Here is a 115,343-nt window from a genome sequence, read left to right as displayed (position 1 = left end):
CACGTACAGTGGCTCTTTCAGTAGCTAAATTAACAGTGGCTTCTTTTACGCCTTTAACCGCTCGGAGCGACTTTTCGACACGCCCTACGCATGATGCACATGTCATGCCCTGAACTGATAACTCTACAGAAGCTTGAGGAACCTCATAACCAACCTTTTCAACTGCTTCAACCAACGCCATACGATTAACTAATGCATTTAGGCGGATATCTGCACGCTCTGTTGCAAGGTTAACGCTTACGCTTTGTACGCCTTCAACCTTAGCCAGAGCGGCTTCAACTCGTCCAACGCAGCTTGCACAAGTCATTCCCTCAATGGGCAAGCTGACTTGAGTTTCACCATCATTAGAATGCTGTTTTTTTTGAATGCTCATGATGTATTTCTCATCGTTATGGTCAGATAAAGAACAACCTTAAGGCTTACCATCGTGGGAAGGTCAAGCGCATTATTTTGAACATGCCGATGCCGTGGAAGGAATGGATATAAAAACCCTTTACATGAACACATATTCATATGTTATATTGAAGGCATCATGTATAACCAACCGCTTGAGGCCCTATGTCACAATCACATGATCACGAGCATGACCATACTCCAGCAGTAACCAGTGCAAACGAGCGTAAAGTCCTTATCTCCTTCCTCATGATATTCACATTTATGGTGGTCGAAGCTGTTGGAGGGATACTTTCTGGCTCATTAGCATTGCTGGCAGATGCAGGCCACATGCTTACAGATGCAGTAGCTTTGGCGCTGGCTTATGCGGCATTCCGTTTTGGCCGTCGAGCTGCTGATAGCAAACGAACCTTTGGATATTTGCGATTTGAAGTCATCGCGGGATTCTTTAATGCCCTGACACTCTTCGCTATTGTGGCGTGGATTGCATATGAGGCATGGGAAAGGTTACAAGCTCCACCAATTATACTGGCAGGCCCAATGCTGATCGTTGCCATTGCAGGATTGTTGGTCAACATATTGGTATTATGGATCATGACCCGTGGTGAGACCGATCATGTTAATGTCAAAGGTGCTATTTTACATGTGATGGGTGATCTATTGGGTTCTGTTGGCGCTATTGTCGCCGCTATTGTCATTTACTATACGGGCTGGACACCGATTGACCCAATACTTTCCGTTCTTGTCGCAGCACTGGTTTTACGTAGTGCCTGGAAATTATTAGCAAAATCGCTGCACATCCTGTTAGAAGGAGCGCCTGAAGATGCCTCCCCAGACAAGGTGGAACAGAGACTAATCAGTTCTGTTAAGGGCTTAGCAGCCGTAAGTCATATTCATGTCTGGCAAATAACCTCAGGTCGGACGATGGCAACACTGGAAGTAAGAGCCAAGGAAGATGTGGACGTAAAAGACGTTGTGAAGCTTGTAAAACAAGAACTTTATGAGCAGTTCAAAATAGAACATGCAACTGTGGGAATCGACTGGAATTACGATCAAAACGATAATACATGCAGCCTTTCACCGACAAAACTGCGTAACGAACACGAACACGAACACGAACACGAACACGAACACGAACACGGAAAAAAGCATAACCATTCTAGTCCAGGCCACAAACATTAATCAGGCCTCTGGTGATGCACTATCAATTTAGGAGGGAGAATCATAATGTCCAGCACATCAGATTGCGGCAACATACAAGACTGTTCCGCGACAGATCATGTCGCGGAGCCAGATCTATCAATGCTCTCGCAAAACGACATTGGGCAACTTTCCGAGATTTTCCATCTACTGGGGGACCAGTCAAGACTACGAATCCTGCTTTACTGTATGCGTGGTTCGGTCTCTGTAGGCGACATTGCTGAGTCGCTCCAGTTATCACAATCTCTGGTCAGTCATCATCTGAGGTTGTTACGAAGTGCAAGGCTTGTTCGCGGAGAGAGAAAGGGTAAGTACATATTTTATAGCATAATGGATCACCATGTAAGTCATGTTCTTCAGGACATGGTATTTCACATAGCTGAAGAATAACCCGAATAAATTTTGATAAGTAGAGCTTCTGTAATTCCAACTCACCTTAGTTTTTCATTACTTTGGTGAGTTGTTTCATCATTAATTTATTAAAACCTTAATAATAAACTTTTAACAATGAAACCGGCCCCCTTCCCTTGTATGCAATAAATACATTATGGTTCGCTACTACCAGATAAAGCGAAGTGAGCAGGCCACCTCCCGAAGGAAAAACCTTGCTTTGCAAGATTATTGATTAGCCACGGATAATCTAAATAGCTGCGCCGAATAGTAGATCACTTTGAGGGAACTCAGCCCGGATTGTGCGATCTGATCAATCGCCAAATCAAAAAAATCACCAACCGGACTGAGCAATGCCGATCATAGCACCCATTCCCCGCAGCGAACGACACCTGATGCAGAAAACCATCCATAAAACGTGCGTTAAAAATTATGCCCGCAGACTGACCGCCATGCTGATGTTGCACCGGGGAGACCGTGTCAGTGATGTCGCCAGAACACTCTGCTGCGCCCGTTCATCTGTAGGGCGATGGATTAACTGGTTTACCCAATCGGGTACTGAAGGTCTGAAATCATTACCCGTCGGGCGTTCCCGCCGCTGGCCCTTTGAGCATATCTGCACATTGTTACGTGAACTGATAAAACACTCTCCCGGTGATTTTGGTTATCAATGTTCACGCTGGAGTACGGAGTTACTGGCAATAAAAATCAACGAGATAACCGGATGCCGGCTACATGCCGGAACGGTGCGTCGTTGGTTGCCATCTGCCGGGCTGGTATGGCGGAGAGCTGCGCCGACACTGCGTATCCGTGACCCACACAAAGAAGAAAAAATGGTCGCTCTCCATGAGGCACTGGCGAAATGCAGTGCGGAAAACCCAGTGTTTTACGAAGATGAAGTGGATATTCATCTCAACCCGAAAATCGGAGCTGACTGGCAGTTACGCGGGCAGCAAAAACGCGTTGTCACACCGGGCCAGAATGAAAAGTACTATCTTGCCGGTGCGCTGCACAGCGGTACGGGAAAAGTCAGCTACGTGGGCGGTAACAGCAAAAGCTCAGCCTTATTTATCAGTCTGTTAAAGCATCTTAAAGCGACATACCGGCGGGCAAAAACGATTACGCTCATTGTCGATAACTACATCATCCACAAAAGCCGTGAAACGTTGCGCTGGCTGAAAGCAAACCCAAAGTTCAGGGTCATTTACCAGCCGGTTTACTCGCCGTGGGTCAATCATGTCGAACGGTTGTGGCAGGCACTTCATGAGACAATTGACCTGCCCCCACGATTAGATACAACACTCAGTTAGTAACGTCGGAATCTTCATTCTCAGAATGACCCTTTCTCCAGCCCGCTGCAAATTCAGACGGTGTCTGATAATTCAGCGTGGAGTGCGGGCGGCATTCGTTATAATCCTGCCGCCAGTCATTAATAATTTTCCTGGCATGAACGATATCGCTGAACCAGTGCTCATTCAAACATTCATCGCGAAATCGTCCGTTAAAGCTCTCAATAAATCCGTTCTGCGTTGGCTTGCCCGGCTGGATTAAGCGCAACTCAACACCATGCTCAAAGGCCCATTGATCCAGTGCACGGCAAGTGAACTCCGGCCCCTGGTCAGTTCTTATCGTCGCCGGATAGCCTCGAAACAGTGCAATGCTGTCCAGAATACGCGTGACCTGAACGCCTGAAATCCCAAAGGCAACAGTGACCGTCAGGCATTCCTTTGTGAAATCATCGACGCAGGTAAGACACTTGATCCTGCGACCGGTGGAAAGTGCGTCCATGACGAAATCCATCGACCAGGTCAGATTGGGCGCCGCCGGACGGAGCAGCGGCAGACGTTCTGTTGCCAGCCCTTTACGACGTCTTCTGCGTTTTACGCCCAGGCCACTGAGGTGATAAAGCCGGTACACGCGCTTATGATTAACATGAAGCCCTTCACGGCGCAGCAACTGCCAAATACGACGGTAGCCAAAACGCCTGCGCTCCAGTGCCAGCTCAGTGATGCGCCCTGATAAATGCGCATCAGCAGCCGGACGGTGAGCCTCATAGCGGCAGGTCGACAGGGATAAACCTGTAAGCCTGCAGGCACGACGTTGCGACAGACCGGTCGCATCACACATCAACATCACGGCTTCCCGCTTCTGGTCTGTCGTCAGTACTTTCGCCCAAGAGCCACCTGAAGCGCCTCTTTATCCAGCATGGCTTCGGCAAGCAGCTTCTTGAGTCTGGCGTTCTCTTCCTCAAGCGACTTCAGGCGCTTAACTTCAGGCACCTCCATACCGCCATACTTCTTACGCCAGATGTAAAACGTGGCATCGGAAATGGCATGCTTGCGGCAGAGTTCACGGGCGGGTACCCCAGCTTCGGCTTCGCGGAGAATACTGATGATCTGTTCGTCGGAAAAACGCTTCTTCATGGGGATGTCCTCATGTGGCTTATGAAGACATTACTAACATCGGGGTGTACTAATCAACGGGGAGCAGGTCAATACATCGTGCCAAAATTTAGAGTGCTTCACAAATACCATGCATACAACATAAAAAAGATAGCCTTGAATCATTATCCTGAATATGTATGGAAATGACATTCCGAATACAACCATATCTGCCATTTAAAACTCTTTCCAATATATGATAATGTTATTATTATTTCATGTATATTTAAAATTAGATAAACAAAAACAGACAATGGATAAACAAAAAAAGACATTATTATTGAATAACAATGATTGTTATATGGTTTATTTAGGCAGCTTGGGCATTTCATGTCACGTGATTTAAGATCTAGGTATTTATTCTTTTGATTCAGAGTCAAGCTAGAGTTGTTTGAAGGGAAGGGGATGGGAATGCGTGAGTTTCAGCCTCCAACTACCTGTAAAGACATATTTTGAAACCTATATAAATGGGATAAGAAAAAATATCTTCAGTGTAAAACGATAAAAAAATCGCTATATCTTATTGATCATATGTGAATTTTCTTGTCTAAGAAAAATTTCTCGATAAGTGGATGTTCAAGACAGTCTGCGCTATACAAATAAATACAATAAAAAGTGTTGACCCTATAGTAGTTACAGGGTTTTTAATGGTCATCAACAGGAAACGAGCAATATGCTCTTATGATGAACATTAACTTTATTAGGATTATCACTATGAAAAATATCAAACTTCTCGCAGCAGCTGGTCTTCTCTCTGTTGTCTCATTCTCTGGTATGGCGCAGACTGTCAGCGTAACTGCTTCCACTCTTGACAGTGCAGAAGCAAAAATTGCTGCTAAAGCAAAAGAAGCACAAACGTCATACAAAATTCTTTCTGCTTCTACTGGCAATAGAGTTCACATGACCGCTATTCTAGGAGAGTAGCGATGTAACTGCTTGAAATAGCAATGTTTTTATTTATCCATTGTGATTCAAATATAATGTGCCGATTTATACAAGCATATTACCTTCCTTTATCTTGAGTGATGTTTTAGGGCTGCCTGTTGTTGGAGCCCTTTTTTAACTTCTCGATGTTAGAGTCTTTCCTATATATCAATAATTACAAAGGAAATCATTAAATTGAAATATTTGTATTTATCAGAACTACGGAGGTTATTTTTTAAGTAAGGCTGTTTTTGGAGTTTCTAAAATTATCGTTTCAGCTAGCTCAGCTTTGATTTTATAATCTGTTCGACTGCTGTTCTTGCTTTAACCGCTGCTTGTAAATCTCTGAGTATGTGAGCACGAATAATAGCTCCTTCAAAGAGCATTGAAACGGATTCTGATATTTCGAACACAAATTTTTCGGAGGAAATAACCTTCGACACATGGTGCCTGATTAATACATCCATTTCTATTTTATTACGAGCACACCTTTGATGTATCAGATGAGTGGGATCGCTAAATTCAGCACTGACATTGATAAAATAACAACCATGAAAAGATGACGATGTGATGTCTCTGCTATTTATAGAATCATCGAGTGTATTGAAAAGCTCGCTAATAGATGGGTAACCATCCTCTACTTGAGATAAACGAGAGTTTAAAGATGCGAAATATTGTTGGTTGCAATAGTCAATGGTAGCCGCAATAAGCTCTTCTTTGCTTGAAAAATAGGTATAAAGCGTCTTCTTCGCTACACCCGATTCAGTCAATACCTGGTTTATACCAACAGCATGAACTCCATATTGATAAAAAAGTTTAAAAGCAGTTGAGATTAATAGTTCTTTCTTGTCCATAGAAGCTAAGACCTGGTTGTTGTACGGATTGAATATTGACATCAGTAGACTGACTTGTCTACTCTTAGATGAGGGAGACAGATCGGTCTCCTTTACTTTGCCGGTACTTAATTAAGAGGTTTTTACATGAAAAGTACTCCCCGTGCTCCGCATGAAATGTTTCATAAAATCTATGACTTAGTGACTATTGGCTCAGGCTCTGCTGCAAGGGCAGCGGCTAATGAAGCACGCAGATTAGATAAATCAGTAGCAATGATTGAGCAGGGGGTTGCGGGAGGCACGTGTCTGAATGTTGGCTGTATCCCGTCCAAAACCTTATTGGCGGCGGCTGCAATTCGTTTTTCTGCGCTTCAAAAGAAATTTTCTGGCATTGATACCTCGGCTGCTCCTGTTGACCTGGCATTGTTGGTTTGGGATAAAGATCAGATGATTGGCCAATTTCGAGAGACCTATCATGTACAGGGACCTTCTGAAGCCGGTATTGATGTGTTTCGAGGGGCTGCCGCTTTTACGTTATCTCAGAATCAGGAATATGTGAGTTTAAATGTTCATGGAATTGATGGCATCACTCAAGTACATGCAAAGAACGTAGTCATTGCAAGCGGGGCGAGTCCGTTCATTCCTGAAATTCCAGGGTTGAAGGACGTAGATTATCTGACGTCTTCCACGGCTATGTCGCTTACTAAAGTTCCTGAATCTTTACTGGTTATTGGTGGGAATGCTATTGGCCTTGAGCAAGCTCAGTTGTTCTCTCGTTTAGGGTCAAAAGTCAAAGTTATTGAGGTTGCCACCAGAATAGCTCCTTTCGAAGATCATGAAATATCTGCTGTCTTGGCGAAATCACTCAATAATCAAGGTATTGAATTTTTAACTGGTGCAAATATCACACAAGTAAAAGCAATGGGAGATTTAGTTAGCTGCACAGTCAAGATTGGTGAGAGCACTTATATTCTTTCTGCTGAGAAGATTATGATCGCAACCGGGCGCCGCCCATTTACCGAAAATCTTAATCTTAATGCTGTTAATATCTCGACTGGTCCACGTGGGCAGGTGATTGTGGACGAGAATCTTAAAACGTCAAATTCACGAGTCTGGGCTGCTGGTGATGTTACAGGCGGTGCTCAATTTGTTTATGTTGCAGTTGAGCAAGGTAAATTAGCAGCGAGTAATGCTCTTGGTGATAAGCTAGATTCTCTGGATTATAATGTCCTTCCTCGTGTAACTTTCACTTCTCCGGAGCTAGCTTCTGTAGGTTTGACTGCATTACAAGCTGAGGAAGAAGGAATTCCATATGAAGTCCGAGAACTGCCTGTCGCGTTTGTATTGCGTGCAATTGTGAGTCGTCATACTGATGGTTTGGTAAGACTGATCTCGAATAGTGAAACAGGGAAGATACTCGGCATTCATATGGTAGGGGAATCTGCAGGTGATGTTATTGGTGCGGCTACCTATGTCCTTTCAGCTAATATGACAGTACAGCAACTTGCTAAACTATGGTCCCCTGAATTCACAATGACAGAATCACTAAAGAATGTGGCGAAAACCTCCCCAATTAGGTAGCACAACCTACCAACCTTAAATCCATAGTCAGCTTAATGCTGACAATGGCGGCCTAGTCCATTCGCTTATTGGGATTTTCCTATGAGTATATTACCTATCCTTCAGTTTCCCGACCCTCGATTACGTACCGAAGCAAAGACGGTTCTATGTATAGATGAGCAGGTTCATTTTCTTGCTCAAAATATGTTAGCAACAATGTATGATGCAAACGGGATTGGTCTTGCTGCTACCCAAGTAAATACCCATGAGCGCGTCGTCGTGATTGACGTGTCTGAGACGCGCGATCAGCCAATGGTAATCATCAATCCTGAAATAGTTTGGGCTAGCGACAATATTTCTAAAGGAACAGAAGGCTGTCTTTCGTTGCCGGGTATTTACTGCGATATTGAGCGTTCAGAGGTAGTGAAGATCAAATACATGGATAAATATGGGAAAACCCAGGAAATTCACGCGGATGGACTTCTTGCTATCTGTATCCAGCATGAAATGGATCATCTAACAGGAAAACTCATTATTGACTACCTCTCTCCCTTAAAGAAAGAACGAGTTCAAAGAAAATTATCGAAACAGAGAAACCGTCGGAATAAAAGGAAGTAATTTTGTATCTAACTGTTTTATAAAAAGAAAACCGCATGCAAAAAATACAATAAAAAGTATTGACCCTATAGTAGTTACAGGGTTTTTAATGGTCATCAACAGGAAACGAGCAGTATGCTCTTATGATGAACATTAACATTATTAGGATTATCACTATGAAAAATATCAAACTTCTCGCAGCAACTGGTCTTCTCTCTGTTGTCTCATTCTCTGTTATGGCGCAGACTGTCAGCGTAACTGCTTCCACTCTTGACAGTGCAGAAGCAAAAATTGCTGCTAAAGCAAAAGAAGCACAAACGTCATACAAAATTCTCTCTGCGTATACTGGTGATCGAGTGCACATGACCGCTAAATTAGGGGATTAATAGATAATCATTTTAGGGTATCTATAGGAATATATACCTTGATAAAATCTGCCACCATATACTAATTTTTATTATTTGATATATCACATGTTTTTCCTTGAATAGACTTTAGCGGACTGCTGATAAAGAGTCCGCATTTTTTTAATATAATACTAATAGTTAAGTATAGTTTTTTATCCGTGCAAATATTTTAGCTCCACGCCCTCTTTGATACTTTCAGTTTTTGTGATCCATTCTCAATACCGATGCTTGGTTAAAACAGAGAACCATTCATCATCAGCTAGCAACCGGTGCTTTTACGATTTAAGGGGTTAAGACGCCGCTCACTATTCTATTCCGTTAGCCTGACTCTGTGATTTCCCGAACATAGTTCAGTGTTCTGAACAGATAAAACCAGCATATTTGTGTCCGGAGCGTCAGACAAGATTGTCTGATAAAGGGTGACCGCATTGTACAAATCATCATCGTACTAGTCGGTGTTATTTGAATTTCCCGACAATTCAAAGCAATCCGCCTGGAGTTCGCCTACTAAGTCCTTGATGTAATCGTCCTTAACGAATCCGCCAAAGTTCGCCTGATGCTCTTCATCCGCGTCATAAGGACCGCCATAAATATACGCATATCCACCTTCCCGGGAGTTATAAGGATAGGCATTCACTAGGTCTTCGTAGTGTTCATAAAACCAGTTGCGCATCACTTCCAGCTGATTCGCTTTACTGTTGTATTGCAGTGACTTAAGCGGGACTTTCTTATGATTAATCATAAAGGTTTCTGACATAGTTTTATGTCTCCCAGACTAGACTAGGGGTCTGAAGCCCAACCGTACGAAAACGGACGCTAAGTACGTTTTGTGAACAGATGATCATCAAGCCCTGAGACAATATGATCGTCACAGAGTCCATTCATCCGTTTCTTCCGCTTGCTTCAGTGGCCGTAGCTGGCCTTTTGTTACCTGCTCAGCAAGTGTGAACGTGTAATGCCCCAGCATATTGATATCGCGTGCTTCAGTGGCGAAAGTCTGGCTTCATCCTCTTCATTTATGGTTTCACCTTCATTACGTAAATGATCCAATGCTGCCTGCATATAGATGCTATTCCAGAGAACGACTGCATTGGTCACCAGTCCGTGCGCACCCAACTGATCCTCCTGCCCATCCTGATAGCGTTTCCTTATTTCACCTTTTTGTCCGTGGCAAATCGCTCTGGCTACAGCATGTCGGCTTTCTCCCCGGTTAAGTTGGGTCAGGATGCGGCGGCGATAATCTTCATCACCAATATAATTAAGAAGGTATAAATTGCTTCATTTGGCGCACTATCGTAAACGTTTTTGGCGGGACAGGATGTACTTGTGTGTACGAAACCGAGGGCCAACAATAAATATTGATTTAATGCAAAGGCCCATATAAGATTGATTTACAAGGTGATGGTGCTCCACCTTTCCCAACCGCCGGTTTTTCAACACCGGATGATGGCGCCTGATATACAGATGAAGTTGTCCTCTTATAGGCATGTATGTCAGGTATCGCTATGCAAAATAAAACCACATTACCGCTTACCGCAGAATCTCTCTCTTTTCAAAGAGATAATCCGATTTATGTCTTCGGTCATCGAAATCCTGACAGCGATGCTATTTGCAGCGCGCTGGTTGTGGCTGACTGGCTTAATTACACCGGTCGTCCCGCAACGCCCTGGCGCCTGGGGGATATCACCCCGGAAACCCGTTATATCCTCAACGCTGCGGGTGTTTCACAACCCGATTTACTCACCGTCGATCTGACAGATAAAACCGTATGGCTGGTTGATTTTACGGATGCAGAGCAGGGACCGTCTTCGCTGATGGACAGCAACGTCATCGGCATCATTGACCATCATCGTATTGGTACCCTTGTTACCCGCAATCCACCGGATGTCTGGGTGCGGGCGGTAGGATGCTGCGGAACAGTAATTCTCTCAATTCTCATGCATGACATTCCGATGCCGCTGACTGCCGCTCAGGCTGTGTTGCTGATGGGGGCGATCCTCAGTGATACCGTTGCGCTGACGGGTCCCACCACCACCACTCAGGATCAGGAATCCGTGGCTGTTTTGCGGGAAATCGCCGGTATCGATTATGACCAGTTTGTGACAGGGCTGCTGCGAGCCAAAACAGATATAACCGGGCAATCCGCGTCGGTTTTACTCAATCGTGACGCCAAAAATTACCGGATCCATGATGTGCCGCTGTTGTTGTCACAAATTGAGGTCCGCGACATGGCTGATATTACTCCCCTGTTGCCTGAGCTACTGCAGGAAATGGATAAAACCTGCAAGGACAGCGTGCTGGACATGGTGATCCTGATGGTGACAGACATTACCAGCCGGAACTCCGTTTTGCTTTTTTCAGACAGCAGCCTGACAGGCTCCCGCCAGGTATCGCTGCCCGGCATGACAAGCCGGAAAAAAGAAATCCTCCCCTGGCTGACCAACCGCTTCGCTTCTTATAAGAGGTGATTTATGCAAATTTACCGGCATGCCTTGTTACTTGTACAGAATGAAACCGATGGTCTGCTGTTGCTTGAGCAGGCAGAACGTCTGGCAAAAGAGATGGGCACCCGTATTACTGTCGGGCATCTCAGTGCTGACTATAGGGAACTGGATTATACCAGTGACTCATTAACCAAAGACCGTCAGTCCCGCGAAGTTATTGATGCAAAGGCAATGCTTAGCCGTCTGGTGGAGTCCAGCAGTATTGATATCAACGTCAGGTCCATCGTCAGCATCCATCGTTTCCGGGACGTTGAGGCCGTTGTTCAGCATGAAGATATCGATCTGGTCATGCTGGGGCATGAAAACCGCCTGTTCAGGGTTTTTTCCTCCTTTTCTTTCGAATTCATCAATCACCTTTCTGTTGATGTTCTGATTAAACATATTCCAGCCCCTTAAAAGAAGGTCAAACTTATGAGCTTTGAAATTGAATGTATCATCGCAAGAGAAATTCTGGATTCCCGCGGTAACCCGACCGTAGAGGTTGAAGTGACTTCTGTAGGGGGCAGTATGGCCCGTGCCTCCGTTCCTTCCGGTGCCAGCACCGGCTCCCGTGAAGCCATCGAGCATCGCGATGATGACAAGACACGTTTTGGCGGTAAAGGTGTTCAGGATGCGGTCCGGTGCGTCAATACCGAAATTAACGATGCCCTGCAGGGCTACGATGTACGCCGCCAGAAAGAAATCGACAACTGTCTGATTGCCCTTGATGGCACAGAAAACAAAGGCCGGCTGGGTGCTAATGCGATCCTTGGCGTATCGCTGGCAGTATCCCGCCTGGCGGCACAACTATCCTCTACCCCGCTCTACCGCTATCTGGGTGGCGTCGGCGCGAATCTGCTGCCGGTTCCCTGTATGAATATCATTAACGGCGGAGTTCATGCCCGCTGGCAGGGCGCTGATTTTCAGGAGTTTATGATTGCACCATGGGGAGCCTCTTCCGTACGCGAAGCTATTCGCTGGGGCAGTGAGGTCTACCAGGCCCTGCGTCAGGTCCTGCTGGAAAAAGGTTTATCCGCCGGCGTGGGCGATGAAGGCGGTTTTGCACCGGCCGTTTCCTCAAACCGTCAGCCGCTGGAGCTTATCGTGGAGGCAATTAGCAAGGCGGGATACCGCCCAGGCGAAGATATCGTTATTTGCATGGATCCGGCCTCCAGTGAATTCTACGTCGATGGGAAATATACCCTGCGTACCGAAAATACCCGGCTCAGCGCCGACGAAATGACCCGCTACTATGAGCAACTGGTGAAGGATTTCCCGATAGTCCTGATTGAAGATGGCCTTGCGGAAGACGACTGGGCCGGCTGGCAGCTCCTGCACCGCGCGCTCGGCGATAAAGTTGAGCTGGTTGGCGATGATATCTTTGTGACCAATGTGAAATATATCCAGCGAGGTATCGATGAAAACCTGGCCAATGCCGCATTGATCAAACTGAACCAGATAGGCACCCTGAGTGAAACCATCGAAGCCGTCCAGTTGTGTCAGGATAACAACTGGGGAACCTTTATTTCGCACCGGAGCGGGGAAACCGTGGACAGCTTCATTGCAGATATGACCGTCGGCCTGCGGGCTGGTCACCTGAAAACCGGTGCACCCAGCCGTGGGGAGCGCATTGAGAAATACAATCAACTGATGCGTATTGAAGATGAATTAGGTGATGCCGCCATCTTCGCCGGTAAAGCCGCCTTCAAAAAACGCTGATTCCGTCACCCTTCCCGTATGCTCAGATACGGGAAGGGGTAGGGTGGTTCTGTGAACGGAAAAATACTCATACTGTCAACAGCAACGGGGATCCAGGCAAACTGTCTGGTTTTCCTGATCGCTGATGCCTTTTTTAATATACTGCCGGATGATACCAGTGCCGTTGTAATCGCGCTGTTCATCGGTAGCGGTGCCCATCTTCTGATGCATCACCTCCTTGACCGGAGTCCAGGTAAATCCGGGTAATCAGTACAAACAACTCAACGGGTTCAGGTCCTTCCGGTTCAGTTGTGGGTGACAGACAGGTAGTTGTTATGGGGAAAATTATTTTACTCCGCCATGGCGAAAGTTAGTTGAATCGCAAAATCGTTTTACCGGATGGGAAAATGTCCCGCTGATGCTGAAAGGAGTGGAGGAAACCCGGCGCGCAGCAAACCTGATAAAACGGTCCGGGATCAGTGTGCCACTACAATCATAGATGGAGCCTGCACATCCGTTCTGAACCGGGCAATTCATTCGCTCTGGCTGATAATGGAAGCGCTGAATCAATTGTGGTTACCGGTGGACAAATCATGGCGGTTAAATGAACGTCATTACGGTGCGCTTCAGGGAATGAACAAAGATGAAGCCACTCAACAGATTGGCCAGAAAATCGTTTATCACTGGCGGAGGAGCTATCGTGGTATCTCCCTTCCGTTGCCGGAAGCACCTGCTTCACTTCATCGTGAGGCACGTTATCGTCATGTGTCCCTGACGGATTTGCTGGGGGGAGAAAGTCTGGAAATAACGCAACGAAGGTTGTTGCCTTACTGGCACCACGTCATTGTCCTGCGCGTCGCCAGTGGCGAAACCATGTTGCTGGTCAGTCATGCTAATACACTGCGTGCGCTGACCATGTTTATTGAGCAGATTGATGAAAATAAGGTTCCCGATCTGCATGTCCTGACGGGAATCCCCGTACTGTATGAAATGAATGAAAAACGGGCCATCACCGCACGTTATTCCCTTGAATGACGGTCTGATGGTGCCCTGATTTCAGCGAGGTGGTATGTACAAATCATTATTCGCGGTGGTGATAGGCGGATCGATCGGCTGTGTGATCCGCTGGATCGATCGGCTGTGTGATCCGCTGGATACTGTCCATGCGTCTCAATGCACTTTTCCCCAATCTTCCACCTGGTACCCTGGTGGTTAATCTGGTTGGCGGATTTATCATCGGTATGGCACTGGCCTTTTTTGTCCGGCAGCCTCACCTTGATCCCGCCTGGAAGTTTTTTATTACCACCGGCATATGTGGCGGTATGACAACCTTTTCCACCTTTTCTGCTGAGGTGGTGGTGTTACTTCAGAATGGCAATTATGCATGGGCTGTCATTTCCGTACTGACGCACGTAACTGGCTCGCTTCTGATGACTGCCACTGGTTTCTTTGTGATGACACTGCTGTAAAAGCATATGCGCCATACACTTAACCGCGCCATGTCTCCGGCAGATTTTCATTTTATCGCCATAACAACATACCTGACCTGCCGGGTCAGGTATTTCCGGAGAAGGGTGTATGGAGATGCTCCCTGAGAATATCGTGAAGGGACTTTCCGAGGCCGAGGTGCAGACCCGGCTGGGTCAATGTGGCTATAACGAAGTGCGTGAACAGCCTCCGGACCAGGTGCGTGCTATCCTCAAACGTCTGCTGGGTCCCATCCCCTGGATGCTCGAAATTGCGCTGGTACTTGAAGTGGTTCTGGGAAAGACGACTGAACCAGTGCGCGCTCAGACAACGACGAACCATCCATTCACCTCATTCGGAGGTCACAGATAGTCGCTGTCTCACACGCCGAATCCCCTCCTGAGTTCACCACGATCCAGCAGGTCATGGCGGCGTCCGGCGCCATGATCCTAGCAGTCGCAACCGGCAGCGACGGTCATCCCCATATCCGCGGGTTGCAATCATTAGTCGAAGCATAGGCGATGATACGGCAGGACTCGTCAGGGATACGGTTTCCAGTGAAAGATTAGACTTATTGCTGCCGGCAGTAGTGTCAGCGTTGCCAGTGTGGCTGAAAGCAGCCCACCAATAATGGCAAATGCCATCGGTCCCCAGAAAACATCCCGGGCAATCGGCAGCATCCCGAGAATGGCCGCCGAAGCGGTCAGCATGATGGGGCGTGAACGGTGCAGCGCGGCGACTTTGATCGCCTCATCCGCAGTGAAACCATTTTTCATCCCCACATCCACTTCGCTAATAAGAATGACGGCATTACGGATGATCATCCCGGCCAGTGCAATGATCCCCAGCAGCGCTACAAAGCCCATCGGTATGCCAAAAGGCAACATAGCCATAACAATCCCCGGCAGACCAAAGGGTGCCATCAGCAGGGCCAGCAACATCGAGGAAAAACGCTGTAACTGGATCATCAGCAGTAACAGCATCACCATCAGCGTGACAGGCAATACCGCATACACTGAACTGTTCCCTTTGTCCGACTCCACAACCACCCCGCCTTCCTCCACGCCGTAACCCGGCGGCAGACTCTCCCGGAAACCGGCAACGACAGGAGACAGTGCCGATGATAGCCTTTCTGCACGCACCCCGGGCGCGGTATCCGACTGGGCCGTGATAAACGGCAGCCGCTGCCGGCGCCAGATAACCGGGTCATCGAGCGTCCATTCTGGCGTGGCGACCTGTCCCAGGGGAACTTTATTCCCGGTCGATGATGTCAGCATCAGAGCATTCAGTAACGCCGGGTTTTGTCGTGAGGCTTCATTTCCCCGCAGCACCACATCAATCTGGCGGTTACGGTCGCGCAGGGTGGTCACGGTGGTTCCGGAGAACAGCGTGGCAAGCGTTCCTGCCAGTGACTGAGACGTCATGCCGGTGGCACGCGCCTGCGTCTGATCCACCCGCAGACGGATGACCCGCTCCGGTTCACCGGACGTCAGATTGACACCCCGAGTATCGGGATTGCGGGCAATCATCCCTGCCAGTTGCGTGGCCAGTTCACGTACACGGGTATTATCCGGCCCGGATACCCGATATCTGATCGGCCAGCCTACCGGGGGGCCCAACTCCAGTGTGGATACCCGGGTTGTGAGCGTACTGAAATCTTTCGACAGGATCTGCTCAAGCTGTTTCTGCAGCCGGTTTCTCGCCGCTTCATTTTTCGCCACTACGACCAGCTGGGCAATGTTCTCTTTCTGCAGCAGAACATCCATCGGCAGATAAAAACGTACAGCGCCGGAACCGATGTAGCTTGAGTAATGGTCAATATCAGGATTATCGCGCAATTTCGCTTCAAACTTCAGGACGTCGTGGTGTGTCTGTGCCTGGCTGACATTCTGCGGTAGAGTCAGGCTCACCAGTAGCTCCGGGCGATCGGACGCCGGGAAAAACTCACCCTGCATCAGAAGGGCCCCGCCCCCGGACAATATCAGTATCGCCAGGGCACAACCGAGTGTCTTGCGCCGGTGCTGCATCACCCGGTCGAGCAGGCGGGTATAATGACGGTGAAAGAAACTGTGCTTATGTGACTGATGTGAATGCTGTTCCGGCAGTAACCAGACGCCGGTAAGCGGCGAGAAAAGAACCGCAACCAGCCATGAGCTCAGCAGCGCTGTCAGTACCACCACAAACAGGGAGTAGCAGTATTCTCCTGCGCTCGATTCCGCAAATCCCACCGGTATAAATCCGGCAATCATCACCAGTGTTCCCGTCAGCATCGGGAACGCGGTGGTACGAAATACCTGCGTGGCGGCCACACTCAGGGCATCGCCAGCCTCAAGCCGCGACACCATGGCTTCTACGGTGATCATGGCATCATCAACCAGCAGTCCCAGTGCAATAATCAGGGCACCGAGGGAGATTCGCTGCAGCCCTATCCCGGCCAATTCCATCCCGGTAAATGTCATGGCCAGCACCAGCGGAATGGCCACAGCGACCACCAGACCTGCCCGGCTGCCCAGCGAAAAAAAAGAAACGGCCAGCACAATAATAACGGCCTCAACCAGCACCTGGACGAATCCTCCCACCGCGTCACTGACTACGGCCGACTGGTCTGCCACCTTCTCCACACTGATCCCGTAAGGAAGATGCGTGCGGATCCTGTCCATCGTCGCGTTCAGCGCCCGACCAAAATCAATAATATTTCCACCGCGAGCCATCGAAATCGCCAGCCCGAGTGCCGGTTTACCGTTAACCCTAAACTCCGGTGAGGGCGGATCTGCCTGCTGCAGTGTGACCGTGGCCAAATCGGTGAGGGGGATAAAACGGTTTCCGGTATGCAGCACAATTTGCCGCAGGCTGTCCACGGATGTGAAGGCGCCACTGACTTCCACCGACATATTTTCCTGTGATGTCCGGATACGTCCGGCGGGCGTGACGGCATTCTGTGCCTGCAGAGCCGCCGTCACCTGCTGAAGATCGAGTCCCATTCCCGACAGTTTCAGTGGATCAAAAGCAATCACCACCTGTTGTTCGCTGTCACCCAGCGGCGTAACTTTCCCTGTTCCCGGAACAGCCAGCAGAGATGCCCGGATATCATCGACGGTATCGCGTAACTGCCGGGGAGTGAAGCCGTCCGACGTGAAGCCATAAATTGTGCCGTATGTATCATCGAATTCATCATCCACGGCCGGGGTGGTGGTGCCGTCCGGCAGGGATGCCCGGATGTCGTCCATCTTTTTCCGCACGCTATACCAGATACCCGCAACCTCTGACGGCGGTGTGTCATCACGCAGGTTCACAAAAATCACCGACGAGCCCGGACGCGTGTAACTCTCGATATAATCCAGATGTGGGATTTCCTGGAGCTTCTTCTCCAGCGTGTCGGTGACGAAACTGACGGTATCTTTTACCGTTGCGCCCGGCCACTGTGCCGACACCACGGCGGTCTTAATGGTAAACGCCGGATCTTCGCTGCGCGGCAGATTCAGAAAGCTCATGACGCCTGTCACCGTGATCATCAGCATCAGAAAAGCCACCAGTTGTCGGTGGGCCAGTGCCCAGGCAGAAAGATTAAAACCGACGGAAGCGTGCATAACATTTTTCATTTTTGGTCCTCCGTCAGCACGTTTTCCCCGTCACGTAACTGACTGACCCCGGCAGTGACCACCTGTTCACCAGCTGTCAGCCCTTTTCGGATGAGCACCGAATCGGTCATATAGGCCGCAATGTCAACGGGTGTCAGGCGCAGGCGATTTTTGTCGGTGTCCACCACGAACACTGCCGGCTTCTGTTCTTTCCTCGTCAGGGCAGATGCCGGTACCTGAAACACATCACTGCCGCCCATTGGTAATGACCCGGTGACCGTCGCCCCCATAGCCATTACTGCGGGTGCATTCTCAAGGTCATAGCGTACCCGCCAGGTCCGGGTCTGTGTATCTGCCTGCGGGCTGATGTCACGCAGCGTTCCGGTTACCGACACCGACGGGTTATCCGCCATACGCAGGGTGAGTGTCTGCTGCTGTTTCAGGGTGTCAGCCAGAGCCCCCGGTACGCTGAAGACCGCATCACGGGCCCCTGACTGCGCCACCCGCAGGATTTCCTGTCCGGTGGTCACTACCTGTCCCGGACCGGCGCTGACGGTGGTGACCACCCCGGTAACCGGTGAGACCAGTCGCGCATACCCCAGACGGTCCGTTGCACTGCTCAGGTCGGCCTGAGCGCTCTGCAGTTTTGCTGTTGCCGTGTCGCGGTTTGTGCGGGCCTCGTCAAGCTGAACCCGGGCAACCGCACCCTGCGGGGCAAGCAGCGTCATGCGTCGCAGGTTTATCTCAGCAAGCCTGACGCTTGCCCCGGCTTCCTGTACTACCGCCTGAGCACTGCGGTACTGATTACACAAATCGGTATCATCCAGTTCAGCCAGTACCTGCCCGGCAACCACTGACTGCCCCACATCCGTGAGTCGTTTCACCATCCGGCCATCGGTACGGAAGCCGATAATCGTCTCTTCATGGGGCAATATTTCACCGGTCATAAGCGTCTGCCCACCATGATTGCCGGCAGATACCTCCGTGGTCATCACCGGTCTTGGTGGGACATGGCGGGATACCGGCTCATTATCACAGCCGGTCAGTTGCAGGGCGAGGGCGAAAACCAGGGCTGAGCCCCGTCGCCAGAAAGGCAAAGATGCTATCAGGGGGATGAATGAATATGATGGCATGGCAGCCTCCGGAAAAAATGCTGCCATGAGTAAACCGCAGGTGTGTCCAGATACGTTCGACGAACCATCAAGATTTGGTCAAGAAAAGTGAAAAAGAAAACTCATACGGGCAGTTTCACCTGAAACAGGAGTCCGTTCCCCTCTTGCGGGATACTGGCGGTCAGCGTTCCGCCGTGAGACTCACAAATGGCTCTGGCAATCGACAGACCCAGTCCACTGCCTCCTGAATGACGGGAACGGGAAACATCAGAACGGGTAAACCGGTCAAACATCACCGGCAGAAAATCCGGTTCGACGCCCGCGCCGTAATCCCGGAAGGAGAACGTCCAGTAGCCTGACTGAACGTACCCCTGTATCGTTTGCTTCCCGCCTTCCGTCGCGTAACGCAGAGCGTTCTCCATTAAAATGGTAAAGACCTGTCCGATTCGCAGCGGGTCCGCACAACATTCTCCCGGAGGGATATCCGTGTCGTAACCGAAATGCCCGGCGGTAGCCTGTGGCCGTAGCCAGGCAATCTTTTCCTGCAGTAATCCGGCGGGTGAGAAGCGTTGTTTATTCAGCGTGAGTTGCCCTGCATCAGCCAGTGAGAGCAGGTGCAAATCATCAATCAGACGGCTGAGGCTCTGCAGCTGGTTCATCACCATATTCATCTGCGCCTTATCAGGCGGGAATACGCCGTCCATCATTCCCTGCAGACGGCCCACCGCGGCCGTCAGTGGAGAGCGCAGTTCATGCGCGGCCGCAACATGAGATGCCCGTAATTCCCGGTCATAACGTTCAAGTCTTTCGGCCATGGTATTGAAGTTCTGCGTAAACAACATCAATTCAGAGGGCGCACTTGCATCCAGTTTTGAGCGAGTGGTAAAACGCCCCTGCGCTATCGCTGCGGAGGCCCGCGTCAGCAGACCGAACTGCCGGGCGAGAGGTCGGGCGGCCAGCAAACCGAGCATAATTATCAGCGGCGTCACAAACAGGACCAGCCCTCCCAGCGTCAGCCAGTCTGTTGACGCAATGGACGGGTCTGAGAACTGCAGTCCGTACCAGTCATCAATAATTTCATGGTAACGGATGCGGTTAAGATCGGGATTTTCCCGCAGATGCAGAAATTCCTGTCGTACCGGCTCCGGCATCCGATTCTGTACCCAGGCATCCAGCAGGGCAAAACGCAGCCACATGCACAGGGCGATAAGCACGACACTGCCGGCCGCCAGCGACAACACCCTGACGCAAATCCAGCGCCATAATGAACGGGACTCTCTTTTATTCATGGCTGCAAATACCGGTAACCGACCCCTCTCACGCTGGTCAGCACACCGCTGACCCCCGCTTTTTCCAGTTTGCGGCGCAGGTTATAGATGTGTGTATCAACCACCCTCTCCAGGGCATCACTCTCCGGCAGACAGTGTTCAAGCAGGGTCTGACGGGAACAGACGCTCCGGGGGCGGGTCATCATCATGTCCAGCAGTGAAAACTCGGTGGGGGTCAGCTCAAGGTGCACCCGGTTTTCACCGTGAATAATAGCGACTGACATGGTGTCCCGGTTGAGTTCAACGGCCCCCACCCGGCGATAATTTTCAGCGTCAGTATGCGCTGCCGCCCCACGCCGTAACACCGCCTGCACCCGGGCCACGACCTCACCCGGATGATAAGGTTTGACGACATAATCATCCGCACCGAAGCGTAAGGCCCCGATACGGTCCGGAGCCTCGCCCATTGCGGTGACCATTATCACGGGAACATCGGATTCGCGGCGCAGCCGGCTGAGTATTTCTGTTCCGGTCATACCCGGCAGCATGATATCAAGCAGAATAAGTGCAGGATGCTGGGTAAGGGCGGCTTCAAGTCCTGCTTTTCCATCATGGGCCAGTATGACCCCGAAGTTTTCACGGCGAAGATAGGCTTCGAGAACATTCGCCGCATCCCGGTCGTCCTCGATAATCAGAATACGTTTTGTGTTCATTCATTCTGCCTTGATGGTTTCTTGATGGTTTCCACGCTGAGTCTTGATAAAGCATCGTCATAATCCACTGCGGTTTGCCGGGCGGTTACAGCTTACCGTAATGCATAAACATAAAACGAGGGATATATGATGGCAACGTGTTCGTCTGTAACAGGGTGTACTATGATCCTGCTGGCAGCGACCTGCGGGTCCGCTATTGCCGACAGCGGCAATCAGGATGGAGTGACGGTGGGGATAATAGGAGAAAACGCCCCCCGCTACAGTGGCGCGGATAAGCAGCACTGGACAGTGATGCCTTCCCTGCAGGCCCGTAAAGGCGCGTTTTTCTTCGGCTCAACAAAAGGTATCGGTTATGACCTGCAGACGGATAATGGGCTCTATTTTGAAAATGCGTTCGGATACAGTTTTGGCCGTGCCGATCAAAATTCATCGTGGCGCGATGGTTCTGACAAACTGAAAGGAATGGGAAACATCCGTGGTGCACTGAACACGCAGGTTGCTGTTGGCTGGCAGGTGAACAGCTGGTTTACCCCGGAAATCCGTGCAACTCTGCCGCTGACGGATTCACAGGGGGTACAGTACCAGGCCTCGCTGACGCTCGTGCCCTGGCAGAACGACACAGATACGGTTGCCTTGCAGGGCGCGGCACTTTTTGGTGATGCCCGGTACATTAATACCTGGTACGGCGTTAATGCTGCCCAGAGCCGCACAACCGGTTTTCGGGAATACAACCGTAGCGCAGGATTTTACGCTACGCAGACCACCCTGAGCTGGCAGCATCAGTTTAATGAACACTGGGGCACCCTACTGGGCGCTTCATATGCCTGGCTTGCGGATAAAACCAGTGACAGTCCTGTTGTGTCAGCGCGAGACAATATCAGCGGTTTTGCTGGTATCAACTGGACATTCTGACGCGCCTGGAACTGGCAGAGTCTCCGAAAAGTGGACTATCAGAAACATATATTTGAATGTTGATATCAGATGATGTTTTGCGAGTCATCTATTGGCTTGGAAATGGCCTCAAGCCCTGAGTGATATATCACCGGAAGATTACGAGCAGGAACATGTACTATTACACTTTCAGTGGGGTGGATTATAAGCGCAGGATAATAGCATATGAGGACAGCATTAAAATTCATTACCTTTCCAAATCCTTTATCTATATTCTCGGTAGTATAAAACCATGTATAGCGAAAGAAAACCTTAGCATATTAAATAAGACTGCACGGACTATATTCCCGCCGTGGTTCTTCTGCCCCCATAAACAATGACCACGAAAATATCAGAAAAACCACGACATCACATGTTGAATGGGCCGAATCCCTGCGTGACCAGAATTGACGAGTGAAGACTTGAAAAGTTTGACATAAATTGAATATCGTCATCCCATAATAGTATGGATATAGTACGCACTGCCAGCTAATTTGTTCCGTCCGTTGAGTCTCTAACTGACTATTATTTTAAGACTGATATATCAGTCTCTTTGATTTTTAGATGGCAATAATATTTTCTGACATTACTTCATTGAGTACTTTTACCACCATACTGGCATCAAGATTCTTGACCGACACATAGACCTTTATATGAGCCTCCACGCTATCGAGAATTATATCGAGCGTACGGTCAAGCTCTTCTGGACAGTAGTTCATCACGCTGTCGAACACGCTATTGTACGATGCCCTGACAATCCCATTACATACCGTAAGGAATAAGGCGATATTTCTCATTCAGAACTGAATCACATGCGGCAGCAGGAGGATGAAAATCAGCGACTGAAGAAACAGGTGGCTGGCCTGAGTGTGGACAAGGAGATGCTTCAGGAGATGCTGAAGCAAAAGTTCTAAGGCCGGCACAGAAATACCAGTCGGTGCATTCTCCGCAGGAAGCATATCGTATCAATGCCCACCGGGGACGCGGGTTACTAATGCAAAGCAGAGCTGTTTAACCGCCGCTATCGGACATAAATACTGGATTTTAATCTATTTAGAACTCAGAATGAGGTACGGGAGAATTACATTATGCTGGCTGAGGTAATACAATAACGAGCGGCCTCATGAATCTCTGAATAACCTGATACAGGAAGAGGTATCGGCTGATGACTGAAAACCCGGAGCTATCAAGAAGTGCATGGAACAAAAATGGCATGCTTAAACTTACAGCGTTTGGTTTACGTATACTTCGCTCTTCTTACTTTTTATGATGATAAATTTGGCATACCACCCTGTTCTTAATATATTTAAAAAAAACCAAATACCCCCTCCACAAATACTTGACGTCACATGATACATTAATGAGGCCTTAAAAGAAAAAACCGATGATTTAGTAAATCACACATAAATATTGAACACAATACATTTAACATAGAGAAAAAATTAGTGAGTTAAGTAATAGACATATTAAATCAAAACTACAACTCAAGACATCTAAACACCCCACCATGGTGCATAATAATAACAGAAATACTTCTAACCGTAAGGATACATGATAAAAAATGGTTACCACAGCGGGGAGGTAACCATTTTTAGTTAACTACTCTCTCGGAGGAAAACCTGCCTCACGTAAAGCATTAGCAACTTGTTCAGTAGATAAAGAAGTTTTCACTTCGATCTTACGAGTCGGTGGATCAGTTATGATACTTGCTTCAGGATCAATATTTTGAATCACTTTAGTCACTGTCCGGGCACATCCGCCGCATGTCATATTTTCTAGATGTAATTGCATATATATATCCTATTTAGTTGTAGTAACTTCAATGATAGAACTTGCCACCGTTGTAAGGTCAAGCCCTATCGCCAAAAATTTTCGTGCTTATATTCTCTGACTAAGCGTTTCACCTGAGGTGGGGATATATACTGCCCCAAAGTATTTCAAGTAAACCGTTCAGTTGTGCTTTCTGCCGGCTGTCGGGCAACAAGACGAAGACGTAGCAGTCCTCGCAGTAAAAGAAGTGGTTGCCGCGCCGTAACCCCTTATCCCTACGACAATGCAATACGCGGGCGGTTTTATCCCTCCACCCACGTATTGCCGACCTTATCGCCAGACAGTGGCGTTAACCTGCCCGGAGAGTTATGGCTTAGCCGGAGAGCTTTCTGTCCATCCGCCCCCTAGCGCTTTATACAAATTGACCAAATTGCTCATTCGCGCCAGTCGGGTTTGAACCAGAGTTTGTTGCGCACTGAACAGAGCTCGTTGTGCGTCAAGCTCCGCCAGATTATCGTCAATACCGGCCCGGAAGCGCTGTGAGGCCAATTCATAGTTAGCCTGGCTGGCCTGCACCAACAATTGTTCTGAACGGAATTGATCATCCAGGGTTTGTCTGCCCGCCAGGCCATCAGCCACCTCGCGGAAAGCAACTTGAATCGCCTTCTCGTAATTCGCAATTTCGATGCGCTTTTGTACCTGGGCCAGGTCCAGATTGGCGCGCAGCGCGCCCCCCCGGAAAATAGGCAACGAGATTTGCGGAACAAAACTCCAGGCCGCTGACCCCGGATCGAACAACCCGTCCAGACTCGAACTGGCCGTACCAGCCGATCCTGTCAAACTGATTGCCGGGAAGAATGCCGCGCGAGCGGCCCCGATATTGGCATTAGCTGCACGCAGTTGCTGCTCTGCCGCACGGACATCCGGACGACGCACCATCAATTCGGCCGGCAAGCCCGCCGGCAACGCTGAAGGGATGATGTCATCGGGCAAGGTATTCGCTTTATCCAGGCTGGCCGAGAGTTCGGCCGTCAATGGCTGCCCTAAAAGCAGAACCAGTGCATTGCGATCCTGCGCCGCCACCCTCGTATAAGCCGCCTGACTGACTTCCGCAGTACGCAACGCAATATCTGCACGCCGCAAATCGATTTGCGTTGCATTACCCGCATCAAACAGCGCCTGGGTCAATGCGTAAGTCCTCTTTTGCGTGGTCAGCGTATCGTGAGCCAGTTGCAGCAACTCCTGATCCGCACGCAACGTCAGATAAGCGTTTGTCACCTCAGCGAGCAGGCTCAGCCTTGCCGCAATCCGTGTTTCATCCAACGCCAGGTAAGTTGCCAGCGCCCGATCGCTGAGGCTACGAACCCGTCCCCACAAATCCAGTTCCCAGGCTGACACTGCACCATTAACGTCATAACTCCGCGTTATCTGAGTTGAACCACTCGGGCTGACATCTGCGGGCAGACGCTGCATAGCAGAGCCCGCATCCACATTCAGTGTTGGCAACATATCGGCACGACGGATCCGGTACTGGGCCCGCGCGGCCTCAACATCCAGCACCGACTTGCGCAGATCGCGGTTGTTTGCCAACGCGACCTCAAGTAATTGCTGCAACAACGGATCACGATAAAAATCGTGCCAACCGATATCAGCCACGGCAGTCTGAACCCGTGAAACCGTGCCCTGAGCATAAGCCGCTCCCGAAGGATAGCTCGAGCTCGTTGGTGCAGAAGGCCGTTCGTAGTCCGGCGCCATAGTACAACCGGCCAATACCACCGCCATCACCAGCACCTGGAGTTTATTAATACGATGGTTCATTTCATACTCTGCTTTCATTATTCTCGCTCCGCCCGTCATGGTCGTGAATCACTGATTGCCCGCTGTGCCTGCTTGATTTCCCGGCGAATAACCAGCTTACGTACCACGACATAGAACACTGGCGTCAACAAGAGTCCGAACAGCGTCACCCCCAGCATCCCGGCAAACACGGCAATCCCCATGGCATGACGCATTTCCGCACCGGCACCGCTCGCGATCACCAAAGGCACAACCCCCGCAATAAATGCCAACGAAGTCATCAGTATCGGGCGCAGACGCAGGCGAGCGGCCTCCAGGACGGCAGCCAGAGGATCGACGCCTTCACTCTCTCTGGCACGAGCGAACTCGACTATCAGGATTGCGTTTTTCGCCGCCAGGCCCACCAGAACCACAAAACCAATCTGCGTGAAGATGTTGTTATCTCCATTCGATAGCCAAACCCCGGCGATCGCGGAAAGTAATGCCATTGGGGCAATTAATAGCACCGCAAACGGCAGTGACCAGCTGTTGTATTGTGCGGCCAGGATCAGGAACGCCAGGAATACCGCCAACGGGAAGATATACAGCGCCGAGTTGCCAGCCTGCTTCTCCTGGTAAGTCAGATCGGTCCATTCGAATGTCATCCCCTCAGGCAGCGTTTCACTAACGATCTTCTCAATAGCTGCCGTTGCCTGTCCGGAGGAGTAGCCTGGAGCTGGGCCACCCGTAATATCTGCCGACGGATAACCGTTGTAACGCATAACACGGTCTGGTCCAGAGGTACGGGTAATGTTCACCAGCGTTCCCAGTGGGATCATTTCACCCGTGGCATTACGCACTTTAAGCAACCCGATATCTTCAGGCTGCATACGGAATTGCGCATCTGCCTGAGTGATCACCCGATACGTACGACCGAAGCGGTTAAAGTCATTCACATACAGCGACCCCAGATTCACCTGTAATGTATCAAAGATATCGGTCAGTGCGACGCCCTGAGACTTGGCTTTCACGCGGTCGATATCAACCTGCAACTGAGGTGCGTTAGTCTGGAAACTGGCCATCATCCCTGCCAGTTCAGGGGCCTGCATGGCCTTAGCCATGACCATCCCTTGAACACGGGTCAGTTCTTCAAAGCCAAGCCCTGCCCGGTCTTCGATCTGGAGTTTAAATCCTCCCATACTGCCCAGCCCCGGTACCGGTGGTGGGGGGAAGATCCCAACAAAGCCGTCAGGTATCTGGCTAAATTTCCCCATCAGACTACCGGCAATAGCTGCTGCGGACAGCGAAGGGTCCTTACGTTCACTGAAGGGCTTCAGCATTGTAAACATCAATGCGGAGTTAGGCATGTTTGGGCCGTTTACCGACAACCCAGGAAACGCCACGACGCTTTCCACTCCAGGTTCTGCCAGCGCAATTCTGGACATTTCTTTCACTACGGCTTCCGTGCGATCCAACGAAGCGCCGGAAGGTAATTGAGCAATCCCAACCAGATAGTATTTATCCTGAGCGGGCACAAAACCGTTAGGAACCTGCTGGAACCCCAACAATGTCAGGCCCAGGAAACCGGCATACAGCACCAGCACGATGATACTACCGCGTACGGCCCGGCGGACTGCACCAACGTAGTTGTTCGACAATCTATCGAAGAAAGCGTTAAAGCGACGGAAGAAACCACCGAATACGCGATCCATGACGCGCGTCAACCTGTCGGCCTGCGCCATATCCTGATGAGGTCTAAGCAGCACTGATGCCAGAGCCGGCGATAACGTCAACGAGTTGATCGCAGATAAGATCGTCGAAATGGCGATGGTCAGCGCGAACTGGCGATAGAATTCCCCCTGCAATCCTGACAGGAACGCTGAAGGAATAAACACAGCTGCCAAAACGGAAGTAATGGCTAAAATAGGGCCGGTAACCTCGTCCATGGCCCTTCTTGCCGCTTCTTTCGGAGAACGGCCCTGCGCAATATGTCGTTCGACGTTTTCAACCACCACAATGGCATCATCGACAACGATACCTATCGATAACACCAGACCAAACAACGACAGCGTGTTGAGCGAAAAGCCGAACAAATACATGAGGGCGAAAGTACCGACCAACGAAATAGGTACCGCGACCAGAGGGATGATAGAAGCCCGCCAGGTTTGCAGGAACAGCATCACCACCAGTACCACCAACACCGTTGCCTCCAGCAACGTCATTGCCACTGATTTCAACGAGGCGCTGACAAACACTGTCGGGTCATAAGCGATACGATATTCGATACCTTCCGGGAAGTTGGCCTGCAACCTCGCCATCGTCGCCCGAACCGAGGCAGAGACGTCCAGCGCATTGGCGCCAGGCGTCATAACGATGTGCATACCCACGGCATTTTTATCATCCAGCAGGCTGCGCAGGGAATAGTTGTCCGATCCCAACTCCAGACGCGCAACATCGCGCAGGCGGGTAACCTGGCCATCAGCGCCAGCTTTGATCACAATATCGCCAAACTGCTCAACGGTGGTCAGACGCCCCTGGGCATTGATACTGACTTCAAAGGCAGAAGAGCTGTTCGGCTGTTGACCGACAGAACCGGCCGCGACCTGGACATTCTGCTCACGAATTGCAGCAGTCACATCACTGGCCGTTAAACCACGGGAAGCGACTTTGGTCGGATCCAGCCAGACACGCATCGCGTATTCACCCTCGCCTCCAAGCGTGACGCTGGCAATACCTGGCAAGCGTGATAGCTCATCACGCACGTTCAACATGGCATAGTTGGAAACATAAAGCGGATCGTAGCGATCGCCCTGCGCAAATATATGCACAACCATGAGGATATCCGGTGACGTTTTCTCCGTCACGACACCGATCTGCTGCACCTCAGGCGGCAAGCGCGGCAAGGCCCGAGAAACCCGGTTCTGCACCTGAATCTGCGCAATATCGGGGTCGGTTCCCTGCCGGAATGAAATCGTCAATACCATTCGACCGTCGGCAGACATCTGGGAACTCATGTACAACATGCCTTCCACCCCGTTGATTGCCTGTTCCAGTGGAGCAGCAACGGTGTCAGCAATCACTTTAGGGTTAGCACCAGGGTAGCTTGCCGAAACCTGCACGGTAGGCGGTGTTACCGATGGGTATTCACTCAGCGGAAGCTGAAAGAAAGCCAGAGCGCCAGCTATCAGCATAAACACCGATAACACAATCGCGAAAATAGGCCGCTGGATGAAGAAGTGTGGGAATTTCATTATTGGCCTCCCCCTTCAACGGAGCCGGCTTTTTCCCCCTCGCTAACCGACGCGCCAGAAGCCTGCATCGGGGTCAAACGCGGCGTCACCGCCATACCGGGACGCACCAGCCCCTTGATAATAATGTTCTCACCGGCTTTCAGGCCACTCTTGACCACGCGCAAACCATCAACCACCGCGCCCAGCTCAATCGGGCGATACTGCGCCTTATTATCCGCACCCACCACCAGGACATAGTTGCGTCCCTGATCGCTCCCTATCGCCTGATCGTCAATCAGAATCGCCTGATGTGCTGCACCGGTGGCCAGCTGCACGCGGGCAAAGGCGCCTGGCGTCAGTTTCCCATCTTCGTTAGGGATTACGGCACGTACCCTGACAGTACCGGTACTACGGTCGATCTGATTCCCGACAAAATCGAGCGTTCCCTGATGCGGGAAACCTTTTTCTGTCGCCAGCCCAACATGTACAGGTAAACGCTCTTCAACCTTATTTGCGGCGTCAGGACGTGCCTTGCTGACCGAATTAAGGAACGTCGCCTCGTCAATATCAAAGTAAGCGTATAGCGGATTGACGGAAACAATCGTTGTCAATAGCGTCGCAGATCCCGTACCACCGCCGCTGACCAGATTTCCCTCGGTCACCAGCATGCGATCCACACGGCCGGTAATCGGTGCCGCCACGCGCGAATAAGACAAGTCCAGTGTCGCCGCCGCAACCGCGGCCTTTGCAGCTTGCACCTCAGCCTGACGAGCATGACGTGTAGAAGTTGCGTCATCGTAATCTTTCCGGGATACCGCGCCATTGTTCACCAGCCGGCCAACTCGCTCAAAATCGCGATTGGCCTGGATAGCCAGCGCTTCTGCCTGCTTGAGTCGTGCTTGCGCGCTGTTAAGAGCCACCTGGAATGGACGAGGATCAATTTGGAACAGCAACTGCCCCTGACGTACTATGCTGCCTTCAGGTACGCTGACAGCGTCGATAGCACCGCCAACGCGTGGGCGTAGCTCTACGGTTTTTGGGGCCGCCAATGAACCGGTAAACTCTGCCGAAGGGACTATCTGACGCGAGAGCACTTCGGCTACGGGAACCTGGGGAGCCATAGGTGCGGCCGCTGCGGCCGGCTCATCGTTGCCGCCACTATCCCGGGCAAACGCAATCCCGGCAGTGGCGATGATTGCGGCCGACACAATCAGAACCCCAATTTTCATTTTCATAACAGTGATCCTTTCATATGCCACAGGCAGCCCCGGCCCATCCGAAAACGGCGCTGTAGCAATTTCTTACAAGGCTAAAGGTTGATGTTACTGGAAGGTCAAGCACACCAATTAAAAAAAATGAAAAACATCCAATCAGGCTTAATTAATATTTAATGTGTAAGCGTTAAACGAGCGCCGTATTGACGATTATTTATCGGGAAGAACCACGTTCCATGGAAGTAGTTCGGCCACTTTGTTGCTGGACTACTCCGGTAGTATGCTCAAGATATGGCGAAGGTAGTGACCCATGCAGCAATTGAGCTCACCGCTGAAGACTCACGCCAGACCTTCCCCCTTCTCCCGGGATAGCCGCCTGCGGCAGCATGTCATTCGTCATCGCGCTGCCAACCTGACCATTCAGAACCAGCGGCACAACATGCCGCATTTCTTTACGCAACTGGCTGATTTGATAGCGGGGGACCAGCAGATGATTGGTAGGTGCTTGGCTGTCCGCGTGTCTCCGGGGTCAGACACTGACCTTTACTGACAGCTGGCGGCCCCCATTAAGGTCGGAACCACAGTACTTGGCGGGCTGTGCTGCAGGCGCTGATACTGCCCCAGTACCAGTTCGGCGCTGTTCAGAACATTTAGCATCCAGAACGGGGACATGTCTGCCATGCGCTCGTTACTATAGGGCAGGATCGTCTACCGGGGTGGGGTCAGTCCATCAACGGCTCGGAAGTGTCTAGATTACCCGTGGCGATTCAAGAAGGTTGAATATGATTCCCGACTCATTAATGGAACGCTGCATGATGTTATGCATTACGGGTTGACATTACGATGTGACGGGCCGGGTTAGCTGTATGGAGCCTGTACACAAGTTTGTGTAATTGCCTGATTTTGATATGTTCAATTCAACATCAAAAGCAGGTTACTTTATGGACGAAAAACAGTTGTAGGCTCTGGCTAACGAACTGACCAAAAATCTCAAAACCCCTGACGATCTCACCCAGTTCGATCGCCTGCTGAAAAAAATCAGCGTTGAGCGCCGCCTCAACGCCGAAATGCTCCATCACCTCGGCTACGGTAAACATCAGTCTAAACCGGGTGCCAACTCCCGCAACGGCTATTTCACAAAAACCGTTACCACCGGCGATGGCCCGCTGGAACTGCGTACGCCGTGCGATCGTGACGGCTCCTTCGAGCCCCAACTGGTGAAGAAAAACCAGACCCGGATCACCGGGATGGATAACCAAATCCTGTCACTGTACGCCAAAGGGATGACCACCCGTGAGATAGTGGCTGCGTTCAAAGAGTTGTATGACGCGGATGTCTCACCGACGCTGGTAGTCCTTCATGCTCCGGAAGGTCAGACTGATGTTGTCTTCACTGCCATCATCAGCAAGCGTGTTTTTAACGGTAAGATTGACTTTTGGGGAATATTCAGAAATGACAGAATCACAATTATTTTTATTCAAATCAACTTTTTTGCGCTCAGACAAGGGGCAGACTCCTGACCATTACTGAAGTCGCCCGCCACGAGCAATTTCAGGGGGAGCTCCGTTTTCTTGCTCGCACCACCGGTATGCAAATCAAGTTTTAAATTAATACGCGCTTTAGGGATTTCGGACTGAAAGGAAGAATTAGACATGGCTGTCCCTGTTCTATGGAGTGATAGAAACGGTCAATGCCAGTGAAAAATAAATAAGAAAAAATTACCCAGCCAGAACAACTTTCCGGTTCGCGTCATCCGACGTAAATAAAAATCCCGGAACCAAAAAAAGCGGGCGCATTCCATCCACCAGCATGTCGACACTGTATTTTCTGGGTATTTGTCTGAAATGAAAAATTTCGGATAAGGCCCAATGGCTGGAGTTTGGGAACGTTCCCTGCCAGATCGAAAATGAAAAAATGTAACAAAGATTTACACTCCTGGCTTTTAACAAAAAAATATCATCTTTCTGATTTATAAGAATTTTCCACCATAACCCTTCAGGCCCCGCGGGATAAGGATGTACAGAAAATGATCAATTTGGCTTAGGGTGTATATTTGTACAAAATATCACCAGTCACGTGAAATATCTGATTTTGTACTTTTATCAGAAATTGAGAAGCTGGACGTGACTGAGCATGTGAAAAACTGGCGACAGTTTCAGGTTTCCATCATTTCTTATTATTCACGTAAACCGGGCTTATTTATTTTTTTCAGATTAAAGGAATTGCAACGCCCGGACTTTACGCATATCTCATACCTGTACCAGCGATATGAATATCTCAGCCGCCGGTGCATTAGCGCGACCAGGAACAACACCCGTTCGGTTTACAGAAAGACAGACGTGGACAGTGATGAGCTTTGCTGCGGGTTGAGAACGGTTGTTTTACTGCTCAAGGTTGTAACACGATCCGATTCGACTCCAGCATGACAGCCGACAGTGTATGAGCCGCAAAAACAGCCATACAGGCTGACAAGTCGCCATTCACAAGAAACTCAACCGGCGCAACGAGTTTCCCTCCATCCGAAAATCCGCAGGTCAGTGCCGACTTCCTTACCAGCAGTGCATTCGCATCGCTGTATTCCAGGACCAGAAGCGTTTCATTGTCCCAGTCCCTGTCACTCACCGCTGCATTGACCCAGCCCCGCGATTTAAGCTGTTCAATTGCGTACGTCAGCCGATACAAATCCGACTGCGCTGACACCGGTCCGGTGCACGAAGACCACAGATATTCCAGACGACTGAATAAGCTGGCGGCAAGGCCTTTGTTACGCCCCAGCGTCAGCAATCCCTCAATATCAGATGCGATTGCACGTGGAAACCGTTTTTGCTTATACGCCACCGTTAACCAGCGCAGTATAAATGCATGCGTGCTGAGTGGCGACAATGCCTGACCATCCTGCTGAGCGGTACGTAAGGCGACAAGGGCGCACCAGGCGAAATGCGCAAGTGCTGTGACGGTTTGTTCCGGGGGTAAGGTATCGTGAGCTTTTTTCATTCAGGGATTATATCGGCGCTGCAGACACCGGGGAAGACCTGGATAACTCCCCCATTAATTAGAGAAGCTATTACTTTCACGGACAAATCATCCCCGTTCTGGCCGTTGCTATTGGCTCTGACATGGCCTTAACATGCACGGTAAGCTGGTTAAAGGGTGTTGCGAAGACTCCCTGAGCGACGCGGTTAATAATGATCTGCGTCATACTCGTTACGCCGTCAGTGCAGGCGGTACCGGTCACCTTTTGCCATGCGTCGGCGATGATGGCGTTAAGCCCCGGAGGCGCACTGTCGGTCAGTTGCAGGTTTCGCCCTGTACCCAGCGTATCGAGATTGAGCAGCAGCACCATTTTGCACTCCGGTGCGCTGGCCGTCTCCCATATCCAGCGTAACAGCGTCGGGAGTGAACGATGTCGTGCCTGCTGACGCTGGCGCGAATATTCGCCGGTGCGCTGCCAGACTTCAGAGTGAAAACGCAGAATCAATGACCGGTATTCGCTCATGGCTTCACGATACGGTAGCGCCAGCGTAAAGCTGAATGCCGCCAGTCGCGGGTAATGGTCAACGGCCTGTTGCAGAAATGCACGCGTGCTGACGGCATCCGCGCTGACAGCATCAGACGCCCGTATGTAAGAATGATTCATAATGCAGACTCTCTTTAGGTTAAATCAGGGAGGACACCGCCTCTACGGCGGTATCTGGTTCATAAAGACGGGGAACTATCTGGTACTGCAGCAGTAGTTTCTCTGCCAGTGCGCTTCTTCGATGCTGTAGATACCAGTCAGACACCGGGGACAGTGCTTCACGCCCTGGTAATGGTCGCCGCACCACACGCAGTACCAGGAGAGCACCATTACCGTCGCTTCCAGCCCGTTGATGAGACTGCGCAGCTTTCGGTGCCGGGCTTCGGTTTTCACTTCCGGGTCAAGGTGGGCGCAGGCCATCAGCACATGCCGGGCCACGCTCTGCTGGTCATGTTCAAACCACGGCGGCTCCCCGTATGTCCCCGCATGGAGCACCAGTCGACAGCCGCAGGACGCGCAGCTCCATATCTGCCCCGGCGCACTCACGGCCTCCCCGGCTGTCGCGAAGTGGCCTTCGCGGTCATTGGCCAGATAACATTTCAGCATGCGCATGCCGTCACTTCCTCTATCCGGTTGGTATCAGCACGCACATCACTGTGCTCGCCCGTCCGGCAGGTGAGGCAGTAGCGCTCACCGTGGTAATCACTGCCGCAGCCGTGACAGTGCCAGTCTGCGTAGAAAACCAGGGGACGGGCTTCCGGTACATAAGACTGCAGTTGCCGGATATGGCGGGTCTCCCTCACCCCGGGCTTTACATACGGGCAGTGCTGTCGACCGTTCTCCGAAAGCTTTGCTGCATGATGTTCAAACCACGGACGTTCGGTGTCGTATTCAGGATGGTACTGCAGGGCACTGGCACACAGATGGCAGCTGTAGCGGTCATACGGCGCGGTCTGCGCGGTTATGGCTCCCGTGAGACGGCCGTTGCCGTCCAGAGCCATAAACGATTTTGCATACATAGTGGTACTCTCCTTACCGCCAGACGACACGCAGGCGTCAGCCGTCCCGGTACGGGCAGCGTGGCAGGGTGAATGGCGGTTCAGTTATGCGTTAGCGGGTCGGTACGGTTGGTGGTCGGCACCGGAATACAGAAAGGTTACGGTTGCGCAGGTGCGTCGGTGGGTCTGAAACAAACGGGACAGGGTCTGGCGCCACAGTACTGTCGCCGGCAACGGGGACACGTCCAGCGAACCGGGATGGCCTGTGGCTGAGTGCGGCGTCGTTTTTCCATTCAGATATCCTCCCTGCTCAGACGCCACGGGAATCAGCAATACGCTGCTGCATCCAGGCTTCCACCTCGCTTCTGCGCCAGCGGGAGCTGCGCCCCAGCTTGATGGGTTTCGGAAACAACCCGTCGCCAATCAGTTTGTAAAACCATTTGTCGGTCATCCCGGTAAACGTGGTGATAAAGGTCATGTCGATAAGCGGGTCCTGAGCTGAAAGCAGTGTGTCAGGGCTGGCATTAATATTCGTATTCAACGTGGTCATGGTATTTTTCTCCCTCTGAGGATATGGCTATCGGGAGACGTCCGGTGGAGGTTGAATCATGGGGTTACCGGTTCGCCTCAGAGGATAGGGGAACGTTGTAAAAAATTACCCGGCCCGTACGGTCAGGCCTGGTGAATCGATGTATGCCTGGCTCAGCCGCGGCTGCAACCGAAATTACGTTCACCATCACCGGTGACTTTGGTTTCGCGTTTGGCAAGATAAGCGGCCTGCGCCAGCGCCTGTTGAAGCTCTGTGGTATTACCACGCGTCAGCCAGGACACCGGGCTCTTAGGGAAGCGGGCCAGAACGGCATGCGCCTGTGCATCCACCTTCAGGGCACTGCACCACGCCTGTTTAATCATACCTGCAAGCGAATCCGGGTCTTTGTAATCTCCCGGTCCGCACCACGTATCGCGGTTCAGCAACAGCACCGCGTGGTAATGCTTCTTCCCTTTGATTTCACCAAACTCCCGCGCCCAGACAAAACGTAGCGTGGTCGGCCAGACGCGTTTGCCCTCGCGACGTTGCCGCGCCTGAAGGGCATCAATCCGGGCTTTCAGGGAATCGGTGAAACGGGAGATAACGGCCGCATCGGTGGCCGCTGGCGTATCCGGCAGACGGAGGTCAACACGCAGGGCCAGTAATCGGGTGTAAGCGTTAAGTGCACAACTGAAGGTATCGGCGATGCGTTGCTGCCAGAAAGGGTCGTATGTGTAACTCATTAAAATGGACTCCGGTGGGTTATCGTTCATAACCATTACCGGTGCCGTTAAAAAATACTTTTCGGGAAGCCTGCCATCGTAGTACCGGACCAGATTGCCGTGTACCACATGAAAATATCGTCACCCTTCACGGTACTGTTCGCTTAAATCCGGAGATAAATCAAACAGCCGTCAATAAAAATGTTCATCTGCCCGGTAAAATAACGGGCAGTTCAACTGAGCTGTTTCAGCAAAAGGGAAAAGACATGCGACTGAAAAGTGTGGCAGTTAAAAATTTTCGCTGTTATGCACAGGAAGTAAGTGTGGAGTTTGATGACCTGACAACCTTTGTCGGACGCAACGACATTGGCAAATCGACGATCCTTGAAGCGCTGGAGATCTTCTTCAACAACAGCGTGGTATCAATCGAAAAAGGCGATGCCTGTATTCACAGCGGACAGGACAATGTGGAGATCACCTGCGAGTTTATCGATCTTCCCCCTTCCCTCACGCTGGATTCCGGCGCGGAAACCACGCTCCAGGAAGAGTTTCTGCTGACGGGGACCGGCTCACTGAAAATCCGCAAGATCTTTAACTGCAGTAACAAAAAACCGACCGCAGAGATTTTTGTCATTGCAAACCACCCTGCTGCTGCCGGTTTTCAGAATCTCCTGGAACTGAAGGAAAAAGAGCTTCAGGCCAGGGTGAAAGAACTGGGACTCGATGTTTCGCTTAAGGGGAATCCCGGGATGCGAAAAGCCATATGGGCGGCATCATCAGATCTGCAACTGACAGAAACAGGACTCCTCATAAGCAAAGCCAAAGAAGACACAAAACGCATCTGGGACCAAATCGAGAGCTGGTTGCCCATGTTTGCTCTTTTCCAGAGCGACAGAAGCAGCAGGGATTCCGACGATGAAGTACAAAGCCCGATGAAAGCCGCCATTACGGCTGCACTGGCCGAAGTCCAGGACGACATTGCCAGGATCCAGTTGCGTGTCCAGCAAAAGGCTGAAGAGATTGCCCGAAACACACATGAGGCGCTGAAAACCATTGAACCCGGCCTGGCGAGAGAACTTACTCCCGAGTTTACACCTCCCACTCCGGCAAAATGGCAGGGGCTGTTCTCCGTTGGTCTCAACACTGACGGAGGGATCCCGCTGAATAAACGTGGCAGCGGCGTCCGTCGTCTGGTGCTGGTGAGCTTTTTTAAGGCCGAAGCAGAACGACGACTTAAGTCCAGCAATCGCCGCAGTATCATCTACGCCATTGAAGAGCCCGAAACTTCACAGCACCCTAATTACCAGCGGATCCTGATTGAGTCATTTAAATCCCTGTCTCTCGAAACCGGCTGCCAGGTTATCCTTACCACGCACAGTCCGGGCTTTGCTGCAGAGCTACCGGGTGACAGTATTCGCTTTGTTTCCCGTAATGCTGAAACGGGTCAACCAACCATTCAGGCTGGCGCTGATGTTTTCGGCATCGTCACGGATACGCTGGGCGTCACACCAGACAACCGGGTCAGACTGCTGTTCTGCGTGGAAGGGCCGACCGATGTCGCTGCCTTTAAGGCTCTCAGTAAAGCGCTGCATGCAGAAGACAACACCCTTCCTGACCTGGAGAATGACGAACGTGTGGCGTTTATCGTACTGGGTGGCGGAACGCTCAAGCACTGGGTCAATGAAAATTATCTTCGTGCCCTTAACCGCAGGGAGATTCATATCTACGACCGTGATGTGCCTGCTTATGCTGACGCGGTGAATGCCGTTAATGCACGAGCCAACGGATGCTGGGCGGCTCAGACGCTAAAACACGAGGTCGAAAGCTATCTTCATCCCGATGCCATTCACGAAGCCTTTGGTGTGATGATCGACGTCACCGACCATCCTGTCGGCGGTAAGGCTACCCCTAAAGTGTTTGCGGAAGCGTATTCACTGGCTCAGCGATTTGATGGCGTGATGAAAGATAACGCCGCCAAAGCCCGTCTCGCAGAGCGGGCATTTCCCTTAATGACAGCAGCACGTATCCATGAACGCGATCCGGAAGGTGAAGTGATCGGCTGGATGCGCAGGATACGTGACATGATCCAGTGACAAAGGCCAGCCCGGCTCATACCAAAACGCCGGTCTGAAGGTTAGCAGGCAACGATAACCTGGAGAGGCACACTGCATAATCCTGATCCCCAGGACAAACGGTGCGCCTCCAGAAACGATGGATGATTACCTGGCCACTGTTCATCCATCGTTATTTTCACCCTATTGCATTTCTGGCTTTCGGTACAGACTCCCCTGACCGGAGGCTGCCCGCGCCCACAGTTCCTCATCGCTGAGCGAGGTTTCAATCAGCTCAATGGGCACACCGCAATCATCGATGACCGCCACCTGATAATCGTCGATAGGTTCATAAGGCCCCAGAATAACTGTTTCACCCGCAATCGCCTCAGCCAGACTGTTGACCTTAAACGCCACATGCGGAACCGTTTTCAGTAACGGATGCAGGGGTGAGTCATCGGTAAAGCGATGCCACTGCACCCGAAACTTACCTGGATTATCGGTGGTATACATCCCGGCTTTCGCACTGAACTTGCCTGCGGTGTCACCGTCCTGAACCGGTATACCGAAATGATGAAATTCATACTCTACATTTGCTTTCATGAAATGGTTTTGTCCTTAGCTGATTCAGTACCAGGTAAATTACCCGAACAATACGAAACGCAGTAGCAACCAGCATCAGTTTAAACGCGCTGTAACGCATCAGGAGCGACGTATTCATTCTATCTACAGATTTCCACTACCGTGTTATTCAATACGGTTATATAGCCTTACAGAAAGCCTCAAAGACATACATAATCATAAGACTCCGTCGTTTTAGCCAATAACGCAAAATCAGTGCGTTAGTTATTCTTCGTAAAGATACCCGTCAGCCATTTTTAATAATTCACTGCAGGCATTCCCTTTGGCGAATTAATTAAGTCAGGAGTACCAGCCCGGGCTATTACTCCCGTTACAGGCTACAGCCTCTACTGTATAGTTAACTGACGTAAACAATATCCGGATACGCACCACAATGATTAGCACAGTCCACTCAGTGATTACTGATGAACGTATTACCGGCCATAGTCAGCCAGGGTAGAAGAACGTTATGCCTGCCGGATAGCGCTAATAACGTTAATAACGCTCACCAGATACTGAGTGCGGGTTAACTGCCAGCACATACACGGACTCATCTGATAACCGCCATATCCTGCTTAATGAAGGTTTACGCACCAGTGACAATATCTCCCGGTCTGATGATTGCCTGCTAACGTATTGGAATACCCCGCTACCACAGACATCGAATAAACGACAATGCTGTTATCACGTCGTTATTCTCACTTTATAATCCTTACACCTTTAACGCTTCCCGACTCAGTTACAGTCATCATAAGTGCTCCCACGATTAAGACTGTTCACTGATTCAGTACCTTTCAACATCGGTAATCGTTACCATCTTCTCTCAGACAGTATATCGACTAAACAGCATTACTTACCTCTTACCCTTAAGTAACCTTTGAAGTTAATCCTTAAGATAATAATCTCTTCTTTAATATATTAATACCAATCCAACACACTACACCTGACAGTAATACCAGAGCCAGCGGCACCAGGCGGTGGCCACACGAGATAAAAGCGATGTTACATTCACTCTGGAATTATCTCTTCAACAAGAAGAATAAAAAAAACCGAGACATCACATGACCTCAACCTGTTAATACCCTGCTCCAAAGAAGCCCTCACTCCTGCTACTGAGCCACAAATTATAAATACGAAGGGTGAATCCTGTGTGATGCCGTCAATACGTCCTGAGTTAAAACAGACATCACTGATGGAGGTGAAAACGATAGCGTGCAGGAAGATGAACAGGAGAATAGATAAACCTGCAGATAGCTATGTAAGCATGAAAAAGACAGAAAAACAGAGACAGAAAAGAGATAAAACATTAAAAACAACGACGATAGCAACGTAGTAAAACCATTAACCAACCCGCATCAAACCAGCATATCACTTCACGATGACTACCAGATGTATTTTTCAGTGACGATAAAACCATCATCATGCTACTGTGTAACCACGATAATCACTACAACAACTACTACTGTGTAGTTTAGTTTATGAGGTATTGGATAATGGCTGTAAATTATGATGATGGCAGGCGAGGACTCATAACGAGTCGGGACCTGAGAGTTTGCGCGTTTTATGCCGGATGGTTGAATGCCAGCAACAAAATTAACACCAACAATGTTCCCAGGCAGGATGCAGAAAGCTGCCGACAGGCGTTAAACCAGCTAATTAATCAGGCCATCCCGGATAAAAACCAGCAGGCAGGACTGCTGTCTGAAATGGAAATAGCCCGTGATGAAAATGTGCTTCCACTGGATTGTTTTGACTGGCTTCGTCAGAATGAGCGGGCCACGTTCTGGCTATGGGCGTATCTCTGTAAGGCCGGGGATTATGAGTTTGGCATTGGCCCGCCAGCAAATGCTGAATTCGGGAAAAACTGGTATCAGCGAATAAACCTGAGTTTATCCCCGGCAAGTCATCAGGAGAGAATGCATATTCTCATCGCCTTCTTTGACAACATATACATTTCCACACCCCCAGTGAATCACCTTAAGAAACAGGTGATGGAAAAACTCAAAGACCGGTGGAAAATCATATACAGTAAACCGCTACCGTTAAAATGGCTGCCAGATGAAGAAGACGCAGTATTATGGGCCTGGAACAACCTGCAAAAAGTTCAGCAGGAGAAAGCCGGTAATCTCGGCGGACTCTATATGAGTCTATCCACGCCCGGATTAACGACCTGGCTCACGCCACTGAGTCATTCTGAGCGCAATTTAGCCCTGCGAGCGGCGATCGATTTATGGGACGATGCACCAGATACAAAGCGTTTATTCCTGCTGAATCTTAATAAAGCCTGGAATCAGCAGAAACTGCGTCAGTCCCGCACCGATAAAAAAGCACTCAATACGTATCTGAAGAATGAAACCAAAACACGACTGGACTTTATGGCTGAACGCAGCGGGGTTCGTATCAGCGATATGCTGGAAACGCTGATTAATGACCATTACCGGAAAACCTGTGGTGGTGAGTAGGGGTTCTGCGCTGAAAATAAAGTGAATGGAGACAGCAATACAGACCAGAAGGGACATTCAAAAAAATTTTAGACCTATATTACCAATGTGAGAACGGCAGCAGAAATGTTGCCGTTTTTTTATTTTACTCATGGAGGTTAATGTGTCTGATAAGAAAAAACGGGGTTCTGATGCCCTGCCGCTCCCCTTGTTCCGTCTCCCCAGTGAACTGCCCTGCAAAATACCCGCGTGCATGCTTCCCCCGTTCCGGCGCTGCCATCGCCACATTCCCTGTTCCGGTATCAGGGCCGTTTTTATACACGGCCCGCCTGTTTATTCAGGCGGCTTTATTGCCAGTAACAAGGGAAAAGAAATGCATTGTCCGAATTGCGGTTCGCAAAACATACGACTGCGCCATGTGGGTAAAAAGACTGGTGGGGTCATTGGCGCAACAGCCGGAGGTCTTGCCGGGCTTGAAGGAGCCTCCACCGGTGCGCTGATAGGTTCAGTCATTCCGGTTGTCGGTACGATAGCCGGAGGCCTCATTGGTTTTCTGTCCGGCGCCTGTGCTGGTGCGGTGGCAGGCTCTCTGGCCGGAGAACAACTGGACGGTACCGTCTTTGATGAATACGGCTGCACGCAGTGTGAGCATATCTTCAGTGCACCGTAACGTTACCCATCCTGCACAAAGCCTGGGCCGCTGACCGTACTCGCGAGAACACGACTGATGACAGGGCGTGTCAGCATGCTGTCGTCATTTCAGCTACCTGGCACTAACCCTTTGTTAATTCTTCTGTTTACTGAAAGGTAAATTTTCACTTTTTCTTTTCCGCCATTACGGGGGACGGACATAACGTGTCCCTCCCCTCCCGCATAATAACCGCATGAAATATCAACCTATTTATCGCACACGGAGCGTCCATGCAACGACCCGATGAAGAGGCCCGCTACGACCGGCTGGCCGTCAGATTGTCGGTCATTATCAGCCGGTTAATGGCCGGAGAAACGCTGACCCTTCAGACACTGTCTGGTGAGTTTGGTGTATCGATACGCACCCTGCGTCGTGACTTACATCAACGGCTGGTCCACCTCGACATTATCGGGGAGAACGGCACGTATCGGCTCAGTGAGAGCGCCACGCGTGATCACTCTCCGGGGGCCGTTTCCTTTGCCCGCAGTACCGGTATCGCACGCATTATCCCGTCGCAGAACCGGCAACTGATGCACCTGCTGATGAATGAAACGGGCACCTCACCCTGCTTTATCTGGCACGACTTACCGTCAGCATGGACACAGGCTGACAGTTTTCATCGTCTGGCCGAAGCCATTTGTCATCACCGGGTGGTCAGTCTGCTGGTCGGCGGTGTCCGTCACGATGAGCAGGAGCCTTACCGCCTGATTTACCGGCATCAGCACTGGTATCTGGTCGTCTGTTGCCGGGGGAGCCTTCGGGTGTTCCGGCTGGAAGACATTATCTCGGCCTCACTCTCAGAGCAAACCTTCCGTCGCCGGAGCGAAATCAGTTCGCTCATTACTGAAGAGGGATTTATCAGCGCACTGCCCCACTTTCGCTTTATCAGTGATGTCATTCACACCTTCAGGGAACAACACCCTGAACATCCATCCAGACCCAAAGGAGTCAAATCGTGAAACCTGTCGCAGGCCCTCTGCTGCTCTTCACCCTGCTGTTGTCTGCCGTAACCCTGAGCGGCTGTGGCGACAAAAATGAACGCGAGTTTATCCAGGGATGCAAATCAGGCGGCGGTACTACCGCCGTCTGCGGATGTATCTGGGATGACCTCAAAACGAAATATACGCACGGGGAGCTGGAGAAAATGAACCAGCAATACGGTTATGTCCCCCCGCGCTTCATGGACAACATGCTGAGCGCTGCTCAGCAGTGCAGAAAATAAGGAAATCTGAACATGGCGCTTGTCATTAAATATTTCGCGATTGCCTTCGCCATCGCGCTTGTGGTCGTGCTGTTTAACGTGTTCGGGAGTACCGGCGAGATACGCAGTTTTGGTCAGGGAATGGGATATCTGTTCTGGATGACGCTTGGGCCCGGAGCCGGTATGACGGTCGGTGCTGCTCTTCGACAATGGCTGATGCCGGATGCGGTATACACCCGCGAAGGAATGACCGGATTACTCAAGGCCCGTCTGTTCTGGCTTGTGGGCCCACAGTGTATCGGCTGGCTGGCCGGACTTATCGTCGTGGGTAAACAACTCATGTAACACGGCTGCCCCTCAACAACATTTTTGACTCAGAAGGAAAAACACCATGCGATTCATGCACGCCATCCTGTCAGCAGGATTACTGACCTTTGCCATCACGGCACAGGCGGTCCCCAATATGTGGAGCAGTGGCTTCGGTATGGGCGTCACCGAGTACATCATCACCAGCCCCGAAAAGGTGATGCTGAATCTGAACTGCACCGGCAACCCTGACGACCAGAATATCCTGCAACATCACGTCATGCTCACCCTGCCTGACGGCAGCGGTGCCGATTCACAGGATGAGAAAACCACCATCACCATGGTGACGGACGACCAGACGTTCCCGTTGCCGTCATCCCTCGGCTGGCGTAACGGCGACAATGCCTGGCTGTCGTTCATTGATGCCATCAGAAAGGCAACGTCATTTGACGTTTACGTCAACGACAAACAGGTGGGGCACTTTACCCCTTCGGCCGGAAACGTCCACAAGGTTCTGGCTGATATGCCCGAATGCACGACACTGACCGCCGGGTAACCCGGCGCATCCCCTGTTTACAGCAAAATCAATCAAGGACAATACGATATGACCGACATTTCGACACTCAGCCAGCGACTGGCGACGCCGACCCTGAACTTCGTGCTGCTCACCGTCGCCACCTGCGGTATCTGGCCGCTGCTCTGGCTGTATAAAAAGCAGGATATTATGAGCGACACCACCGGGTATCCGGTTTGCGGCAACCTGTTTATCATCTGGCTCTCCGTCTGTTTTGGGCTCGGACGACAATTCGGCGTGATGGCCTCACCGGACCTCGCCGGCTACGACACGGGCAGCGATACACTTCTGGCCTTAAGCGGCATTCTGTCGCTTGCCTGCGGCGTGATGTACATCGTCTGGGCCTTTAAGGCCAGGGCTGCACTGCGACACTATGCGCTGAACACCTTCCGTTTCGACCTCAGAATGAATGCGTTCTACACCGTGCTGTTCAACGTCTTCTACATCACCTACTGCATCAACGACATGCCACAGGCGCTGGCGAAACACCGGATTATTCATGGTCAGGGCCCCGTGCCGCCGGAGTCTCCGTCACCGCAGTAACGCAGCTCTCCTCTTATTATCCGGCAGGGGCATTCCCATGTGCCCCTGATTCATCCGGATCGCCCACTGAGATATGACCGAATGACATTACTGAAAATCGTGTTCAACACCTTATGTCAGGTGCTGACGTGGTGCGCCAGCAACAGGGCACAGCAGTTTGTGGAAGACCACTTTCGCGAAGAAGATTACGGCGAAGACAGCATTTATATTGCCAGACAGACGGCAGCCCTGCTGACTGGTGCCTTAATCGCAGCGCTGATGGAGCAGATACTGCAGATTATTACCACACACTTAACACACTGATGCCCTGCTCACTGAGCGGGGCATTTTGTTTTATGACGCTAATAAGGAGATGACGATGCACACGTTACTGCCCGCAGACACATTTACCCGCAGGCAGGCTGAGGTCGTCGTGATGTCGCACCAGAACGTCGCTATTGAAGATGACCAGGGCACGCACTTTCGGCTGGTCATTCGCGACAGCGAGAGGCACTTGATCTGGCGTGCGTGGAATTTTGAAGCCAGTGCCGGGGGATGGCTTAACCGCTATCTGCTCAGCCACGGTATCCCCCACCAGGTCTGACTCAGCACGCCCCTCAGCCAATTACCCGTCACACGACTAACAGGCCATGTTCCCTTCGGGGCACATGGCTTTTTTGTTTATACCGTTTCATTTACTACAGAGGTACTCACCATGAGACTTGCCAGCCGCTTCGGGCGGACAAACCAGATCCGCCGCGACCGCCCGTTAACCCGCGATGAACTGGTGCACTATGTGCCCAGCGTATTCAGTGAAGAGAAACATGAATCTCGTTCAGACAGATACACGTACATCCCGACCATTACCCTCCTCGATAACCTGCAGCGCGAAGGCTTTCGTCCGTTTTTTGCCTGCCAGACCCGCGTGCGCGACCTGAATAAACGTGACCACACGAAGCACATGCTGCGCCTGCGTCGTGAAGGCCAGATTACCGGTAAACAGGTCCCCGAAATCATCCTCCTCAACAGCCATGACGGCTCCAGCTCATACCAGATGTTGCCGGGGTTGTTTCGCTTTGTCTGCCAGAACGGACTTGTCTGTGGCGAAACCTTTGGTGAGGTGCGCGTGCCACATAAAGGCAACGTGGTTGAGAAGGTCATTGAAGGGGCTTATGAGGTGCTGGGGATATTTGACCGGGTGGAAGAAAAGCGGGACGCCATGCAGTCACTGCTACTTCCCCCACCGGCACAGCAGGCTTTTGCCAGAGCCGCGCTGACGTATCGCTTCGGGGAAGAGCACCAGCCAGTGGCGGCATCCCAGATACTGACGCCCCGACGCTATGAAGACCGTCAGGACGACCTGTGGTCAGTGTTCAATCGTTGCCAGGAGAACCTGCTGAAAGGGGGTCTGCCAGGACGTACCGCCAAAGGCAAACGCAGCCATACCCGGGCGGTTAAAGGCATAGACGGCGACGTTAAGCTCAATCGCGCCCTCTGGGTGATGGCGGAAGAACTTCAGCAGGCGCTGAGCTGATGCCACCGCTACCTGATAACGCCCACCAGGCAACCCTTTATCCGACCGCCCTGGAGAACAATCCCTGCAGCCGCTCCATCTCCGATGACGACCTGTGCGCCTGGTGCTCACACCTTCTTTATCGTCCCGGCGAACTCAGCCTGTGCAGCTTAAGCCTCCCGGAGGGCCACTGGCCGTCACGCTGTGATGAGGACGGCTATGCGCAGTCCTGCCCGTCACTCCGGCTGAACCAACATCCCCAACCCGATAAATAAACAAGGAAAAACCAGCATGACCGATATTATTAACCTTAACGATATCCTCCCGTTACCGCCACAACCTGCCAGTTCTTCGCCAGCGCTGACCGCCACACTCGTACAGGACGAGCAGCGCATCAGCTTCTGGCCGCAGCACTTCGGCAGCATCCCGCAGTGGATAATCCTCGAACCGACAGTCTTCGCGTGGATGGACCGCTTCTGCACAGACTACCACGGCGGTATCTGGCAGTTTTACACGCTCAGCAACGGCGGCGCGTTTATGGCCCCGGAAGCGGAGAGCGATAAACTCTGGTCGCTGTTCAACACCCTGAACGGTAACGGCGGTGAGCTCAGCGCCGGGGCTGCCGGGATCGCGGTCTGCCTGATGACTTACAGCCACCACGCCATGCGCACCGAATGCGACGCCATGACGGAGCACTATTACCGCCTGCGGGACTACGCGCTCAGCCATGCGGAATGCAGTGCGATCATGCACATCATCGACTGAGGTCAGCCGCCATGGAACAACAGTTACCGCTGTTTGCCCGTGAATTACCCTCTGCCGACCAGCTGACGGTCAGGGAAGCCTTAACCCTGCTGGAAGGGCAGCTCCGTGAACCCGGTGCGTCATTTACGTCCGGCAATGCCGTGCGCGACTGGCTGCGCCTGCATCTGGCCACGCAGGAGAGGGAGTCGCTGATGGTGCTGTGGCTGGACAACCAGCACCGCCTCATCGCCTGCGATACGCTTTTTCTCGGCACCATCAACAGCATTACCGTCCATCCACGGGAGGTCGTGAAGGCCGGACTTCACCACAACGCTGCCGCCGCGCTACTCGCGCACAATCATCCTTCCGGAGAGGCTGAACCCAGTCAGGCCGACCGGCTGATTACCGGACGCCTGAAACAGGCCCTGGAGCTGGTCGATATTCGCCTGCTGGACCACCTGGTGGTTGGCGGGATGGATATAGTGTCTTTTGCCGAACGCGGCTGGCTGTAAGGAGAAAAACAACGATGAAGATTATCAGCAAACGCCAGGTGATGGCGATATACCGCCAGCATCCGCAGTCGCGGCTGTTCCGCTTCTGTACAGGGAAATACCTGTGGTCCGGTAGCATCTGCCACTATGCCGGACGGGAGGTGCAGGATATCTGCGGTGTGCTCGCCGTATTCGCTGAACGCCGCCAGGACCGCAACGGCCCGTATGTTGTCCTGCGCAGCGTTACCCTGAATTAACACCTAGTTAAGGATTACTTAAATGCAAAGCTCAACAAATGTAGCAAATCACGATATTGCCGCCCCCTGGTGGGGACTTAAGCCTGCAGCTATCCCGTGTTTTGGCGCACGACTGGTACAGGAGGGCAACCGGCTGCATTACCTGGCTGATCGCGCCAGCATCACCGGTACCTTCAGCGAATCAGACCTGCGCCATCTGGACCAGGCATTTCCACTGCTGTTGAAACAACTTGAGTTAATGCTCACCAGCGGTGAACTCACTCCCCGACATCAGCACGGCGTCACGCTCTACGCAAAAGGACTGACCTGCGAGGCAGACACCCTCGGCTCCTGCGGATACGTTTATCTTGCGATTTATGCGACGCCACCTGTGGCACAACCCGGAGGAGAATAGCCATGCCACACGCCTGTAAAATCAGCGAGGTCATTGAACTGCTGAAACAACATCAAAATGACGACTTCGTATTGTGTTCACTCTGATACGAAGACGATGTACGCAATGTGGATGACTCTGTGACGGCAGAAGAGGCCAGAGCGGCATTATGCCATGCAGCCAGCCATCACGACGCAGAACAGGGCATTAACTGGTTCACACTGGAGGCCGCACCTGACGCCATCAGACAGTAAGTGGATTACCTGAAAAACACCGTGACTCACCATCCCCCTTCACCGTTATCCCCCCGACCATCAACATCTTATTTATTTAACAGAGATCAACTTTATGCAAACCTTACCCACCATCCCGACGAGGAAGGTATCGTCACACCCGTCGCCGGTAGAAATCTGGCAGCAACTTCTTACTTATCTGCTGGAAAGGCATTACGGCCTTTCGCTTAACGACACACAGTTTGGTGATAGTAATGTGATTCAGCAGCATATTGACGCCGGGATTTCACTGGCAGATGCACTCAATTTTCTCGTTGAAAAATCTGAACTGGTTCGAATTGATCGCCCCGGTTTCTCCATTCAGCATCAGTCTCCGTTCATCAGCGCTATTGACATACTCCGGGCCAGAAAGGCCACCGGCCTGATGCAACGTACCGGCTATAAGGCGGTGACTTGCGCCATCAGTGGGCAGTCATCCAGGGGGCAGCAATGAAGCTGTCCCTGACGGTGGAAGCCGATACCGTTAATGTACTGGCCCTTAATGGGGGCCGGATCGCCGTCGATCTCGATGGTATTGAGCTGGCTGCGCTGATTGATGTGGTCAATGATAACGGTTACTCGCTTCGTATTGCTGATGCCCCCGGGAAGTTGGTTGTTGAAGATCAGCTACCACGTACCGCCCGTCTGAATGGGATCCAGTGCAGTACCGCTCATATCACGTGTGAGGATAACGCTATTCTCGACCAGGTCACTCTTCAACGCCACGAAGGCGGCAACAGTGACTGGATACTGTACACCGGCTACGGTTACCTGCTCAGACTTAATGCTCGCTTATACCCAGTGCTGGAACTAAAGAGATTGGGGCTTTCAAAGGGCTGCCGTCGGTTAGTGACCACACTGATACGACGTTACGGGATCGATATGCTACATCTGGATGCAGCGGGTGACCTGTTGCCGGGTTTTAGCACCTTCGACGGGTAGTCTCTCCTTCCGACATGCTCAGTCTCTGCAACACATCCGCTCAGAATAATCACAGCCCTGTATTTACCACACGCATAAACGCCAGCCCTCACCGACTGGCGTTTTGCTTTATACAAAGGATATAAACTATGTCAGAACTCACCATCACCAGACCCGAAGTTTTAACCGACCATACCGATATAATTTGCTCCACCAGCATTGAACGTATCGTCACCGGACGTAACGCTGCGCTGGAGCAGATTAAGACACTGATACGCCAGCTTGCCGACATCTCGACGCTGACCAGCAGCATCGGTGGTGGGGATGCAAAGGACTGGGGAATGCGACAATACCGTTATGACTGCTGGCTGATGGAGGACACTGATACGGCTATGAAAGCCATTACCCGCAGCATCGATCGCGATATCTGGCGAGAGCTGATGCAACGGTCCGGAATGCTCTCACTTATGGACGCTCAGGCGCGCGACGAGTGGCACAACAGCCTGGAGAAAGACGATATTCCTGCTATCAGCGAAGAAAATATCCTTAGCACTTTTAAACAATTACATCTGAATAAAGGTGAAGTTTTTGAACGTGGCGTGATTAACGTGTTTAAAGGTCTGAGCTGGAATTTTAAGACAAACAGCCCTTGTAGGTTTGGCGGGAAAATCATCGTGACGGGACTGGTCAAATATGACCGGTGGGGATTTGGTTTGAACTGGGGGTGGCAGCGTGATCGCCTGGCTGACCTTGAGCGCATGCTGATGCTTCTCGATGGAAAACCTGTCCCCGACAACCGCGACGATGTTACCCGTCGACTGGGAGACCATATCCATGAAAATAGGCACGGCAATCATTATGAGGATGAGATGTTTACTATTAAGTACTTTCAGAAGGGAACAGCGCATATCAGCTTCAAAAGGCCAGAACTGCTTGATAAAATGAACGACATTGTCGCGAAGCATTTTCCTTCGATGTTACCCGCTCGTTCCTGAGTTTGAATCCCCCAATCCAGCACCAAAAAGGACTGAGGGTACAAATGAGGGCACAAAAACAATCAAACAAAAAATAAACAATAAAATTCAATAAGTTAACTGATAAAGTCGATTCCGAGTCCGGCACCACTATTTAAAGAACCCGCCCAAAAGGCGGGTTTTTGCTTTTCTGCGTTTTAACATCCTCACTCAATCATCACCGACGACAGCCTGTACCAGCCATCGCTCAGCTTCCCCTCGTTGGCAAGCTGAATACGCGCTTTGTTGTTTTTATCCACCAACCCCACGTCCAGCTGATAGCGCCCTGCCTGCAGATTACGCGGGGTGGCCAGCTGATACGTCGAGCTGAACTTGCCCGGTAGCCACTGGCGGATATCATCCCCGGCGCTGCCCTGCGCGACCGTATTCCCGTGCTTGTCCTGTAGACGCCAGGCGAGGGTATAGCGCAAATAAATCGGCGCCACGCCGTCGTTGGCCCACTGGCTATGGAGGGAAACCGCCTGACCCGGGCGGGCGCTTGCCGAATGGGTCAGCGACACCACCCGGAAGCGGTAACCGATTTTTGCCAGCGCCTTGTCGAGGATATCGCGGTACACCTGCGGCACGTCAGTGGATTTTAGGTTCAGGGTGCTGACATGCTGCGCCAGGGCCCAGTCAAAGGTGGCCTGCACCTCTTCCCGGGTATACTTCTGCTCGCTCAGCCATTCCGCCATATGGCCGCAGATCTCCAGGCTGACGGGGGCTTTTTTCCACGCCTGGGTAAACCCCGGCCAGGCCGCCTCTGCCGCCGCAATGCGCTCCGGATAATCATTGCTCATGTGGCTCCAGGTGCGGCTAAAGTTGCGCCAGTCGCCCAGGCAGTCCGCCCGCCAGCCCGCCCCTCTCTTTGCCGCATAAGCCACAGAATCATAGCCGTTGAGCAGCATAATTTTCGGGGTATCAGGGAAGGCGCTGAAGTGCATGTCGACATAACGGTTGAGCAGCGCTGGAGGATAGCGTTCCTGCAACGGTTGCAGGGTCGGGAAGTTGCTGTTGTGCCACTCCCCCCATGCGCCAACCATCCCGATATCGATAAAAGCCAGCTCCGGATTGTTGTTATAACGCGCACCAAACGCCTGAAGGAGACGCTGGGCGTAAGCCAGATAGGTGGGATCGTCCAGATCCGGGACAAAGGTCTTATGATCCGGCGTCCAGCTGCCTTTGATACCTTTATCGATCAGCCACTGCGGGATCTCTGAGCCCGACTCTGGTCCATCAAGGATCATAAACCGCAGGCCAACGTTCATCGCCGGCTGATGCGCTGCCGCAGCGGCAAGTCCCTCATCCACCAGCGCAAAATTGTACTGCCCCTCCTTTGGTTCCACTTCGCTCCAGTAATAGCGACGATACTCGAGGCCTGTCGCCGGATATTGCGCGACGCTTAAGTCCTGGTCGTGAAAACGGGCCACGCCACTGCCCGGGTTGGTCAACAGTCCGCTGATGGCCGGAGGATTCACCGTTTGCAGCGGCTCCGTACTCTCCGCCTTCACCCAGCCCGATGAGAGGGTGAGCACCCCAGCAACAAGCAGCCACAACCGACTTTTTTTGCATGACAGATTGTCTACGCGCATTGAATGTTCCTTTACCCTGGGGCCAGTTAATAAGCTGTGGCAGAATTTACGTTTATTTTATTTCATACGATATATCCCGGACTCACCCATTCCTATTATTTCTTTGCAGAAACATTGGGCATAAGGTTGTTATACAATGAAATATCCTTTTCCTCTCTGGATTTATTAATACCTTTTGATGGGAAGCACGGCAAAATGTTTAATAAAAATAACAGGATAATCAAAAAGCTGTTCTTCCATGAGTCCTGGGACATCATGGTCATTAACAGCCATGGCCAGCACGTTTTCCCGGAAAACACGCTGGATATCCTCCGTACCAGCAAAGCACAGCAGCTTGATAAAAAATATACCTTCCAGGCCGATCCTTTTATTATTGATAAAAACGATCTGCTGTATGTTTTTTATGAAGCGTTTTCCTTTCTGAATTCGAAGGGGGTGCTGCGCTGCCGTATCCTCAATAAAAATCTCGACGAGATCGATGATCTGAAGCTGGAAGGATTTGATGACTTAAAATGCCATCTCTCTTTTCCCTTCCTGTTCCAGCTCGACGGGAAACTGTTCATGATCCCGGAGTCGTCAGAACGCAAAGAAGTGATTCTGTTCCAGTCCGTCGACTTCCCCGCGCGCTGGGAAAAGGTCAAAGTGCTGGTCTCCGATATGGCCGTCACGGATAACGTGGTCTTTGAGTTGAATGGCGTCAGTTACATGGTCTCAACCACCATGGATAACGAGCTGGTGATTCACACCTCAGAGGGCATTCTGGGCGACTGGACCCTGATCTCCCCGAACCTGGATGTCTGCAACGTTCATTTTCGCGGGGCCGGTAAGCCGTACTCCATCAACAACAAAACCTACATCTTTACCCAGGAGAGCCATCCTGAGGTATACGGGAAATCCATCTTCATTAAGGAATTGACCAAATTAACCCCGCATAAATACCAGGAGAAGCTGGTGGGGAAAATAAGTGCGTCGATTAACAACAGCGATGGGATCCACACCTTAAACTTCACCGACAACTATATTGTCTACGATACCAAGCACCTGACCTTCAGCCTGCTCTCTACGCTTAAAAAGCTGGCGTATAAAATTATGGTTAATCACCGTAAGCGGCTTTTCAACTAAGTGACAATATCGGGAAGCCGCACTACGCTAACCAGAGCGGCAAAATAAAATACTGCGAAAGCGCATCTCTCTTCCGGCGGGTCTTTGTGTCGGCTGGTGATGGCTTTTTGGGGGATTTATTATGGCAATTCTGGTCACGGGTGGCGCAGGCTATATTGGGTCTCATACGGTGCTGGCATTACTGGAGAGAGGCGAGGATGTTGTCGTCCTTGATAACCTCTCTAATGCCTCGCAGGAGTCATTACGCCGGGTCGCAGAATTAACCGGTAAACAGCCGGTGGTCTGCATCGCTGATATTCTGGATCGTCACGCGTTAAAAACCCTTTTCTCGCAACACACCATCACCGACGTTATCCATTTCGCTGGTCTTAAATCCGTTTCAGAGTCCATTGCCCACCCCCTCGCCTATTATGAAAATAATGTTGTCGGGACCTTAGTGCTGCTGGATGAAATGCAGCGCGCGGGCGTCCACAGTCTTATTTTCAGCTCCTCGGCCACGGTGTATGGCAATCCCGAATCGGTGCCTTTAAGCGAGCAGTCGCGCACCGGCGGTACCACCAATCCGTACGGTACCTCCAAGCTGATGGTGGAGCAGATTTTAGCTGATTTTTCCGTCGCCGAGCCGCACTTCAGGATCACCTGTCTGCGCTATTTCAATCCCGTTGGCGCGCATCCCTCCGGGCGTCTGGGGGAAGATCCGAACGGTATTCCAAATAACCTGGTGCCCTATATTTCTCAGGTGGCCATCGGCAAGCTGCCGTGCCTGACGGTCTTTGGTGATGATTATCCGACGCCGGACGGCACCGGCGTGCGGGACTATATTCACGTGATGGATCTCGCCCACGGCCATCTGGCCGCGCTGGATCATAAAGACGAGGGCGAGGCATTTAAGGCCATCAATCTCGGTACCGGGGTGGGCTATTCGGTGATGGATCTGATCAAGGCTTTTGAAAAAGCCGCGCAGACCAAAATTAACTACCGGGTTGTCGGCAGACGTTCCGGCGACGTGGCAGAGTGCTGGTCGGATTCATCGCTGGCACGCCTGCAGCTGGGATGGAAGGCCACGCGCAATCTCGAGGAGATGATGCGCGACGCCTGGAACTGGCAGAAGAACAATCCCGGAGGTTACAGCGCCTGATTACTGGTATTTCAGATTGAGCCACCAGTCCCAAATCCCGACGTGGTAGTTCTGGAAAACGTCTATGCCCAGCGCAGATTTGATCATGTACAGCGTCAGCAGCACGCAACACAGCAGGAACAGGGTGGCGAACAGGATAAGAAACGTCACCACGATACGCGACAGCTTTGACTCCGGACGCGAGCGGGCGCGCAGATCCCGTCCCAGCAGGAACACCATATAAAGGCGTTTGCCGAAGAAAGGAAAACTTTTACGGAAATCGATCCGGTGCCGCGACGCCAGGGTAACCGAGACAATCGCGCTCTCGATCTCCTCTTTTTGCTCCGGGGTCAGCTGGGCGCTGACGTCTTTATCAAGCACTTCATAAAAACGGTCGATAACAATCGGGTTTCGGGGCTTACTGGTCAATTTTAACCTATTGTTTTGTCTAATCTATGGTAAATGGACACGGTCTTTCTGGCGATCTCATCCCAGTTGTAACGCTGCAAAAAATCGCCGTAATCAATCCGGGGTGAGTCCGCCCATCGGGACATTTTATCTGCCAGATCAGCGACATTACCCAGCTTAAAACTGGTCTCAGCCGGTAAGCCGACCTCAAGGTTCGGCAAAATATCGCTCACCACCACCGGGAGCGAAAACGACATCGCCTCCAGCAGCGCAATGGGCAGTCCCTCATGGTACGAGGGCATCACAAACAGCGAGGCCTGAGAGAAGACGACCTGCAGCGCCTCACCTTTTAAAAAGCCAGTCATCACGACGCCGGGCGTCTGAAACGCCAGCTGTTTCAGGTGGATGCTGTACTCCGTATCATGATCCGCATCCCCGACCAATACCAGCGGCAGCGTCAGGCCCGACTGCTGGTACGCGGCGATGGCATCATGCATCCCCTTCTCTTCAACGAAGCGCCCGACCATCACGATATAACGCCCGGGCTGCAACTCATACCGCCCGAGGATCCTGTCGATGGTCTCGTCAGCCAGCGGCTCCGGCACGTTAACGCCGTTATAAACCAGATGCGCATTGTAGCGATGGTATTTCTGCTGGATCAGCTGGTTGATCACCTCAGAAATAACAATCACTTCGTGGGCATACTTCACCGCCACTTTCTCACCGAGCATCAGGATTATTTTCGCCATCCTGCCCCACTTCTGGCGCTCGTAGTCCGGCCCATGATGGGTAAAGACCACACGTTTGCCCATCAGGCGTAGCAACGGCACCACGAGGCCGGGTCCGATGGCGTGAACATGCACAATATCGGATCGGTCAACGAATGTCCTCAACGCCGCAATAACAGAATGCACAATGGCTTCGAAACTGCGTTTTTTGGGCGCCCAGATCGCCAGCGTCTCGACATTTTTATAGCTCGAGCGCCGGTAGTGGACATAGGGTGACCGGGCGATCACGCAGATCTCCACGTCATATTGCTGGCGGATAGCCGGATACAGATTCTGACAATGGGTTTCGACGCCGCCTAATACATCGGGGATCCCGCGGGTACCCAACACCGTGATTTTTTTTGGCATATTATGGCCTGTCGAGCAGTTCGCGATAGAGCGACTGCAACGTCTCCATGTGCTTGCGCAGTGAGTATTTCTGGCAAAGCCGTACCCGGCCTTTCAGCCCCATCGCATGGGCCTGCACCGGGTTTTCCGCCATCACGTCCAGCGCATCGGCCAGATCCTGAGCGTTGCCAGGTTCAAACAGCAATCCTTCCACACCGTGACGTACCTGTTCCGGGATCCCGCCGATGCGGGCGCCCACCACGGCCCGGGCGAACGACATCGCCTCCAGCACCGCCATGGAGCAGTTTTCATAACACTCTGACGGCAGCACCACGGCCCGGGCGTTTTGAATCAGCGCATCCAGCGCCGGGCCCTGCTGCACATAGCCGAGGAACTTCGCGTTGGGATAGTCCACCACCATCTCGTCATACAGCGGCCCGTGGCCGACGATTTTTAACGGCATGTGATTGCGCATGAGCTGATGCGCCCGAGCCAGGGTCGGGACCCCTTTCTCCCGGCTCAAACGCCCGACGTACAGCAGGTATCCCTCATCCTTCCCCGCCTCCGGCGTGTGGCTGTCGTCGATACCGTTCACAATCACATCGATGCGCGAATCCGGCAGAGAGCGTTTCAGCTCGCTACGCAGAAACTCGCTCGGGGAGACAATAACGTCCAGCGCCTGATAATTTTGCGCGATGTACTGCCAGGTCGCCTCCAGCGACAGCAGCAGGCTCTTCGACGCCGAGCCCTCCTGGCAGCGATAGCGAAACGCATTAAAGACGCTGCCCGTGACGCAGGCGTCACACACTTTGCCGTCGCGCAGCATCGAGTACGACGGGCACATAATCTTATAGTCGTGGGCGGTCAGAACGGTCTTACAGCCGAAATCCCGGGCGACCTTGATCAGGGCCGGGGTTAGCTGGTGATAGATATTGTGGAAATGGACAATCTCCGGGCGCGTCTGCTCCAGCAGCGCCCGCATTTTTTTACAGGCCGCCCGGTTGTGAATAAAGTTGATGGCGGTTTTCGCCCCCGCCAGCAGGCCGCCCTCTTTGTGGTAATCGACATTGCTGACGAAGTGGTCGGCATACTCAGACGGAAAGTTCTTCTCATGCTGCATGGAGAAATCGATCACCTCCACACCGGCCTCTTTCAGCATCTGACGTTCCTGAAAATAGACCGTCTCAGCGCCTCCTTTGATAAAGAAGAACTTATTCACCAGTAAGACTTTCATTACTACTCTACCTGTTCATGAATAACTTTATTATCCGGCGGAACCCGGGGATCGCGCTGCGGGTGGAAAAGACCTTTCACCAGTCCGGCAGAGAGCACGGCGAGGTTGATCACGCTGTTCAGGCCATTTTTTAATGAGCGGTTACGAAGGGTTTTTAGCAGGATAAAGGCCAGCAGCGGCAACAGCGCGATATCAATCAGGCTGACATCGAAAGAGAAGAACGCAATCAGCACGATGAAGATGTAGCTTGCAAAGATCACTTCGTTTTTCACCATCATCAACGCATCACGGAACCAGGGTTTCCCCCACGCGCTGCGCAGCAGCTCGCCGGGCGCCTGATGGAAGCCGCTCTTCCAGCGATAGCGCAGCATCCTGAAGGTCGGCATCGTGTAGGAGGTATGACGGAAATAGGGCACGTTCAGGCGATGCAGTTTATAGCCCGCGGCCAGCAGGCGCATGCCTAACTCCGCCTCTTCATAGGCGTGCAGGCTGCGGTTGGTCAGGTAGCCGATATCGGCAATCGCAGACAGGCGATACAGGCCGCCACCGCCCAGATGGTCGCTGTCCCCCAGCGGGTAGATTTTATTGATACGCTGCTTGCGGGAGGTAAATTCGTAGTTTGAGGCGTCATCCATCTCCACCGTACCGGCCACGCCCGCGTACGTCGGGTTATTCTGCAAAAACGCCACCGCATGATCGATAAAACCGGGCTCCAGCTCCATATCGCCATCCATCAGCAGGATGAACTCCCCTTCGCTGTGAAGGTAGCCCAGCTGATGCCCGACGCCGCAGCAGCGGTCTGCCGGTTCGGTTAACGACACCACCATCACCCCTTTATCACTGGCCAACTGCTGGGTGTTATCCGTTGAAAGACTGTCGGCAACAATAATTTTATGCGGATACGTACCCAGCTGGCTGCGGATACTGTCGATGGTTTTCTCAATACATTCGGCTTCGTTAAAGGTTTTGATGCTGACGGTAATAAACGGTTTGTACATCAATAATGCCCCGTATAACGGCGTACGGTCCGGCGAATAATCAAACTGGAACCTAACGACATATAAAACAAGAACTGCAACATTGGCGTAATCATCAGTATCTGGCTGTATGGCAGGCTGAGAAGACAGGCGATGGCGAAGACGTTAAACGCCGGCGCAAAGCTCAGAAGCTGAACGTCCGGCTTATCGAGCTGCTCCACAGACAGCACTGGCTCGGGCCGGGCCGCCTTCAGGATGTAGATAAACAGGCCCACAAACAGCACCGTCCCCACCACGCCCACTTCCCATAACAACATGCTCAGGGAGGTACTATCGAGATACAGGTTGTAATACTGATGCAGGAAGCCAGGAGAGACGGCGCTGCCGCTGTTGGTGGCGTTCAGGCCGTAGCCGAACAGCGTTCCCGGCAGCCCTGACAGATCGTTATGCTGTGCCCAGAACAGCAGAGAGGTGAAGCGGCCCACTTCCCCGCCGGGGGTAATAAAGTCCGGATCGAAGATGTAATCCATGGAGTCGAGGAAGACCACAAAAGGGTTCTCCGCCGTATCGCCGCCGTAGGCCGTCGAATAGGTATAGGCCAGAGCGACGACCGCCAGCCCGATCAGCAGCGCCATGCCGATCAGAATAGAGAGCAGCACGCCCAGGTTGACCTTGCTCGCCTCTTTAACCCAGGAGGGGGTCAGCCACACCCAGCCCAGCAGCAGCGGCGACAGCAGGATCACGAATTTAACTTCGCCAATGATGCACATCACAAACCCCAGCACGATATGCAGCGCCATGGATTTGAAGCTGGCCAGCCCATGTTTATATTCCGAGACTTTCAGCAGCATGATCAGCAGACAGAACAGCCCCATCGCGGCAGTGTTGCCGCCCCCCATAGGATCGCCGCCAAAGGTCCCTACCACCGAGTCCCATTTCTCCGCCTCGCCGCGCAGCGCCACGCGCTCCGGCAGGACAAAGATCAGTTGGTAAATGGCCACCGGGAACTGGATGTAAAACACCCAGTACAGCGCCCGGGTCACCTGATAGATCTGCGATTCCCGGCAGAAGCCCAGCAGCAGGCAGACCATCACCAGCGACAGCCCAATCTCGTTCTTGAATCCGACGAGGGTAATCAGCGCCCCGCCCTGAAAGAGAGTCGAAATACCGGCCAGTACGATAAAAGCGCCATACAGCGTCAGGATGATGGCTTCCTGGGCATCCAGTCGCATGGGCTCTTCGCGGGTCTGCAATACCAAAAAACCGGCCATCAGCAGCGTCATGACAAAGGGCAGCCACAGTACCGCCAGCTCACCGGTAAAATACTGCACCAGCCCGCAGAAGATCAGGGTAAACAGTGCGAAGCTCTGTAAATAATGTCCGGTATTAAGATTCATGATGTCACTGACCCGTTTCTCAGAATGTCGGCGCGCTTATTCACCTTCAGGTAGATAAAGGCGTAGCGGATAAACGTCAGAATCGAAAATAAGATGATGGATGTCGCATAGTCATTGTAGAAATACGGCACAACGACGAACGCGATCCCCACGATCGCCAGTTGCTCAAGCTGGATCCGCAGGAAGTAGCGGTGCGAGCCGAAAATCAGCTCTATCACCGTCAGCGGACAGACCGCCAGCGCCGGGAACAGGTACGGTAGCATATAGCGCGAGGTCGGCACGGAGGCGATCCACTCCTCGCTGAACCCCAGATTCATCACAATCGGGTAGAAGATAAACACGCCCAGCGTGCAGACCACCCCCAGCACCAACAGCAGCAGCCGGACCTTCCTGTACTCTTCGTAGTTGAAGATGTTGTTTCTGAAATCAATCGACCATTTTGAGAAAATGGTATTGCGCACCGCATTGCCGATGATCACCACCGGAGCCAGGCAAAAGCGGCTGACCACCGAGAAGTAGCCCGCCGTCAGGGCCGAGAACCAGAAGTTGATCAGCATAATCGGCAGGTTGTTGCTCGCCATCGCCAGCACTTCGGCACTGCCCACTTTGGTAACGTGATGAATATTTTTTTTCAGGAATGCCAAGTTACTGGAGGGCCGCAGGTGATGCAGGGTGATGCTGCGAAGATCAAATGCCCGCATGATGCAGGCGCTGGTCAGCGCCATCATCAGGATCGCCCACATCCAGTAAAACGCCATCACCTGGCGGGTGAGCAGGACGGACAGCACCACCACCACCGAAACGGAGATGCGCTGGACCACCAGAAAGCGAAAGTTTGCCGTCCGCAGCGACAGGTTTTCTGCCACCAGCACCCAGGTATTCGAGAGCGTGAGCAGGTACAGAAAGAGCATGTTCTGATGAAACAGCCAGCCCGTCAGCACGGCATAGGGGATGGCGATGGTCAGGCTTTGCAGGAGACAAAACACCACGTTCTGCGCCAGTTCCTCATCCGGCTGCCTGGGGATCAACAGCTGTGAGGCAAAGGTACAGACCTGGGCCCCAATCAGGGCAATACTGTAGTTGAGCGCGTAGAGCCCCACTTCGCCAAGATCGTACTTATGCGAAATGAGCCAGATCGACAGGGCACCAATCAGCTGTGAAATAACTGATGACCCTGCGATCGTGGAGGCGCTCCTGAGCAGACTCATGCCCGGCCTGTGTTGTTCATCAATTCATGGGTATGGTAGTTGAGCGAACGCAGCCCCTCTTTGCTCTCCAGATTTTTATCCACCACCTGATTCAGCACCCCACCGATCACCACGCAGCGATCGCTGGCGGCTTTATCAACGGCATGGGCGATGGTATCGGCACTGTTCTGGCCCGCTTTCAGGACGAAGATCAGACCATCCGTCACCTGGCTCACCAGCTGCACTTCCTGGCTCTGATTCACCGCAGCCACATCAATGATGATGCGCTGATAACGGCTGCGCAGCGTCTCGAGCAGCGGTTTTAACCGTTCTGGCGACAGCAGCAGCAGCGCCGAGACCGGGGTATTGCCGCGCGGCAGGAAATCGAGCTTATCGTTGACCTTCACCAGCACACTGTCAGTGTCGCCTTCACCGCGCAGCACTTCCGCCACGCCCGGCGCTTTTGGTGAGCCCAGCTCGCCCGACAGACCGTCGTTGTTGAAGAAGTCCATATCGATCAGCAGCGTTTTCTGGTCAAAGCTAAAGGAGTTCGCTAGCAGGTTCGCCAGCAGCGTCCGTCCCTCTCCGGCTTCCGCCGAGGTGACGGCGATAACCTGCAGCGGGTGACTGCTCAGCATGATCTGCGTACGCATGCTGTGAATAACGTCGGCATTGAGCGGATCGCTGAACATCAGATCGCGGATCTTACCCCGTCCTCCCACGCCCCTGAAGCGGCGGATCTCCCCCAGCGGCATAAGGTTTAGCCGTTTCTGCATCTGGCTGAGGGTATTCACGGACCGATCCGTCGCCGCTTTCACCATCACGTACATGACGTAGAAGAGCATCACCAGCAGCACGATCATCAGCATCAGCAGGGGTTTATTCGGCTTCGCAGGACGCGTGGCGGGCACGGCAGGATCGTAGAGCTCCGCGTCGGCATCAGTATAGGTGCCCGGCAGCGTCAGCTCCTGCGTACGCTGGTAGACCACCTTGTACATCTCTTCCGTTTTATCCAGCGCCAGCTTCAGCTCGTTGTAGCCTTCGCGCTTCATCGACAGCTTCTGGAAGTTCTGACGCTGCTCATCCAGCTGCTTCTGGTAATTCTTTTCATCCGCCACCGCCGCCTCGTAGCTCTGGCGTAACCCGGCCTCCTGCTCTCTGAGGGTCATCGCCGTTTGCGCCTGGATCGCACTGATACGGGCCCGCGCCTGGATCACTTTGTCATGCTGTGGCCCGTAGGATTTCTCCAGCTGAGAAAGCTCGCTGTTAGCCTGGATCAACGCAATGCGTAAATCCTGGATCTGGGCATGATTTGAAATCGACGGCAGCGAGATGGCTCTGCCGCCACCGGAACGCACTTCGTTATAGATAGACTCAGCCGCCACCCGACGCTCGGTGGCATTCGCCAGACGGTTGGTGACAATGCCCATCTGTTCGGTTTCAAACCCGTCAACGCCGCGGAAGGTCAGTAACCCCGCTTTCGCCAGATAGTCATCCAGCGCGGTTTTCTGCTGGATCATCTGCTGCTTGAGCTGCTGCAGCTTGTGCTGGTTATCTTCGCTGGCCTGCAGCGTTTTCTGCTGCTTGAGCCCTAAGCTGTAATTGATAAACGACTCAGCCACCCCGTTGGCAATATCAGCCGACAGCTGCGGCGAGGTGGACTCATACGAGACGGTGGCCAGATGGGTGGTACGCACGCTGTTAATGGTGAGGTTCTTGCTCAACGTTTTCAGCGCATTGTCGATCCGCTGCTGCTCGCTCTCTTTCCCCGTTGCGCCGTCGTCGTTGCTGCCGGTGAACGCGGGATTTTGATCCAGCTTCAGGGTACGCACCGCCTGTTCAAGCACCACGCGCGACTGCATCAGCGCGTTTTGAGTTTCGTAATACCCATTACGGGTTGAGTCATATCCCTCAACCTTCTGGAAAGGGGTAACATTATCGGGCTGGGCTTTGAGCAGGACCGTGGCCGTAGAGACATATTTTGACGGCATCAAACTCATTAGTGGCCAGGCAATCGCCCCGGCAATAATGCCGGAGAGAATGATTTTCCAGAGGTTCTTTTTTATTTCACTGGCAAATCTGGCGATATCGATAGCGCTTTCTCGCTTTTTGCCATTTTCCACTATTGATAGTTTCATGGTCAGAAGAACCCTATGCCTATAATTACGAGATCACCGGGGAGCACGGAGTGAGTCACATCAACATTTTCGAGTAACTCGCCAGTGGATGATTGTCGAATACTGAGGTCACTGCGGTCTGCACGGTCGGTATATCCCCCGCCTAAGGCGATAGCTTTTTCCACGGTCAGCCCAGGTTCATAGGCATAACCATTGGGATTCTCTATCTCACCCGAGATATAGAATTTGCGGAATTCAGCAATATTCACGGTCACCATGGGATTAAGCACAAACCCTTTGCGCAGACGTTGCGTAATCTCTGCATCGACCTGACTTGCGGATTTGCCCTTTAATTCCAGCCTGCCAATATAGGGGTAATTAATAGCCCCACTATTATCAAGTACTACTTTCATGGTCAGGTCAGGTTGCCCGGCAACGTTAATGTTGACGGTATCACCGGAGCCCAGTAAATAATTTGCTGTATCAACCACGCTATTGTCCTTTAACGTCGGCTGCGGTGATTTGCAGCCAGCGAAAACAATGCTGAGGAGTAAAAACGCGCACAGTTTAATTATTTTCATTTTAAATCTGAACCTTAGCTGTAAGCATAATCAAAGATTGATCATAGCCCAACGTTTCAGTCACTACGCGGTCATCGTTGGGGCCGATGGTAAACGTATCTGTATCTTTATTAGACTTAAGCGTATCAAGATGATATTCCACACCAACGTTAATCGATGGTGTGAGGTCATAACCGACAATAAATGAAAACACGCCATTCTTGTCGTGACGATCCTTGTCCTGATCTTTGTAGTCTTCGGTGATGTATGCGTAATCAAGCAACGTCGTTAAACGGTCGTTCATCCATAGGTGTTTGTAAGAAATGCCGTATTCCGTAACTAAATTATATCCTCCCGCTTCGGAAGGGTCCTTAATACTTTGGGATGTTCTTAACGTAAAAATTGACTGCTGAAGAGGCCGCCATTCACCGAGAATATCCCAGTTAATCCCGTTGAAATCCTTCGACCCGGGGTTATTTTCAAAGGTTTTATAGAGCCACGACACGTTCGCATCGACGTTTGTTTTGCCCGTTACCTGCGACTGAATGCCGTAACGCAAATAATATTCATTACTGTCTTTTTCCGACGCATGGCCATAACGAAACTGGTTGGTAATAAAACTATAGCGAAAACGCGTCTTAGATGTGTACTGATCGAAAATTTCTGCAATCAGCGTATTTTCGTCCCACTCCTGCTCGTCGATATATTGTGCGAAGTCCTTATCCTGGCTTTCAACCTGACCGGTATTGCCAAAGGTCCACTTGCGGTGCATCAACGCCAGGTCTGCCCTTCCCCGTCCGTCCGGCGCACCATAACTATAGCGTAGCTCGCTGTTGAACAGATTGGTGGTTAACGGTGACCTAACGCCAAATTGCCGGAACTGTTCAGGCAGAAATCCTTCCGTCACCCCGCGCCCGCGCGCCTCATGACCGAGTGAATCTTCAAGATTCAGGGTCAGGCCATGCATCAGACCAAAACGCCAGTCACCTTTGAAGCGGAAGAGGTGATCGTCATAATCGTCCGTAGAATCGCTGGAGTAGTGGCGGTAATCCCCGGAGTACATCAGCAGGTATTTATCCTGCCCGCGCTCCCCGTTCAGCGTTATCACGGGCTTGAGCCCCTGGAAGTCGGAGCCTTTAGCGTCGCTATCGTGATGCTGGTAGGTCACGTTATCGTTATGCCCGTAATCCACACCGACGTTGCTTTGAAAATCGATGCCCGCCCAACCGATGTGTGATTTTGGCGTTAATTCTGCCACGGCAACCGGAGACGCTATCATCCCAGCGATAATAATAATTTTAGTATGCATTCTTACCGACAAATCCCTTAAAAATGGTTTTAATGATGATTTTTATATCTAACCAAAAGGACCAGTTCTGAATATATTCAATGTCGTACTGGACTCGCTTTTCCATTTTGTATAGCGCATCAATTTCGCCACGATAGCCATTAATTTGCGCTAAACCTGTGATCCCAGGCTTTACTTTATGGCGAATCATGTAGTTTTCGACTTGCTTACGGTAAAGCTCGTTGTGCGCCACAGCGTGCGGCCGTGGCCCGACAATAGACATATTCCCCTGTATTACATTAATGAACTGCGGCAGTTCATCCAGAGATGTCCGACGTAAGAATGCGCCAAAGCGGGTGACCCGAGGATCGTCTCGTGTCGCCTGAACCACCTTGTCGGTATTTTCCATCACTTTCATCGTCCGGAACTTCCAGACTTTAATCTTCTGCCCGCTCAGGCCATAGCGATCCTGTTTGAAGAAAACAGGCCCACGTGAAGTGAGTTTGATGCCGATGGCAATTACGATCATTAACAGCACAATCATTACCATAATCACGCTGCCCAGCACCAGATCTTCTGCGCGTTTAATAAACGCCCCCACCCCGTCCAGCGGGGAGGTGAAAATGCCGATGGTCTGCAGGTTGTGGATGGAACGGATCTGAGAGGTATTGGTGCTGTAAGCGTAAAAGTCCGGCACAATATAAGTATCCACCGTGGTATCGGACATCATCGCCAGAAAATGGCGGATGCGATCCAGCGCCACCATCGGCAGGGCAATATAGATTTCGTCGACCCGGCCGGCATTGGCCTCTTCAACCAGCTTGATCACCGGCCCGTTATAGGGGCTGGTGATTTTGGTGGCCAGCTCGCCAAGCCGCTCAGGGCCACGCTCATCGTAGAAGGCGAGGTCCAGTTGAACGTCAGAGTACTCCAGGCGCAGCGCCCGTTCAGCCGCCAGGCCGTTATCGGTAATGCCGATAATGGCCACCCTTATTTTCTTTTTCGCCGACAGCTTAAAAATAATCAGACGGACGACGTAGAGAAAAGGGATCGGCGAGGCGTACCAGAGCGGCATAGCAGGAATATTACGCACGTCGATAAAGCTGACGTAGCCTAAGGCGAATAATTTCGCGACCAGCAGACGCACCAGGCCGATAAAAAGGATGGCTAAAAAAGCGGTCAAAAACAGGCGTCTTTGGTTACGCAAATTGTTGTTTTTAGGACGATAGAGATAGCACTGCGTGTATTCACCAAACAGTAAAAAGGCAGTGGAGTACAGTAAGCTGATCAAAATTACAGTATCGAAAGATTCCATTTTCAATACCCAACCACTGAGTATTAAAATTAAATTAATTGAAAAGAAATCAATTAATTTAATGAATACCGAGTAACTTCCATGGGTGATCTTTTGCGAATTTCTCAGCATGTCCAGCCCTACTTATAATTTATCTTCGGTATTATTTTTGCTGTGCTCGTTGCACCTGTGGATATATTACAAAAGTTAAAATGCCGTTTCGGGAAAAGGTAAACCGCCGAAAAGAATCAGCATTTCAGGCTATGTGTGCGTGGAAATCTAGATTGGTGTGAAGCTCAGCATACATACCCCTCACAGAGAAGAAAGCGTCGATTTTATAGAGACATCCGCTTATATACAGCGTAAGCACTATTCAATAAAACCGCCAATAAACTTTCGTTGTATTCCATTTGGGTATGAAAAAAAACCCGGCTAGCGCCGGGTTTTTTATTTACTCATTAATGCGGGGGTGTTGATCGACCAGACGGGTACGCTTCTCTTGTAGCGTCGCAATTTCAGCATCGATATCTTCTATCTTCTGCTCAATGTTGTCGTGGTGCTCACGCAGGATCTCTTTGGCTTCCTGAAGGTCAGAGGCAGCAGGTGTCGCCCCTTTCAGCGGCAGGTTCGCCGTCTCCTTCATGTAAATGCCGGTAATCAGGCCGATGACCGCAATCACCATCAGATAGTAGGCAGGCATCATCAGGTTCTGCGTGCTCTCCACCAGCGAGGCTGCCAGCGTCGGCGTCAGACCGGCGATCAGTACCGAGATGTTAAAGGCCGCCGCCAGCGCGCTGTAACGGATGTGCGTCGGGAACATCGCCGGCAGGGTCGAAGCCATCACGCCAATAAAGCAGTTGAGGATCACCGCCAGCATCAGCAGACCGGCAAATATCAGGCCGATGACATCACTGTTAATCATGATGAAGGCCGGGATAGCCAGCACAAACAGCGCGACGCTGCCGAAGATAATGAACGGACGACGTCCGAAGCGGTCGCTCAGCAGGCCCATGATCGGCTGCACAAACAGCATCCCCACCATAATGGCGATGATGATCAGCACGCCGTGATCTTCTGAGTAATGCAGGTTATGCGACAGGTAGCTCGGCATGTAGGTCAGCAGCATGTAATAGGTCACGTTGGTGGAGATCACCAGACCAATACAGGTCAGCAGGCTACGCCAGTGGCGCGTGGCGATCTCTTTGAACGAGACCTTCGGTCCATCCTGCAGACCTTCACGATCGCCCTGCTCCAGCTTTTCAACGTGCTGCTGGAACGCCGGGGTCTCTTCTAACGCGTGACGCAGATAGAGGCCAATAAGCCCCAGCGGCAGCGCCAGGAAGAACGGAATACGCCAGCCCCAGGCGAGGAAGTTCTCTTCGCCCACGACGGTAGAGAGCAACACCACTACGCCCGCACCCAGCACGAATCCGGCGATGGAACCAAAGTCGAGCCAGCTGCCCATAAAGCCGCGCTTACGGTCCGGAGAGTATTCGGCAACAAAAATAGATGCCCCGGTATACTCACCCCCAACTGAGAAGCCCTGAGCCATCTTACACAGCAGCAGCAGGATGGGTGCCCAGATGCCTATGCTCGCATACGACGGGATCAGGCCGATACAGAACGTACTGACCGACATAATCACTATCGTGATAGCGAGGATTTTCTGGCGACCGTACTTATCCCCCAGCATCCCAAAGAACAGACCCCCTAACGGGCGTATAAGGAAGGGAACAGAGAATGTCCCGAGCGCGGCAATCATCTGCACGCTGGGATCGGCACCAGGGAAGAAGACTTTACCCAGCGCGTAGGCCACGAAGCCATACACACCGAAATCGAACCATTCCATCGCATTACCGAGCGAGGCGGCGGTGATCGCTTTGCGCAGTTTTCCGTCGTCAATAATGGTGACGTCGCGCAGGGTGATCGGTTTAACTTTTTTCCTTTTCAGCATGGCTATCCTCGTTGACTAAGCCCAGTCCTCACCACAGCGCCTGAAAAGTGCGCTCTATGGAACCCGGGAAGCGCCTCATGCGCATTCTCCTTTCTCAAGCGTAGCAGGTTTACTTACACTGACCTTTCGGAGCGGTACAACCGAACCTGTTGACGCCTGTCTGGGCTGTTTATGGAGCCATTACCCTACCAGCGTTTATATTTGTGATCAACTTCACATATATTTTTAAGGTTTTTACCAGAAGTGTCAAAAGTGTAAATTAGCCGTATTGCGTTATTTCTAATACCCGCCTCTGGAAATACTCTTTCAGACGTTATTATTTGCTGTGAAATGAAAAAATAACGACATTTTTTTACAATGCGTTCACAGCCATTTTAATAATCAAGGGGCGAAAATCGTCTTTCCTTAAAATATGTGATGAAGATAACTAAAACACTGTTTTATTTTCATTGAATCATCATTCCAACGATCGCATCATAAGCCTGTCAAAACGAGTGGGGTGGCCTTCACGTGAAGGCTTAAAAAACCAAACTGGTTATATCTGCTGTATGAACAACGAATTGCCTGGCGCCGTGAAGTCACAATCCGTTGAATTCATTAGATTATTAAATATCACTTGTCCGCTGGCGATGCGTGATGAGGTGTGAGGGTTAATGATGAAGATTAAAGCCACGATTGAACGCATCCCCGGAGGGATGATGCTGGTTCCGCTGGTACTGGGTGCAATTTTAAATACCTTAGCGCCTGATACCGGAGCCTATTTTGGTGGATTCACCAAAGGCATGATTACCGGGACAGTTCCGATTCTGGCGGTCTGGTTCTTCTGTATCGGCGCCTCCATTAATTTACGGGCAACGGGCACTGTATTACGTAAATCCGGTACGCTGGTGATTACCAAAATTGCCGTAGCCTGGGTGGTAGCGATGATTTGCGCCATGTTTATCCCGGAAAATGGCATTCAGACTGGCTTCTTCGCGGGCCTCTCCGTGCTGGCGATTGTCTCTGCGATGGACATGACCAACGGCGGCCTGTACGCCAGCCTGATGAATCAGTACGGCACCAAAGAAGAGTCCGGCGCCTTCGTACTGATGTCTCTGGAATCTGGCCCACTGGTCACCATGCTGATCCTCGGCTCTGCCGGTCTGGCCTCCTTTGAACCGCACCACTTTGTCGGCGCCGTCCTGCCGTTCCTGATCGGTTTTGCTCTCGGCAACCTCGACCACGACCTGCGTGACTTCTTCAGCAAAGCGACCCCGGTTCTGATCCCGTTCTTCGGCTTCGCGCTGGGTAACACCATCAACCTGAACGTGATTCTGGATACCGGCCTGCTGGGTATCGTGCTGGGTGTGGCGGTTATCATTATCACCGGTATTCCGCTGATTATTGCCGACCGTGTTATCGGTGGAGGGAATGGTACTGCGGGGGTTGCAGCGTCATCTGCTGCAGGGGCTGCGGTAGCGAACCCGATGATTATCGCCCAGATAAACCCGGCGTTCGAACCGGTTGCCGCTTCCGCCACCGCGCTGGTTGCAGCAAGCGTCATCGTGACGGCGATTCTGGTTCCGATTATTACCGCACTGTATGCCAGACGTTATGGCAACATCCCGGCCAAAACGCCGGAACAGAGCCCGGTTGAATCACTGCATCATTAATTAATAAGTAGACCTCCCTTCGGGGAGGTTTTTGCAATTAAAGCACTATAGTAATAACAAAAAATGAAAGGCTTACAGCGGCACCCTGGTCCGGCTGGAAATCGCTGAGGCGTTGACCGCAGGCCGGGGCGAGGCGCAGGGATGCGCCGAGAGGGCGTGACCTACAGGGATGTAGGATCACGCCCGACCCGATAGCCGAAGGGAGAAAGCCGAAGGCACCGCGAAGCGGCGATTTTCTTTGCCGGGAGCCGGGATTGTGAAGGGGGCGGCGGCGAGCCCCCTTCGCACGTTCACGGGTGACGCAGCTAACAGAGAAGCGCAGAACCTGAGGTGAACGGAACCACCACCTGAGTCGCATGTTCCCCCTCACCCTAACCCTCTCCCCAAAGAGGAGAGGGGATCCGTCCGGTGCGGATTCCTCAGCCCTCTCCCTCAATGGAGAGTGAGCCAACCGACCAAAACCTTACTCCCCAAACACCTCTTCCACCATCGCTTTTGCCAGCCTTGCCGCCGAACACAGTCTCGGCATTCCCAGCGCCACATTCTGCCAGCTCTGCGTCACTGACCAGCACACCGGATGCCGGTCGGCATCACACCAGTCCCCCAGCCAGCCAAGCATATCTTTATGGTCGATAATCCCCGGCGTACTGGGCGTGGTCAGCCACTGATGATAAAAATGGCGGGTCGCAGGCGACGCATTGATCCCCTGCGCCAGATAGTTAGCCACCATGCTGCACAAATTATCTTTCAGCATGGCGCTGACATCCGCATTCGCCAGCCGACAGGCGTCACCGAACGCCCCCCAGCGCAGCTCCTCCAGCACTACATAGCCGCGCCCGGCCAGCGACCAACCGTCATAATGCCCGGCCCGCCAGCGGGTAAAAATCTGTTCGCTATGAACGCCAGCCTGCACCGTTAACCCGCGCTGGGTTAACGCTTTCTCTTTAAACTGCGCGCGTTGGTGGAAATGCGCGGAGAGAACTTCGTACTGATGTACCGCGCCAATGGGCGGTTGATTACGCAGATTAGCCTGCTGGCGCAGCGTGGTGAGGGTCTGGGTCATGCGGGTCAGCGCCAGATGGCCGGGATCAACCATGCCCGCCAGCTTCTCTGCCAGCCCGAGCCGCAGCACAGCATTTTCGCTGAACATTCCTCCCATCGCCCACTGGCGAAGCTGAGCCTGCGCCATGATCTCCTGAGTTAAACGTTCACGAAAGTGCTGCTGTTGCGACCCCACAGAGGTGTGACGCTGCGCGTCAGCCCCCTGCACCAGGTCGACCATAAATTTAGGATGAATACATTCCAGCGTCCGCCCGGGACCGTCCAGTAATTGTTTTGTCATGGTTGCTCTGCCGCGAATAGCGTTTGAATGTCATCGCGTAACAGTCGGGTATCTTCCTGAATCCACGTCGCAGTGGTAATACATTGCTGCAGCAGCTGGCTGAGCGCGCGTGTGGCATGCTCATTCTGCTGGCGCACCGCGAGGCTATCACGCAAGCTTTCCTGTAACCCTGCAAGGCATAAAGAGAATTCCGCAAAGAATGTCGCCATGCCTGCTGTAACAGAGACATCGACCTGGGCGGCCAAAGCTTTACGGATTTGTTCACAAAAGTGATCAATATGGTGTTTAAGTTTCTCATGAAGCTGTGACACGTCGATAACATACCGCGTCCGCGTCATGACATAGTCTTCCCAGCCCCAGTCCGGATTGTTCAGCCAGCGGGAGACCGTCTCGCGCAGCGCGCTGCCAGCCCCCTGAGACTGACCGGCAGGCTCACTCTCCTGGGCGATAGCGTCGTTGAACAGCCCCTGAGTATTGAAATTAAGCTGGCTGGCCTGAAACGCCGGGAAACTGATCCGCGCCCGGAAACCGGCATGGCTCAACTCCTCTTTAATGCGCGTTTCAATCGGGCGCATGGCGTCATTCAGCGCCCGCGCCAGCGTCGACTCCAGCTGATCGAAACGCAGCGCCAGCTCACGACCGATTTTTGCCTGTGCATCCAGCATGATCAGCTCGCAGGAGGAGCGGATTTTGCTTAACAGGATCTGCGCCTGGCCTTCATCCTCCAGCACCAGCTGACCGGGCGTCGCTGCGGTATCAGCCCGCTGCTTATGCGGATCAAACCCCGCCAGATCGAGCATATTGTCAGGATTGAAGACATGGGCGATGGCGAGTTTGATTTCGCTCTGCTGGGCGGAAAGAAACAGGTTTGAGGCACTCAGCGCCTGGCTCACTTCGTGCCGGACCTCATCGCTCACCGACGCCTGACGGGAGTGCAGCAGCGCCATGTCATCTTCCAGACGGGTAATATTGTTCTGCAACTCGTCGAAGGCCACCGTCAGCCCCTGATAGCGGAAATCCAGGTACTCGCGGGCGTTCTGGGCGTAGTTCAGCAGCTTATGCGACGCGGAGCGTAACGCGTACAGCGAGGCATTAGCGTAGGCGGCATAGATCAGCTTGCGGATCGGCTGCTCAAACAGGGAGTCCTCCCACAGCAGATCGGCGGAGTGGCGAAGGTGTTCAATATCATCCAGATCGGCGGTGCGCCAGCGGCGGCCCAGCGCGGCTTCGGCGAAGTCCTGCACCCAGCGCTGCTCCTGGTGATCGGGCAACTTACCGTGCATCGCCAGTTCGTGACGCGCCCGGTTCGCCAGGTATCCCCACATCGAGGAGACCGGGAAGATCTGGCCCGGAGAGATATGGCCCTTCATCAGGGTGCCGGAGATCATCGCCCGCACCTGCTCTTCATCATCGCTGTTGCGGTCTTTCTGATCGAACTTATTGACCAGGGCGTACAGCGGCACCGATTTGCCGACGGCAGAAATGGCCAGCCGCACTTCGGCATCGGAGATCGACTTCAGTTGGGTATAGTCCATCACCGCCAGCACCGCCGAGGCGCGGGCAAGCTGCTCGGTGAGCATTTTTTGCAGATGTGGCTGTCCGGCCTCGTTCGGCCCGGGGGTATCCAGCAGGGTTAATTGCCCCAGATGCGCATCCAGCCCGGCCAGATGGACAAACTCCACCTCGATAACCGGGATATTCTCGATCGCGGCATAGGCCGGGAAGGGGAAATCGGTGCCCAGCGCCTGAGAAAGCCGCACCAAATCATTCAGGTTTTTTAAACAGTTAAATATTGGCTGCGCACCTAAATAATGTTTTTCAAATGCCTCGCCGGTTTCAATGCGCCCGAGTAGCGCATTCATATCTTTGTCAATTTCCAGCTGCTGCGCCAGCTTGCCCCGATCGTAATTGGCGAGCTTCTTTTGCATTTGCTTTATTAATGTATCGATGGGCGCAACGTGAGAAAAATGCAGCACCGGCTCTTTCTGACCGGGCGTATGACGGATAAGCGTCGGCAACGCGGTCATCGGGCGGTTGCGGTTGGGTAACACTTCGGTGCCCACGATGGCGTTAATGGTGGTGGACTTCCCGGCCTTCATGGTACCCACGATCGCCAGCACCATCTCCAGGCGGGTAATTTTACGCAGCTCATTATTCAGCATCGACTGCTGCGCCTCTAAGCCGCGGGCACTAAAATGCAGCGGTAATACATTGCTGGGTTCGCCGGTAATGGCCGACGTGGCGCTATCCAGCATCGCGGCAGGCATGGCGCTTAACGCCTCAAGATTTTGCAATGAGAGCTGCAGCAGCCTTTCAGCTTCCTGGCTTAATTCAAATATGGTCTGTGTGTGCATAGTAAAAAGCCTTCCCTAACACAAATTTTATATAACCGAATTGTTTTTAAGAATGAAAGATCGGCTTATATGATTACGTGTTGTAAATATGTTCGACGCAATATAATTCACTGATGACAGTAAAAATATATTCTTTCAGCGCGTAAGCAGCGGAGCACGCTCCTTCGGTCAGGGAAACCGAAAGATTAAGAGCGTAGCTCAAATTTTAAAAAAATCAGGGAAAATCACCATCAGTTACCCACCAAAAATGAGGGGTAAATCATCCCTTGCAGACCAGAGATGGCTATTAAAGCAAGTAAGTGAAATATCATTAGTGTCTTCACCTTATCTGAAATGACACGGCGTATCAATTTGCCGCAATAAAATATTCTCGCTTTTAAACAGGCGCGTTTCTTTCCCGCGTCTGACCTCCAGCATCGCCTGGATCACTGACAGAGAATGTCATTGAAAAGACTTTTTTTTGCTAAAAGCGAAAAATAATGTCACCGACAACAGTAAGGACATGCGTTATACTTGCCGCCTTTTTCGACAACCTGTCGATTTTTGGCGGGCCTGATTGCCGCCGGTTCGCACTATTTTGAGGAGAACACCCCATGTCACTGCCACACTGTCCAAAATGCAGCTCTGAATATACCTACGAAGATAACGGGATGTTCGTTTGCCCTGAATGCGCTCACGAATGGAACAACGCAGAACCTGCGCAAGAGAGCGATGAGCTGATCGTGAAAGATGCTAACGGCAACCTGCTGGCCGATGGCGATAACGTTACCGTTATTAAAGATCTGAAAGTGAAAGGCAGCTCGTCGATGCTGAAGATTGGCACCAAAGTCAAAGGCATCCGCCTGGTTGAAGGCGACCACAACATCGACTGCAAAATTGACGGTTTCGGCCCGATGAAGCTCAAATCCGAGTTCGTGAAAAAGAACTGATGCTTTTTTGTAGGCCCGGCAAGCGAAGCGCCGCCGGGCGCTTTTGCCGGATGCGCTGCGCTTATCCGGCCTACAAATACCGAACTACACTTACTGAGCTTCTCTTTACCTGAGGTAATGATTATGCCATTAAGTCCCTACATCTCGTTCCCCGGTAACTGCGCAGAGGCCACCGCCTTCTATCAGCAGGCCGTCGGCGCAGAACTCCTCTATAAAATCACCTTCGGCGAAATGCCTAAAGACGATAACAGCGATGAAGGCTGTCCGTCCGGCATGTCGTATCCGGATTCCGCCATCGCCCACTCCAACGTGCGCATCGCCGGCAGCGATATCATGATGAGCGACGGCACGTTCGGCACAGAAGCCACCTACGCTGGCTTTACGCTGGTACTCGACACCCAGGACGTGGCGGAAGGCAAGCGCTGGTTCGATAACCTGGCCGCGGGCGGCACCATCGACATGGCCTGGCAGGAGACCTTCTGGGCCCACGGCTTCGGCAAAGTAACCGATAAATACGGCGTTCCTTGGATGATCAACGTCGTTAAACAGCAATGATCCCGACGGCGGGCCCCCGCGCCCGCCTGTCATCGCTTTCACGTCAACTCTTCAAACTCCCGCAACCAACACTTAACCTAAATGTCACATTGATCCGCCAGCATGAGGCCACATTTGAATCGAGGCCTCACCCATGCAAACTGTCATCCGCGTCGAGAAACTGAGCAAGACCTTCCATCACAACAAGGCCCTGCATGCCGTTGATCTGACCGTCCAGCAGGGCGAAATGGTAGCGCTGCTGGGGCCCTCCGGTTCAGGTAAATCCACCCTTCTGCGCCACTTAAGCGGCCTTATCACCTGCGATAAAACCTCTGAAAGCCACGTAGAGCTGCTGGGCAACACCGTGCAGCGCGCGGGCCGTCTGGCGAGTGATATCCGCAAAAGCCGCGCGCAGACCGGCTACATCTTCCAGCAGTTCAACCTGGTGAACCGTCTGACGGTGCTGGAGAACGTGCTGATTGGCGCGCTCGGCAGCACCCCGTTCTGGCGCACCTGCCTGCGCTGGTTCGCACCTGAGCAGAAGCAGGAAGCGCTACAGGCCCTGACCCGCGTCGGGATGGCCCATTTCGCCCACCAGCGTGTCTCCACCCTGTCCGGTGGACAGCAGCAGCGCGTGGCGATTGCCCGGGCGCTGATGCAGAAAGCCAAAATCATTCTCGCCGATGAGCCGATTGCCTCGCTGGACCCGGAATCGGCCCGCATCGTGATGGAAACCCTGCGCGACATTAACCAGAAGGACGGCATCACCATCGTGGTGACGCTGCATCAGGTGGATTACGCCCTGCGCTACTGCGAGCGCATCGTCGCCCTGCGTCAGGGGCATGTGTTCTTTGATGGTGCCAGCCATCAGTTTGATAACGACCGTTTCGACCATCTCTACCGCAGCATCAATCGCGTCGAAGAGAACGCGCAGGCTGCATAACTAAACCGATCCGAGGAAAGTCCATGAGCTACAAAGCCGTTGCCGCGCTGGCCTTTACCAGCATGTTCAGCATCAGCACTCTGTTAAGCCCGGCATACGCCCAGGAGCAGGAAAAAGCGCTGAACTTTGGCATCATTTCGACGGAATCACAGCAGAACCTGAAGCCGCAGTGGGAACCCTTCCTGAAAGACATGGAGAGCAAACTGGGGATCAAAGTGAACGCCTTCTTCGCCCCGGACTACGCGGGCATCATCCAGGGGATGCGCTTTAACAAAGTCGATATCGCCTGGTACGGCAACCTCTCGGCGATGGAAGCGGTGGACCGCGCTAACGGCCAGGTCTTCGCCCAGACGGTGGCCGCCGACGGCTCCCCGGGTTACTGGAGCGTGCTGATCGTCAACAAAGACAGTCCGATCAACAACCTCAACGACATGCTCGCCAAACGTAAAGAGCTGACCTTTGGCAACGGCGACCCGAACTCCACCTCGGGCTTCCTGGTCCCGGGCTATTACGTCTTCGCTAAAAACAACGTCTCCACCAACGAATTCAAACGCACGGTCAACGCCGGGCATGAAACCAACGCCCTCGCCGTCGCCAACAAGCAGGTAGATGTGGCCACCAACAACACCGAGAACCTCGACAAGCTGAAGACTTCCGCCCCGGACAAGCTGAAAGAACTGAAGGTGATCTGGAAGTCGCCGCTGATCCCGGGCGACCCGATTGTGTGGCGTAAAAACCTCTCCGAGAGCACCAAGGACAAGGTGTACGACTTCTTTATGAACTACGGCAAAACCACGGAAGAGAAGAGCGTGCTGGAACGTCTGGGCTGGGCGCCGTTCCGCGCCTCCAGCGACCTGCAACTGGTACCGATTCGCCAGCTGGCGCTGTTCAAACAGATCCAGGGCGTGAAGGAGAACAAGGGTCTGAAGGAGGAAGAGAAGAGCAGCAAGATGTCTGAGATTAAGGCGCAGCTGGACGATCTCGACCGCCTGACCGCCGCGCTGGGTGCGATGAGCAGCGTGAATAAAGCGGTGCAGTAAAACCCACACACACCCCTCACCCCGGCCCTCTCCCCAAAGGGGAGAGGGTTAGGGTGAGGGGACATAAACCAACGGAGTTATCATGCAAACCATCACTCTCCCACCGCCCAAACGCAGCTGGTTCTCGCTGATCGGCTGGGCCGTCCTGCTGGCGGTGCTCGTTGTCTCCTGGAAGGGCGCGGAAATGGCGCCGCTCACGCTGATTCAGGATTCCGGCAACATGGCGACCTTCGCCGCCGACTTCTTCCCGCCGGATTTCAGCCAGTGGCAGGACTACCTCGGTGAAATGGCCATCACCCTGCAAATCGCCGTCTGGGGCACCGCCCTCGCCGTGGTGCTCTCGATTCCGTTTGGCCTGATGAGCGCCGACAACATCGTGCCCTGGTGGATCTACCAGCCGGTGCGCCGCCTGATGGACGCCTGCCGCGCCATCAACGAAATGGTCTTTGCGATGCTGTTCGTGGTGGCCGTCGGTCTCGGGCCGTTCGCCGGGGTAATGGCGCTGTTCATCCACACTACCGGGGTGCTCTCCAAGCTCCTCTCGGAAGCGGTGGAAGCCATCGAGCCCGGCCCGGTGGAAGGCATTCGCGCTACCGGGGCCAACAAGCTGGAAGAGATCCTCTACGGTGTCCTGCCCCAGGTGATGCCGCTGCTCATCTCCTACTCCCTGTACCGCTTTGAATCCAACGTCCGCTCCGCGACCGTCGTCGGTATGGTCGGCGCGGGCGGGATTGGCGTCACCCTGTGGGAAGCGATTCGCGGTTTCCAGTTCCAGCAAACCTGCGCCCTGATGGTACTCATCATCGTGACGGTCAGCCTGCTGGACTTCCTCTCTCAACGTTTGCGGAAGCACTTCATCTGAGAAGCGAGGCTTTGATTTGTATGCACTTATCCAGACATCCGACCAGTTACCCCACCCGCTGGCAAGAGATTGCCGCGAAGCTCGAAGTGGAGCTGCGCACCCACTACCGCTGCGGGGACTACCTGCCCGCCGAGCAACAGCTCGCCGACCGCTATGAAGTGAACCGCCACACCCTGCGCCGCGCCATTGACCAGCTTGTCGAGCGCGGCTGGGTCCAGCGCCGCCAGGGGGTTGGCGTGCTGGTCCTGATGCGCCCGTTCGACTACCCGCTCAACGCCCAGGCGCGTTTCAGCCAGAACCTGCTGGATCAGGGCAGCCACCCCACCAGCGAAAAACTGCTCTCGGTGCTGCGTCCGGCCTCCAGCCACGTCGCCGACGCGCTGGGGATTTCGGAGGGCGATAACCTCGTCCATCTGCGTACCCTGCGCCGGGTCAACGGCGTGGCGGTGTGTCAGATCGACCACTACTTCGCTGACCTGGCCCTCTGGCCAGTGCTGCAAAACTTCGCCAGCGGCTCGCTGCACGACTTCCTGTTCGAGGCCACCGGGATTGCGCTCAAGCGCACCCAGACCCGTATCAGCGCCCGCCGCGCGCAGGCTAAAGAGAGCAAGGTGCTGGAAATCCCCAACATGGCGCCCCTGCTCTGCGTGCGCACCCTCAACCACCGTGACGGCGAGATCAACGCGACGGAGTACTCCGTCAGCCTGACCCGCGCCGACATGATTGAATTCACCATGGAGCACTGAATGCATTTCGATACCTCCACCCGCCAGCACTGGATGGCCGTGCTGGCCCACAGCCAGCCGGCAGCGCTTGCCGCGCGGATGTCGGCGCTGAGCCTGACGCCCGCTTATGAGCGCATTCGCACCCCGGAAACCGGGCTGGTGCAGATCCAGGCGCGGATGGGCGGCACCGGGGCACGCTACTTTGCCGGGGATGCCACCCTGACCCGCGCCGTGGTGCGCCTGGCCAGCGGCACGCTCGGCTACAGCTACCTGCTCGGGCGCAATAAAACCCATGCCGAACAGTGCGCGGTGATCGATGCCCTGCTGCAGGAAGCGCCGCACTTTCAGACCTTAATGGAAACCCTCATTGCCCCGCTGGAAGCCGACCGTGCCGCACGCCTTGCCGCCCGTCAGGCCGAAATCAACACCAGCCGGGTCGACTTCTTTACGCTCGTTCGCGGAGACAACGCATGACCCTTCAACCCGCTTTTACCCTTGCCGTGCAGGATGCCCAACACAGTTTTCGCCGTCTGCTGAAAGCGATGAGCGAACCGGGGGTGATCGTCTCCCTGCATCAGTTGAAACACGGCTGGCAGCCGCTGAACCTCGCCACCACCAGCGTGCTGCTGACTCTGGCCGATAACGACACCCCGGTCTGGCTGTCGGGCGCCGTCGGCAACGATATCGTCAGCAGCAACCTGCGTTTTCATACCAGCGCCCCGCTGGTGGATCAGCCCCAGCTGGCGGTGTTCGCCGTCGCCGACGAGCAGATCAGCCACCAGCAGCTGAACGCCCTGAGCGAAGGCAGCGCCGTGGCACCGGAGACCAGCGCCACCCTGATTTTGCAGGTACCGAGCCTGAGTGGCGGACGCATGCTGCGCCTGACCGGGGCCGGGATTGCCGAGGAACGCATGGTCGCCCCGCAGCTGCCGGAGTGCATTATTCATGAGCTGACCGAGCGCCCGCACCCGTTCCCGTTGGGCATCGACCTGCTCCTGACCTGCGGCGAACGCCTGCTGGCGATCCCGCGGACCACCCATGTGGAGGTGTGCTGATGTACGTTGCCGTCAAAGGGGGCGAGAAGGCGATCGCCGCCGCCCACGCCCTGCAGGAGCACAGACGCCGGGGCGATGAGCAGCTCCCCGAGCTGAGCGTCGCCCAGATCGAACAGCAGCTGAACCTCGCCGTGGACCGGGTGATGACCGAAGGCGGCATTGCCGACCGCGAGCTGGCGGCGCTGGCGCTGAAGCAGGCCAGCGGCGATAACGTCGAGGCCATTTTCCTGCTGCGCGCCTACCGCACCACCCTGGCGAAGCTGGCGGTGAGCGAGCCGATCAACACCGCGGAGATGCGCCTCGAGCGCCGCATTTCGGCGGTATATAAAGATATCCCCGGCGGGCAGCTACTCGGCCCGACCTACGACTACACCCACCGCCTGCTCGATTTCACCCTGCTGGCGAACGGCGAAACTCCGCCTCTGAAAACATCAGATGCCCCGCAGGATGCGGCTCCGCACGTCTTTAGCCTGCTGGCCAACCAGGGGCTGGCGAAAGCGGAAGAGGATAACGGCAGCGAGCCGGACGACATCACCCGCACCCCGCCGGTTTATCCCTGCTCCCGCGCCTCGCGCCTGCAGCAGCTGATGCGCGGCGACGAGGGCTACCTGCTGGCGCTGGCCTACTCCACCCAGCGCGGCTACGGGCGCAACCACCCCTTTGCCGGAGAGATCCGCAGCGGCCACGTTGATATTGAAATAGTGCCGGAAGAGCTGGGTTTCGCGGTGAACGTCGGCGAACTGCTGATAACCGAGTGCGAAATGGTTAACGGCTTTGTTACCCCGGATAACGACGCCCCGCACTTCACCCGCGGCTACGGGCTGGTGTTCGGCATGGGCGAGCGCAAGGCGATGGCGATGGCGCTGGTCGACCGGGCGCTACAGGCCCCGGACTACGACGAAAACCTCGCAGGCCCGGCGCAGGACGAGGAGTTCGTGCTGGCCCACGCGGATAACGTGGAGGCCGCCGGGTTTGTCTCGCACCTCAAGCTGCCGCACTACGTCGATTTCCAGGCCGAACTGGAACTGCTGAAACGTCTGCAACAGGAGCGCGATAATGGCTAACCTCAGCGGCTATAACTTTGCTTATCTGGATGAGCAGACCAAACGCATGATCCGCCGCGCCATCCTCAAAGCGGTGGCTATCCCCGGCTATCAGGTGCCGTTCGGCGGCCGGGAGATGCCGATGCCCTACGGCTGGGGCACTGGCGGGATCCAGATCACCGCCAGCGTGATTGGCGAAGCGGACGTCCTGAAGGTCATCGACCAGGGGGCCGACGACACCACCAACGCCGTGTCGATCCGCCAGTTCTTCCAGCGCGTCACCGGGGTCAACACCACCGAGCGCACCGAAGACGCCACGCTGATCCAGACCCGCCACCGCATTCCGGAAACCCCGCTCACTGAAGATCAGATTTTGATTTTTCAGGTGCCGATCCCGGAGCCGCTGCGCTTTATCGAGCCGCGGGAAACCGAAACCCGCACCATGCACGCCCTGGAAGAGTACGGCGTGATGCAGGTGAAGCTGTACGAGGACATCGCCCGCTTCGGCCATATCGCCACCACCTACGCCTACCCGGTGAAGGTCAACGGCCGCTACGTGATGGACCCGTCGCCGATCCCGAAATTCGATAACCCGAAGATGGACATGATGCCCGCCCTGCAGCTGTTCGGCGCCGGGCGCGAGAAGCGCATCTACGCCGTGCCGCCGTACACCCGGGTCGAGAGTCTCGACTTCGACGACCACCCGTTCACCGTCCAGGAGTGGGACGAGCCGTGCGCCATCTGCGGATCGCAACACAGCTATCTCGATGAAGTGGTGCTGGATGACACCGGCAAGCGGATGTTTGTCTGCTCCGACACCGATTTTTGCCGCCAACAGAGCGAGGCCAACAGCCAATGAAACCGCTGCTTTCGGTCAATAACCTGACCCACCTCTATGCGCCGGGCAAAGGCTTCAGCGACGTGTCGTTCGACCTCTGGCCGGGGGAAGTGCTGGGGATTGTCGGCGAGTCCGGCTCCGGCAAAACCACCCTGCTGAAGGCGATCTCCGCCCGTCTGGCCCCGCAGAACGGTGAAATATTATATGAAGATCACTCCCTGTATGGCATGAGCGAGGCCGAACGCCGCCGCCTGCTGCGCACCGAGTGGGGCGTAGTGCATCAGCACCCGATGGACGGCCTGCGCCGCCAGGTCTCGGCGGGGGGCAACATCGGCGAACGGCTGATGGCTACCGGCGCGCGGCATTACGGCGAGATCCGCGCCACCGCCAAGAAATGGCTGATCGATGTGGAAATTCCGGCTTCGCGCATCGACGACCTGCCGACCACGTTCTCGGGCGGGATGCAGCAGCGTTTACAGATCGCCCGCAACCTGGTCACCCATCCGAAGCTGGTGTTTATGGACGAACCCACCGGCGGGCTGGATGTGTCGGTGCAGGCGCGGCTGCTGGACTTGCTCCGCGGTCTGGTGGTGGAGCTGAACCTGGCGGTGGTGATTGTCACCCACGATCTGGGCGTCGCCCGCCTGCTGGCGGACCGTCTGCTGGTGATGAAGAGCGGCGAGGTGGTGGAAAGTGGGCTGACCGACCGGGTGCTCGACGATCCGCACCATCCGTACACCCAGCTGCTGGTGTCGTCGGTATTGCAGAATTAAGAGGCCAACATGATCCGCGTCGAAAACGTCAGTAAAACCTTTGTGCTCCACCAGCAAAACGGCGTGCGCCTGCCGGTGCTGCAAAATGCCTCCCTTGAGGTCAACAACGGCGAATGCGTGGTGCTGCACGGCCACTCCGGCAGCGGCAAATCGACCCTGCTGCGCTCCCTGTACGCCAACTACCTGCCGGACGAAGGCCATATCTATGTCCGTCACGGTGACGAATGGGTGGATCTGGTGCAGGCCCCGGCGCGCAAGGTGCGGGATGTGCGCCGCACCACCATCGGCTGGGTCAGCCAGTTTTTACGCGTCATCCCCCGCGTGCCGGCGCTGGAGGTGGTGATGCAGCCCCTGCTGGATCTCGGCGTGCCGCGCGACATCTGCGCCACCAAAGCCGCCAGCCTGCTGACGCGCCTCAACGTGCCGGAGCGCCTGTGGCATCTCGCTCCCTCCACCTTCTCCGGCGGGGAGCAGCAGCGGGTCAACATCGCCCGGGGCTTTATCGTCGATTACCCGATTTTACTGCTCGATGAACCCACCGCCTCGCTGGATGCGAAAAACAGCGCGGCAGTTATTGCACTGATCGAAGAAGCCAAAGCGCGTGGCGCAGCGATCGTCGGGATCTTCCACGACGACACGGTGCGGGATCGCGTGGCGGATCGTCTGCACCCGATGGGGATCACCGCATGATCGTAAACAACGTAAAACTGGTGCTGGAAAACGAAGTCGTTAACGGCTCCATCGAGGTTCAGGATGGCGTCATTCGCGCCTTTGCCGAAACCCCGAGTCGCTCACCCGAGGCAATGGACGGCGAAGGCGGCTGGCTGCTGCCAGGGCTTATCGAGCTACACACCGACAACATGGACAAGTTCTTCACTCCACGGCCAAAGGTGGACTGGCCCGCCCATTCGGCGATGAGCAGCCACGACGGAATGATGGTCGCCAGCGGCATTACTACCGTGCTGGACGCGGTGGCGATCGGCGACGTGCGCGACGGCGGCGACCGGCTGGAGAATCTGGAGAAGATGATCAACGCCGTGGAGGAGACGCAGAAGCGCGGCCTCAACCGCGCCGAGCACCGCCTGCACCTGCGCTGCGAGCTGCCCCATCACACCACCCTGCCGCTGTTCGAGAAGCTGGCGGGCCGCGAGCCGGTGACTCTGGTGTCGCTGATGGATCACTCCCCGGGTCAGCGTCAGTTCGCCAATATTGAAAAGTACCGTGAATATTATCAGGGCAAATACTCCCTCAATGACCAGCAGATGGCGCGCTACGAAGAGGAGCAGTTGGCCCTGGCGGCACGCTGGTCGCAGCCCAATCGCCAGGCCATTGCCGCCCTGTGCCGGGAGCGCAATATCGCCCTCGCCAGCCACGACGACGCCACCGCCGATCATGTCCTCGAATCCCGGCAGCTTGGCAGCACGATCGCCGAGTTTCCCACCACTTTTGAAGCGGCAGAAGCCTCCCGCCAGCACGGCATGAACGTCCTGATGGGCGCCCCAAATATCGTGCGCGGCGGATCGCACTCCGGCAACGTAGCGGCCAGCTCGCTGGCGTCGCTCGGGCTGCTGGATATTCTCTCGTCCGATTATTACCCGGCCAGCCTGCTGGATGCCGCATTCCGGGTGGCCGACGACGAGGGCAACGCTTTTACCCTGCCGCAGGCGATCCGTCTGGTGACGAAGAACCCGGCGCAGGCGCTGAACCTGCACGACCGCGGGGTGATTGGCGAAGGCAAGCGGGCGGACCTGGTGCTGGCGCACCGCAAAGGCGAGCATATTCATATCGACCACGTCTGGCGTCAGGGAAAACGGGTGTTCTGATGGGAAGAGTGATCTGGTTAATGGGGCCTTCGGGCTCCGGAAAGGACAGCCTGCTGGAGGCATTACGCCAGCATACCCACCCGCAGCTGCTGGTGGCGCACCGCTACATCACCCGCCCCGCCACTGCCGGGAATGAAAATCACATTGCCCTCAGCGAGCCCGAGTTTTTTACCCGGGCCGGGCAGCAACTGTTTGCCCTGAGCTGGCACGCTAACGGCTATTATTATGGGGTGGGTCTGGAGATCGACCTCTGGCTGCACGCCGGGTTCGACGTGGTGGTGAACGGCTCGCGGGCCCACCTGCCCCAGGCGCAGGCGCGCTATGCGGCAGCGTTACTGCCGATCTGCCTGCAGGTATCGCCGGAGATCCTGCGGAGCCGACTGCAAAGCCGTGGCCGGGAGAACGCCCGTGAGATCGACCAGCGGCTGGAGCGCGCCGCCCGCTATACGCCTTCCCACTGTCCTGTCCTGAATAACGACGGAAGCTTGCTCCAGTCCGTCGAGCGCTTCCTCTCACTGATTCACCAGAAGGAGAAAAACCATGCCTGAGTGTGAGTTGCGTCCCGCCACGGCGGAGGACGTTGACGCGGTATACGGCCTGATTTGCGAACTTAAGCAGGCCGAGCTGGACCGATCGGCTTTTCACGCCGGTTTTGCGGCCAATCTGCTGGATCACAATATGCGTTACCAGCTGGCCGAACAGGATGGACACATTGTCGGCATGATCGGCCTGCATATGCAGTTTCATCTGCATCATGCCAACTGGATCGGCGAAATCCAGGAGCTGGTGGTGATGCCGCAGGCGCGCGGGCTGAGGGTGGGCAGCCAGCTGTTAGCCTGGGCCGAGGGGTTTGCGCGCGAGGCCGGGGCAGAGATGACCGAACTCTCCACCAGCGTAAAGCGCCTCGACGCGCACCGCTTTTATCTTCGGGAAGGGTACACACAGAGCCATTTTCGCTTCACCAAACCGCTGTAAGGGGGCGCTATGAGTCTGACCATTACGTTAACAGGAACCGGTGGCGCCCAGCTGGTGCCCGCTTTTGGCTGTGACTGTCCGGCCTGCCGCCGGGCGCGTTTGCAGGACGCCTGGCGCCGTCGCCCCTGTAGCGCGGTGGTCAAATTCAACGACGCGGTGACGCTGCTGGACGCGGGGATCCCGCACCTGATGGACGAATGGCCCGCAGGCAGTTTTCAGCAGTTTTTACTCACCCACTACCATATGGATCATGTCCAGGGGCTGTTCCCGCTGCGCTGGGGCGTGGGGGCGACCATCCCGGTATACGGCCCTCCGGATGAAGCAGGCTGCGACGATCTGTTTAAGCATCCCGGTATTCTCGACTTTAACCACACGCTGGAGCCCTTTGTGGTGTTTGAACTGCAGGGGCTGCGGGTGACGCCGCTGCCGCTCAACCATTCGAAGCTGACGTTTGGCTATCTGCTGGAGAGCGCCCATAGCCGGGTGGCCTGGCTGTCGGACACCGCCGGGCTGCCGGACAAAACGGTGAAGTTTTTACTCAACAACCACCCGCAGGCGATGGTGATTGACTGCAGCCACGAACCGCGCACGGAGACGCCGCGCAACCATTGCGATCTGAATACGGTGATCGCCCTTAATGAGGTGATTGGCTGCCCGCAGGTGATCCTGACCCATATCAGCCATCAGTTTGACGTGTGGATGATGGACAACCCGCTGCCGGAGGGGTTTGAGGCGGGGTATGACGGAATGGTATTGGTGCTGGATTAACGATTTTCTCCCTCTCCCTGTGGGAGAGGGCCGGGGTGAGGGCATCAGGCCGCACGTTACTGCCGGGTGGCGGCTACGCCTTACCCGGCCTACGGTTCGCGGCCATTTGTAGGCCTGTGCAAGCGAAGCGCCGCCGGGCATCAGCGCCGATCGTAATCATCCTCTAACCGCCGCTCGTCATCTTCCAGCCGACGCCGGTCTTCGTCCAACTGGCGCTGGCGGTCATCCAGCTGGCGGCGTCGGTCCTCAAGCTGCCTGCGGCGATCGTCATACTGACGGCTGTCGCTGCTGCGACGGCTATCTTCGTAGCGATCGTCGTCGGAATTGCGATTATTGCTGTTGGGGTTGTAGGCATCGTTTATCGCCTGCTGAATATTGCCGATCGCATCGTCAACGATGTCGGCATGCGCCAGCTGGCTGGTTAAAGAGAGCAGACCAAATAACAGAGCGGTAGAGGTACGTTTCATAAAGCCAGTCTCGCAGGGTGAGCTGGCCTTACGGTAATAAACGGCAGGTAGAGCGAGTAGCGGAGGAATCTCAAATTCTGGAAGGCAGAGTTGCTCCCATTATTACTATTGGTCAAAAACGCATATTAATGGGATACCGCATCGTAGGATTAACGCCTCATACAACCGGGTTGCCAGCCCTTTATCTCGCTCTGCGGGATCGACACAAATCCCCTCGACCTGAATAATATTGGCATCTTCCCAGCAGCGTTCAACAGCAACAATATCTTTCCCCAGGGTGGGTTTTCGCTGTAAATCCAGCGCCGCCACCACACGATGGCGCGGTACCCCTTCAAAGGTTTCGATATCCGCTTCAATAATGGCCGCACGAGGCGTCTGTGGATCGTAGATAACATGCAGCAGTCGCCCTGAGAGTTCAAACTCTTCGACCTGTTTAAAGGCGCGCGCGACTGTCATCGGGCTATAGGTTGTAGGCATCACGATCATATGTGAGTCCCCTCTCGTCAGTACCGGCATAATTCCCTTTATATCCTAATCCGCTTATTTTTGCGCAGATTAGCACCACCGATACCGCGGAAACGATTGATTAATTCTTAAACACTGCGGCAAATTTTCTCCGCATTCGTATCGATTTTACGCAGCGCCTGCGCCAGCTGCCCGCGGGTGAATGGCTTACGCAACAGCTCCACTTCCGGCAGCTGTGGGTTGTGCGCCGGGCGCAGATCCTGGCCGCTCATCAGCAGTACCGGGAGATGCGGGAAATGCTGGCGCACATGCTGGATCACTTCCGCGCCGCTCAGGTTGCCGGGCAGCATTAAGTCGCTGATAAACATCTCAATATCCGCAGATGCACTCAGCATCTCCAGCGCCTGCTCGCCGGTTTCAGCCTCCAGGGTCAGGTAACCCAGCTGATGGAGCTGCTCGCACAGCGTCTGTCGGACGTCGGTCTGATCGTCCAGCACCAGCACCAGCCGGTCGCCTGGCGGCGAAGTCAAGGTTGCACCGGCTTCCGGGGAGGGGACCGCCTGTAAGGTGGCGCGCGGCAGATGCAGCCGCACGGTAGTGCCCTGTCCGGGGGCACTTTCTATCTCCACCCGTCCGCCGGACTGGCGCACGAAACCGTAGACCATCGACAGCCCCAGCCCGCTGCCGCTGCCGGTCTGTTTGGTGGTGAAGAAAGGTTCAAAGACCTGGGATTTGATCGCCTGCGACATCCCGGCGCCGTGGTCGATCACCTCCAGCGCCACCATGTCCTGCTTACGCCCGTCGCTGCGGGTCACGCGCTGGTTCCAGGTGCGGATTTTGATGGTTCCGCTTTGCCCTTCCATCGCATCGCGGGCGTTCATCACCAGGTTGATGAGGGCGTTTTCCAGTTGGCCAACATCAATCCACGCCGGCCACGCCGGGGTCTGCGCTTCGATATCCAGCGCCACCGTGGTGGGCAGAGAGTGGCGCATCAGCTCGGCGAGGTTTTCCAGCAGGGGCTTCATCTCCACCGCGTGCGGGTTCAGGGACTGCTTGCGGGAGAAGGCCAGCAGGCGCTGGGTCAACAGCGCCCCGCGCTCGGCGGCCTTCAGTGCGCGGCTGATGCGCGGGGCATCCGGCGAATGGGGATCGGCCAGCTCCAGGCTGCCGATGATCACCGCCAGCAGGTTATTGAAATCATGCGCCAGCCCGCCCGTCAGCTGGCCGACCGCCTTCATCTTCTGGCTGTGCAGCAGCGCCTCCTCCAGCCCCTGGCGTTCAAGGCGATCCACCTCCATCTGCGAGGTCTTCTCCTTCAGCAGCCGGGTAGTGTGCTCCAGCGAGGCGGTATTACGGGCAAAGACGTTAAATGCCCGGGCCAGCTCCCCCAGCTCATCCCGACGCTGCAGCGCAGGCACCGAGACATCCTGCTCGCCGTGGGCCAGTCGGGACATCGCCCGGGAGATGGCGGTCAGGTTAGTACCCAGATTGCGGTAGATATACCAGCAGGCAAAAGCGGTGATGATCAGCGCCAGCACGGCAAACAGGGTGATAAAGATGCTGATGGAGCGCAGCTCCTGATGGCTCTCGGCGGTACGCAGCTGCGAGGCCTGCGCCACCTGCTCCACGTAGCGGTTGATATCGCTGTTCAGGATCGCCACCAGCGCCTTGATGTGGAACATATACCAGCTGATCGACAGATCGCTCTGTTCCAGCTGCCCGGAGAGCGGGCCGAGCTTGTTGAGTTCGGCGTTAAAATCGGGCAGGACGAAGCTCACCACCGGCTGCGTGGCCTGGCGGGGTAACATCGCCGTCACCGTATCCAGCTGCTGAATAGTGGCGCGCGGCGAGGGGGTTTCGATGGCGGCGGCGATCAGCCGGTCCATCTCGCTGAGCAGCCGGGCGTCGGGCAGGTTGCTGGCATCGCGGCGGTTGACCTCCTGCAGATGGCGGAGATAGCTCTGGCTCTGGTAGAGGGAGCTGAGCAGCGCATTACGCTCCAGGTGGCGTCGCTGCCCGCGCTCCAGCATGCCGGTCACGCTTTGCTGAAGCTCCTTGCTGCGCTGGATGATCCGCGCCACCAGCGCCGGCTCCTGCTGCGCCAGCGGTGCGTCGGCAAGCTGCTCCAGCGCGCGGCCCAGCGCCGTCTGGGTCTGTTTCAGCCGGTTGGCTTCGTCTTTATACTCCAGCGCCCCCACCACCTGCGACAGCCGCACCGCCGCCGTCGCCACGTTGGCGGTTTCCCGGGCCAGATTCATGCTGCCGGTCATGTCGTCCAGGGTCTGGCGCTGCACCTGCTCCTGAATGTTACTGGCATGGCGAAAGCCCAGCACCGCCACGCCGCTGACCATTAACGTCACCGCCACCACCAGCAGATTGAAGATCAGCAGGCGACCACGGGCGCTGGCGAAGAAGGGGGGACGGCGTGAGGGCATTTAGGTTGGCTCCGGTGCTGTGTGTATCCCCTCACCCTAACCCTCTCCCCAAAGGGGAGAGGGAACAATTACACCCTCTCCCCTTTGGGGAGAGGGAAAAAAGCGGGGAATTGTGACGGCGGTTAACTATTCATAACTATGACAAATATGAACGACTTCTGACATTTTGCATTTACCGGGGTGTGATGAAGTGCGGATATCGACCCTCACAGGAGATCCGCCATGAGCAGAACCCCGGTTTTAGAGATGCGCAACATTGCCAAAACCTTTGGCAACTTCCACGCGCTGAAGGGTGTGGATCTGACGGTCTTCCCCGGCGAAATCCACGCCTTAATGGGCGAAAACGGCGCCGGAAAAAGCACCCTGATGAAAATTCTCGCCGGGGCCTACACCGCCACTGGCGGTGAGATCCTGATCGACGGCAAGCCGTTTCACATCAAAGGCCCGAAAGACGCCCTGGCGGCAGGCATCACCCTGATCTATCAGGAGATGCAGCTCGCCCCCAACCTCACCGTGGCCGAAAACATCTTCCTCGGCAGCGAGCTGTCGCGCGGCGGGCTGGTGCAGCGCAAAACGATGGCCGCCCAGGCCCAGGCGGTGATCGATCGCCTCGGTGCCCACTTCAAAGCCACCGACCTGGTGATGAAGCTGACCATCGCCGAACAGCAGCAGGTGGAAATCGCCCGGGCGCTGCACCGCAACAGCCGCATCCTGGTGATGGATGAACCCACCGCCGCCCTCTCCTCGCGGGAAACCCACCGTCTGTTCGAGCTCATATTGCGCCTGCGCGACGAAGGGATGGCGATCATCTATATCAGCCACCGCATGGCGGAGGTGTATGAGTTATCCGATCGGGTCAGCGTCCTGCGTGACGGCCAGTACGTCGGCAGCCTGACCCGCGACAAGCTCAACGCCTCTGAGCTGGTGCGGATGATGGTCGGGCGGCCGCTGAGCGATCTGTTCAACAAAGAGCGCGATATCCCGCTCGGCAGCCCGCGTCTCAACGTCCACCACCTGACCGATGGCGGCAAAGTGCAGCCCTGCAGCCTGCTGGTGCGTTCCGGCGAAATCGTCGGCCTCGCCGGGCTGGTAGGCGCTGGTCGCTCTGAACTGGCGCAGCTGATTTTCGGCGTGCGCAAGGCGACGGGCGGGATGATTGAGGTGGATGGCGAGCCGGTGGTGATCCACTCCCCGCGCGCCGCCATCGATCATGGGATCGGCTTTTTAACTGAGAACCGCAAGGAGCAGGGGCTGTTTCTCGAGCTGGCGGCGCAGGAGAACATCACCATGGCGACCCTGGAGCGCGACGCCACCTTCGGCTGGCTGAACCGTAAAAAAGCCCAGTCGATCTCCGATGACGCCATCGCCCTGCTCAATATTCGCGTGCCGCACTCCCAGGTGCGGGCGGGCGGGCTCTCGGGCGGTAACCAGCAGAAGCTGCTCATCTCCCGCTGGGTGGCGATTGGCCCGCGCATTCTGATCCTCGACGAGCCGACCCGCGGCGTGGACGTCGGGGCCAAAAGCGAGATCTACCGGATCATGAACCAGATGGCGCGCAAAGGGGTGGCGATCCTGATGATCTCCAGCGAACTGCCGGAAGTGGTCGGCATGAGCGATCGCGTGTACGTCATGCGCGAAGGGAGCATCGCCGGGGAGCTCCATCGGGCCGATATCACACAAGAAAACATCATGACGCTGGCGACCGGCGTTAACGACTCTCACCATCGGGCGGTATAACCATGACGCAACCTAACACTCCGCAACAGGTGGCCAAAGCGGCCTCCGCCAAAAAAATGCTGATGGGCGATCTGATGCAAACCATCGGCATCCTGCCGATATTGATCCTGATTGTCGCGGTATTTGGCTTTATCGCGCCAAACTTCTTCACCGAGAGCAACCTGCTGAACATTACCCGTCAGGCGTCGATCAACATCGTGCTGGCGGCGGGGATGACCTTCATTATTTTGACCGGCGGCATCGACCTGTCGGTGGGCTCGATTCTGGGCACCACCGCGGTGGCGGCGATGGTGGTCTCGCTGATGCCGGAGCTGTCGATGCTCTCGGTACCGGCGGCGCTGATGCTCGGGATGGTGCTGGGGCTGTTCAACGGCGCGCTGGTGGCCTTTGCCGGACTGCCGCCCTTTATCGTCACCCTCGGCACCTATACGGCGCTGCGCGGCGCGGCCTATCTGCTGGCCGACGGCACCACGGTGATCAACTCCAGCATCAGCTTTGAGTGGATCGGCAATAACTATCTCGGACCGGTGCCGTGGCTGGTGGTCATTGCTCTGGCGGTGATCGCCGTCTGCTGGTTTATCCTGCGCCGCACCACCCTCGGGGTACATATCTACGCGGTGGGCGGCAACATGCAGGCCGCGCGCTTAACGGGTATCAAGGTCTGGATGGTGCTGCTGTTTGTCTACGGCATGAGCGGCCTGCTCTCGGGCCTCGGCGGGGTGATGAGCGCCTCGCGACTGTACAGCGCCAACGGCAACCTCGGCACCGGCTATGAGCTGGATGCCATCGCGGCGGTGATCCTCGGTGGCACCAGCTTCGTCGGCGGGATCGGCACCATCACCGGCACGCTGGTGGGGGCGCTGATTATCGCCACCCTCAACAACGGCATGACGCTGATGGGGGTCTCCTATTTCTGGCAACTGGTGATCAAAGGGGCGGTGATCATCATTGCGGTTCTGATCGATAAGTACCGTACCCGACACCATCAAAGTGCATAACAACAATACCCTACGTGAGGAATACAGCATGAGATTAAAGCCATTAGTTACCGCGCTCTGTGCTGGCGCACTGCTCGCAGCAGCCCCGTTTGCCCAGGCCAAAGATCTGAAGTCCATCGGCGTGACGGTGGGCGACCTGGCTAACCCGTTCTTTGTCCAGATCACCAAAGGGGCCGAGCTGGAAGCGCGCAAACTGGCGGGCGATAACGTGAAAGTGACCCTGGTCTCCAGCGGCTACGATCTCGGCCAGCAGGTTTCTCAGATTGATAACTTTATCGCCGCGAAGGTCGATATGATCATCCTCAACGCCGCCGATTCGAAAGGGATCGGCCCGGCGGTGAAGCGCGCGAAAGACGCCGGGATCGTGGTGGTGGCGGTTGACGTGGCGGCAGAGGGTGCCGATGCGACCATCACCTCCAACAACACCCAGGCCGGTGAGATGGCCTGTAAGCTGATCACCGACCGCCTGAAAGGCAAAGGCAACGTGGTGATCATCAACGGACCGCCGGTCTCTGCGGTGCAAAACCGGGTCGAAGGCTGCAAGGCCGAATTTAAAAAACATCCGGATATCAAAGTGCTTTCCGATAACCAGAACGCCAAAGGCAGCCGTGACGGCGGACTGGAGGTGATGACCTCCCTGCTGGCCGCCAATCCGAAGATCGACGGCGTATTCGCCATCAACGATCCAACGGCGATCGGTGCCGATCTGGCAGCAAAACAGGCGCAACGTAACGAGTTCTTTATCGTTGGCGTCGATGGCTCACCGGATGCGGAAGAGGCGCTGAAGCGCGAAAACTCCCTGTTTGTTGCTACCCCGGCGCAGGACCCGCAGGTGATGGCGGCGAAAGCGGTGGAGATCGGCTATGACATTCTGCAGGGCAAACCGGCGCCGAAAGAGCCGGTGCTGATCCCGGTGACGCTGATCGACAAGAGCAACGTCGGCAATTACAAGGGCTGGACGGTTAAGTAAGGCACTGTGCGGTCTGATTCCCCTCACCCCGGCCCTCTCCCCAAAGGGGAGAGGGTGTTCAGATTCCCTCTCCCCTATGGGGAGAGGGTTAGGGTGAGGGGGTTTTGCACACCATTCAAGGAGTCATTATGAAACGCTCCGAAATCAACGAGATCCTTGGCCACACGCGACAGTTTTTCTCGATGCACGATGTGCATCTGCCCCCCTTTGCCAGCTTTCCTCCCACCCGCTGGCAGCAGCTTAACCCTGATGCCTGGCAGGAAGTGTTTGACCTGCGGCTTGGCTGGGACGTGACCGCGTTCGGCGGCGACAACTTTACGGCGCAGGGCTTAACCCTCTTTGCCCTGCGCAACGGCTCTCCCGGCGGCAAGCCGTGGGCCAAATGCTACGCCGAGAAGATCATGCACGTACGTGAGGGCCAGGTGACCCCCCTACACTTTCACTGGCGCAAACGCGAGGACATCATCAACCGCGGCGGCGGGAATCTGATCGTCGAGCTGTGGAACACCGATGAAGATGAGCAGAAAGAGGATGGCGATATCAGCGTCGCCATCGACGGATGCCTGCAGACCCACGTGGCGGGCAGCCATATTCGCCTCGCCCCGGGGGAGAGCATCTGCCTGCCGCCCGGTCTGTACCACAGTTTCTGGGGTGAGAAGGGCTTTGGTGACGTGCTGGTGGGTGAAGTCTCCTCTGTGAATGATGACGAGACGGACAACCACTTCCTGCAACCCACCGCCCGCTATAACCACATAGAAGAAAACGAACCGGCCGTGCTGGTCCTGTGCAATGAGTACAGCCTGTTTCGTCAGTAAGGAGTGAATCATGCCGCTTATCTCTCTCGCCGACGGGCTGGCGCACGCCCGCGAGCATCGTTACGCGCTGGGGGCGTTTAACGTCCTCGACTCTCACTTCCTGCGAGCGCTGTTTGCCGCCGCCCGTCAGGAGAACTCGCCCTTTATCATCAACATTGCCGAAGTGCATTTTAAGTATGTCTCGCTCGACTCGCTGGTGGAGGCGGTCAAATTCGAAGCCGCCCGGCATGACATTCCGGTGGTGCTGAACCTCGATCACGGCCTGCATTTCGAGGCGGTGGTGCGGGCGCTGCGCCTGGGGTTCAGCTCGGTGATGTTCGACGGCTCCACGCTGAGCTACGAGGAGAACATTCGCCAGACGCGGGAAGTGGTGAAGATGTGCCACGCGGTGGGCGTGTCGGTGGAGGCGGAACTCGGTGCCGTGGGCGGCGATGAGGGCGGTGCCCTGTACGGCCATGCCGACGAAGCCTTTTTCACCGATCCTGCGCTTGCAAGGGAGTTTGTCGACCAGACCGGCATCGACGCCCTGGCGGTGGCGATCGGCAATGCCCACGGCAAGTACAAGGGCGAGCCAAAGCTCGATTTCGCCCGTCTTGACGCCATCCGCCAGCAGACCGGCCTGCCGCTGGTGCTGCACGGCGGCTCCGGGATCAGCGACGCCGATTTCCGCCGCGCCATTGAGCTGGGGATCCACAAAATTAACTTCTATACCGGCATGTCCCAGGCGGCGCTGGCGGAGGTGGAGCAGCGAATGGCCAACCGACAGCCGCTGTACGATGAGTTTGCCGAACTGCTGCTGGGCATCGAAGAGGCAATTACCGACACCGTGGCCGCGCAGATGCGCACCTTTGGCAGCGCGGGGTACGCCTGATGGAACGTCGGGGCATTATCGCGGCGGGCAATATGCTGGTGGATCACGTCCACCAGATTGTGCAGTGGCCGGAGCGCGGCTGGCTGGCGGAGATCGTCCACAGCGAGCGCGCCACCGGGGGTGCGCCCCTCAACGTGCTGTTAACTCTGGCGAAGATGCATGCCGGGCTCCCGCTACAGGCGGTCGGGCTGGTGGGGGATGACCATGACGGAGATTATATTCTCGCCATGCTCGACCAGTATCACGTCAACCGCCAGCGGGTGCAGCGCACCACCTTTGCCCCCACCTCCATGTCGCAGGTGATGACCGACCCCAGCGGCCAGCGCACCTTTTTCCACTCCCCGGGAGCCAACCGGCTGCTGGATCTGCCCGCCTTCGACCGGCTCGATCACAGCCTGAAGATCTTCCATCTGGGCTATCTCCTGCTACTGGACAGCCTGGATATGCCGGACGAAGAGTACGGCACCCGCAGCGCGCGGCTGCTGGCGCAGATGCGCGAGCTGGGGTTTCAGACCTCCCTCGACCTGGTGTCGCGCAAGGGCGATCCGCGCTATCAGCCGCTGGTGCTCCCTACCCTGCGCCATCTCGACTATCTGGTGATCAACGAGCTGGAGGCGGGCGAGTTCAGCGGCCTGCCGATGCGGGATGACCAGGACGCGCCGGTAATCGCTAATATCGCCGCGGCGGCGGCAGAACTGCTGGCGGCGGGCGTGAAGGCACGGGTAGTGATCCACTGTCCGGAAGGGGCCTGGGGACAGGAGCCGGGCCAGGAGGGAGGCTGGATCCCCTCGTGGCGACTGACCCGGGAGGAGATTGTCGGCAGCGTCGGGGCGGGAGATGCCTTCTGCGCCGGTTTTTTATATGGCTGCCACGAATCGCTGTCGCTGGCGGAGAGCATCCGGATGGCGCATGCCTGCGCGCGGGCCAGCCTGCTGGCGGCCAACGCCATCGACGGGGCGAAAACCCTGTCGGAGCTACAGCTGTTTATTCAGGAGAACCCGCTGGCTTAAGCCGCCCTGTCGCCGTGCTGCACGTCGGCGGCAAAGACATAGCCCAGCCCGCGGATGGTTTTAATCAGCAGCGGCTGATGGGGGTTGATTTCAATTTTGCGGCGCAGACGCATGATCAGCACGTCGATGGTGCGATCGAATACCTCCGCGCTTTCGCTGTGGGTCAGCTCCAGGAGCTGTTCGCGGCTCAGCACCCGGCGGGCATTTTGCGTCAGGGCCAGGAGTAAACCGTATTCGCCCTGGGTCAGGGCCACCACGCCGCGCTGCGGGTCAATCAGTTCACAGCGGGTGGTGTCCAGCGTCCAGCCGTTAAAGCCGATCCCGGCCACTCGCGCAACGACCGGTTCTGCCGCCAGCGCGCCGGTGCGGCGCAGCACGGCTTTGACCCGCGCCACTACTACCCGGGGGTTGAAGGGCTTGCCGATATAGTCGTCGGCCCCCATCTCGAGACCCACCACCACGTCCGACTCACTGCCGAGGCCGGTAAGCATGATCACCGGCAGCTCCGGGCGCTGCTTTTGCAGCTGCTGGAGCACCTGCAAGCCGTTGATATCCGGCAGCATCATATCCAGCAATACCAGCGCGATCTCCGGTACCTGCTGCGCCAGCCGCAGGGCATCCTGGCCGTTGTGGCACACATGGACGGTAAAGACGTGCTCATTGAGCACATCCTGCAACAGTTCGCAGACCGCGGTGTCGTCATCGACCACCAGAATTGCTGGTTTCATCACGGGATTCCATTGGGGAGGTAAAGATCAGTCTGGCCCATTCTGTGCAAGGCTCCAGCCAAAACGCCTTTTCCGTCACGGATCTTCAACCGCCGTCATATCCCCATCGCTTCCGCTGTCGCAATTTTTGACGCGGGCCTGTTTTCCGTCAGGGTTTTAACCCGGATTCGCCCGTAAAGTCAGGGGAAACCTACATGTCAGCATCATTTGAATCTGGAGCGAGAGCGATGCAAAACGTCATCACGGTGTGCCCCTATTGCGCCTCAGGATGCAAGATCAATCTGGTGGTCGATAACGGCAACATCATCCGGGCGGAGGCAGCCGACGGGAAAACCAATCAGGGCAAGCTGTGCCTGAAGGGCTACTACGGCTGGGATTTTATCAACGATACCCAAATCCTCACCCCGCGGCTGAAGAGCCCGATGATCCGCCGCGAACGCGGCGGCAGGCTGGAGTCCGTCTCCTGGGATGAGGCGCTGGAATATGTCGCACAGCGCCTTAGCGCCATCAAGGAACAGTATGGCCCGGACGCGATCCAGACCACCGGCTCCTCGCGCGGTACCGGGAATGAAACCAACTACCTGATGCAAAAATTTGCCCGCGCGGTGATTGGCACCAACAACGTCGACTGCTGCGCACGCGTCTGACACGGCCCCTCGGTTGCAGGTCTGCACCAGTCGGTCGGGAATGGCGCCATGAGCAATGCCATCAACGAGATTGATAACAGCGATCTGGTATTTATTTTTGGCTATAACCCGGCGGATTCGCACCCGATTGTCGCGAATCATATTCTGCGCGCAAAGCAGAACGGGGCCAACATCATCGTCTGCGATCCGCGGCGTATCGAAACCGCGCGTATTGCCGATATGCACATTGCATTGCGAAACGGCTCGAACATCGCCCTGCTTAATGCCATCGGCCACGTAATTATTGCCGAGAACCTCTACGATCGGGCTTTTGTCGCCGCCCGCACGGAGGGCTTTGATGCGTACCGTCAGATTGTGGAACGCTACAAGCCGGAGTCGGTCGAGGCCATTACCGGCGTGAGCGCGCGGGAGATCCGCCAGGCTGCCCGCCTGTATGCAGGGGCGAAAACGGCCACCCTGCTATGGGGTATGGGCGTGACCCAGTTCTGGCAGGGAGTGGAGACCGTGCGCGCGCTGACCAGCCTCGCCATGCTGACCGGCAACCTCGGCAAAGCCCACGTCGGGGTCAACCCGGTGCGGGGGCAGAATAACGTCCAGGGTGCCTGTGATATGGGGGCGCTGCCGGATACCTACCCGGGCTACCAGTACGTTAAGTTCCCGGAAAACCGCGAGAAGTTCGCCAGAGCCTGGGGTGTCGACAGCCTGCCGGCGCATCCCGGGTACCGTATCAGCGAGCTGCCGCACCGGGTGGCGCATAAAGAGGTGCGGGCGGCGTACATCATGGGGGAAGATCCGCTCCAGACCGATGCTGAGCTTTCGGCGGTGCGTCAGGCGTTTGCCGATCTTGAGCTGGTGATTGTCCAGGATATCTTTATGACCAAAACCGCGGCGGTGGCGGATGTGATCCTGCCGTCCACCTCGTGGGGCGAACATGAAGGGGTCTACACCGCCGCTGACCGCGGCTTCCAGCGCTTCTTTAAGGCCGTCGAGCCGAAGTGGGATCTGAAAACCGACTGGCAGATCATCAGTGAGATCGCCACCCGGATGGGCTACCCGATGCACTACGACAACACGCAGCAAATCTGGGACGAGCTGCGGCAGCTGTGTCCGGGCTTTAAAGGGGCAACCTACGAGAAGATGGGCGAGCTGGGCTATATCCAGTGGCCATGCCGGGACGAGTCGCCGGAGGACCAGGGTACCTCGTTCCTGTTTGCAGAGAAATTCGACACCCCGAACGGGCTGGCGCAGTTTTTCACCTGCGACTGGATGGCCCCCATCGATAAGCTGGATGACGACTATCCGATGGTGCTCTCCACCGTGCGCGAAGTGGGTCACTACTCCTGCCGCTCAATGACCGGCAACTGCGCGGCCCTGTCGGCGCTGGCGGATGAGCCCGGCTATGTGCAGATCAACACCGAGGATGCCAAACAGCTGGGCATTGAGGATGAGGCGCTGGTGTGGGTCAACTCCCGCAAAGGTCGGGTCATCGCCCGGGCCCAGGTAAGCGATCGGCCAAACAGGGGGGCGGTGTACATGACCTACCAGTGGTGGATCGGGGCCTGCAACGAGCTGGTAACGGAAAACCTCAGCCCGATAACCAAAACGCCGGAATATAAATATTGTGCTGTGCGCGTCGAGCCGATAGCGGATCAGGCTGCCGCCGAGCAATATGTGATTGATGAATATAATAAGCTGAAAAAAGCGTTACGGGAAACCGCGATAGGTTGATGCAATTAAAGGAGCTATTAATAAAACGGGGTGAAATATTCACCCCGATTTTATTTGCATAATAATAACGAAATATGGCGAATATTATTTTGCGAGCATGATTCCAGATAAATGTAATTGCCCACAAATTGAATTACATCTTTTCTTTTTAGTTCATATGGATAAGATTATCGGCGGGTGCTTAAGGCTTTCTGTCTTGAGCATAAGTTGAGGGACAGAAAGTGAAAAACCCCGGAAATGTTTCCATTAACCGGGGGCTATCCCTCAACTCCACACAAGTTGAGGATAGCCCCTTATTCTTTTATTAGCAAGGAGTAAAGGGCATGACGCCATTAAAAACCGTGTTAGGCATAATAGTTATTATTTGCCTGACTATAATAATATTCGCCTTTATTAATCGCGGCATGTTATGCGAACTCACAATAAAGAGTGAAAAATATGAAGTGGCGACTAAATTAGCCTGCGCAGCAGGCTAACGTCAGCGGGCGGGGAAACCCGCCCGGCTTGTGGGGAGGGGAGGTCTTAACGCACCCATTTTTTTCTTCTCATACCGCGCTTATACTGCCCGTTATCTACCCCTACGAAAATAACGCATGAAACCTCTTTATCTGTTGTTAATCCTTTTTTCTTCCCTGGTTTGCGCCGAGGAGATTGGCGGCCAGTACCTGAAGCAGGCTGAGGCGGGCGACAGCCGGGCTCAGTATTATCTTGCCGAAACCTATTACAGCTCGGGTGATGATAAGCAGGCCGAAACCTGGGCTGAGAAAGCGGCTAAAAACGGTGACGTGGATGCCATGGCGCTGCTGTCGCAAATCAAGTTTAAACACGGCGATCTGGCGCAGGCGAAAGGACTGGCGCAGCAGGCCACCGTGGCGGGCAGTTCACCGGGTGCAGTGATGCTGGCGCGTTTACTGGTGAATACCGGGGCCGGGCAAACCGACTACCCGCAGGCGCTGACCTTACTGCATAAGGTTGCCGGGAATACCGAGGATGACGCCGCCGTTGATGCCCAACTGCTGCTGGGGCTGATCTACGCCAACGGCGTGGAGGTCGCGCAGGATGACGTCCAGGCCGCCCAGTGGTTTAAGCAGAGCTCCACCCTTTCGCGCACGGGTTACGCAGAGTACTGGGCAGGCCAGGTATTTCACCAGGGCGAGGCCGGGTTTATCACGCCGAATAAACAGAAGGCGCTGTACTGGTTAAATCTGAGCTGTAGCGAAGGCTTTGATACGGGGTGCGAGGAGTTTGATACGTTAAGCGGAGAGTAGTGCGGTCTGCATGCCGGGGGCGCTTCGCTTGCCCGGCCTACGATCCTGTAGGCCGGGCAATGTACTTTACTGGTCTGCAGTCTTATCGAAACGACCCAGCACCTCACGTTCATACGCCAGGGCTTTCTTGCGGTCGAATTTGTGTTCCCACTTGGCAATCACCAGCACCGCCAGCGCATTACCCACCACGTTCAGGGCGGTACGCGCCATGTCGAGGATACGGTCAACACCGGCGATAAACGCCAGCCCTTCCAGCGGAATACCCACGCTACCCAGCGTTGCCAGCAGTACCACAAACGACACGCCCGGCACGCCAGCAATCCCTTTCGAGGTCACCATCAGGGTCAGTACGAGAACAATTTCCTGCCACAGGGAGAGGTCGATACCGTACAGCTGGGCGATAAAGATCGCGGCGATACTCTGGTACAGCGTGGAGCCGTCGAGGTTAAACGAGTAACCGGTCGGCACCACGAAGCTGGTGATCGACGCTGGCGCCCCGTAGGCTTCCATCTTCTCAATAATACGCGGCAGCACGCTCTCGGAGCTGGCGGTGGAGTACGCCAGAATCAGCTCGTCTTTCAGGATGCGGATCAGGATCCAGATGCTCAGGCCACACATCCGCGCCACCAGCCCCAGCACCACCAGGGCGAAGAACAGGATCGCGAAGTGAACCAGCAGCACCAGCTTCGCCAGCGGCCACAGGGAGGCAAAGCCGAAGTTCGCCACCGTCACCGAGATCAGCGCGAACACCCCGACCGGCGCATAACGCATTACCATGTGGGTCACTTTGAACATGGTTTCAGAGATGGAGCGGAACACGGTCACCAGCGGCTCGCGATGGGTGGATGGCAGTGACGCCAGCCCCAGACCAAACAGCACCGAGAAGAAGATGATCGGCAGCATTTCGCCTTTCGCCATCGACGCCACGATATTGGTCGGCACCAGCGACAGGATGGTTCCCATCAGGCCATGAGAGTGGCTTTGCACATCGGCGGTCGTGCTTTGGTATTTCGAAATATCCACCGTCGCCAGCTGCGACATATCAATGCCCGCCCCAGGCTGGAACACATTCGCCAGCGTGATGCCGAGTATGATCGCCACCGTAGTGATCACTTCGAAATAAAGAATGGTTTTTGCACCGATGCGGCCCAGCTGCTTTGCATCGCCCACGCCCGCAATCCCGACCACCAGCGTCGAGATCACAATCGGTACAACAATCATTTTAATCAGGTGGATAAAGATATCGCCCGCAGGCTGCAGCATATTCAGCACCAGCCATTCGCGGCTGTCACTGTGATAATGCAGATAACTACCCAGCAAGATACCCAGCACAAGGGCCAGCAAAATTTGCCAGGCAAGGCTGACTTTCAAATTTTTCATGACAAGAGACTTCCTCAATGAAGCGTTCGTACTCGTAAAACGGTGGGAACGACACATACTGAAAGGGTATGAATTGTGTTGCGTTCATTTATGGGGTTTTTTAACGCGCCGTATCAGTACCATTTGCACGGCATGCTGCGCAAGCCTTTAAGAACGAGGCATTTGACTGACAAAAGGCGTTATCACGCTAATTTGTATTAGTCATGATAAATAACCTTTTGTTATAAAAACGCTTTTTTATCCATAAATGTAAATAATCCGCAGGAGTAATTATTTTTCTGCAAAGTGTCATTTGCTCAATTTTCGAACTCTTTAATTTTTGCGTGATCTGTCGCCCAAATAGTAAACAAAGGTCTCAAAGCCCCTACTATTAACGTTTTTGCGACATATTATTAACATTCTACAAGGAGAACAAAAACCATGAGCCAGGTCCATAAACACGACATTCCCGCAAATATTGCGGACCGCTGCCTGATTAATCCGGAGCAGTACCAGGAGAAGTATCAGCTCTCTATTACTAACCCTGACGCCTTCTGGGGCGAGCAGGGCAAAATTCTTGACTGGATCACGCCGTATCAGACAGTCAAGAACACCTCTTTTGCCCCCGGCAACGTCTCTATTAAATGGTATGAAGACGGCACGCTGAACCTCGCCGCCAACTGCCTGGATCGTCATCTCGCCGAGCGCGGCGACCAGACGGCAATCATCTGGGAAGGCGATGACGCCACTCAGAGCAAAAATATCACCTACCGCGAACTGCACCGCGACGTCTGCCGCTTTGCCAACGTCCTGCTGGCCCAGGGCATCAAAAAAGGCGACGTGGTGGCTATCTATATGCCAATGGTGCCGGAGGCGGCCGTGGCGATGCTTGCCTGCGCCCGTATCGGCGCCGTGCACTCCGTGATCTTCGGCGGCTTCTCGCCGGAAGCGGTGGCCGGACGCATTATCGACTCCAGCTCAAAACTGGTGATCACCGCCGATGAAGGCGTGCGTGCTGGTCGTGCCGTTCCGCTGAAAAAGAACGTCGACGACGCGCTGAACAACCCGAACGTAAACACCGTTAACAGCGTGATTGTGCTCAAGCGCACCGGCAATGCTGTTGAATGGCATGAGGGACGCGACCTGTGGTGGAGCGACCTGATTGAGCAGGCCAGCGATCAGCACCAGCCGGAAGCGATGAACGCGGAAGATCCGCTGTTTATCCTTTATACCTCCGGCTCTACCGGCAAGCCGAAGGGGGTGTTGCACACCACCGGCGGCTATCTGGTCTATGCCGCGACCACCTTCAAGTATGTCTTTGATTATCATCAGGGCGATATCTACTGGTGTACCGCCGACGTGGGCTGGGTCACCGGCCACAGCTATCTGCTGTATGGCCCGCTGGCCTGCGGCGCGACCACCCTGATGTTCGAAGGGGTGCCGAACTGGCCGACCCCGGCGCGCATGAGCCAGGTGGTGGACAAACATCAGGTCAATATTCTCTATACCGCCCCGACTGCCATCCGCGCGCTGATGGCCGAGGGCGACAAGGCGATTGAAGGGACCGACCGCTCCTCCCTGCGCATCCTCGGATCCGTGGGCGAGCCGATCAACCCGGAAGCCTGGGAGTGGTACTGGAAGAAAATCGGTAACGAGAAGTGCCCGGTCGTCGACACCTGGTGGCAGACCGAAACTGGCGGGTTCATGATCACCCCGCTGCCGGGCGCTACCCAGCTGAAAGCCGGCTCCGCGACCCGTCCGTTCTTTGGCGTCCAGCCTGCGCTGGTGGACAACGAAGGGAACGCCCTGGAAGGGGCTACCGAGGGCAACCTGGTGATCGTCGACTCCTGGCCAGGCCAGGCGCGGACCCTGTTCGGCGATCACGATCGCTTCGAGCAGACCTACTTCTCCACCTTCAAAAACATGTACTTCAGCGGCGACGGCGCCCGTCGGGATGAAGACGGTTACTACTGGATCACCGGCCGCGTGGACGACGTGCTGAACGTCTCCGGCCACCGTCTGGGCACCGCCGAGATCGAATCGGCGCTGGTGTCACATCCGAAAATTGCCGAAGCGGCGGTGGTCGGTATTCCGCACAGCATCAAAGGCCAGGCGATCTACGCCTACGTCACGCTGAATCATGGCGAAGAGCCGTCGCCGGAGCTGTATACCGAAGTGCGTAACTGGGTGCGAAAAGAGATCGGCCCGCTTGCCACCCCGGACGTGCTGCACTGGACCGACTCGCTGCCGAAAACCCGTTCCGGCAAGATCATGCGCCGTATTCTGCGCAAAATCGCCGCGGGTGATACCAGCAACTTAGGCGATACCTCAACGCTCGCCGATCCTGGCGTGGTGGACAAACTGCTCGAAGAGAAGCAGGCCATCGCAATGCCATCGTAAAAGCACTCCCCCTCACCCTAGCCCTCTCCCCATAGGGGAGAGGGGATAAAAACAAACCTACCTTACCTCTGGAGAGTTCTGTGATGAATGACAATATTTGTCAGCAGATAGAGAATAGTGCGCACTACAGGGAGCTCGTAGAAAAACGGCAACGGTTTGCCTACATGTTATCTATCATCATGCTGATCATTTACGTTGGCTTTATTCTGCTCATCGCCTTCGCCCCACAATGGCTCGGCACCCCTCTGCATCCGGGTACCAGCGTGACCCGCGGGATCCCCATTGGCGTCGGTGTCATTTTGATCTCTTTCGCCCTGACCGGAATATATATCTGGCGGGCGAATGGTGAGTTTGACCGTCTGAACAAAGCTGTGCTGCGCGAGGTAAAAGCATCATGAAGAGAGTCCTGACGGCGCTCGCCGCCACGCTACCCTTTGCAGCCAACGCAGCGGATGCCATTAGCGGTGCAGTCCAGCGCCAGCCAACCAACTGGCAGGCAATTATCATGTTCCTGGTGTTTGTCGTGTTTACGCTCGGTATTACCTACTGGGCGTCAAAACGCGTGCGCTCCCGTAACGACTATTACACCGCAGGGGGCAATATCACCGGTTTCCAGAACGGGCTGGCGATTGCGGGCGACTATATGTCTGCCGCCTCATTCCTCGGTATCTCTGCGCTGGTGTTTACCTCTGGTTATGACGGGCTGATCTACTCCCTGGGCTTCCTGGTGGGCTGGCCGATCATTCTGTTCCTGATCGCCGAGCGCCTGCGTAACCTGGGCAAATATACCTTTGCCGACGTCGCCTCCTATCGCCTGAAACAGGGGCCGATTCGTGTTCTCTCCGCCTGCGGTTCGCTGGTGGTGGTGGCGCTGTACCTGATCGCCCAGATGGTGGGTGCCGGTAAGCTGATCCAACTCCTGTTCGGCCTGAACTACCACATCGCTGTGGTGCTGGTGGGCGTGCTGATGGTGATGTACGTTCTGTTCGGCGGCATGCTCGCCACCACCTGGGTACAGATCATCAAAGCGGTGCTGCTGCTGTTCGGTGCCAGCTTTATGGCCTTTATGGTGATGAAGCACGTCGGGTTCAGCTTCAATAACCTGTTTACCGAAGCGATGGCGGTGCACCCGAAAGGGGAAGCGATCATGAGTCCGGGCGGACTGGTAAAAGATCCGATATCCGCCCTGTCCCTGGGTCTGGGACTGATGTTTGGTACCGCCGGTTTACCGCATATCCTGATGCGTTTCTTCACGGTATCCGATGCCCGCGAGGCGCGTAAGAGCGTCTTCTTCGCCACCGGTTTTATGGGTTATTTCTATATTCTGACCTTTATCATCGGCTTTGGCGCCATCATGCTGGTGGGCGCGAACCCGGCGTTTAAAGACGCGACGGGCGCACTGATTGGCGGCAACAACATGGCTGCGGTCCATCTGGCGAATGCCGTCGGCGGTAACCTGTTCCTTGGCTTTATCTCGGCAGTGGCTTTCGCCACCATTCTGGCGGTGGTTGCGGGTCTGACGCTGGCCGGCGCGTCTGCGGTCTCCCATGACCTCTACGCGAACGTGTTCCGTAAAGGCGCCAGTGAACGTGATGAGCTGCGGGTGTCCAAAATCACCGTGCTGGTGCTGGGCGTCGTCGCAATTCTGCTGGGGATCCTGTTCGAGAATCAGAACATCGCCTTTATGGTGGGTCTGGCCTTCTCGATTGCGGCAAGCTGTAACTTCCCGATCATTCTGCTCTCCATGTACTGGTCAAAACTGACCACCCGTGGGGCGATGGTGGGTGGCTGGCTGGGGCTGTTGACCGCGGTGATCCTGATGGTGCTCGGCCCGACCATCTGGGTACAGGTGCTCGGTCATGCCAGCGCGATCTTCCCGTACGAATACCCGGCGCTGTTCTCCATCGCCGTGGCCTTCATTGGGATCTGGTTCTTCTCCGCCACCGATAACTCGGCGGAAGGTAATCTGGAGCGTGAGAAGTTCCGCGCCCAGTTTATTCGCTCTCAAACCGGCCTGGGTGTTGAACAGGGCCGCGCGCACTAAAATCCCCTCCCCGGCCGCTGGTCGGGGATCACATTTTTTTCCCCTTCTGGTGACGTTTATCACGTCACCAGAACGGAAAAAGCCGATGCGCATCACAGGCTTTATCTGCGATCCGTAAAGGCCATCACACTTTTCCCGATTTCACGCCAATCTTCCGCTTTCCCTCTGCCCCCCGTACAGACAATCCCCCTCTCAGTTTTTATGCTTTAGTTACAGCGACTCGCTCAGGCTTCTGGCAAAGCGCTCCAGCCGATCCGGGCTCAGCAACAGCGGCAGGAATAACGGGCCGCTGGCGGGCGGGTCTGCCAGCCAGCGATCCAGGGTGTCGGTGTAGTCAAGCAGCCGCTGCTGATGCTTCTGCAGGGTGTCAGCGGGCAGGCTGTTGGCACCGTAATGGTCGAGCCACAGCACGTCGGTCACCGCGGCGGCCACGTGGGAGAACATCTGGCTGTAGATCTCCGCGCTGCGCCAGGCGGCGAGCAGGATCGCCAGGGTGTCGTCCGGGCAGGTAATACGCGGCATCAGCTCACGCAGGTTGTGCAGCGTGCGTGATGCGAGGAAGCAGGCGGCCTCTTTCTCCAGCGCCATCCGCTCCCGCTGCTCTTTGCCCAGCGTAGGATCGTCAGTAGGCATCAGCGGCTGCCAGGCGTGCATCCAGTTAGCGCTGCGGGTATCCATATGCAGCAGTTGCTGCGCCTGGGCGATGCTCTCCGGGATCTGGCTCTGATAGTGCAGCCGTCGCCCGAGAAGGTTCGGCGTTTTGCACAGCCAGTCATAGCTGGCGTGGACGATAGCCGAGAGCTGATGCTTGTCCTGCAGAGAGCGAAAGCCGAGGTGATGGTGCTCCGCCCAGCGATCGAAGGTGGCGGGCAGCGCCGCATCGGCGGCCTGGTTGGCGGCGGTGAGGCCGAACAGGTTGATGGCGTTGGCGGAGTCCATCACCCGGCTGTCGGGCAGCCACTGCCAGCTCACGCGGGAGGTGATGGCTTCGATTTCGTTTTCGGCGGCGCTGAGCGCCCAGCTTAAGCGGCCGCTGATCTCATCGCCCAGATAGCACGGCAGCGCGGTCCAGCCGTAGCCAGTGCCGAAGAGGTCATACTCGATCCACTTTTTATGCCCCGGCAGGGTGGCGATGTGCGGGTGGTTGGCAAAGCCGGGGTGGTAGTCCAGCTCGGTGGCTTTTACCGAGGCGCGCACGTCGTCCGGCAGCGTCGCCAGAATGTTCGCGAGCTGCTGGCGCGGCCAGCTGTTATCAATGAAGTCGCGCAGGATCAGCTTTTTGCCCCGGGCGCGCAGCAGGCTCCAGACATCATGCAGGCTTTGCTGCCAGCGGGTGGTCTGAAAGTCCGGCGTCGTCAGGCTGAGAATAAGCCCGCTGAGATGGGGCAAGGCGTGTAATAGCGGATGCAATATGGCGGCATAAAAATGGTGCCAGAAATCCGGCGCGCTTTTTTCGTCGAACGTCAGTTCAGGAAATTTACGCTTAATAATGTCGTCATTGGGCGCGGCCTCCCCCTGAAGCCAGAACGACAGGTTATTTTCCGCCAGATAACGATCGACGCGGGTTAAATATTGCAGGGCGTAATTTTGCTGATGAATAAGGTTCTCGACGTTGAGTTTTTGACTTAACGGCGAGGGCGTTGCAAGTACTGAAAGCAGTTCCTGTTGGTGCAGGATGATCCCAGTGAAACCGTGCTGTTTAGCGCTTTTTACCCCCTGAATAAACCAGGGCCAGTGCCAGATAAAAGTGCTGTTCAGCTCCATCAACTGATGTGGAATACGTTTCATTGATTCACCTTGCTGATATTTATTTTCTCATCTTAATCGAGGATGCCATGAAAAAATATGCTCTGGTCGGAACCGGTGGTCGTGCGGGTTTATATATTTCCGCCATTGGCGGTGCCTGGCGGGAAAATGCCAGAATGGTCGCGTTTTGCGATACCAACACCACGCGGATGCACTACGCTAATCAGCTATTAAAAAACGAAGGGGCTGAGCCGGTTTCCACCTGGCAGGCGGCGCAGTTTGAGGAGATGATCCGCGAAACGCGTCCTGATGTCGTCATCGTCACCACCATGGATCGTACCCATGACGACTACATCGTTCGCGCCCTGCACGCCGGCTGCGATGTGATCACCGAAAAGCCGATGACCATCGATGAACAGCGCGCCCTGCGCATTCTCGACGCCATCGAAGAGACCGGCCGCAGCGTGCGGGTGGCCTTTAACTACCGCTACGCCCCGCACCACAGCAAGGTGCGCGAGCTGCTGATGCAGGGGACGATCGGCACCGTCACCTCGGTACACTTCGAGTGGCTGCTCAACACCGAACACGGCGCGGACTACTTCCGCCGCTGGCACCGGGAAAAACGCAACAGTGGCGGCCTGCTGGTGCACAAATCCACCCACCACTTCGATCTGATGAACTTCTGGCTCGGCAGCTACCCGGAGCGGGTTTACGCTGAAGGCAGCCTGCAGTTCTATGGCCGGGAGAACGCCGAGAAGCGCGGCGTGACGCACTTCTACCCGCGCGCCCACGGCTTTGCCGGGGCGAAAGCGGATCCCTTTGCCCTGCAGATGGCGGATAACGCCCAGTTGAAAGCGCTCTATCTCGACGCCGAGCACGAAGATAACTACTTCCGCGATCAGAGCGTGTTCAGCGACGGCATCACCATCGAAGACACGATGTCGGTGCTGGTGAAGTACCAGAACCAGGTCCAGCTCACCTACTCCCTCAACGCCTACCTGCCGTGGGAAGGGCTGAACGTGGTCTTTAACGGCACCGAAGGCCGGCTGGAGATGAAGATCGTCGAGAAGTCCTACGTCAACGCCGAGGGCGAGCGGGAAAACGAGGGCAGCCTCGAACAGTGCGATCTCACCGTCTTCCCGATGTTTGCCGAACCCTGGAAAGCGGCGTTCAGCCTCGGCGAAGGGGGCCACGGCGGCGGCGACAACGCCATGCTGGCGGATCTGTTTGGTGCGCCGGGCCACGACCCGCTGCAGCGCGCGGCTGACCATCGGGCCGGGGCGATGTCGATCCTCACCGGCATTGCGGGCAATATTTCCATGCAGCAGCAGCGTCCGGTCAACTTTAAGGAGTTTGAGCTGGTTTCCCGTCTGACGAAACGCTAAGGGCGCTGGACCGTTATTCACCTGCTTAATAATAAAAGTCCCGGAGAAAAATAATGAATAAACTCCTGTCAGGTGTCATCGCATCGCTGTTATTTTCCTGTACCTCTGTCTGGGCGCAGCCCGTTGAATTACGCATGTCGTGGTGGGGTGGCAACAGCCGCCACCAGGCCACGCTGAAGGCGCTGGAAGCCTTCGAAAAAGCGCATCCGGAGATCAAAGTGAAGGCCGAATACACCGGCTGGGACGGGCATCTTTCACGCCTGACTACCCAGATGGCAAGCGGCACCGAGCCGGATGTGATGCAGACCAACTGGCCGTGGCTGATCATCTTTTCCAAAAACGGCGAAGGCTATTACGACCTCGACAAGCTGAAAGCGGAGCTCGATTTAAGCCAGTACCAGGCGCAGGATCTGCAATCCACCATCATCAAAGGCAAGCTTAACGGCCTGCCGATCTCGGTCAACGCCCCTGTTTTTTACTACAACGACGTCACCTGGCAGAAAGCCGGGCTGGCGTACCCGAAAACCTGGGACGACTTTTTTGCCGCCGGGAAAACCTTCCAGCAAAAGCTCGGCAATAACTACTATCCCTACGCGATGGTCGATCAGGACGTCATTCTGCTGCTCAATGCGTACATGATGCAGAAGCACCAGAAGCCGATGTTCAACAGTGACGGCACCTTCGCCTGGAACGACGCCCAGTGGGAGGAGGCCTTCAGCTTTGTGAAGCGCCTGAGCGACGATCGCATTCTCCCGTCGCCAAAGACCCTCTCCTCCTACGGCAAAGGCAATCTCTATGAGATGAAGCCGTGGATTAACGGCGAATGGGGCGGCCTGTTCACCTGGAACATCACCATCCGCATGTTTGCCAACAACATGACGCCGCCGGCGAAGCTGGTGCTGGGTGACTACGTGATGCAGCCCGGGACGGAGGAATCAGGGGTGTACTTCAAAACGGCGCAGATGCTGTCGGTGGCGAAATCCACGAAGCATCCGAAAGAGGCGGCGATACTGGTGAACTACCTGCTTAACGATCCGCAGTCGGTGGACGCTCTGGGGCTGGAGCGCGGCATTCCGCTCAACAAGGCGGCGGAAACGCAGTTAACGGCGAAAGGGGTGATTGACCCGCAGGATCCGGTGATTGCCGGGTTGCGTCAGGCGCAGGCGCTGCACACTACCGTCGTCGCCACGCCTTATATTGAGGATTTGCAGGTGATCGACCAGTTCACCTCGGCGCGGGAAAAACTGGAGATGGGCCAGGCCCCCGCCCAGGTCGCGGCGGATTTCCGGCAGAAGGTGGAGCGGATTGTGCGACGTTTGAACCGTTAGCATTCATTGCCCGGCGGCGCTACGCTTGCACGGGCCTACGGTTTTTGTAGGCCGGGTAAGCGCAGCGCCACCCGGCAGAAAACGGCTCAGAACATCAACCAGCCCACCAGCGGGGCCACCAGCACCATTACCACGCCGGAGAGCATCATCACCAGGCTGGCGACCACGCCCTCCTGCTGGCCCAGCTCATAGGAGCGAGCGGTGCCGGCGCCATGGGAGGCCGCGCCAAACCCGGCCCCTTTCGCCATCCCTTCGCGGATCGAGAGCCGTAAAAACAGCATGTCCCCCACCGCCATGCCAAACACCCCGGTCACCACCACGAACAGCGCCACCAGATCCGGCTGTCCGCCGAGCGGTTTTGCCGCGGCCAGCGCAAACGGCGTGGTGACGGAGCGCACCGCCAGGCTGCGCTGGATCTCATCCGACAGCGTAAACAGCCGCGCCAGCCAGACCGAGCTGGTGACGGCCACCACCGTGGCGGTGATCACCCCGGCGGAGAGCGACATCCAGTGACGTTTGATCACCGCCAGGTTGTCATACACCGGTACCGCAAAGGCGATGGTCGCCGGGCCGAGCAGCCACAGTAGCCAGTGCGCTTCGCCGATATAGTTCTGCCAGGAGATATGGCCCCATACCAGCATCATCACCAGCAGAATCGGGGTGAAGACCAGCGGCATCAGGGGCAGTTTACGAAAGCGGCGATACAGGCGCTTGTTGGCGAAGTAGATAATCAGGGTCACCACCAGGCAGAGGACGCTGACCTGAAAGTTAGTCATGTTTCTGCCTGCTGATTTCATAGCGATAGACTTTATCCACCACCCACGCGGTAGCGCCCAGCACCATCAGCGTGCTCAGGGCGATCACCGCAAAGATACGCCAGCCGTCCACCATCAGCAGCTGGACATAATTGACCACCGCCACCACCGCTGGCACAAAGAAGAGCAGCATCTCTGCCAGCAGCCAGCGCGAGCCGGCCCGCACCCAGTTCAGGGGAATGATGCGACAGAGGATCAGGCTGAACATCAGCACCATCCCGACCAGATTGGCCGGCAGCGGCAGATGGAGCCAGCTAACAAGGTATTCAGCGAAGACAAAAAGACCCGCGTAAAGCAGTACCTGAACCGGTACCTGGAGTCGTTGCACGACGGCAGGCGTAACGCGACCTAACGCCACGGTCATGGGGGATTTCCTCAAAATGAGATGGAGAGCCAGTATAGTCAGCGCCCGTAATTGACTGAAATGAATTAAAATCATCAAAGGTATAGTTTCGAGGAATAGTCATGGACATACGCACGCTGCGTTACTTTGTCGAAGTCGTCCGCCAGCAGAGTTTCACCCGCGCCGCGGAGAAGCTGTTTGTCACTCAACCCACTATCAGCAAAATGCTGAAAAACCTCGAAGATGAACTGAACTGTACCCTGCTGATCCGCGACGGACGCAAGCTGCTGTTAACCGACACCGGCCGGGTGGTGTTTGAGCGCGGGCTGGCGATCCTCGCCGAGTTTCGCCAGCTGGAGGCCGAGCTGGGCGACATCAACCACCTCAATAAGGGAGTATTGCGCCTCGGTATTCCGCCGATGGTGGGGATGATGATGGCCGGGCCCATCGGCCTGTTTCGCCAGCGCTATCCCGGCGTGGAGCTGAAAATTTCTGAATTTGGCGGGTTAACCGTCCAGCAGGCGGTGATCAACGGCGAGCTGGATCTGGCGATGACCGCCCTGCCGGTGGAGGAGGATAGCGGCCTGACGGCCCTGCCGCTGTTCAGCCACCCGCTGTGCGTGCTGGTGCCGCGCTCCGGCAACTGGTTGACGCTCGACGCCATCAATCCGGAGCTGCTGGCCGAGCATCCTCTGCTGATCTACAACGAAGATTTCGCCCTCAGCCGCCAGCTGATGCAGCTCTTCAGCCAGCACGGGGTTAAGCCGCGCATCGCGGTGCGCAGCGGGCAGTGGGATTTTCTGGCGGCGATGGTGCAGGCGGGGGTGGGAATTGCGATATTGCCGCAGCCCATCTGCGAGCGGCTGGATAAAAACACGCTGCGCTGGATACCGCTGCAGAGCGACCTGCACTGGCAGTTGGGGATGATCTGGCGGGAAGGGGTCTATTTGTCGAACAGCGCCCAGGCGTGGCTGAAATGCTGTGAAGGGTTTTGGGTGCCGAGGTAAACGCAAAACGGTAACCGCCAGGTTACCGTTTTTAGTGTTTGCACCCTCTCCCTGTGGGAGAGGGCCGGGGTGAGGGCATCAGACCGCACTCACCCTACTGCTTCTCTATCAACAACGCTTCCATCAGATCGAGATCGTGCAGCAGCTTCTGCAGCGTCTCGTTGCTGATCTCCCGGGTAGCGCGCAGGTGATACAGCTCCGCGCGTTCAGAGCGCAGCGCAGCCAGACGGAAGCGGCGCTCGAGGTTCTCTTCCATCAGCGAGCTTTCCACGTCATTGCGGCCATCCGCGCGGCGGCGCAGGTTACCAATCACCCGCGAACTCACCTCTTTCAGCAGCTGGTTATCGATGTTCTCTTCGGTGTCCGCGGCCAGACGCTCCTCCATCTTCTGGATGGCGACAATGGCGACTTCAGCGGTTGCCGCCCGGGCAATACGCGCCTCTTTATGCTGCTGAACGTGATCGCCCACTTCCATATGTTGCAGCAGGATCGGCAGCATCACCACGCCAACAAACAGTGAGAACAGGATCACCCCTGCCGCCAGGAACACCAGCTCGTAGCGGGCCGGGAAGACGTCGCCGGTCGGCAGCAGCAGTGGAATGGAGAGCACACCGGCGAGGGTAATCGCCCCACGCACCCCGGCGAAGGTTGAAATCAGCAGTTCACGCGTGGTCCAGGAGCCAAACTCCATCGGTTTCTTTTTCAGGAAACGCATGCTGAAGTTTTTCATCGTCCACAGCCAGCCGAAACGCACCAGCATCAGCGCGGCGTAAATCAGCACGATGTCGGTAAACAGCATCCAGGTTTCGACATTCGGGTCAGCCTCGGCCGCCACCAGCGAGGACTCGAGGATCCCCGGCAGCTGCAGGCCCAACAGCAGGAACACCATGCCGTTAAAGACAAACTCCAGCATCGACCAGGTACTGTTGGCGCGCAGGCGCATCGCCAGCGGCGCACGGCGCATAACCCCGGAGCGGGTGATAGTCATCCCGGCCGCCACCGCCGCCAGAATGCCCGACACGCCAAGGTGTTCCGCAATCAGGTAAGAGGCGAACGGCAGCAGGAACAGGAGCAAGATTTGCGTGGCAGGCTCGTCGCCACCCCAGCGGCTGAGGAAGCGCAGCGAGCGACCGTACAGCCAGCTCACCACGAAGCCGGCAATGATGCCGCCAATGGCCACCTTAAAGAATTCAACGGACGCCCCGCCGATGGTAAAGACCATGGTGCCCATCGCCACGGCGACGGCAAATTTCAGCGCCACCAGGCCGGAGGCGTCGTTCATCAGCGCCTCGCCCTGCAGGATGCCCATGATTTTCTTCGGAATGCGTCCTTCACCGACGATCCCGGACAGCGCCACGGCATCGGTGGGTGACAGCACTGCTGCCAGCGCAAAGGCCGGTATCAGCGGGATCCCCGGCACCACCCAGTAGATAAGAAAACCAATCCCCACCACGGTGACCACGACCAGCGCCAGCGCCAGACCGAAGATCTCGCGCCCATGCTCGAGAAACTCCCGCGTCGGCGTTTTCCAGCCGTCGGCAAACAGCAGAGGTGGGATAAACAGCACCAGAAACAGTTCGGGATCAAACTCGACATGCAATCCGAACGTCGGCCACGCCAGCAGAGCACCGATGGCGATCTGCATCAGCGGCAGCGGTAACTGGAAGGGCAGTACGCGGGTGACTACCCCGGAGAGGGAGACCAAAAGGGTCATGATGAGTATTGTGAAGAAGATTTCCATGCGTTCCCTGTTTGCGAGATTTCTGTACGTTTACATCACTGGCATCTTGCCACAGTGTATCTCCCCCAGAGTAACGCATAAGGCAACAAGATGTGTTCCGAAAATAAAAACGGGCGGCCTGAGCCACCCGTCTTTTTGCGCAGTTGACAGCTTAGATAGCCCAGCCGCCCGCGTAGAACGCCACCAGCGCTACGGCAATCACCACCGTACCGATGTTCAGCTTACGCCATTCACCGGAGACAACGCGCCCGATCACCAGCGAGGCAAAACCGATCATGATGCCGGTAACAATGTTACAGGTCAGAACGATGAACACCGCAGTGATAAGACCGGCCATCGCGTCAACGAAGTCGGCAAAATCAATTTTCGCCACGTTGCTCAGCATCAGCAGGCCAACGTACATCAGCGCAGGGGCGGTCGCGTACGCCGGCACCAGATAGGAGAGCGGGGCGAGGAACAGGATCAGCAGGAACAGCACGCCGATGGTAATCGCCGTCAGACCGGTTTTACCGCCAGCCGCCGTACCCGCCGCAGATTCGATATACACGGCTGCCGGCGCGGCACCCACTAAACCCGAGAAGACGCTGCTCAGGGAGTCGGTGGTCAGCGCTTTGCCGCCATCGATAATCTGACCGTCTTTATCCAGCAGGTTCGCCTGGCCCGCTACCGCGCGGATGGTGCCGGTAGCGTCGAAGACCGCGGTCATCACCAGCGCCAGCACGCTTGGCAGCACCACCGGGTTCAGCGCGCCCATGATATCCAGGCTGCCAATCAGGGAGTTGCCGTTTTCATCGCTCAGGGATGGCATGGCGAACACGCCGGAGAAATGCACCGCCGGATCGAAAATCAGACCCACAACCGAGACGCCAATGATGGTCAGCAGGATGCCGCCCGGCACTTTCAGTTTTTCCAGACCGATGATCACCGCCAGGCCAATCAGCGACATGATCACCGGGAAGCTGGCGAAATTACCCAGCGCAACCGGCAGACCGTCCAGTGGGTTTTTGATCACCAGACCCACGCCGTTGGCAGCAATCAGCAGCAGGAACAGGCCGATACCGATCCCGGTGCCGTGCGCAACGCCCTGCGGCAGGTTGCGGAGGATCCAGCTACGGATGCCGGTGGCAGAGATAATGGTAAACAGCACACCCATCAGGAACACGGCACCCAGGGCAACCGGGACGCTGATCTGCTGGCCCAGCACCAGGCTGAACGCGGTGAAGGCGGTCAGCGAGATGGCGCAGCCGATCGCCAGCGGCAGGTTGGCCCACAGGCCCATCACGATGGAGCCCACACCGGCCACCAGACAGGTGGCGACAAAGACCGCCGCCGGTGGGAAACCGGCTTTGCCCAGCATGCCCGGGACCACGATCACCGAGTAGACCATCGCCAGGAAGGTCGTCAGACCGGCAACGATCTCCTGACGCACGGTACTGCCGCGGGCAGAAATTTTGAACATGGCGTCGAGTGAACCGCCGGTACGCGCAGATGGCGTAGACATAGAAAACATCCCCTGAAAATTATTATCGTCGTCGGTCAGCGTGATGGACACTCCACGACCAGCGAAACGTCTTATCCCTGTGCTGCGTTTATGACAAAGAGGGGCGTCATAAAAAAAGCAAACGTTTAGCTTCGCGCTGACAAAACGGGTGTTGAATTAAAGGCAAACGATTATCCGGCTTAAACATGGGCGTTTTCAACTTAACTTTGCCGTTTTTCGCTAATTTGCGTGCGGGGTGGTGAAGAAGTAGACAGAGTATGCGCAAACGTTATCGTGAATGCGCAATTTGATAACATTTTCAGGACGCGCCAGGGATTTCAAACGGACCGCCCTGCTGGATCGCCCGCTGCCAGGCCGGACGCATTTCGACGTTTTTCTTCCACGTCTGCAGGTGAGGGAGATCGTCGATGCCGCCACGCTCCAGCAGGGCAAACACCGGAAAACTCATCTGCACATCCGCCATGCTGAGATTTTCCCCGGCAAACCAGCGATGATCCTTTAGCCAGGACTCCAGAAAACGGGCGTGGGTTTCCAGCTGGCGGTTGAGGTACGCCTTCTGCACCCCCTGCCCCAGCACTTTGCCCAGCGAGCGCAGGCCAAACGGGATCGGTGGTTTACCGAGGCTGGAGAAAACCAGCTTCATTAACAGGAGCGGCATCAGGGAGCCTTCCGCGTAATGGAGCCAGAAACGGTAGTGCAGTTTCATCTCGCGATCCTGCGGCTTAAGCTGCGACCCGGGATCGTAGGTCTCCTGCAGATATTCGAGGATCGCGCCC

General features: G+C 54.8%; 109 protein-coding genes, 7 pseudogenes and 1 riboswitch (2 of these 117 only partly in view). Of the genes and pseudogenes, 68 read left to right on the top strand and 48 right to left on the bottom strand.

The window, feature by feature from the left end; genetic code table 11:
• A protein-coding gene (locus tag G7090_RS01915; RefSeq protein WP_166181357.1) for a heavy metal translocating P-type ATPase crosses the window boundary here: on the bottom strand, positions 1-373 show its start. The gene continues 2,123 nt to the left of window position 1, outside the view; only the first 373 of its 2,496 coding nucleotides appear in the window; it begins with the start codon at positions 371-373; the stop codon falls past the left edge of the window.
• A gap of 185 nt (positions 374-558) precedes the next feature.
• Here G7090_RS01915 and G7090_RS01910 point away from each other — a divergent pair, with 185 nt between their 5' ends.
• From G7090_RS01910 to G7090_RS01900, 3 genes and pseudogenes are all read left to right on the top strand, one after another.
• Entirely contained in the window at positions 559-1,575 is a 1,017-nt protein-coding gene (locus G7090_RS01910; protein WP_023336662.1) for a cation diffusion facilitator family transporter, read from the top strand.
• A gap of 45 nt (positions 1,576-1,620) precedes the next feature.
• A complete protein-coding gene (locus tag G7090_RS01905) occupies positions 1,621-1,983 on the top strand; it encodes a helix-turn-helix transcriptional regulator (protein WP_016154435.1) in 363 nt (120 codons plus the stop codon).
• Between the two features lie 353 nt (positions 1,984-2,336).
• A pseudogene (locus G7090_RS01900) lies at positions 2,337-3,257 on the top strand (IS630 family transposase); the annotation flags it as partial.
• 28 nt (positions 3,258-3,285) lie between these two features.
• On the opposite strand, the gene G7090_RS01895 reads toward G7090_RS01900, so the two are convergent.
• Positions 3,286-4,406, bottom strand: a protein-coding gene (locus G7090_RS01895; RefSeq protein WP_096147877.1) for an IS3-like element ISSen4 family transposase whose coding sequence is annotated in 2 segments (ribosomal slippage) — positions 3,286-4,148 and positions 4,148-4,406 — 1,122 coding nt in all. Because the reading frame shifts where the segments join, the coding sequence is not laid out codon by codon here.
• A gap of 732 nt (positions 4,407-5,138) precedes the next feature.
• Here G7090_RS01895 and G7090_RS01890 point away from each other — a divergent pair.
• The gene (locus G7090_RS01890; protein WP_032645162.1) at positions 5,139-5,348 is read left to right on the top strand and encodes a YdgH/BhsA/McbA-like domain containing protein; all 210 of its coding nucleotides are present in this window, start codon (positions 5,139-5,141) and stop codon (positions 5,346-5,348) included.
• A gap of 278 nt (positions 5,349-5,626) precedes the next feature.
• On the opposite strand, the gene G7090_RS01885 is transcribed toward G7090_RS01890, so the two are convergent.
• Positions 5,627-6,202, bottom strand: coding sequence for a TetR/AcrR family transcriptional regulator (locus G7090_RS01885; protein ID WP_023336659.1), 576 nt, complete (start codon positions 6,200-6,202; stop codon positions 5,627-5,629).
• Positions 6,203-6,328: 126 nt separating this feature from the next.
• On the opposite strand from G7090_RS01885, the gene G7090_RS01880 reads away from it, so the two are divergent.
• The 3 genes from G7090_RS01880 to G7090_RS01870 all read left to right on the top strand — a co-directional run bounded on the left by G7090_RS01880 (position 6,329) and on the right by G7090_RS01870 (position 8,724).
• Positions 6,329-7,762 carry an NAD(P)/FAD-dependent oxidoreductase gene (locus G7090_RS01880; protein ID WP_023336658.1) on the top strand — a complete coding sequence of 478 codons (1,434 nt, stop codon included), beginning with the start codon at positions 6,329-6,331 and terminating at the stop codon, positions 7,760-7,762.
• Positions 7,763-7,843: 81 nt separating this feature from the next.
• Positions 7,844-8,359 (top strand): peptide deformylase, encoded by a 516-nt coding sequence (gene def / locus G7090_RS01875; RefSeq protein WP_023336657.1) that lies wholly within the window; start codon positions 7,844-7,846, stop codon positions 8,357-8,359.
• Between the two features lie 155 nt (positions 8,360-8,514).
• Entirely contained in the window at positions 8,515-8,724 is a 210-nt protein-coding gene (locus G7090_RS01870; protein ID WP_023336656.1) for a YdgH/BhsA/McbA-like domain containing protein, read from the top strand.
• A 472-nt stretch (positions 8,725-9,196) separates the two neighbouring features.
• Here G7090_RS01870 and G7090_RS01865 read toward each other — a convergent pair.
• Together G7090_RS01865 and G7090_RS01860 are read right to left on the bottom strand one after the other, a co-directional pair.
• Positions 9,197-9,502 (bottom strand): annotated as a pseudogene (locus G7090_RS01865) (hypothetical protein); the annotation flags it as partial.
• A gap of 111 nt (positions 9,503-9,613) precedes the next feature.
• Positions 9,614-10,017 (bottom strand): annotated as a pseudogene (locus tag G7090_RS01860) (Tn3 family transposase); the annotation flags it as partial.
• A 116-nt stretch (positions 10,018-10,133) separates the two neighbouring features.
• A riboswitch (Fluoride riboswitch) is annotated at positions 10,134-10,208 on the top strand.
• 42 nt (positions 10,209-10,250) lie between these two features.
• On the opposite strand from G7090_RS01860, the gene G7090_RS01855 reads away from it, so the two are divergent.
• From G7090_RS01855 to eno, 3 genes are read left to right on the top strand one after another with little or no spacing between them, the layout of a single operon-like run.
• Positions 10,251-11,213: a DHHA2 domain-containing protein gene (locus G7090_RS01855; protein WP_009652407.1), complete on the top strand. Its 963-nt coding sequence runs from the start codon at positions 10,251-10,253 to the stop codon at positions 11,211-11,213.
• Between the two features lie 3 nt (positions 11,214-11,216).
• Positions 11,217-11,645, top strand: a complete 429-nt coding sequence (locus G7090_RS01850; RefSeq protein WP_023336653.1) for a universal stress protein — start codon at positions 11,217-11,219, stop codon at positions 11,643-11,645.
• 15 nt (positions 11,646-11,660) lie between these two features.
• Positions 11,661-12,947, top strand: coding sequence for a phosphopyruvate hydratase (gene eno / locus G7090_RS01845; RefSeq protein WP_023336652.1), 1,287 nt, complete (start codon positions 11,661-11,663; stop codon positions 12,945-12,947).
• A 75-nt stretch (positions 12,948-13,022) separates the two neighbouring features.
• Here the strand turns inward: eno and G7090_RS23870 are convergent, their stop codons facing one another.
• Entirely contained in the window at positions 13,023-13,157 is a 135-nt protein-coding gene (locus tag G7090_RS23870; RefSeq protein WP_023336651.1) for a hypothetical protein, read from the bottom strand.
• A gap of 168 nt (positions 13,158-13,325) precedes the next feature.
• On the opposite strand from G7090_RS23870, the gene G7090_RS01840 reads away from it, so the two are divergent.
• The 3 genes from G7090_RS01840 (at position 13,326) to G7090_RS01830 (ending at position 14,765) form a co-directional block, all read left to right on the top strand.
• Entirely contained in the window at positions 13,326-13,961 is a 636-nt protein-coding gene (locus G7090_RS01840; protein WP_224788374.1) for a 2,3-bisphosphoglycerate-dependent phosphoglycerate mutase, read from the top strand.
• Positions 13,962-14,089: 128 nt separating this feature from the next.
• Positions 14,090-14,395: a fluoride efflux transporter CrcB gene (gene crcB, locus G7090_RS01835; RefSeq protein ID WP_009652450.1), complete on the top strand. Its 306-nt coding sequence runs from the start codon at positions 14,090-14,092 to the stop codon at positions 14,393-14,395.
• 109 nt (positions 14,396-14,504) lie between these two features.
• On the top strand, positions 14,505-14,765 hold the full coding sequence (locus G7090_RS01830) for a cation-transporting P-type ATPase (protein ID WP_016154443.1): 261 nt from the start codon (positions 14,505-14,507) through the stop codon (positions 14,763-14,765).
• A 167-nt stretch (positions 14,766-14,932) separates the two neighbouring features.
• Here G7090_RS01830 and G7090_RS01825 read toward each other — a convergent pair whose 3' ends face one another.
• The 4 genes from G7090_RS01825 to G7090_RS01810 form a co-directional block, all read right to left on the bottom strand.
• Positions 14,933-17,992, bottom strand: coding sequence for an efflux RND transporter permease subunit (locus tag G7090_RS01825; protein WP_023336649.1), 3,060 nt, complete (start codon positions 17,990-17,992; stop codon positions 14,933-14,935).
• A complete protein-coding gene (locus G7090_RS01820) occupies positions 17,989-19,104 on the bottom strand; it encodes an efflux RND transporter periplasmic adaptor subunit (RefSeq protein WP_023336648.1) in 1,116 nt (371 codons plus the stop codon). The genes G7090_RS01825 and G7090_RS01820 overlap by 4 nt, the downstream gene beginning before the upstream one ends.
• Before the next feature lie 101 nt (positions 19,105-19,205).
• Positions 19,206-20,372: a cell wall metabolism sensor histidine kinase WalK gene (locus G7090_RS01815; protein ID WP_023336647.1), complete on the bottom strand. Its 1,167-nt coding sequence runs from the start codon at positions 20,370-20,372 to the stop codon at positions 19,206-19,208.
• Positions 20,369-21,064: a response regulator gene (locus G7090_RS01810; RefSeq protein WP_166181356.1), complete on the bottom strand. Its 696-nt coding sequence runs from the start codon at positions 21,062-21,064 to the stop codon at positions 20,369-20,371. The genes G7090_RS01815 and G7090_RS01810 overlap by 4 nt, the downstream gene beginning before the upstream one ends.
• Positions 21,065-21,226: 162 nt before the next feature.
• Between G7090_RS01810 and G7090_RS01805 the strand changes: the two genes are divergently transcribed.
• The gene (locus tag G7090_RS01805; protein WP_058660965.1) at positions 21,227-21,976 is read left to right on the top strand and encodes a MipA/OmpV family protein; all 750 of its coding nucleotides are present in this window, start codon (positions 21,227-21,229) and stop codon (positions 21,974-21,976) included.
• 1,617 nt (positions 21,977-23,593) lie between these two features.
• On the opposite strand, the gene G7090_RS01800 is transcribed toward G7090_RS01805, so the two are convergent.
• The 5 genes and pseudogenes from G7090_RS01800 to G7090_RS01780 form a co-directional block, all read right to left on the bottom strand.
• A complete protein-coding gene (locus G7090_RS01800) occupies positions 23,594-23,785 on the bottom strand; it encodes a heavy-metal-associated domain-containing protein (protein WP_016154448.1) in 192 nt (63 codons plus the stop codon).
• Positions 23,786-24,130: 345 nt separating this feature from the next.
• Complete coding sequence (locus G7090_RS01795; RefSeq protein ID WP_023336642.1) at positions 24,131-25,600, bottom strand: efflux transporter outer membrane subunit; 1,470 nt, start codon at positions 25,598-25,600, stop codon at positions 24,131-24,133.
• 17 nt (positions 25,601-25,617) lie between these two features.
• Positions 25,618-28,791, bottom strand: a complete 3,174-nt coding sequence (locus tag G7090_RS01790) for an efflux RND transporter permease subunit (RefSeq protein WP_023336641.1) — start codon at positions 28,789-28,791, stop codon at positions 25,618-25,620.
• Positions 28,791-30,005, bottom strand: a complete 1,215-nt coding sequence (locus G7090_RS01785) for an efflux RND transporter periplasmic adaptor subunit (RefSeq protein WP_023336640.1) — start codon at positions 30,003-30,005, stop codon at positions 28,791-28,793. Before G7090_RS01785 ends, G7090_RS01790 begins: the two co-directional genes overlap by 1 nt.
• A gap of 546 nt (positions 30,006-30,551) precedes the next feature.
• Positions 30,552-30,677: pseudogene (locus G7090_RS01780) on the bottom strand (hypothetical protein); the annotation flags it as partial.
• 272 nt (positions 30,678-30,949) lie between these two features.
• Between G7090_RS01780 and G7090_RS01775 the strand changes: the two are divergent.
• Positions 30,950-31,336: pseudogene (locus tag G7090_RS01775) on the top strand (transposase); the annotation flags it as partial.
• Here G7090_RS01775 and tssB read toward each other — a convergent pair.
• The 7 genes and pseudogenes from tssB to G7090_RS01740 form a co-directional block, all read right to left on the bottom strand.
• Positions 31,334-31,638: pseudogene (tssB, locus tag G7090_RS01770) on the bottom strand (type VI secretion system contractile sheath small subunit); the annotation flags it as partial. The pseudogenes G7090_RS01775 and tssB sit on opposite strands and share 3 nt — an antisense overlap.
• 734 nt (positions 31,639-32,372) lie before the next feature.
• Positions 32,373-32,978, bottom strand: coding sequence for a DUF2913 family protein (locus G7090_RS01765; protein WP_023336638.1), 606 nt, complete (start codon positions 32,976-32,978; stop codon positions 32,373-32,375).
• A 76-nt stretch (positions 32,979-33,054) separates the two neighbouring features.
• Entirely contained in the window at positions 33,055-33,621 is a 567-nt protein-coding gene (locus G7090_RS01760) for an inovirus-type Gp2 protein (RefSeq protein ID WP_009652434.1), read from the bottom strand.
• A 75-nt stretch (positions 33,622-33,696) separates the two neighbouring features.
• Positions 33,697-34,113, bottom strand: a complete 417-nt coding sequence (locus tag G7090_RS01755) for a putative zinc ribbon protein (RefSeq protein ID WP_009652429.1) — start codon at positions 34,111-34,113, stop codon at positions 33,697-33,699.
• Positions 34,101-34,520, bottom strand: coding sequence for a putative zinc ribbon protein (locus tag G7090_RS01750; protein ID WP_016154451.1), 420 nt, complete (start codon positions 34,518-34,520; stop codon positions 34,101-34,103). The genes G7090_RS01755 and G7090_RS01750 overlap by 13 nt, the downstream gene beginning before the upstream one ends.
• 289 nt (positions 34,521-34,809) lie before the next feature.
• Positions 34,810-35,049 (bottom strand): AlpA family transcriptional regulator, encoded by a 240-nt coding sequence (locus G7090_RS01745; RefSeq protein WP_009652493.1) that lies wholly within the window; start codon positions 35,047-35,049, stop codon positions 34,810-34,812.
• 152 nt (positions 35,050-35,201) lie between these two features.
• Positions 35,202-35,771 carry an inovirus Gp2 family protein gene (locus G7090_RS01740; RefSeq protein ID WP_023336637.1) on the bottom strand — a complete coding sequence of 190 codons (570 nt, stop codon included), beginning with the start codon at positions 35,769-35,771 and terminating at the stop codon, positions 35,202-35,204.
• A gap of 245 nt (positions 35,772-36,016) precedes the next feature.
• Between G7090_RS01740 and G7090_RS01735 the strand changes: the two genes are divergently transcribed.
• On the top strand, positions 36,017-37,843 hold the full coding sequence (locus G7090_RS01735) for an ATP-binding protein (RefSeq protein ID WP_023336636.1): 1,827 nt from the start codon (positions 36,017-36,019) through the stop codon (positions 37,841-37,843).
• A gap of 162 nt (positions 37,844-38,005) precedes the next feature.
• Here the strand turns inward: G7090_RS01735 and G7090_RS01730 are convergent, their stop codons facing one another.
• On the bottom strand, positions 38,006-38,404 hold the full coding sequence (locus G7090_RS01730; RefSeq protein WP_023336635.1) for a VOC family protein: 399 nt from the start codon (positions 38,402-38,404) through the stop codon (positions 38,006-38,008).
• A gap of 1,511 nt (positions 38,405-39,915) precedes the next feature.
• On the opposite strand from G7090_RS01730, the gene G7090_RS01725 reads away from it, so the two are divergent.
• The 18 genes from G7090_RS01725 (at position 39,916) to G7090_RS01640 (ending at position 49,723) form a co-directional block, all read left to right on the top strand.
• Positions 39,916-40,884 (top strand): hypothetical protein, encoded by a 969-nt coding sequence (locus G7090_RS01725; protein WP_023336634.1) that lies wholly within the window; start codon positions 39,916-39,918, stop codon positions 40,882-40,884.
• Positions 40,885-41,026: 142 nt separating this feature from the next.
• Positions 41,027-41,533: a glycine zipper family protein gene (locus tag G7090_RS23695; RefSeq protein ID WP_023336633.1), complete on the top strand. Its 507-nt coding sequence runs from the start codon at positions 41,027-41,029 to the stop codon at positions 41,531-41,533.
• Between the two features lie 251 nt (positions 41,534-41,784).
• Positions 41,785-42,513, top strand: a complete 729-nt coding sequence (locus G7090_RS01715) for a YafY family protein (RefSeq protein WP_023336632.1) — start codon at positions 41,785-41,787, stop codon at positions 42,511-42,513.
• On the top strand, positions 42,510-42,776 hold the full coding sequence (locus G7090_RS01710; protein WP_023336631.1) for a hypothetical protein: 267 nt from the start codon (positions 42,510-42,512) through the stop codon (positions 42,774-42,776). The genes G7090_RS01715 and G7090_RS01710 overlap by 4 nt, the downstream gene beginning before the upstream one ends.
• Positions 42,777-42,788: 12 nt before the next feature.
• Positions 42,789-43,100: a hypothetical protein gene (locus G7090_RS01705; RefSeq protein WP_023336630.1), complete on the top strand. Its 312-nt coding sequence runs from the start codon at positions 42,789-42,791 to the stop codon at positions 43,098-43,100.
• Between the two features lie 46 nt (positions 43,101-43,146).
• Positions 43,147-43,617: a hypothetical protein gene (locus G7090_RS01700; protein WP_023336629.1), complete on the top strand. Its 471-nt coding sequence runs from the start codon at positions 43,147-43,149 to the stop codon at positions 43,615-43,617.
• 48 nt (positions 43,618-43,665) lie between these two features.
• Positions 43,666-44,178: a DUF4234 domain-containing protein gene (locus G7090_RS01695; RefSeq protein WP_023336628.1), complete on the top strand. Its 513-nt coding sequence runs from the start codon at positions 43,666-43,668 to the stop codon at positions 44,176-44,178.
• 81 nt (positions 44,179-44,259) lie between these two features.
• Positions 44,260-44,481, top strand: a complete 222-nt coding sequence (locus G7090_RS01690) for a hypothetical protein (RefSeq protein ID WP_023336627.1) — start codon at positions 44,260-44,262, stop codon at positions 44,479-44,481.
• 49 nt (positions 44,482-44,530) lie between these two features.
• Positions 44,531-44,761 carry a DUF905 family protein gene (locus G7090_RS01685; protein WP_032645134.1) on the top strand — a complete coding sequence of 77 codons (231 nt, stop codon included), beginning with the start codon at positions 44,531-44,533 and terminating at the stop codon, positions 44,759-44,761.
• 111 nt (positions 44,762-44,872) lie between these two features.
• On the top strand, positions 44,873-45,691 hold the full coding sequence (locus tag G7090_RS01680; RefSeq protein WP_023336625.1) for a DUF932 domain-containing protein: 819 nt from the start codon (positions 44,873-44,875) through the stop codon (positions 45,689-45,691).
• Positions 45,691-45,945, top strand: coding sequence for a hypothetical protein (locus G7090_RS01675; RefSeq protein WP_023336624.1), 255 nt, complete (start codon positions 45,691-45,693; stop codon positions 45,943-45,945). Before G7090_RS01680 ends, G7090_RS01675 begins: the two co-directional genes overlap by 1 nt.
• Before the next feature lie 16 nt (positions 45,946-45,961).
• On the top strand, positions 45,962-46,435 hold the full coding sequence (locus tag G7090_RS01670; protein WP_023336623.1) for an antirestriction protein: 474 nt from the start codon (positions 45,962-45,964) through the stop codon (positions 46,433-46,435).
• An 11-nt stretch (positions 46,436-46,446) separates the two neighbouring features.
• Positions 46,447-46,926, top strand: coding sequence for a DNA repair protein RadC (gene radC, locus G7090_RS01665; protein WP_023336622.1), 480 nt, complete (start codon positions 46,447-46,449; stop codon positions 46,924-46,926).
• Between the two features lie 14 nt (positions 46,927-46,940).
• Positions 46,941-47,162 (top strand): DUF987 domain-containing protein, encoded by a 222-nt coding sequence (locus G7090_RS01660; RefSeq protein WP_023336621.1) that lies wholly within the window; start codon positions 46,941-46,943, stop codon positions 47,160-47,162.
• A gap of 22 nt (positions 47,163-47,184) precedes the next feature.
• A complete protein-coding gene (locus G7090_RS01655; protein WP_023336620.1) occupies positions 47,185-47,556 on the top strand; it encodes a type IV toxin-antitoxin system YeeU family antitoxin in 372 nt (123 codons plus the stop codon).
• A 327-nt stretch (positions 47,557-47,883) separates the two neighbouring features.
• Positions 47,884-48,261 carry a TA system toxin CbtA family protein gene (locus G7090_RS01650; RefSeq protein ID WP_023336619.1) on the top strand — a complete coding sequence of 126 codons (378 nt, stop codon included), beginning with the start codon at positions 47,884-47,886 and terminating at the stop codon, positions 48,259-48,261.
• Positions 48,258-48,749 (top strand): DUF5983 family protein, encoded by a 492-nt coding sequence (locus G7090_RS01645; RefSeq protein WP_023336618.1) that lies wholly within the window; start codon positions 48,258-48,260, stop codon positions 48,747-48,749. The genes G7090_RS01650 and G7090_RS01645 overlap by 4 nt, the downstream gene beginning before the upstream one ends.
• A 128-nt stretch (positions 48,750-48,877) precedes the next feature.
• The gene (locus tag G7090_RS01640) at positions 48,878-49,723 is read left to right on the top strand and encodes a DUF4942 domain-containing protein (protein ID WP_023336617.1); all 846 of its coding nucleotides are present in this window, start codon (positions 48,878-48,880) and stop codon (positions 49,721-49,723) included.
• A 185-nt stretch (positions 49,724-49,908) separates the two neighbouring features.
• Here G7090_RS01640 and G7090_RS01635 read toward each other — a convergent pair whose 3' ends face one another.
• Positions 49,909-51,333 carry a DUF4832 domain-containing protein gene (locus G7090_RS01635; RefSeq protein ID WP_166181355.1) on the bottom strand — a complete coding sequence of 475 codons (1,425 nt, stop codon included), beginning with the start codon at positions 51,331-51,333 and terminating at the stop codon, positions 49,909-49,911.
• 195 nt (positions 51,334-51,528) lie between these two features.
• Between G7090_RS01635 and G7090_RS01630 the strand changes: the two genes are divergently transcribed.
• On the top strand, positions 51,529-52,455 hold the full coding sequence (locus G7090_RS01630; RefSeq protein ID WP_166181354.1) for a hypothetical protein: 927 nt from the start codon (positions 51,529-51,531) through the stop codon (positions 52,453-52,455).
• Between the two features lie 121 nt (positions 52,456-52,576).
• Positions 52,577-53,593, top strand: coding sequence for a UDP-glucose 4-epimerase GalE (gene galE / locus G7090_RS01625; RefSeq protein WP_166181353.1), 1,017 nt, complete (start codon positions 52,577-52,579; stop codon positions 53,591-53,593).
• Here the strand turns inward: galE and G7090_RS01620 are convergent, their stop codons facing one another.
• The 11 genes from G7090_RS01620 to proP form a co-directional block, all read right to left on the bottom strand.
• A complete protein-coding gene (locus G7090_RS01620; RefSeq protein ID WP_166181352.1) occupies positions 53,594-54,001 on the bottom strand; it encodes a hypothetical protein in 408 nt (135 codons plus the stop codon).
• 2 nt (positions 54,002-54,003) lie between these two features.
• On the bottom strand, positions 54,004-55,116 hold the full coding sequence (locus tag G7090_RS01615) for a glycosyltransferase family 4 protein (RefSeq protein ID WP_166181351.1): 1,113 nt from the start codon (positions 55,114-55,116) through the stop codon (positions 54,004-54,006).
• Position 55,117: 1 nt separating this feature from the next.
• Complete coding sequence (locus G7090_RS01610; protein WP_166181350.1) at positions 55,118-56,329, bottom strand: glycosyltransferase family 4 protein; 1,212 nt, start codon at positions 56,327-56,329, stop codon at positions 55,118-55,120.
• Positions 56,330-56,331: 2 nt separating this feature from the next.
• Positions 56,332-57,330 (bottom strand): glycosyltransferase family 2 protein, encoded by a 999-nt coding sequence (locus G7090_RS01605; protein WP_106993997.1) that lies wholly within the window; start codon positions 57,328-57,330, stop codon positions 56,332-56,334.
• Complete coding sequence (locus G7090_RS01600; RefSeq protein WP_166181349.1) at positions 57,327-58,703, bottom strand: capsular biosynthesis protein; 1,377 nt, start codon at positions 58,701-58,703, stop codon at positions 57,327-57,329. The genes G7090_RS01605 and G7090_RS01600 overlap by 4 nt, the downstream gene beginning before the upstream one ends.
• The gene (locus tag G7090_RS01595; protein WP_166181348.1) at positions 58,700-59,911 is read right to left on the bottom strand and encodes a lipopolysaccharide biosynthesis protein; all 1,212 of its coding nucleotides are present in this window, start codon (positions 59,909-59,911) and stop codon (positions 58,700-58,702) included. Before G7090_RS01595 ends, G7090_RS01600 begins: the two co-directional genes overlap by 4 nt.
• Positions 59,908-62,028: a tyrosine-protein kinase domain-containing protein gene (locus G7090_RS01590; protein ID WP_166181347.1), complete on the bottom strand. Its 2,121-nt coding sequence runs from the start codon at positions 62,026-62,028 to the stop codon at positions 59,908-59,910. Before G7090_RS01590 ends, G7090_RS01595 begins: the two co-directional genes overlap by 4 nt.
• A 2-nt stretch (positions 62,029-62,030) precedes the next feature.
• Positions 62,031-62,588: a polysaccharide biosynthesis/export family protein gene (locus tag G7090_RS01585; RefSeq protein WP_106993993.1), complete on the bottom strand. Its 558-nt coding sequence runs from the start codon at positions 62,586-62,588 to the stop codon at positions 62,031-62,033.
• A 1-nt stretch (position 62,589) separates the two neighbouring features.
• A complete protein-coding gene (locus G7090_RS01580) occupies positions 62,590-63,876 on the bottom strand; it encodes an outer membrane beta-barrel protein (RefSeq protein ID WP_166181346.1) in 1,287 nt (428 codons plus the stop codon).
• A complete protein-coding gene (locus G7090_RS01575; RefSeq protein ID WP_166181345.1) occupies positions 63,866-65,281 on the bottom strand; it encodes an undecaprenyl-phosphate glucose phosphotransferase in 1,416 nt (471 codons plus the stop codon). Before G7090_RS01575 ends, G7090_RS01580 begins: the two co-directional genes overlap by 11 nt.
• 319 nt (positions 65,282-65,600) lie before the next feature.
• Entirely contained in the window at positions 65,601-67,103 is a 1,503-nt protein-coding gene (gene proP / locus G7090_RS01570) for a glycine betaine/L-proline transporter ProP (protein ID WP_166181344.1), read from the bottom strand.
• Positions 67,104-67,759: 656 nt separating this feature from the next.
• On the opposite strand from proP, the gene kdgT reads away from it, so the two are divergent.
• Positions 67,760-68,755, top strand: a complete 996-nt coding sequence (gene kdgT, locus G7090_RS01565; protein WP_106994126.1) for a 2-keto-3-deoxygluconate transporter — start codon at positions 67,760-67,762, stop codon at positions 68,753-68,755.
• Positions 68,756-69,218: 463 nt separating this feature from the next.
• On the opposite strand, the gene G7090_RS01560 is transcribed toward kdgT, so the two are convergent.
• Both G7090_RS01560 and crfC read right to left on the bottom strand, forming a co-directional pair.
• Positions 69,219-70,097, bottom strand: a complete 879-nt coding sequence (locus tag G7090_RS01560) for a diguanylate cyclase regulator RdcB family protein (RefSeq protein ID WP_166181343.1) — start codon at positions 70,095-70,097, stop codon at positions 69,219-69,221.
• Complete coding sequence (crfC, locus tag G7090_RS01555) at positions 70,094-72,451, bottom strand: clamp-binding protein CrfC (protein WP_166181342.1); 2,358 nt, start codon at positions 72,449-72,451, stop codon at positions 70,094-70,096. The genes G7090_RS01560 and crfC overlap by 4 nt, the downstream gene beginning before the upstream one ends.
• Before the next feature lie 593 nt (positions 72,452-73,044).
• On the opposite strand from crfC, the gene G7090_RS01550 reads away from it, so the two are divergent.
• The 16 genes from G7090_RS01550 to phnP all read left to right on the top strand — a co-directional run bounded on the left by G7090_RS01550 (position 73,045) and on the right by phnP (position 84,759).
• A complete protein-coding gene (locus G7090_RS01550; RefSeq protein WP_166181341.1) occupies positions 73,045-73,380 on the top strand; it encodes a zinc ribbon domain-containing protein YjdM in 336 nt (111 codons plus the stop codon).
• A gap of 123 nt (positions 73,381-73,503) precedes the next feature.
• Complete coding sequence (yjdN, locus tag G7090_RS01545; protein WP_166181340.1) at positions 73,504-73,935, top strand: VOC family metalloprotein YjdN; 432 nt, start codon at positions 73,504-73,506, stop codon at positions 73,933-73,935.
• Between the two features lie 133 nt (positions 73,936-74,068).
• Complete coding sequence (phnC, locus tag G7090_RS01540) at positions 74,069-74,857, top strand: phosphonate ABC transporter ATP-binding protein (RefSeq protein ID WP_166181339.1); 789 nt, start codon at positions 74,069-74,071, stop codon at positions 74,855-74,857.
• A gap of 23 nt (positions 74,858-74,880) precedes the next feature.
• Positions 74,881-75,897 carry a phosphonate ABC transporter substrate-binding protein gene (gene phnD / locus G7090_RS01535; RefSeq protein WP_166181338.1) on the top strand — a complete coding sequence of 339 codons (1,017 nt, stop codon included), beginning with the start codon at positions 74,881-74,883 and terminating at the stop codon, positions 75,895-75,897.
• A gap of 82 nt (positions 75,898-75,979) precedes the next feature.
• Positions 75,980-76,759: a phosphonate ABC transporter, permease protein PhnE gene (gene phnE / locus G7090_RS01530; protein WP_166181337.1), complete on the top strand. Its 780-nt coding sequence runs from the start codon at positions 75,980-75,982 to the stop codon at positions 76,757-76,759.
• Positions 76,760-76,779: 20 nt separating this feature from the next.
• The gene (phnF, locus tag G7090_RS01525; protein WP_166181336.1) at positions 76,780-77,505 is read left to right on the top strand and encodes a phosphonate metabolism transcriptional regulator PhnF; all 726 of its coding nucleotides are present in this window, start codon (positions 76,780-76,782) and stop codon (positions 77,503-77,505) included.
• Complete coding sequence (phnG, locus tag G7090_RS01520) at positions 77,506-77,958, top strand: phosphonate C-P lyase system protein PhnG (RefSeq protein WP_166181335.1); 453 nt, start codon at positions 77,506-77,508, stop codon at positions 77,956-77,958. It abuts the gene before it with no gap.
• Positions 77,955-78,539: a phosphonate C-P lyase system protein PhnH gene (phnH, locus tag G7090_RS01515; RefSeq protein ID WP_166181334.1), complete on the top strand. Its 585-nt coding sequence runs from the start codon at positions 77,955-77,957 to the stop codon at positions 78,537-78,539. The genes phnG and phnH overlap by 4 nt, the downstream gene beginning before the upstream one ends.
• The gene (locus G7090_RS01510; protein WP_166181333.1) at positions 78,539-79,603 is read left to right on the top strand and encodes a carbon-phosphorus lyase complex subunit PhnI; all 1,065 of its coding nucleotides are present in this window, start codon (positions 78,539-78,541) and stop codon (positions 79,601-79,603) included. Before phnH ends, G7090_RS01510 begins: the two co-directional genes overlap by 1 nt.
• Entirely contained in the window at positions 79,596-80,441 is an 846-nt protein-coding gene (gene phnJ / locus G7090_RS01505) for an alpha-D-ribose 1-methylphosphonate 5-phosphate C-P-lyase PhnJ (RefSeq protein WP_166181332.1), read from the top strand. Before G7090_RS01510 ends, phnJ begins: the two co-directional genes overlap by 8 nt.
• Complete coding sequence (phnK, locus tag G7090_RS01500; protein WP_166181331.1) at positions 80,438-81,193, top strand: phosphonate C-P lyase system protein PhnK; 756 nt, start codon at positions 80,438-80,440, stop codon at positions 81,191-81,193. Before phnJ ends, phnK begins: the two co-directional genes overlap by 4 nt.
• Positions 81,194-81,202: 9 nt before the next feature.
• The gene (phnL, locus tag G7090_RS01495) at positions 81,203-81,883 is read left to right on the top strand and encodes a phosphonate C-P lyase system protein PhnL (RefSeq protein WP_166181330.1); all 681 of its coding nucleotides are present in this window, start codon (positions 81,203-81,205) and stop codon (positions 81,881-81,883) included.
• Positions 81,880-83,016: an alpha-D-ribose 1-methylphosphonate 5-triphosphate diphosphatase gene (gene phnM, locus G7090_RS01490; protein ID WP_166181329.1), complete on the top strand. Its 1,137-nt coding sequence runs from the start codon at positions 81,880-81,882 to the stop codon at positions 83,014-83,016. The genes phnL and phnM overlap by 4 nt, the downstream gene beginning before the upstream one ends.
• On the top strand, positions 83,013-83,564 hold the full coding sequence (gene phnN, locus G7090_RS01485) for a ribose 1,5-bisphosphokinase (protein ID WP_166185051.1): 552 nt from the start codon (positions 83,013-83,015) through the stop codon (positions 83,562-83,564). Before phnM ends, phnN begins: the two co-directional genes overlap by 4 nt.
• Positions 83,557-83,991, top strand: a complete 435-nt coding sequence (phnO, locus tag G7090_RS01480) for an aminoalkylphosphonate N-acetyltransferase (protein ID WP_166181328.1) — start codon at positions 83,557-83,559, stop codon at positions 83,989-83,991. The genes phnN and phnO overlap by 8 nt, the downstream gene beginning before the upstream one ends.
• A 9-nt stretch (positions 83,992-84,000) precedes the next feature.
• Positions 84,001-84,759 (top strand): phosphonate metabolism protein PhnP, encoded by a 759-nt coding sequence (gene phnP / locus G7090_RS01475; protein ID WP_166181327.1) that lies wholly within the window; start codon positions 84,001-84,003, stop codon positions 84,757-84,759.
• Between the two features lie 140 nt (positions 84,760-84,899).
• Here the strand turns inward: phnP and yjdP are convergent, their stop codons facing one another.
• From yjdP to G7090_RS01460, 3 genes and pseudogenes are all read right to left on the bottom strand, one after another.
• Positions 84,900-85,226: a DDRRRQL repeat protein YjdP gene (gene yjdP, locus G7090_RS01470; RefSeq protein WP_166181326.1), complete on the bottom strand. Its 327-nt coding sequence runs from the start codon at positions 85,224-85,226 to the stop codon at positions 84,900-84,902.
• Between the two features lie 108 nt (positions 85,227-85,334).
• Positions 85,335-85,712, bottom strand: a pseudogene (locus tag G7090_RS01465) (GNAT family N-acetyltransferase); the annotation flags it as partial.
• Positions 85,713-85,819: 107 nt separating this feature from the next.
• Positions 85,820-88,126 carry a hybrid sensor histidine kinase/response regulator gene (locus G7090_RS01460; RefSeq protein ID WP_166181325.1) on the bottom strand — a complete coding sequence of 769 codons (2,307 nt, stop codon included), beginning with the start codon at positions 88,124-88,126 and terminating at the stop codon, positions 85,820-85,822.
• 222 nt (positions 88,127-88,348) lie between these two features.
• Here G7090_RS01460 and G7090_RS01455 point away from each other — a divergent pair, with 222 nt between their 5' ends.
• The 6 genes from G7090_RS01455 (at position 88,349) to G7090_RS01430 (ending at position 94,527) form a co-directional block, all read left to right on the top strand.
• Positions 88,349-89,863: a sugar ABC transporter ATP-binding protein gene (locus G7090_RS01455; protein ID WP_166181324.1), complete on the top strand. Its 1,515-nt coding sequence runs from the start codon at positions 88,349-88,351 to the stop codon at positions 89,861-89,863.
• A 2-nt stretch (positions 89,864-89,865) separates the two neighbouring features.
• Entirely contained in the window at positions 89,866-90,861 is a 996-nt protein-coding gene (locus G7090_RS01450; RefSeq protein WP_106993966.1) for a ribose ABC transporter permease, read from the top strand.
• A gap of 28 nt (positions 90,862-90,889) precedes the next feature.
• On the top strand, positions 90,890-91,831 hold the full coding sequence (locus G7090_RS01445; RefSeq protein ID WP_106993965.1) for an ABC transporter substrate-binding protein: 942 nt from the start codon (positions 90,890-90,892) through the stop codon (positions 91,829-91,831).
• A 128-nt stretch (positions 91,832-91,959) separates the two neighbouring features.
• Positions 91,960-92,646 (top strand): D-lyxose/D-mannose family sugar isomerase, encoded by a 687-nt coding sequence (locus G7090_RS01440; RefSeq protein ID WP_166181323.1) that lies wholly within the window; start codon positions 91,960-91,962, stop codon positions 92,644-92,646.
• A 10-nt stretch (positions 92,647-92,656) separates the two neighbouring features.
• Positions 92,657-93,517: a ketose 1,6-bisphosphate aldolase gene (locus G7090_RS01435; protein WP_166181322.1), complete on the top strand. Its 861-nt coding sequence runs from the start codon at positions 92,657-92,659 to the stop codon at positions 93,515-93,517.
• Entirely contained in the window at positions 93,517-94,527 is a 1,011-nt protein-coding gene (locus G7090_RS01430; protein ID WP_166181321.1) for a carbohydrate kinase family protein, read from the top strand. The genes G7090_RS01435 and G7090_RS01430 overlap by 1 nt, the downstream gene beginning before the upstream one ends.
• Here G7090_RS01430 and G7090_RS01425 read toward each other — a convergent pair.
• Entirely contained in the window at positions 94,524-95,255 is a 732-nt protein-coding gene (locus G7090_RS01425) for a response regulator (protein WP_106993961.1), read from the bottom strand. The two genes, G7090_RS01430 and G7090_RS01425, sit on opposite strands and share 4 nt — an antisense overlap.
• Positions 95,256-95,482: 227 nt before the next feature.
• Here G7090_RS01425 and fdhF point away from each other — a divergent pair, with 227 nt between their 5' ends.
• The 3 genes from fdhF (at position 95,483) to G7090_RS01410 (ending at position 98,898) form a co-directional block, all read left to right on the top strand.
• Entirely contained in the window at positions 95,483-97,630 is a 2,148-nt protein-coding gene (fdhF, locus tag G7090_RS01420) for a formate dehydrogenase subunit alpha (protein WP_166181320.1), read from the top strand.
• Positions 97,631-97,953: 323 nt separating this feature from the next.
• Positions 97,954-98,106, top strand: coding sequence for a Hok/Gef family protein (locus tag G7090_RS01415; protein WP_166181319.1), 153 nt, complete (start codon positions 97,954-97,956; stop codon positions 98,104-98,106).
• A gap of 117 nt (positions 98,107-98,223) precedes the next feature.
• Positions 98,224-98,898 (top strand): tetratricopeptide repeat protein, encoded by a 675-nt coding sequence (locus G7090_RS01410; protein WP_166181318.1) that lies wholly within the window; start codon positions 98,224-98,226, stop codon positions 98,896-98,898.
• A gap of 66 nt (positions 98,899-98,964) precedes the next feature.
• Here the strand turns inward: G7090_RS01410 and gltP are convergent, their stop codons facing one another.
• Entirely contained in the window at positions 98,965-100,278 is a 1,314-nt protein-coding gene (gltP, locus tag G7090_RS01405) for a glutamate/aspartate:proton symporter GltP (RefSeq protein ID WP_166181317.1), read from the bottom strand.
• A gap of 420 nt (positions 100,279-100,698) precedes the next feature.
• On the opposite strand from gltP, the gene acs reads away from it, so the two are divergent.
• The 3 genes from acs (at position 100,699) to actP (ending at position 104,701) form a co-directional block, all read left to right on the top strand.
• The gene (acs, locus tag G7090_RS01400) at positions 100,699-102,657 is read left to right on the top strand and encodes an acetate--CoA ligase (RefSeq protein WP_106993956.1); all 1,959 of its coding nucleotides are present in this window, start codon (positions 100,699-100,701) and stop codon (positions 102,655-102,657) included.
• Between the two features lie 83 nt (positions 102,658-102,740).
• Positions 102,741-103,055 (top strand): DUF485 domain-containing protein, encoded by a 315-nt coding sequence (locus G7090_RS01395; protein ID WP_106993955.1) that lies wholly within the window; start codon positions 102,741-102,743, stop codon positions 103,053-103,055.
• Positions 103,052-104,701 (top strand): cation/acetate symporter ActP, encoded by a 1,650-nt coding sequence (gene actP, locus G7090_RS01390; RefSeq protein ID WP_106993954.1) that lies wholly within the window; start codon positions 103,052-103,054, stop codon positions 104,699-104,701. Before G7090_RS01395 ends, actP begins: the two co-directional genes overlap by 4 nt.
• A 210-nt stretch (positions 104,702-104,911) precedes the next feature.
• On the opposite strand, the gene G7090_RS01385 is transcribed toward actP, so the two are convergent.
• Positions 104,912-106,489 (bottom strand): hypothetical protein, encoded by a 1,578-nt coding sequence (locus G7090_RS01385; RefSeq protein ID WP_166181316.1) that lies wholly within the window; start codon positions 106,487-106,489, stop codon positions 104,912-104,914.
• A gap of 47 nt (positions 106,490-106,536) precedes the next feature.
• On the opposite strand from G7090_RS01385, the gene G7090_RS01380 reads away from it, so the two are divergent.
• Together G7090_RS01380 and G7090_RS01375 are read left to right on the top strand one after the other, a co-directional pair.
• On the top strand, positions 106,537-107,832 hold the full coding sequence (locus G7090_RS01380; protein ID WP_166181315.1) for a Gfo/Idh/MocA family protein: 1,296 nt from the start codon (positions 106,537-106,539) through the stop codon (positions 107,830-107,832).
• Between the two features lie 50 nt (positions 107,833-107,882).
• Entirely contained in the window at positions 107,883-109,160 is a 1,278-nt protein-coding gene (locus G7090_RS01375; protein ID WP_371811830.1) for an ABC transporter substrate-binding protein, read from the top strand.
• Between the two features lie 86 nt (positions 109,161-109,246).
• Here G7090_RS01375 and G7090_RS01370 read toward each other — a convergent pair whose 3' ends face one another.
• Both G7090_RS01370 and G7090_RS01365 read right to left on the bottom strand, forming a co-directional pair.
• Positions 109,247-109,936, bottom strand: a complete 690-nt coding sequence (locus G7090_RS01370; RefSeq protein WP_106993951.1) for an LrgB family protein — start codon at positions 109,934-109,936, stop codon at positions 109,247-109,249.
• Entirely contained in the window at positions 109,929-110,339 is a 411-nt protein-coding gene (locus G7090_RS01365) for a CidA/LrgA family protein (protein ID WP_166181313.1), read from the bottom strand. Before G7090_RS01365 ends, G7090_RS01370 begins: the two co-directional genes overlap by 8 nt.
• 101 nt (positions 110,340-110,440) lie before the next feature.
• On the opposite strand from G7090_RS01365, the gene G7090_RS01360 reads away from it, so the two are divergent.
• Positions 110,441-111,325: a LysR family transcriptional regulator gene (locus tag G7090_RS01360; RefSeq protein ID WP_106993949.1), complete on the top strand. Its 885-nt coding sequence runs from the start codon at positions 110,441-110,443 to the stop codon at positions 111,323-111,325.
• 94 nt (positions 111,326-111,419) lie between these two features.
• Here G7090_RS01360 and G7090_RS01355 read toward each other — a convergent pair whose 3' ends face one another.
• The 3 genes from G7090_RS01355 to G7090_RS01345 all read right to left on the bottom strand — a co-directional run.
• Positions 111,420-113,066 carry a Na+/H+ antiporter gene (locus tag G7090_RS01355; protein ID WP_166181312.1) on the bottom strand — a complete coding sequence of 549 codons (1,647 nt, stop codon included), beginning with the start codon at positions 113,064-113,066 and terminating at the stop codon, positions 111,420-111,422.
• A 151-nt stretch (positions 113,067-113,217) separates the two neighbouring features.
• A complete protein-coding gene (gene ghxP / locus G7090_RS01350; protein WP_106993947.1) occupies positions 113,218-114,567 on the bottom strand; it encodes a guanine/hypoxanthine transporter GhxP in 1,350 nt (449 codons plus the stop codon).
• Between the two features lie 298 nt (positions 114,568-114,865).
• Positions 114,866-115,343 carry the 3' portion of a glutathione S-transferase family protein gene (locus tag G7090_RS01345; RefSeq protein WP_166181311.1) on the bottom strand. It continues 194 nt past the right edge of the window, so only the last 478 of its 672 coding nucleotides appear in the window; the start codon falls outside the window, past its right edge; its stop codon occupies positions 114,866-114,868.

Origin of the sequence: Leclercia sp. 29361, assembly GCF_011290365.1 — a bacterium.
Classification (GTDB): Bacteria; Pseudomonadota; Gammaproteobacteria; order Enterobacterales; family Enterobacteriaceae; genus Enterobacter; species Enterobacter tamurae.
Note: the sequence above shows the minus strand (reverse complement) of the source record. Positions and strands in the feature narration are given on the sequence as shown.

Bases quoted from the DNA above. Each gene is read 5' to 3' on its own strand.
- G7090_RS01910 (WP_023336662.1), top strand. From the start codon at position 559: ATGTCACAATCACATGATCACGAGCATGACCATACTCCAGCAGTAACC.
- G7090_RS01905 (WP_016154435.1), top strand. From the start codon at position 1,621: ATGTCCAGCACATCAGATTGCGGCAACATACAAGACTGTTCCGCGACA.
- G7090_RS01890 (WP_032645162.1), top strand. From the start codon at position 5,139: ATGAAAAATATCAAACTTCTCGCAGCAGCTGGTCTTCTCTCTGTTGTC.
- G7090_RS01885 (WP_023336659.1), bottom strand. From the start codon at position 6,202: ATGGACAAGAAAGAACTATTAATCTCAACTGCTTTTAAACTTTTTTAT.
- G7090_RS01880 (WP_023336658.1), top strand. From the start codon at position 6,329: ATGAAAAGTACTCCCCGTGCTCCGCATGAAATGTTTCATAAAATCTAT.
- def (WP_023336657.1), top strand. From the start codon at position 7,844: ATGAGTATATTACCTATCCTTCAGTTTCCCGACCCTCGATTACGTACC.
- G7090_RS01870 (WP_023336656.1), top strand. From the start codon at position 8,515: ATGAAAAATATCAAACTTCTCGCAGCAACTGGTCTTCTCTCTGTTGTC.
- G7090_RS01855 (WP_009652407.1), top strand. From the start codon at position 10,251: ATGCAAAATAAAACCACATTACCGCTTACCGCAGAATCTCTCTCTTTT.
- G7090_RS01850 (WP_023336653.1), top strand. From the start codon at position 11,217: ATGCAAATTTACCGGCATGCCTTGTTACTTGTACAGAATGAAACCGAT.
- eno (WP_023336652.1), top strand. From the start codon at position 11,661: ATGAGCTTTGAAATTGAATGTATCATCGCAAGAGAAATTCTGGATTCC.
- G7090_RS23870 (WP_023336651.1), bottom strand. From the start codon at position 13,157: ATGCATCAGAAGATGGGCACCGCTACCGATGAACAGCGCGATTACAAC.
- G7090_RS01840 (WP_224788374.1), top strand. From the start codon at position 13,326: ATGGGAAAATGTCCCGCTGATGCTGAAAGGAGTGGAGGAAACCCGGCG.
- crcB (WP_009652450.1), top strand. From the start codon at position 14,090: ATGCGTCTCAATGCACTTTTCCCCAATCTTCCACCTGGTACCCTGGTG.
- G7090_RS01830 (WP_016154443.1), top strand. From the start codon at position 14,505: ATGGAGATGCTCCCTGAGAATATCGTGAAGGGACTTTCCGAGGCCGAG.
- G7090_RS01825 (WP_023336649.1), bottom strand. From the start codon at position 17,992: ATGAAAAATGTTATGCACGCTTCCGTCGGTTTTAATCTTTCTGCCTGG.
- G7090_RS01820 (WP_023336648.1), bottom strand. From the start codon at position 19,104: ATGCCATCATATTCATTCATCCCCCTGATAGCATCTTTGCCTTTCTGG.
- G7090_RS01815 (WP_023336647.1), bottom strand. From the start codon at position 20,372: ATGAATAAAAGAGAGTCCCGTTCATTATGGCGCTGGATTTGCGTCAGG.
- G7090_RS01810 (WP_166181356.1), bottom strand. From the start codon at position 21,064: ATGAACACAAAACGTATTCTGATTATCGAGGACGACCGGGATGCGGCG.
- G7090_RS01805 (WP_058660965.1), top strand. From the start codon at position 21,227: ATGATCCTGCTGGCAGCGACCTGCGGGTCCGCTATTGCCGACAGCGGC.
- G7090_RS01800 (WP_016154448.1), bottom strand. From the start codon at position 23,785: ATGCAATTACATCTAGAAAATATGACATGCGGCGGATGTGCCCGGACA.
- G7090_RS01795 (WP_023336642.1), bottom strand. From the start codon at position 25,600: ATGAAAGCAGAGTATGAAATGAACCATCGTATTAATAAACTCCAGGTG.
- G7090_RS01790 (WP_023336641.1), bottom strand. From the start codon at position 28,791: ATGAAATTCCCACACTTCTTCATCCAGCGGCCTATTTTCGCGATTGTG.
- G7090_RS01785 (WP_023336640.1), bottom strand. From the start codon at position 30,005: ATGAAAATGAAAATTGGGGTTCTGATTGTGTCGGCCGCAATCATCGCC.
- G7090_RS01765 (WP_023336638.1), bottom strand. From the start codon at position 32,978: ATGAAAAAAGCTCACGATACCTTACCCCCGGAACAAACCGTCACAGCA.
- G7090_RS01760 (WP_009652434.1), bottom strand. From the start codon at position 33,621: ATGAATCATTCTTACATACGGGCGTCTGATGCTGTCAGCGCGGATGCC.
- G7090_RS01755 (WP_009652429.1), bottom strand. From the start codon at position 34,113: ATGCGCATGCTGAAATGTTATCTGGCCAATGACCGCGAAGGCCACTTC.
- G7090_RS01750 (WP_016154451.1), bottom strand. From the start codon at position 34,520: ATGTATGCAAAATCGTTTATGGCTCTGGACGGCAACGGCCGTCTCACG.
- G7090_RS01745 (WP_009652493.1), bottom strand. From the start codon at position 35,049: ATGACCACGTTGAATACGAATATTAATGCCAGCCCTGACACACTGCTT.
- G7090_RS01740 (WP_023336637.1), bottom strand. From the start codon at position 35,771: ATGAGTTACACATACGACCCTTTCTGGCAGCAACGCATCGCCGATACC.
- G7090_RS01735 (WP_023336636.1), top strand. From the start codon at position 36,017: ATGCGACTGAAAAGTGTGGCAGTTAAAAATTTTCGCTGTTATGCACAG.
- G7090_RS01730 (WP_023336635.1), bottom strand. From the start codon at position 38,404: ATGAAAGCAAATGTAGAGTATGAATTTCATCATTTCGGTATACCGGTT.
- G7090_RS01725 (WP_023336634.1), top strand. From the start codon at position 39,916: ATGGCTGTAAATTATGATGATGGCAGGCGAGGACTCATAACGAGTCGG.
- G7090_RS01715 (WP_023336632.1), top strand. From the start codon at position 41,785: ATGCAACGACCCGATGAAGAGGCCCGCTACGACCGGCTGGCCGTCAGA.
- G7090_RS01705 (WP_023336630.1), top strand. From the start codon at position 42,789: ATGGCGCTTGTCATTAAATATTTCGCGATTGCCTTCGCCATCGCGCTT.
- G7090_RS01700 (WP_023336629.1), top strand. From the start codon at position 43,147: ATGCGATTCATGCACGCCATCCTGTCAGCAGGATTACTGACCTTTGCC.
- G7090_RS01695 (WP_023336628.1), top strand. From the start codon at position 43,666: ATGACCGACATTTCGACACTCAGCCAGCGACTGGCGACGCCGACCCTG.
- G7090_RS01690 (WP_023336627.1), top strand. From the start codon at position 44,260: ATGACATTACTGAAAATCGTGTTCAACACCTTATGTCAGGTGCTGACG.
- G7090_RS01685 (WP_032645134.1), top strand. From the start codon at position 44,531: ATGACGATGCACACGTTACTGCCCGCAGACACATTTACCCGCAGGCAG.
- G7090_RS01680 (WP_023336625.1), top strand. From the start codon at position 44,873: ATGAGACTTGCCAGCCGCTTCGGGCGGACAAACCAGATCCGCCGCGAC.
- G7090_RS01675 (WP_023336624.1), top strand. From the start codon at position 45,691: ATGCCACCGCTACCTGATAACGCCCACCAGGCAACCCTTTATCCGACC.
- G7090_RS01670 (WP_023336623.1), top strand. From the start codon at position 45,962: ATGACCGATATTATTAACCTTAACGATATCCTCCCGTTACCGCCACAA.
- radC (WP_023336622.1), top strand. From the start codon at position 46,447: ATGGAACAACAGTTACCGCTGTTTGCCCGTGAATTACCCTCTGCCGAC.
- G7090_RS01660 (WP_023336621.1), top strand. From the start codon at position 46,941: ATGAAGATTATCAGCAAACGCCAGGTGATGGCGATATACCGCCAGCAT.
- G7090_RS01655 (WP_023336620.1), top strand. From the start codon at position 47,185: ATGCAAAGCTCAACAAATGTAGCAAATCACGATATTGCCGCCCCCTGG.
- G7090_RS01650 (WP_023336619.1), top strand. From the start codon at position 47,884: ATGCAAACCTTACCCACCATCCCGACGAGGAAGGTATCGTCACACCCG.
- G7090_RS01645 (WP_023336618.1), top strand. From the start codon at position 48,258: ATGAAGCTGTCCCTGACGGTGGAAGCCGATACCGTTAATGTACTGGCC.
- G7090_RS01640 (WP_023336617.1), top strand. From the start codon at position 48,878: ATGTCAGAACTCACCATCACCAGACCCGAAGTTTTAACCGACCATACC.
- G7090_RS01635 (WP_166181355.1), bottom strand. From the start codon at position 51,333: ATGCGCGTAGACAATCTGTCATGCAAAAAAAGTCGGTTGTGGCTGCTT.
- G7090_RS01630 (WP_166181354.1), top strand. From the start codon at position 51,529: ATGTTTAATAAAAATAACAGGATAATCAAAAAGCTGTTCTTCCATGAG.
- galE (WP_166181353.1), top strand. From the start codon at position 52,577: ATGGCAATTCTGGTCACGGGTGGCGCAGGCTATATTGGGTCTCATACG.
- G7090_RS01615 (WP_166181351.1), bottom strand. From the start codon at position 55,116: ATGCCAAAAAAAATCACGGTGTTGGGTACCCGCGGGATCCCCGATGTA.
- G7090_RS01610 (WP_166181350.1), bottom strand. From the start codon at position 56,329: ATGAAAGTCTTACTGGTGAATAAGTTCTTCTTTATCAAAGGAGGCGCT.
- G7090_RS01600 (WP_166181349.1), bottom strand. From the start codon at position 58,703: ATGAATCTTAATACCGGACATTATTTACAGAGCTTCGCACTGTTTACC.
- G7090_RS01595 (WP_166181348.1), bottom strand. From the start codon at position 59,911: ATGAGTCTGCTCAGGAGCGCCTCCACGATCGCAGGGTCATCAGTTATT.
- G7090_RS01590 (WP_166181347.1), bottom strand. From the start codon at position 62,028: ATGAAACTATCAATAGTGGAAAATGGCAAAAAGCGAGAAAGCGCTATC.
- G7090_RS01585 (WP_106993993.1), bottom strand. From the start codon at position 62,588: ATGAAAATAATTAAACTGTGCGCGTTTTTACTCCTCAGCATTGTTTTC.
- G7090_RS01580 (WP_166181346.1), bottom strand. From the start codon at position 63,876: ATGCATACTAAAATTATTATTATCGCTGGGATGATAGCGTCTCCGGTT.
- G7090_RS01575 (WP_166181345.1), bottom strand. From the start codon at position 65,281: ATGCTGAGAAATTCGCAAAAGATCACCCATGGAAGTTACTCGGTATTC.
- proP (WP_166181344.1), bottom strand. From the start codon at position 67,103: ATGCTGAAAAGGAAAAAAGTTAAACCGATCACCCTGCGCGACGTCACC.
- kdgT (WP_106994126.1), top strand. From the start codon at position 67,760: ATGAAGATTAAAGCCACGATTGAACGCATCCCCGGAGGGATGATGCTG.
- G7090_RS01560 (WP_166181343.1), bottom strand. From the start codon at position 70,097: ATGACAAAACAATTACTGGACGGTCCCGGGCGGACGCTGGAATGTATT.
- crfC (WP_166181342.1), bottom strand. From the start codon at position 72,451: ATGCACACACAGACCATATTTGAATTAAGCCAGGAAGCTGAAAGGCTG.
- G7090_RS01550 (WP_166181341.1), top strand. From the start codon at position 73,045: ATGTCACTGCCACACTGTCCAAAATGCAGCTCTGAATATACCTACGAA.
- yjdN (WP_166181340.1), top strand. From the start codon at position 73,504: ATGCCATTAAGTCCCTACATCTCGTTCCCCGGTAACTGCGCAGAGGCC.
- phnC (WP_166181339.1), top strand. From the start codon at position 74,069: ATGCAAACTGTCATCCGCGTCGAGAAACTGAGCAAGACCTTCCATCAC.
- phnD (WP_166181338.1), top strand. From the start codon at position 74,881: ATGAGCTACAAAGCCGTTGCCGCGCTGGCCTTTACCAGCATGTTCAGC.
- phnE (WP_166181337.1), top strand. From the start codon at position 75,980: ATGCAAACCATCACTCTCCCACCGCCCAAACGCAGCTGGTTCTCGCTG.
- phnF (WP_166181336.1), top strand. From the start codon at position 76,780: ATGCACTTATCCAGACATCCGACCAGTTACCCCACCCGCTGGCAAGAG.
- phnG (WP_166181335.1), top strand. From the start codon at position 77,506: ATGCATTTCGATACCTCCACCCGCCAGCACTGGATGGCCGTGCTGGCC.
- phnH (WP_166181334.1), top strand. From the start codon at position 77,955: ATGACCCTTCAACCCGCTTTTACCCTTGCCGTGCAGGATGCCCAACAC.
- G7090_RS01510 (WP_166181333.1), top strand. From the start codon at position 78,539: ATGTACGTTGCCGTCAAAGGGGGCGAGAAGGCGATCGCCGCCGCCCAC.
- phnJ (WP_166181332.1), top strand. From the start codon at position 79,596: ATGGCTAACCTCAGCGGCTATAACTTTGCTTATCTGGATGAGCAGACC.
- phnK (WP_166181331.1), top strand. From the start codon at position 80,438: ATGAAACCGCTGCTTTCGGTCAATAACCTGACCCACCTCTATGCGCCG.
- phnL (WP_166181330.1), top strand. From the start codon at position 81,203: ATGATCCGCGTCGAAAACGTCAGTAAAACCTTTGTGCTCCACCAGCAA.
- phnM (WP_166181329.1), top strand. From the start codon at position 81,880: ATGATCGTAAACAACGTAAAACTGGTGCTGGAAAACGAAGTCGTTAAC.
- phnO (WP_166181328.1), top strand. From the start codon at position 83,557: ATGCCTGAGTGTGAGTTGCGTCCCGCCACGGCGGAGGACGTTGACGCG.
- phnP (WP_166181327.1), top strand. From the start codon at position 84,001: ATGAGTCTGACCATTACGTTAACAGGAACCGGTGGCGCCCAGCTGGTG.
- yjdP (WP_166181326.1), bottom strand. From the start codon at position 85,226: ATGAAACGTACCTCTACCGCTCTGTTATTTGGTCTGCTCTCTTTAACC.
- G7090_RS01460 (WP_166181325.1), bottom strand. From the start codon at position 88,126: ATGCCCTCACGCCGTCCCCCCTTCTTCGCCAGCGCCCGTGGTCGCCTG.
- G7090_RS01455 (WP_166181324.1), top strand. From the start codon at position 88,349: ATGAGCAGAACCCCGGTTTTAGAGATGCGCAACATTGCCAAAACCTTT.
- G7090_RS01450 (WP_106993966.1), top strand. From the start codon at position 89,866: ATGACGCAACCTAACACTCCGCAACAGGTGGCCAAAGCGGCCTCCGCC.
- G7090_RS01445 (WP_106993965.1), top strand. From the start codon at position 90,890: ATGAGATTAAAGCCATTAGTTACCGCGCTCTGTGCTGGCGCACTGCTC.
- G7090_RS01440 (WP_166181323.1), top strand. From the start codon at position 91,960: ATGAAACGCTCCGAAATCAACGAGATCCTTGGCCACACGCGACAGTTT.
- G7090_RS01435 (WP_166181322.1), top strand. From the start codon at position 92,657: ATGCCGCTTATCTCTCTCGCCGACGGGCTGGCGCACGCCCGCGAGCAT.
- G7090_RS01430 (WP_166181321.1), top strand. From the start codon at position 93,517: ATGGAACGTCGGGGCATTATCGCGGCGGGCAATATGCTGGTGGATCAC.
- G7090_RS01425 (WP_106993961.1), bottom strand. From the start codon at position 95,255: ATGAAACCAGCAATTCTGGTGGTCGATGACGACACCGCGGTCTGCGAA.
- G7090_RS01415 (WP_166181319.1), top strand. From the start codon at position 97,954: ATGACGCCATTAAAAACCGTGTTAGGCATAATAGTTATTATTTGCCTG.
- G7090_RS01410 (WP_166181318.1), top strand. From the start codon at position 98,224: ATGAAACCTCTTTATCTGTTGTTAATCCTTTTTTCTTCCCTGGTTTGC.
- gltP (WP_166181317.1), bottom strand. From the start codon at position 100,278: ATGAAAAATTTGAAAGTCAGCCTTGCCTGGCAAATTTTGCTGGCCCTT.
- acs (WP_106993956.1), top strand. From the start codon at position 100,699: ATGAGCCAGGTCCATAAACACGACATTCCCGCAAATATTGCGGACCGC.
- G7090_RS01395 (WP_106993955.1), top strand. From the start codon at position 102,741: ATGAATGACAATATTTGTCAGCAGATAGAGAATAGTGCGCACTACAGG.
- actP (WP_106993954.1), top strand. From the start codon at position 103,052: ATGAAGAGAGTCCTGACGGCGCTCGCCGCCACGCTACCCTTTGCAGCC.
- G7090_RS01385 (WP_166181316.1), bottom strand. From the start codon at position 106,489: ATGAAACGTATTCCACATCAGTTGATGGAGCTGAACAGCACTTTTATC.
- G7090_RS01380 (WP_166181315.1), top strand. From the start codon at position 106,537: ATGAAAAAATATGCTCTGGTCGGAACCGGTGGTCGTGCGGGTTTATAT.
- G7090_RS01370 (WP_106993951.1), bottom strand. From the start codon at position 109,936: ATGACTAACTTTCAGGTCAGCGTCCTCTGCCTGGTGGTGACCCTGATT.
- G7090_RS01365 (WP_166181313.1), bottom strand. From the start codon at position 110,339: ATGACCGTGGCGTTAGGTCGCGTTACGCCTGCCGTCGTGCAACGACTC.
- G7090_RS01360 (WP_106993949.1), top strand. From the start codon at position 110,441: ATGGACATACGCACGCTGCGTTACTTTGTCGAAGTCGTCCGCCAGCAG.
- G7090_RS01355 (WP_166181312.1), bottom strand. From the start codon at position 113,066: ATGGAAATCTTCTTCACAATACTCATCATGACCCTTTTGGTCTCCCTC.
- ghxP (WP_106993947.1), bottom strand. From the start codon at position 114,567: ATGTCTACGCCATCTGCGCGTACCGGCGGTTCACTCGACGCCATGTTC.